The 114,397-nt window shown below is 74.4% G+C and carries 114 protein-coding genes, 4 tRNA genes and 2 pseudogenes (1 of these 120 cut by a window edge); 83 read left to right on the top strand and 37 right to left on the bottom strand.

The annotated features are described in order from the left end of the window. Positions 1-453 carry the end of a DEAD/DEAH box helicase gene (locus UXQ13_RS11105; RefSeq protein ID WP_225232353.1) on the top strand. It extends 4,323 nt beyond the left edge of the window, so 453 of the gene's 4,776 nt are visible here — the last part of the coding sequence; the start codon falls outside the window, past its left edge; its stop codon occupies positions 451-453. Positions 454-749: 296 nt separating this feature from the next. Here UXQ13_RS11105 and UXQ13_RS11100 read toward each other — a convergent pair. Continuing rightward, positions 750-823 (bottom strand) — tRNA-Gly (locus UXQ13_RS11100). 57 nt (positions 824-880) lie between these two features. Here UXQ13_RS11100 and UXQ13_RS11095 point away from each other — a divergent pair. The 5 genes from UXQ13_RS11095 (at position 881) to clpX (ending at position 5,780) form a co-directional block, all read left to right on the top strand. Continuing rightward, positions 881-954, top strand: a tRNA-Pro gene (locus UXQ13_RS11095). 98 nt (positions 955-1,052) lie between these two features. Next, a complete protein-coding gene (gene tig, locus UXQ13_RS11090) occupies positions 1,053-2,624 on the top strand; it encodes a trigger factor (RefSeq protein WP_336392296.1) in 1,572 nt (523 codons plus the stop codon). A 268-nt stretch (positions 2,625-2,892) separates the two neighbouring features. After that, positions 2,893-3,525 carry an ATP-dependent Clp protease proteolytic subunit gene (locus tag UXQ13_RS11085; protein ID WP_455428449.1) on the top strand — a complete coding sequence of 211 codons (633 nt, stop codon included), beginning with the start codon at positions 2,893-2,895 and terminating at the stop codon, positions 3,523-3,525. Positions 3,526-3,542: 17 nt separating this feature from the next. Then, positions 3,543-4,169: an ATP-dependent Clp protease proteolytic subunit gene (locus tag UXQ13_RS11080; RefSeq protein ID WP_225232351.1), complete on the top strand. Its 627-nt coding sequence runs from the start codon at positions 3,543-3,545 to the stop codon at positions 4,167-4,169. A 336-nt stretch (positions 4,170-4,505) separates the two neighbouring features. Further along, positions 4,506-5,780, top strand: a complete 1,275-nt coding sequence (gene clpX / locus UXQ13_RS11075) for an ATP-dependent Clp protease ATP-binding subunit ClpX (protein WP_225232350.1) — start codon at positions 4,506-4,508, stop codon at positions 5,778-5,780. A gap of 157 nt (positions 5,781-5,937) precedes the next feature. Here clpX and valS read toward each other — a convergent pair whose 3' ends face one another. Beyond that, positions 5,938-8,508 (bottom strand): valine--tRNA ligase, encoded by a 2,571-nt coding sequence (valS, locus tag UXQ13_RS11070; protein WP_225232349.1) that lies wholly within the window; start codon positions 8,506-8,508, stop codon positions 5,938-5,940. A 42-nt stretch (positions 8,509-8,550) separates the two neighbouring features. On the opposite strand from valS, the gene UXQ13_RS11065 reads away from it, so the two are divergent. Further along, the gene (locus UXQ13_RS11065) at positions 8,551-9,933 is read left to right on the top strand and encodes a bifunctional folylpolyglutamate synthase/dihydrofolate synthase (RefSeq protein ID WP_225232348.1); all 1,383 of its coding nucleotides are present in this window, start codon (positions 8,551-8,553) and stop codon (positions 9,931-9,933) included. Continuing rightward, complete coding sequence (locus UXQ13_RS11060) at positions 9,930-10,316, top strand: DUF4233 domain-containing protein (protein WP_225232347.1); 387 nt, start codon at positions 9,930-9,932, stop codon at positions 10,314-10,316. Before UXQ13_RS11065 ends, UXQ13_RS11060 begins: the two co-directional genes overlap by 4 nt. A 2-nt stretch (positions 10,317-10,318) precedes the next feature. On the opposite strand, the gene UXQ13_RS11055 is transcribed toward UXQ13_RS11060, so the two are convergent. Then, positions 10,319-11,686 carry a helix-turn-helix transcriptional regulator gene (locus tag UXQ13_RS11055; protein ID WP_336392295.1) on the bottom strand — a complete coding sequence of 456 codons (1,368 nt, stop codon included), beginning with the start codon at positions 11,684-11,686 and terminating at the stop codon, positions 10,319-10,321. A gap of 147 nt (positions 11,687-11,833) precedes the next feature. Between UXQ13_RS11055 and UXQ13_RS11050 the strand changes: the two genes are divergently transcribed. Beyond that, the gene (locus UXQ13_RS11050) at positions 11,834-12,406 is read left to right on the top strand and encodes a hypothetical protein (RefSeq protein ID WP_225232346.1); all 573 of its coding nucleotides are present in this window, start codon (positions 11,834-11,836) and stop codon (positions 12,404-12,406) included. Positions 12,407-12,408: 2 nt separating this feature from the next. On the opposite strand, the gene UXQ13_RS11045 is transcribed toward UXQ13_RS11050, so the two are convergent. Both UXQ13_RS11045 and UXQ13_RS11040 read right to left on the bottom strand, forming a co-directional pair. Next, positions 12,409-12,915 (bottom strand): Clp protease N-terminal domain-containing protein, encoded by a 507-nt coding sequence (locus tag UXQ13_RS11045; protein WP_225232345.1) that lies wholly within the window; start codon positions 12,913-12,915, stop codon positions 12,409-12,411. Position 12,916: 1 nt separating this feature from the next. Then, entirely contained in the window at positions 12,917-13,141 is a 225-nt protein-coding gene (locus UXQ13_RS11040; protein WP_225232344.1) for a helix-turn-helix domain-containing protein, read from the bottom strand. Between the two features lie 116 nt (positions 13,142-13,257). Here UXQ13_RS11040 and UXQ13_RS11035 point away from each other — a divergent pair, with 116 nt between their 5' ends. The 10 genes from UXQ13_RS11035 (at position 13,258) to def (ending at position 25,120) form a co-directional block, all read left to right on the top strand. Next, positions 13,258-14,331 carry a DUF3048 domain-containing protein gene (locus tag UXQ13_RS11035; RefSeq protein ID WP_336392294.1) on the top strand — a complete coding sequence of 358 codons (1,074 nt, stop codon included), beginning with the start codon at positions 13,258-13,260 and terminating at the stop codon, positions 14,329-14,331. 11 nt (positions 14,332-14,342) lie between these two features. Then, positions 14,343-14,750, top strand: a complete 408-nt coding sequence (gene ndk, locus UXQ13_RS11030; RefSeq protein ID WP_336392293.1) for a nucleoside-diphosphate kinase — start codon at positions 14,343-14,345, stop codon at positions 14,748-14,750. A gap of 61 nt (positions 14,751-14,811) precedes the next feature. Beyond that, positions 14,812-16,815, top strand: a complete 2,004-nt coding sequence (locus tag UXQ13_RS11025; RefSeq protein WP_225232343.1) for a TIGR03960 family B12-binding radical SAM protein — start codon at positions 14,812-14,814, stop codon at positions 16,813-16,815. After that, entirely contained in the window at positions 16,815-17,582 is a 768-nt protein-coding gene (locus UXQ13_RS11020) for a TIGR03936 family radical SAM-associated protein (RefSeq protein WP_225232342.1), read from the top strand. Before UXQ13_RS11025 ends, UXQ13_RS11020 begins: the two co-directional genes overlap by 1 nt. 288 nt (positions 17,583-17,870) lie before the next feature. Next, a complete protein-coding gene (locus UXQ13_RS11015; RefSeq protein WP_336392292.1) occupies positions 17,871-21,068 on the top strand; it encodes an Rne/Rng family ribonuclease in 3,198 nt (1,065 codons plus the stop codon). A gap of 261 nt (positions 21,069-21,329) precedes the next feature. Then, positions 21,330-21,650: a 50S ribosomal protein L21 gene (gene rplU, locus UXQ13_RS11010; RefSeq protein WP_091244639.1), complete on the top strand. Its 321-nt coding sequence runs from the start codon at positions 21,330-21,332 to the stop codon at positions 21,648-21,650. Positions 21,651-21,657: 7 nt separating this feature from the next. Then, entirely contained in the window at positions 21,658-21,933 is a 276-nt protein-coding gene (gene rpmA, locus UXQ13_RS11005; RefSeq protein ID WP_091244642.1) for a 50S ribosomal protein L27, read from the top strand. A 101-nt stretch (positions 21,934-22,034) separates the two neighbouring features. Further along, entirely contained in the window at positions 22,035-23,513 is a 1,479-nt protein-coding gene (obgE, locus tag UXQ13_RS11000) for a GTPase ObgE (RefSeq protein ID WP_225232340.1), read from the top strand. After that, positions 23,510-24,628, top strand: coding sequence for a glutamate 5-kinase (gene proB / locus UXQ13_RS10995; RefSeq protein WP_336392291.1), 1,119 nt, complete (start codon positions 23,510-23,512; stop codon positions 24,626-24,628). The genes obgE and proB overlap by 4 nt, the downstream gene beginning before the upstream one ends. A 12-nt stretch (positions 24,629-24,640) precedes the next feature. Then, positions 24,641-25,120, top strand: a complete 480-nt coding sequence (gene def, locus UXQ13_RS10990; RefSeq protein WP_225232338.1) for a peptide deformylase — start codon at positions 24,641-24,643, stop codon at positions 25,118-25,120. On the opposite strand, the gene UXQ13_RS10985 is transcribed toward def, so the two are convergent. After that, entirely contained in the window at positions 25,121-25,534 is a 414-nt protein-coding gene (locus UXQ13_RS10985; RefSeq protein ID WP_336392290.1) for a rhodanese-like domain-containing protein, read from the bottom strand. 93 nt (positions 25,535-25,627) lie between these two features. Between UXQ13_RS10985 and UXQ13_RS10980 the strand changes: the two genes are divergently transcribed. From UXQ13_RS10980 to UXQ13_RS10945, 8 genes are all read left to right on the top strand, one after another. Beyond that, positions 25,628-26,086 carry an Lrp/AsnC family transcriptional regulator gene (locus UXQ13_RS10980; RefSeq protein WP_336392289.1) on the top strand — a complete coding sequence of 153 codons (459 nt, stop codon included), beginning with the start codon at positions 25,628-25,630 and terminating at the stop codon, positions 26,084-26,086. Between the two features lie 50 nt (positions 26,087-26,136). Beyond that, positions 26,137-27,384: a glutamate-5-semialdehyde dehydrogenase gene (locus tag UXQ13_RS10975; protein ID WP_225232337.1), complete on the top strand. Its 1,248-nt coding sequence runs from the start codon at positions 26,137-26,139 to the stop codon at positions 27,382-27,384. A gap of 7 nt (positions 27,385-27,391) precedes the next feature. Beyond that, positions 27,392-28,276 (top strand): AAA family ATPase, encoded by an 885-nt coding sequence (locus tag UXQ13_RS10970; protein WP_225232336.1) that lies wholly within the window; start codon positions 27,392-27,394, stop codon positions 28,274-28,276. Further along, positions 28,276-29,688, top strand: coding sequence for a vWA domain-containing protein (locus tag UXQ13_RS10965; protein ID WP_336392288.1), 1,413 nt, complete (start codon positions 28,276-28,278; stop codon positions 29,686-29,688). The genes UXQ13_RS10970 and UXQ13_RS10965 overlap by 1 nt, the downstream gene beginning before the upstream one ends. Before the next feature lie 284 nt (positions 29,689-29,972). Continuing rightward, positions 29,973-30,704 (top strand): nicotinate-nucleotide adenylyltransferase, encoded by a 732-nt coding sequence (gene nadD, locus UXQ13_RS10960; protein WP_336392287.1) that lies wholly within the window; start codon positions 29,973-29,975, stop codon positions 30,702-30,704. Continuing rightward, on the top strand, positions 30,701-31,216 hold the full coding sequence (gene rsfS, locus UXQ13_RS10955) for a ribosome silencing factor (RefSeq protein WP_336392286.1): 516 nt from the start codon (positions 30,701-30,703) through the stop codon (positions 31,214-31,216). Before nadD ends, rsfS begins: the two co-directional genes overlap by 4 nt. Next, positions 31,213-32,013, top strand: a complete 801-nt coding sequence (locus UXQ13_RS10950) for a histidine phosphatase family protein (RefSeq protein ID WP_336392285.1) — start codon at positions 31,213-31,215, stop codon at positions 32,011-32,013. Before rsfS ends, UXQ13_RS10950 begins: the two co-directional genes overlap by 4 nt. A 101-nt stretch (positions 32,014-32,114) precedes the next feature. Then, positions 32,115-32,984, top strand: coding sequence for a DegV family protein (locus UXQ13_RS10945; protein WP_225232331.1), 870 nt, complete (start codon positions 32,115-32,117; stop codon positions 32,982-32,984). Positions 32,985-33,015: 31 nt separating this feature from the next. Here the strand turns inward: UXQ13_RS10945 and UXQ13_RS10940 are convergent, their stop codons facing one another. Further along, a complete protein-coding gene (locus UXQ13_RS10940; protein WP_336392284.1) occupies positions 33,016-34,608 on the bottom strand; it encodes a hypothetical protein in 1,593 nt (530 codons plus the stop codon). A 93-nt stretch (positions 34,609-34,701) separates the two neighbouring features. Here UXQ13_RS10940 and UXQ13_RS10935 point away from each other — a divergent pair, with 93 nt between their 5' ends. The 4 genes and pseudogenes from UXQ13_RS10935 (at position 34,702) to holA (ending at position 39,875) form a co-directional block, all read left to right on the top strand. Then, complete coding sequence (locus UXQ13_RS10935) at positions 34,702-35,652, top strand: ComEA family DNA-binding protein (protein ID WP_336392283.1); 951 nt, start codon at positions 34,702-34,704, stop codon at positions 35,650-35,652. Positions 35,653-35,674: 22 nt separating this feature from the next. After that, the gene (bluB, locus tag UXQ13_RS10930) at positions 35,675-36,316 is read left to right on the top strand and encodes a 5,6-dimethylbenzimidazole synthase (RefSeq protein WP_336392282.1); all 642 of its coding nucleotides are present in this window, start codon (positions 35,675-35,677) and stop codon (positions 36,314-36,316) included. An 810-nt stretch (positions 36,317-37,126) separates the two neighbouring features. Further along, positions 37,127-38,134, top strand: a pseudogene (locus UXQ13_RS10925) (ComEC/Rec2 family competence protein); the annotation flags it as partial. A 724-nt stretch (positions 38,135-38,858) separates the two neighbouring features. Continuing rightward, a complete protein-coding gene (gene holA, locus UXQ13_RS10920; RefSeq protein ID WP_336392281.1) occupies positions 38,859-39,875 on the top strand; it encodes a DNA polymerase III subunit delta in 1,017 nt (338 codons plus the stop codon). A 100-nt stretch (positions 39,876-39,975) separates the two neighbouring features. Here the strand turns inward: holA and rpsT are convergent, their stop codons facing one another. Together rpsT and UXQ13_RS10910 are read right to left on the bottom strand one after the other, a co-directional pair. Then, positions 39,976-40,236, bottom strand: a complete 261-nt coding sequence (rpsT, locus tag UXQ13_RS10915; protein WP_225232328.1) for a 30S ribosomal protein S20 — start codon at positions 40,234-40,236, stop codon at positions 39,976-39,978. 184 nt (positions 40,237-40,420) lie between these two features. Continuing rightward, positions 40,421-41,350 carry a phosphotransferase gene (locus tag UXQ13_RS10910; RefSeq protein ID WP_336392280.1) on the bottom strand — a complete coding sequence of 310 codons (930 nt, stop codon included), beginning with the start codon at positions 41,348-41,350 and terminating at the stop codon, positions 40,421-40,423. A gap of 76 nt (positions 41,351-41,426) precedes the next feature. Between UXQ13_RS10910 and lepA the strand changes: the two genes are divergently transcribed. The 4 genes from lepA to UXQ13_RS10890 all read left to right on the top strand — a co-directional run bounded on the left by lepA (position 41,427) and on the right by UXQ13_RS10890 (position 46,356). Beyond that, a complete protein-coding gene (gene lepA, locus UXQ13_RS10905) occupies positions 41,427-43,259 on the top strand; it encodes a translation elongation factor 4 (protein ID WP_336392279.1) in 1,833 nt (610 codons plus the stop codon). A gap of 2 nt (positions 43,260-43,261) precedes the next feature. Then, positions 43,262-43,909: an MOSC domain-containing protein gene (locus UXQ13_RS10900; protein ID WP_225232325.1), complete on the top strand. Its 648-nt coding sequence runs from the start codon at positions 43,262-43,264 to the stop codon at positions 43,907-43,909. Between the two features lie 61 nt (positions 43,910-43,970). After that, positions 43,971-44,660, top strand: coding sequence for an LppX_LprAFG lipoprotein (locus UXQ13_RS10895; RefSeq protein ID WP_225232324.1), 690 nt, complete (start codon positions 43,971-43,973; stop codon positions 44,658-44,660). Continuing rightward, a complete protein-coding gene (locus UXQ13_RS10890; RefSeq protein ID WP_336392278.1) occupies positions 44,629-46,356 on the top strand; it encodes an MFS transporter in 1,728 nt (575 codons plus the stop codon). Before UXQ13_RS10895 ends, UXQ13_RS10890 begins: the two co-directional genes overlap by 32 nt. A 99-nt stretch (positions 46,357-46,455) precedes the next feature. Here the strand turns inward: UXQ13_RS10890 and UXQ13_RS10885 are convergent, their stop codons facing one another. Both UXQ13_RS10885 and selD read right to left on the bottom strand, forming a co-directional pair. Then, positions 46,456-47,424, bottom strand: a complete 969-nt coding sequence (locus tag UXQ13_RS10885; protein WP_225232322.1) for a zinc-binding dehydrogenase — start codon at positions 47,422-47,424, stop codon at positions 46,456-46,458. Positions 47,425-47,457: 33 nt separating this feature from the next. Then, on the bottom strand, positions 47,458-48,468 hold the full coding sequence (selD, locus tag UXQ13_RS10880) for a selenide, water dikinase SelD (RefSeq protein WP_225232321.1): 1,011 nt from the start codon (positions 48,466-48,468) through the stop codon (positions 47,458-47,460). Positions 48,469-48,550: 82 nt separating this feature from the next. Between selD and UXQ13_RS10875 the strand changes: the two genes are divergently transcribed. The 7 genes from UXQ13_RS10875 (at position 48,551) to UXQ13_RS10845 (ending at position 53,869) form a co-directional block, all read left to right on the top strand. Next, on the top strand, positions 48,551-48,964 hold the full coding sequence (locus UXQ13_RS10875) for a hypothetical protein (protein ID WP_225232320.1): 414 nt from the start codon (positions 48,551-48,553) through the stop codon (positions 48,962-48,964). Next, the gene (locus UXQ13_RS10870; RefSeq protein ID WP_225232319.1) at positions 48,952-49,647 is read left to right on the top strand and encodes a hypothetical protein; all 696 of its coding nucleotides are present in this window, start codon (positions 48,952-48,954) and stop codon (positions 49,645-49,647) included. Before UXQ13_RS10875 ends, UXQ13_RS10870 begins: the two co-directional genes overlap by 13 nt. Before the next feature lie 21 nt (positions 49,648-49,668). After that, positions 49,669-49,764, top strand: a tRNA-OTHER gene (locus UXQ13_RS10865). A 44-nt stretch (positions 49,765-49,808) separates the two neighbouring features. Next, complete coding sequence (locus UXQ13_RS10860) at positions 49,809-50,342, top strand: dihydrofolate reductase family protein (protein ID WP_225232318.1); 534 nt, start codon at positions 49,809-49,811, stop codon at positions 50,340-50,342. A gap of 31 nt (positions 50,343-50,373) precedes the next feature. Then, on the top strand, positions 50,374-51,654 hold the full coding sequence (gene selA, locus UXQ13_RS10855; protein ID WP_225232317.1) for an L-seryl-tRNA(Sec) selenium transferase: 1,281 nt from the start codon (positions 50,374-50,376) through the stop codon (positions 51,652-51,654). Then, positions 51,645-53,378: a selenocysteine-specific translation elongation factor gene (selB, locus tag UXQ13_RS10850; RefSeq protein ID WP_225232316.1), complete on the top strand. Its 1,734-nt coding sequence runs from the start codon at positions 51,645-51,647 to the stop codon at positions 53,376-53,378. The genes selA and selB overlap by 10 nt, the downstream gene beginning before the upstream one ends. Then, positions 53,375-53,869 carry a GNAT family N-acetyltransferase gene (locus UXQ13_RS10845; protein WP_225232315.1) on the top strand — a complete coding sequence of 165 codons (495 nt, stop codon included), beginning with the start codon at positions 53,375-53,377 and terminating at the stop codon, positions 53,867-53,869. Before selB ends, UXQ13_RS10845 begins: the two co-directional genes overlap by 4 nt. A gap of 1 nt (position 53,870) precedes the next feature. Here UXQ13_RS10845 and UXQ13_RS10840 read toward each other — a convergent pair whose 3' ends face one another. After that, positions 53,871-54,023 (bottom strand): hypothetical protein, encoded by a 153-nt coding sequence (locus UXQ13_RS10840; protein WP_225232314.1) that lies wholly within the window; start codon positions 54,021-54,023, stop codon positions 53,871-53,873. A gap of 21 nt (positions 54,024-54,044) precedes the next feature. Further along, positions 54,045-54,818: an enoyl-CoA hydratase-related protein gene (locus UXQ13_RS10835; protein WP_225232313.1), complete on the bottom strand. Its 774-nt coding sequence runs from the start codon at positions 54,816-54,818 to the stop codon at positions 54,045-54,047. A gap of 40 nt (positions 54,819-54,858) precedes the next feature. Here UXQ13_RS10835 and hemW point away from each other — a divergent pair, with 40 nt between their 5' ends. Beyond that, positions 54,859-56,091 (top strand): radical SAM family heme chaperone HemW, encoded by a 1,233-nt coding sequence (gene hemW, locus UXQ13_RS10830; protein WP_225232312.1) that lies wholly within the window; start codon positions 54,859-54,861, stop codon positions 56,089-56,091. A gap of 62 nt (positions 56,092-56,153) precedes the next feature. After that, entirely contained in the window at positions 56,154-57,047 is an 894-nt protein-coding gene (locus UXQ13_RS10825) for an oxygenase MpaB family protein (RefSeq protein WP_225232311.1), read from the top strand. Positions 57,048-57,140: 93 nt separating this feature from the next. Here UXQ13_RS10825 and recQ read toward each other — a convergent pair whose 3' ends face one another. Further along, positions 57,141-58,976 (bottom strand): DNA helicase RecQ, encoded by a 1,836-nt coding sequence (gene recQ, locus UXQ13_RS10820; protein ID WP_336392277.1) that lies wholly within the window; start codon positions 58,974-58,976, stop codon positions 57,141-57,143. A 96-nt stretch (positions 58,977-59,072) separates the two neighbouring features. Between recQ and UXQ13_RS10815 the strand changes: the two genes are divergently transcribed. Genes UXQ13_RS10815 through UXQ13_RS10800 form a run of 4 tightly spaced genes read left to right on the top strand, consistent with a single transcriptional unit; the run spans position 59,073 to position 62,432 of the window. After that, complete coding sequence (locus UXQ13_RS10815) at positions 59,073-59,960, top strand: ATP-binding cassette domain-containing protein (RefSeq protein WP_225232309.1); 888 nt, start codon at positions 59,073-59,075, stop codon at positions 59,958-59,960. Further along, complete coding sequence (locus tag UXQ13_RS10810) at positions 59,957-60,700, top strand: ABC transporter permease (protein WP_225232308.1); 744 nt, start codon at positions 59,957-59,959, stop codon at positions 60,698-60,700. Before UXQ13_RS10815 ends, UXQ13_RS10810 begins: the two co-directional genes overlap by 4 nt. A 17-nt stretch (positions 60,701-60,717) precedes the next feature. Further along, positions 60,718-61,830, top strand: a complete 1,113-nt coding sequence (locus UXQ13_RS10805) for a sensor histidine kinase (RefSeq protein WP_225232307.1) — start codon at positions 60,718-60,720, stop codon at positions 61,828-61,830. Further along, positions 61,827-62,432, top strand: coding sequence for a response regulator transcription factor (locus tag UXQ13_RS10800; RefSeq protein ID WP_225232306.1), 606 nt, complete (start codon positions 61,827-61,829; stop codon positions 62,430-62,432). The genes UXQ13_RS10805 and UXQ13_RS10800 overlap by 4 nt, the downstream gene beginning before the upstream one ends. A gap of 122 nt (positions 62,433-62,554) precedes the next feature. On the opposite strand, the gene UXQ13_RS10795 is transcribed toward UXQ13_RS10800, so the two are convergent. Beyond that, positions 62,555-62,899 (bottom strand): type II toxin-antitoxin system VapB family antitoxin, encoded by a 345-nt coding sequence (locus UXQ13_RS10795; RefSeq protein ID WP_455428506.1) that lies wholly within the window; start codon positions 62,897-62,899, stop codon positions 62,555-62,557. Positions 62,900-63,050: 151 nt separating this feature from the next. Here UXQ13_RS10795 and hrcA point away from each other — a divergent pair, with 151 nt between their 5' ends. From hrcA to UXQ13_RS10750, 9 genes are all read left to right on the top strand, one after another. Then, positions 63,051-64,097, top strand: a complete 1,047-nt coding sequence (gene hrcA, locus UXQ13_RS10790; RefSeq protein WP_225232305.1) for a heat-inducible transcriptional repressor HrcA — start codon at positions 63,051-63,053, stop codon at positions 64,095-64,097. A gap of 16 nt (positions 64,098-64,113) precedes the next feature. Then, positions 64,114-65,253, top strand: coding sequence for a molecular chaperone DnaJ (gene dnaJ, locus UXQ13_RS10785; RefSeq protein ID WP_336392276.1), 1,140 nt, complete (start codon positions 64,114-64,116; stop codon positions 65,251-65,253). Next, positions 65,250-66,005, top strand: coding sequence for a 16S rRNA (uracil(1498)-N(3))-methyltransferase (locus UXQ13_RS10780; RefSeq protein ID WP_336392275.1), 756 nt, complete (start codon positions 65,250-65,252; stop codon positions 66,003-66,005). The genes dnaJ and UXQ13_RS10780 overlap by 4 nt, the downstream gene beginning before the upstream one ends. A gap of 38 nt (positions 66,006-66,043) precedes the next feature. After that, positions 66,044-66,403 carry an HIT domain-containing protein gene (locus UXQ13_RS10775; protein ID WP_336392274.1) on the top strand — a complete coding sequence of 120 codons (360 nt, stop codon included), beginning with the start codon at positions 66,044-66,046 and terminating at the stop codon, positions 66,401-66,403. Further along, a complete protein-coding gene (locus UXQ13_RS10770; protein ID WP_336392273.1) occupies positions 66,400-67,212 on the top strand; it encodes an enoyl-CoA hydratase/isomerase family protein in 813 nt (270 codons plus the stop codon). Before UXQ13_RS10775 ends, UXQ13_RS10770 begins: the two co-directional genes overlap by 4 nt. 87 nt (positions 67,213-67,299) lie before the next feature. Then, on the top strand, positions 67,300-68,355 hold the full coding sequence (locus UXQ13_RS10765) for a PhoH family protein (RefSeq protein ID WP_225232300.1): 1,056 nt from the start codon (positions 67,300-67,302) through the stop codon (positions 68,353-68,355). Between the two features lie 3 nt (positions 68,356-68,358). After that, on the top strand, positions 68,359-68,850 hold the full coding sequence (gene ybeY, locus UXQ13_RS10760) for an rRNA maturation RNase YbeY (protein WP_336392272.1): 492 nt from the start codon (positions 68,359-68,361) through the stop codon (positions 68,848-68,850). After that, positions 68,847-70,289, top strand: coding sequence for a hemolysin family protein (locus tag UXQ13_RS10755; protein ID WP_336392271.1), 1,443 nt, complete (start codon positions 68,847-68,849; stop codon positions 70,287-70,289). The genes ybeY and UXQ13_RS10755 overlap by 4 nt, the downstream gene beginning before the upstream one ends. Beyond that, positions 70,286-70,618 (top strand): cytidine deaminase, encoded by a 333-nt coding sequence (locus tag UXQ13_RS10750; RefSeq protein ID WP_225232297.1) that lies wholly within the window; start codon positions 70,286-70,288, stop codon positions 70,616-70,618. The genes UXQ13_RS10755 and UXQ13_RS10750 overlap by 4 nt, the downstream gene beginning before the upstream one ends. A gap of 87 nt (positions 70,619-70,705) precedes the next feature. Here UXQ13_RS10750 and UXQ13_RS10745 read toward each other — a convergent pair whose 3' ends face one another. Together UXQ13_RS10745 and UXQ13_RS10740 are read right to left on the bottom strand one after the other, a co-directional pair. After that, the gene (locus UXQ13_RS10745) at positions 70,706-71,176 is read right to left on the bottom strand and encodes a GNAT family N-acetyltransferase (RefSeq protein WP_336392270.1); all 471 of its coding nucleotides are present in this window, start codon (positions 71,174-71,176) and stop codon (positions 70,706-70,708) included. A gap of 4 nt (positions 71,177-71,180) precedes the next feature. After that, entirely contained in the window at positions 71,181-71,777 is a 597-nt protein-coding gene (locus UXQ13_RS10740) for a hypothetical protein (RefSeq protein ID WP_336392269.1), read from the bottom strand. Between the two features lie 60 nt (positions 71,778-71,837). Here UXQ13_RS10740 and era point away from each other — a divergent pair, with 60 nt between their 5' ends. Genes era through UXQ13_RS10725 form a run of 3 tightly spaced genes read left to right on the top strand, consistent with a single transcriptional unit; the run spans position 71,838 to position 74,263 of the window. Further along, complete coding sequence (era, locus tag UXQ13_RS10735; protein ID WP_336392268.1) at positions 71,838-72,752, top strand: GTPase Era; 915 nt, start codon at positions 71,838-71,840, stop codon at positions 72,750-72,752. Then, positions 72,753-73,502 (top strand): DNA repair protein RecO, encoded by a 750-nt coding sequence (gene recO, locus UXQ13_RS10730; RefSeq protein ID WP_336392267.1) that lies wholly within the window; start codon positions 72,753-72,755, stop codon positions 73,500-73,502. Continuing rightward, positions 73,499-74,263: an isoprenyl transferase gene (locus tag UXQ13_RS10725; protein WP_336392266.1), complete on the top strand. Its 765-nt coding sequence runs from the start codon at positions 73,499-73,501 to the stop codon at positions 74,261-74,263. The genes recO and UXQ13_RS10725 overlap by 4 nt, the downstream gene beginning before the upstream one ends. A gap of 10 nt (positions 74,264-74,273) precedes the next feature. On the opposite strand, the gene UXQ13_RS10720 is transcribed toward UXQ13_RS10725, so the two are convergent. Next, the gene (locus UXQ13_RS10720) at positions 74,274-75,863 is read right to left on the bottom strand and encodes a serine/threonine-protein kinase (RefSeq protein ID WP_336392265.1); all 1,590 of its coding nucleotides are present in this window, start codon (positions 75,861-75,863) and stop codon (positions 74,274-74,276) included. A gap of 183 nt (positions 75,864-76,046) precedes the next feature. Here UXQ13_RS10720 and UXQ13_RS10715 point away from each other — a divergent pair, with 183 nt between their 5' ends. From UXQ13_RS10715 to UXQ13_RS10705, 3 genes are read left to right on the top strand one after another with little or no spacing between them, the layout of a single operon-like run. Next, positions 76,047-77,579: an FAD/NAD(P)-binding protein gene (locus UXQ13_RS10715; protein ID WP_336392264.1), complete on the top strand. Its 1,533-nt coding sequence runs from the start codon at positions 76,047-76,049 to the stop codon at positions 77,577-77,579. 36 nt (positions 77,580-77,615) lie between these two features. Next, positions 77,616-78,050 carry a hypothetical protein gene (locus UXQ13_RS10710; protein ID WP_336392263.1) on the top strand — a complete coding sequence of 145 codons (435 nt, stop codon included), beginning with the start codon at positions 77,616-77,618 and terminating at the stop codon, positions 78,048-78,050. Beyond that, positions 78,050-79,501 (top strand): FHA domain-containing protein, encoded by a 1,452-nt coding sequence (locus UXQ13_RS10705; RefSeq protein ID WP_225232287.1) that lies wholly within the window; start codon positions 78,050-78,052, stop codon positions 79,499-79,501. The genes UXQ13_RS10710 and UXQ13_RS10705 overlap by 1 nt, the downstream gene beginning before the upstream one ends. Before the next feature lie 4 nt (positions 79,502-79,505). On the opposite strand, the gene UXQ13_RS10700 is transcribed toward UXQ13_RS10705, so the two are convergent. Next, on the bottom strand, positions 79,506-81,548 hold the full coding sequence (locus UXQ13_RS10700; protein ID WP_336392262.1) for a cation:proton antiporter: 2,043 nt from the start codon (positions 81,546-81,548) through the stop codon (positions 79,506-79,508). A gap of 149 nt (positions 81,549-81,697) precedes the next feature. Here UXQ13_RS10700 and UXQ13_RS10695 point away from each other — a divergent pair, with 149 nt between their 5' ends. Further along, the gene (locus tag UXQ13_RS10695; protein ID WP_225232285.1) at positions 81,698-82,516 is read left to right on the top strand and encodes a serine/threonine-protein kinase; all 819 of its coding nucleotides are present in this window, start codon (positions 81,698-81,700) and stop codon (positions 82,514-82,516) included. Between the two features lie 12 nt (positions 82,517-82,528). On the opposite strand, the gene UXQ13_RS10690 is transcribed toward UXQ13_RS10695, so the two are convergent. From UXQ13_RS10690 to UXQ13_RS10680, 3 genes are all read right to left on the bottom strand, one after another. After that, entirely contained in the window at positions 82,529-84,412 is a 1,884-nt protein-coding gene (locus UXQ13_RS10690) for a serine/threonine-protein kinase (RefSeq protein WP_263639346.1), read from the bottom strand. A gap of 111 nt (positions 84,413-84,523) precedes the next feature. Next, positions 84,524-84,919, bottom strand: coding sequence for a Fur family transcriptional regulator (locus tag UXQ13_RS10685; RefSeq protein ID WP_336392261.1), 396 nt, complete (start codon positions 84,917-84,919; stop codon positions 84,524-84,526). Beyond that, a complete protein-coding gene (locus UXQ13_RS10680; RefSeq protein ID WP_336392260.1) occupies positions 84,919-85,260 on the bottom strand; it encodes an ArsR/SmtB family transcription factor in 342 nt (113 codons plus the stop codon). Before UXQ13_RS10680 ends, UXQ13_RS10685 begins: the two co-directional genes overlap by 1 nt. Before the next feature lie 61 nt (positions 85,261-85,321). Here UXQ13_RS10680 and UXQ13_RS10675 point away from each other — a divergent pair, with 61 nt between their 5' ends. The 10 genes and pseudogenes from UXQ13_RS10675 (at position 85,322) to UXQ13_RS10630 (ending at position 93,877) form a co-directional block, all read left to right on the top strand. Beyond that, positions 85,322-85,582 (top strand): antibiotic biosynthesis monooxygenase, encoded by a 261-nt coding sequence (locus UXQ13_RS10675; protein WP_225232282.1) that lies wholly within the window; start codon positions 85,322-85,324, stop codon positions 85,580-85,582. Between the two features lie 65 nt (positions 85,583-85,647). Continuing rightward, positions 85,648-87,060: a glycine--tRNA ligase gene (locus UXQ13_RS10670; protein WP_336392259.1), complete on the top strand. Its 1,413-nt coding sequence runs from the start codon at positions 85,648-85,650 to the stop codon at positions 87,058-87,060. Between the two features lie 167 nt (positions 87,061-87,227). After that, positions 87,228-87,473, top strand: a pseudogene (locus UXQ13_RS10665) (ATP-binding cassette domain-containing protein); the annotation flags it as partial. A 379-nt stretch (positions 87,474-87,852) separates the two neighbouring features. Further along, positions 87,853-89,016: a tRNA dihydrouridine synthase DusB gene (dusB, locus tag UXQ13_RS10660; protein WP_225232279.1), complete on the top strand. Its 1,164-nt coding sequence runs from the start codon at positions 87,853-87,855 to the stop codon at positions 89,014-89,016. Further along, on the top strand, positions 89,013-89,465 hold the full coding sequence (locus UXQ13_RS10655) for a hypothetical protein (protein ID WP_225232278.1): 453 nt from the start codon (positions 89,013-89,015) through the stop codon (positions 89,463-89,465). The genes dusB and UXQ13_RS10655 overlap by 4 nt, the downstream gene beginning before the upstream one ends. An 80-nt stretch (positions 89,466-89,545) precedes the next feature. Next, a complete protein-coding gene (locus tag UXQ13_RS10650) occupies positions 89,546-90,163 on the top strand; it encodes a hypothetical protein (protein WP_225232277.1) in 618 nt (205 codons plus the stop codon). Between the two features lie 59 nt (positions 90,164-90,222). Beyond that, positions 90,223-90,843 (top strand): YdcF family protein, encoded by a 621-nt coding sequence (locus UXQ13_RS10645; protein WP_225232276.1) that lies wholly within the window; start codon positions 90,223-90,225, stop codon positions 90,841-90,843. Next, positions 90,840-91,340, top strand: a complete 501-nt coding sequence (locus UXQ13_RS10640; protein ID WP_225232275.1) for a hypothetical protein — start codon at positions 90,840-90,842, stop codon at positions 91,338-91,340. The genes UXQ13_RS10645 and UXQ13_RS10640 overlap by 4 nt, the downstream gene beginning before the upstream one ends. 87 nt (positions 91,341-91,427) lie before the next feature. Next, positions 91,428-93,326 (top strand): DNA primase, encoded by a 1,899-nt coding sequence (dnaG, locus tag UXQ13_RS10635; RefSeq protein ID WP_225232274.1) that lies wholly within the window; start codon positions 91,428-91,430, stop codon positions 93,324-93,326. Next, positions 93,323-93,877, top strand: coding sequence for a hypothetical protein (locus UXQ13_RS10630; protein WP_225232273.1), 555 nt, complete (start codon positions 93,323-93,325; stop codon positions 93,875-93,877). The genes dnaG and UXQ13_RS10630 overlap by 4 nt, the downstream gene beginning before the upstream one ends. Position 93,878: 1 nt before the next feature. On the opposite strand, the gene UXQ13_RS10625 is transcribed toward UXQ13_RS10630, so the two are convergent. Continuing rightward, positions 93,879-94,079 (bottom strand): hypothetical protein, encoded by a 201-nt coding sequence (locus tag UXQ13_RS10625; RefSeq protein ID WP_225232272.1) that lies wholly within the window; start codon positions 94,077-94,079, stop codon positions 93,879-93,881. A gap of 113 nt (positions 94,080-94,192) precedes the next feature. Here UXQ13_RS10625 and UXQ13_RS10620 point away from each other — a divergent pair. Both UXQ13_RS10620 and UXQ13_RS10615 read left to right on the top strand, forming a co-directional pair. Further along, positions 94,193-94,268 (top strand) — tRNA-Asn (locus UXQ13_RS10620). Positions 94,269-94,344: 76 nt separating this feature from the next. Beyond that, the gene (locus tag UXQ13_RS10615; RefSeq protein WP_336392258.1) at positions 94,345-95,574 is read left to right on the top strand and encodes a site-specific integrase; all 1,230 of its coding nucleotides are present in this window, start codon (positions 94,345-94,347) and stop codon (positions 95,572-95,574) included. A 22-nt stretch (positions 95,575-95,596) separates the two neighbouring features. Here the strand turns inward: UXQ13_RS10615 and UXQ13_RS10610 are convergent, their stop codons facing one another. Both UXQ13_RS10610 and UXQ13_RS10605 read right to left on the bottom strand, forming a co-directional pair. Then, positions 95,597-95,788, bottom strand: a complete 192-nt coding sequence (locus UXQ13_RS10610; RefSeq protein ID WP_336392257.1) for a helix-turn-helix transcriptional regulator — start codon at positions 95,786-95,788, stop codon at positions 95,597-95,599. A gap of 758 nt (positions 95,789-96,546) precedes the next feature. Then, entirely contained in the window at positions 96,547-97,590 is a 1,044-nt protein-coding gene (locus UXQ13_RS10605; protein WP_336392256.1) for an IS110 family RNA-guided transposase, read from the bottom strand. Positions 97,591-98,015: 425 nt separating this feature from the next. On the opposite strand from UXQ13_RS10605, the gene UXQ13_RS10600 reads away from it, so the two are divergent. Beyond that, entirely contained in the window at positions 98,016-99,542 is a 1,527-nt protein-coding gene (locus UXQ13_RS10600; protein ID WP_336392298.1) for a ParB/RepB/Spo0J family partition protein, read from the top strand. A 290-nt stretch (positions 99,543-99,832) separates the two neighbouring features. Then, positions 99,833-100,330: a hypothetical protein gene (locus tag UXQ13_RS10595; protein WP_225232268.1), complete on the top strand. Its 498-nt coding sequence runs from the start codon at positions 99,833-99,835 to the stop codon at positions 100,328-100,330. 610 nt (positions 100,331-100,940) lie between these two features. On the opposite strand, the gene UXQ13_RS10590 is transcribed toward UXQ13_RS10595, so the two are convergent. The 7 genes from UXQ13_RS10590 to UXQ13_RS10560 all read right to left on the bottom strand — a co-directional run bounded on the left by UXQ13_RS10590 (position 100,941) and on the right by UXQ13_RS10560 (position 106,661). Beyond that, positions 100,941-101,240, bottom strand: a complete 300-nt coding sequence (locus tag UXQ13_RS10590; RefSeq protein ID WP_225232267.1) for a thioredoxin family protein — start codon at positions 101,238-101,240, stop codon at positions 100,941-100,943. A gap of 124 nt (positions 101,241-101,364) precedes the next feature. Next, on the bottom strand, positions 101,365-102,036 hold the full coding sequence (locus tag UXQ13_RS10585) for a DUF4396 domain-containing protein (protein ID WP_336392255.1): 672 nt from the start codon (positions 102,034-102,036) through the stop codon (positions 101,365-101,367). A gap of 309 nt (positions 102,037-102,345) precedes the next feature. Next, positions 102,346-102,786 carry a hypothetical protein gene (locus tag UXQ13_RS10580; RefSeq protein WP_336392254.1) on the bottom strand — a complete coding sequence of 147 codons (441 nt, stop codon included), beginning with the start codon at positions 102,784-102,786 and terminating at the stop codon, positions 102,346-102,348. A gap of 156 nt (positions 102,787-102,942) precedes the next feature. After that, positions 102,943-103,479 carry a signal peptidase II gene (locus UXQ13_RS10575; protein ID WP_336392253.1) on the bottom strand — a complete coding sequence of 179 codons (537 nt, stop codon included), beginning with the start codon at positions 103,477-103,479 and terminating at the stop codon, positions 102,943-102,945. Further along, entirely contained in the window at positions 103,476-104,060 is a 585-nt protein-coding gene (locus UXQ13_RS10570; protein ID WP_336392252.1) for a cadmium resistance transporter, read from the bottom strand. Before UXQ13_RS10570 ends, UXQ13_RS10575 begins: the two co-directional genes overlap by 4 nt. Next, a complete protein-coding gene (locus tag UXQ13_RS10565; RefSeq protein WP_336392251.1) occupies positions 104,057-106,072 on the bottom strand; it encodes a heavy metal translocating P-type ATPase in 2,016 nt (671 codons plus the stop codon). Before UXQ13_RS10565 ends, UXQ13_RS10570 begins: the two co-directional genes overlap by 4 nt. A gap of 169 nt (positions 106,073-106,241) precedes the next feature. Beyond that, on the bottom strand, positions 106,242-106,661 hold the full coding sequence (locus tag UXQ13_RS10560; protein ID WP_225232261.1) for an ArsR/SmtB family transcription factor: 420 nt from the start codon (positions 106,659-106,661) through the stop codon (positions 106,242-106,244). 82 nt (positions 106,662-106,743) lie between these two features. Here UXQ13_RS10560 and UXQ13_RS10555 point away from each other — a divergent pair, with 82 nt between their 5' ends. The 4 genes from UXQ13_RS10555 to UXQ13_RS10540 are packed head-to-tail and all read left to right on the top strand — an operon-like array spanning position 106,744 to position 109,650. Continuing rightward, a complete protein-coding gene (locus tag UXQ13_RS10555; RefSeq protein ID WP_336392250.1) occupies positions 106,744-107,466 on the top strand; it encodes a DsbA family protein in 723 nt (240 codons plus the stop codon). Positions 107,467-107,470: 4 nt separating this feature from the next. Then, positions 107,471-108,139, top strand: a complete 669-nt coding sequence (locus UXQ13_RS10550; protein WP_336392249.1) for a vitamin K epoxide reductase family protein — start codon at positions 107,471-107,473, stop codon at positions 108,137-108,139. Beyond that, positions 108,132-108,770 (top strand): TlpA family protein disulfide reductase, encoded by a 639-nt coding sequence (locus tag UXQ13_RS10545; protein ID WP_336392248.1) that lies wholly within the window; start codon positions 108,132-108,134, stop codon positions 108,768-108,770. Before UXQ13_RS10550 ends, UXQ13_RS10545 begins: the two co-directional genes overlap by 8 nt. Next, positions 108,763-109,650, top strand: a complete 888-nt coding sequence (locus UXQ13_RS10540) for a cytochrome c biogenesis CcdA family protein (RefSeq protein ID WP_336392247.1) — start codon at positions 108,763-108,765, stop codon at positions 109,648-109,650. The genes UXQ13_RS10545 and UXQ13_RS10540 overlap by 8 nt, the downstream gene beginning before the upstream one ends. Before the next feature lie 355 nt (positions 109,651-110,005). Here UXQ13_RS10540 and ccsB read toward each other — a convergent pair whose 3' ends face one another. Together ccsB and UXQ13_RS10530 are read right to left on the bottom strand one after the other, a co-directional pair. Continuing rightward, entirely contained in the window at positions 110,006-111,046 is a 1,041-nt protein-coding gene (gene ccsB / locus UXQ13_RS10535) for a c-type cytochrome biogenesis protein CcsB (protein ID WP_336392246.1), read from the bottom strand. Then, positions 111,043-111,396, bottom strand: a complete 354-nt coding sequence (locus UXQ13_RS10530; RefSeq protein ID WP_336392245.1) for a hypothetical protein — start codon at positions 111,394-111,396, stop codon at positions 111,043-111,045. Before UXQ13_RS10530 ends, ccsB begins: the two co-directional genes overlap by 4 nt. 274 nt (positions 111,397-111,670) lie before the next feature. Here UXQ13_RS10530 and UXQ13_RS10525 point away from each other — a divergent pair, with 274 nt between their 5' ends. Next, complete coding sequence (locus UXQ13_RS10525) at positions 111,671-112,267, top strand: M23 family metallopeptidase (protein ID WP_225232255.1); 597 nt, start codon at positions 111,671-111,673, stop codon at positions 112,265-112,267. Between the two features lie 20 nt (positions 112,268-112,287). Here the strand turns inward: UXQ13_RS10525 and UXQ13_RS10520 are convergent, their stop codons facing one another. The 3 genes from UXQ13_RS10520 to UXQ13_RS10510 form a co-directional block, all read right to left on the bottom strand. After that, positions 112,288-112,602 (bottom strand): plastocyanin/azurin family copper-binding protein, encoded by a 315-nt coding sequence (locus UXQ13_RS10520; RefSeq protein ID WP_336392244.1) that lies wholly within the window; start codon positions 112,600-112,602, stop codon positions 112,288-112,290. 208 nt (positions 112,603-112,810) lie between these two features. Beyond that, positions 112,811-113,770: a M56 family metallopeptidase gene (locus UXQ13_RS10515; RefSeq protein ID WP_225232253.1), complete on the bottom strand. Its 960-nt coding sequence runs from the start codon at positions 113,768-113,770 to the stop codon at positions 112,811-112,813. Then, positions 113,767-114,135: a BlaI/MecI/CopY family transcriptional regulator gene (locus UXQ13_RS10510; RefSeq protein WP_225232252.1), complete on the bottom strand. Its 369-nt coding sequence runs from the start codon at positions 114,133-114,135 to the stop codon at positions 113,767-113,769. Before UXQ13_RS10510 ends, UXQ13_RS10515 begins: the two co-directional genes overlap by 4 nt. Positions 114,136-114,397: the final 262 nt, after the last annotated feature.

Here is a 114,397-nt window from a genome sequence, read left to right as displayed (position 1 = left end):
GCCGAGGTGCACCTGGGCTACGAGACCGTGAAGCCGTACCCGCTGGAAGGGCTTGACGTGAGTGGCCCGGGCGGCGAGGCCAACTACGGGTTCTTCGCCGTCGGCAACAAGAAGATGAGCTTCGGCAAGCCCACTGCGGAGCAGAAGACCGAAGGTCTGCGGAGCGACAAGTCGGTCATCCACTACAACGACCGGATCACCCTGCGGGGCATCCCGGAAGAGGCGTACCGGTACACGCTGGGCAGCCGCTCGGCGATCGAGTGGATCATCGACCGCTACTGGGTGAAGACGGACAAGGCGTCGGGCATCGTCAACGACCCCAACGACTGGTCCCGCGAAGTCGGCGATCCGCGCTACATCGTCGACCTGCTGGCGCGCATCGTCACAGTGTCCTTGGAGACGATCAAGGTGGTCGACTCCCTGCCCCCGCTTGATACCCGCCACGACGGGTGAACGACACGGGACGGCCAGGCCGCGATCACGGTGCGCCGGCCGCCCCGATCGGGGCACAGGCCAGCCACGAGATGACACCTGGCCGTCCGTACCCGGCGTCGCTCGTGGGCTGGCGGCCCGTGCCCTGCAGCTGCACGACGCAGAGGTCATCCACGGCCGGGGCGCGCCTTATCCGCGCCTTAAGCACCGGTCAAACCCGGTGGTCAGTGGTCAACAGGGGCGGCACCGGTAAGGCACGGAAGGAGCAGCGCTGCCCGGCTGAGCTGCACAAACGGGCATCGGAGCTGGTCAGGACGTGGAGCGGGTGACCGGGATCGAACCGGCATGGCCAGCTTGGAAGGCTGGGGCTCTACCATTGAGCTACACCCGCGAGATGTCGCCCGCCCAGGGTAGCGGTAGCGCTCAGGCCTAGACTCGGCCCTCGCCACGGGGTGTGGCGCAGCTTGGTAGCGCACCTGCTTTGGGAGCAGGGGGCCGCAGGTTCAAATCCTGTCACCCCGACACGACGTCCGCGCAGTCTCTGGGAGACTGACGGGCATCCCGGCCTGACCAGTGGTCTCGCCGTACCCATCGCTGTCTGCACCGAGGAGCGCTGCACTGTGAAGAGCACCATCGAGAACCTGGGCCCGACCCGGGTCCGGCTCGCCATCGAGGTGCCGTGGGGCGACCTGGACCACGCCTTCGGCGAGGTCTACAAGGAGCTCGGCCGGCAGGTCCGCGTCCCCGGTTTCCGACCCGGCAAGGTCCCCAACCGCATCCTCGACCAGCGCATCGGCCGGGCCGCCGTCCTGGAGCAGGTCGTCCAGCACGCCGTCCCCGAGGTCTACTCCGAGGCGATCCGCGAGAACCAGGTCCGGGTGCTGACCCAGCCCGACGTCGAGGTCACCCGCCTGGACGACGGCGACACCCTCGCCTTCACCGCCACGGTGGACGTCGCTCCGACCCTCGAGCTCCCCGAGCTCGACTCGCTGGCGGTGACCGTCGACGACGTCGAGGTCACCGACGAGGAGGTCGAGACCCAGGTCTCCACCATGCGCGAGCGCTTCGCGATGCTCACCGGCGTCGAGCGGGCCGCGCAGGACGGCGACTACGTCTCCATCGACCTGGAGGCCAAGCTCGACGGCGAGGTCCTCGAGGACGGCACCACCAGCGGCATGTCCTACGAGGTCGGCACCGGCACCCTGATGGACGGCCTGGACGAGGCCGTGCGCGGCCTGTCGGTCGACGAGTCGGCCACCTTCACCTCTGCGCTGCTGTCCGGCGACGCCGCCGGCTCCGACGCCGAGGTCACCGTCACCGTCCGCTCGGTCAAGGCCAAGGAGCTCCCCGAGCTCGACGACGACTTCGCCTCCACCGCCAGCGAGTTCGACACCCTCGCCGAGCTCCAGGACGACGTCCGTACCCGCCTGGGTCGCGTCAAGGTGATGCAGCAGGGCAGCCAGGCCCGCGACAAGCTGGTCGAGCACCTGCTCGAGGTCATCGAGGTCCCCGTGCCCGAGACGCTGGTCGAGCGCGAGCTCGAGTGGCGCACCCGGGCCATGGAGGGCGAGCTGCAGCAGGCCGGCATGGACTGGGACGCCTACTTCACCGCCGCCGGCATCGAGGGTCGCGAGGCCTACGACGCCGACATGAAGGCCAACGTGGAGAACGCCGTCCGCACGCAGTTCGTGCTCGACGCGATCGCCGACGCCCGCGAGGTCACCGTCGACAACGACGACCTGTCCGCGCAGATCATGGCCCAGGCCCAGCGCAACCGGGTGAGCCCGGAGCAGTACGCGCAGCAGCTGCAGCAGGGCAACAACATCTCCGACTTCGTCGCCGACGTCCGCCGCACCAAGGCCCTGGCCCAGCTGCTGGAGTCCACGACCATCACCGACGCCTCCGGCAACGAGGTCGACCTCGAGGGCCTGCGGCCCAAGACGGTGAAGGCCGACGACGCCGAGGCCGAGGACGGCGACGCGGCACCGAAGAAGAAGGCCGCCGCCAAGATGGCCCCGGCGAAGAAGGCGGCGGCGAAGACGGCCGACGCCGACGCGCCGGCCGACGACGCGGAGCCCGCCCCGAAGAAGAAGGCCGCCGCCAAGAAGGCCCCGGCCAAGAAGGCCGCTGCCGCGAAGGCCGCCGACGCCGCCGAGGGCAGCGCCGACGACGAGGCAGCCGTCGAGTCCTGATCGACCCCGCACCGCCGACGCCCGCCCACCGCACCCGCGGTGCGGCGGGCGTCGTCGTCCCGGGGGGTCCGCGGTGGCGCGCTGTGCGCCCTCGGCGAACACCGGCCGTCGCGGGAGTGAGGTGTCGGACGTGCGCGTTAGGGTCGACGTGACACCGAGAAGGGCCCGCCCCGACCAGGGCACGGCCCGCCCCCGGCGGCCCACCTGAACCACCGCACCACAGCCCAGAGACCGCCTGCTCGACAGTCCTACGGAGGTCACCGCACTCGTGAGCACCCCATACCCGACCGCGCCGGTGATGCGCGGCGCCGGGAACATGATGAACCTCGGCGACTCGGTCTACGAGCGCCTCCTGCGCGAGCGCATCATCTTCCTCGGCAGCCAGGTCGACGACCAGATCGCCAACCAGCTCGCCGCCCAGATGCTGCTGCTGTCCGCCGAGGACCCCAAGCGCGACATCCACCTCTACATCAACTCGCCCGGCGGCTCGGTCACCGCGGGCATGGCGATCTACGACACGATGCAGTTCATCGACTGCGACGTCGCCACCTACGGGATGGGCCTGGCCGCCTCGATGGGCCAGTTTCTGCTGACCGCCGGCACCGCGGGCAAGCGCTACGCCCTGCCGCACGCGCGGATCATGATGCACCAGCCCTCCGCCGGCGTCGGCGGCACGGCCTCGGACATCGCGATCCAGGCCGACCTGTTCCGCCGGACCAAGAAGGAGCTCAACGAGCTCCAGGCCCAGCACACCGGCCAGACCGTGGAGCAGATCGCGATCGACTCCGACCGCGACCGCTGGTTCACCGCGGCCGAGGCGCTGGAGTACGGCTTCGTCGACCACGTGGTCACCAAGGCCTCCGCGACCACCGAGACCGACAACCCGGTCACCGAGAACTGACGGTCGGAGGACCTGACATGAGCTTCCAGATGCCGGACAGCCGGTACATCTTGCCCTCCTTCACCGAGCGCACCAGCTACGGGATGAAGGAGTCCAACCCCTACAACAAGCTCTTCGAGGAGCGCATCATCTTCCTCGGGGTGCAGGTCGACGACGCCAGCGCCAACGACGTCATGGCCCAGCTGCTCACGCTGGAGTCCACCGACCCCGACCGCGACATCACGATGTACATCAACTCGCCCGGTGGCTCGTTCACCGCGCTGATGGCCATCTACGACACGATGATGTTCGTCCGGCCCGACATCCAGACCGTCTGCATGGGCCAGGCGGCGTCGGCCGCCGCCGTCCTGCTGGCGGCCGGCACGAAGGGCAAGCGGCTCTCGCTGCCCTACTCCCGGGTGCTCATCCACCAGCCCTCGGGCGAGGCGGGCGGCCAGGTCACCGACCTGGAGATCCACGCGGCCGAGATCGAGCGCGTGCGCACCCAGATGGAGCAGATCCTGGCCCGGCACACCGGCCGGTCCCAGGAGCAGGTCCGCAAGGACATCGACCGCGACAAGATCCTCACGGCCCAGGAGGCCAAGGAGTACGGGATCGTCGACGAGGTCGTGCAGAGCCGCAAGCTCAACGCGCTCATGGCCTGACAGCTCCACCGCACGACCCCGTCCCGGCAGCGCCGGAGCGGGCGCAGGACCCCCGGCGCGTGGGCTCCGGGACCCCGTCTGGGGCCCCGGAGCCGCACGGTCGCAGGGAGCCCGAGGGGTCACCCGGGGCTCGTGTGAGTCGGGGGAGGACGACAGCCGCCACCCGGGTGCGTCACTGCCCGGGAACGTCGGTGGTGGCCGGTACGGTCGGCGAACGCCTGATCCCCGGTACCCGCCGGCTCGTGCACGAGGCCCGCCGCCGGCGGGGTGATCAGGACAGATGATCGAGGGACCTGCTCTTCCCAGCAGGCCCGCTGTGACACGGAGGTCAGCCAGGTGGCACGTATCGGTGAGAGCGGCGACCTGCTCAAGTGCTCGTTCTGCGGGAAGAGCCAGAAGCAGGTCAAGAAGCTCATCGCTGGCCCCGGGGTCTACATCTGCGACGAGTGCATCGAGCTCTGCAACGAGATCATCGAGGAAGAGCTCAGCGAGTCCTCGGACCTCAAGTTCGACGAGCTGCCGAAGCCGAAGGAGATCCACGACTTCCTCGAGCAGTACGTGATCGGCCAGGACAAGGCCAAGCGCACGCTCGCCGTCGCGGTCTACAACCACTACAAGCGGATCCAGGCCGGCGGCGAGCGCGGCTCGCGCGACGACAACGTCGAGCTGGCCAAGTCCAACATCCTGCTGATGGGCCCCACCGGGTGCGGCAAGACCCACCTCGCGCAGACCCTCGCCCGGATGCTGAACGTGCCGTTCGCGATCGCCGACGCCACCGCGCTCACCGAGGCCGGCTACGTCGGCGAGGACGTCGAGAACATCCTGCTGAAGCTGATCCAGGCCGCCGACTACGACGTCAAGCGCGCCGAGACCGGGATCATCTACATCGACGAGGTCGACAAGATCGCCCGCAAGAGCGAAAACCCGTCGATCACCCGGGACGTGTCCGGCGAGGGCGTGCAGCAGGCGCTGCTGAAGATCATCGAGGGCACCACCGCCTCGGTGCCGCCGCAGGGCGGGCGCAAGCACCCGCACCAGGAGTTCATCCAGATCGACACCACCAACGTGCTCTTCATCGTCGGTGGCGCGTTCGCCGGGCTCGAAGAGGTCATCGAGGCCCGCATCGGCAAGCAGGGCATGGGCTTCGGGGCCCCGGTCCGCGGCAAGGCCGAGATCGAGGAGGCCAACGCGATCGCCCAGGTGCTGCCCGAGGACCTGCTCAAGTTCGGGATGATCCCGGAGTTCATCGGTCGTCTGCCGGTCATCACCACGGTGCAGAAGCTCGACCGCACCGCGCTGATCAACATCCTCACCGAGCCGAAGAACGCCCTGGTGCGCCAGTACCGCCGGCTCTTCGAGCTCGACGGCGTGGAGCTGGAGTTCACCGACGACGCCCTCGAGGCGATCGCCGACCAGGCGCTGCTGCGCGGCACCGGCGCCCGTGGGCTTCGGGCGATCCTGGAGGAGGTGCTCCAGTCGGTCATGTACGACATCCCCAGCCGGGAGGACGTCGCCACCGTGGTGATCACCCAGGACGTCGTGCTCGAGCACGTCGCCCCGACGATCGTCCCGCGCAAGCCCACCCGCGAGCGCCGCGAGAAGTCCGCCTGACCCGCAGCTAACACCCGAGAGGCCCGGAACCCAGGTGGGTTCCGGGCCTCTTGCGCTGCGGTCCTGCGGGGCCGGGTCAGACCCACGCCGTCCAGGCATCCTGTGCCCCTGCGGGCCGGGAGGATCCCTGGACGGCGTGGGTCTGGGGTCCGTGCGCCTACTCGGTCGGGGCGAGGACGACGTCGACGGTGAGCGGGCCCTGGCCGGGCTCGACGGTCAGCGTCGTGATGATCCCGGCGGCGACCAGGTCGCGGCGCACGGCCTCGACCAGGGCGACCTCGGTGGCCGGGGCGTGCACCACCGCGGACTCGACGGGCGCCCGCATCGACACCTTGGCCTCGCTCTTGGCCTTGCGGATCGCGGCCAGCGCCTCGGCCGCGACACCCACCAGGGCCGGGTCGCCGCCGGTCGGCAGCTCCTCGACGGTCGGCCAGGCGGCGCGGTGCACCGACCCGGTCTGCCACCAGGACCAGACCTCCTCGGTGGCGAAGGGCAGCACCGGCGCCAGCAGGCGGTTGAGCACCGACAGCGCGGTCGCCAGGCCGGCCTTGGCCGACGTCGCACCCTCGACCGGGCCGCCGTCCTCGCCGTAGGCGCGGGTCTTCACCAGCTCGACGTGGTCGTCGCAGAACTGCCAGAAGAAGGTCTCGGTGACCTCCAGCGCCCGGGTGTAGTTGTAGGCCTCCATCGCCGCGGTGGCCTCGGTGACCACCCCGCGCAGCCGGGCCAGCAGGGCGGCGTCGACCGGCTCGGAGACCTCGGCGCCCACCAGGTCGGCGGTGGCGCCCAGGCTGCCGAGCACGAACTTGCCCACGTTGAGCAGCTTGATGGCCAGCCGGCGGCCGACCTTCATCTGCACCTCGTCGAAGGGGGAGTCCGCGCCCGGGCGGGCGCCGGCGGCCCGCCAGCGCACGGCGTCGGTGCCGTACTTCTCCAGCACGTCGATCGGCGTCGTGGCGTTGCCCTTGGACTTGCTCATCTTCTTGCGGTCGGGGTCGACCACGAAGCCGGAGATGGCGGCGTGCGTCCACGGCACCTGGCCCTGCTCGTAGTGCGCGCGCACCACGGTGGAGAACAGCCAGGTCCGGATGATGTCGTGCGCCTGCGGGCGCAGGTCCATCGGGAAGACGTGCGCGAACAGCTCCGGGTCGGTGTCCCAGCCCGAGGCCACCTGCGGCGACAGCGACGACGTCGCCCAGGTGTCCATCACGTCGGGGTCGGCCATGAAGCCGCCCGGGACGCCGCGCTGGTCCTCGGTGTACCCGGCGGGCAGGTCGGAGGACGGGTCGACCGGCAGGGACTCCTCGGGGGCCAGCAGGGGCTGCTCGTAGACCGGCTCGCCGGCCTCGTCGAGGGGATACCAGACCGGGAACGGGACGCCGAAGAAGCGCTGCCGGCTGACCAGCCAGTCGCCGTTGAGCCCCTCGACCCAGTTCTCGTAGCGGTGCCGCATGTGCTCGGGGATCCACTGGATCTCCTTGCCGCGGGCCACCAGCGCGGTGCGCAGGTCGGCGTCCCGTCCGCCGTTGCGGATGTACCACTGGCGGGTGGTGACGATCTCCAGCGGGCGCTCGCCCTTCTCGAAGAACTTCACCTGGTGCGTGATGGGCCGCGGGTCGCCCTCGAGGTCGCCGGACTCCCGCAGCAGCTCCACGATCCGCTGCTGAGCGCTGAACACGGTCTTGCCGGCCAGCTCGGCGTACACCTCGGCGGGGACGCCGTCGGGGGCGTCGGGCAGCAGCCGGCCGTCCCAGCCGATGACCGCCCGGGTCGGCAGCTGCAGCTCCCGCCACCAGATGACGTCGGTCAGGTCGCCGAAGGTGCAGATCATGGCGATGCCCGAGCCCTTGTCCTTCTCGGCCAGGCGGTGGGCGACCACCGGCACCTCCACGCCGAACAGCGGCGTGCGCACGGTCTGCCCGAACAGCGGCTGGTAGCGCTCGTCGTCGGGGTGGGCGACCAGCGCCACGCAGGCCGGCAGCAGCTCGGGGCGGGTCGTCTCGATGTGCACCGGTCCGGCCGGGCCGGCGAAGGCCACCCGGTGGTAGGCGCCGGGCCGCTCGCGGTCCTCCAGCTCGGCCTGGGCGACGGCGGTGCGGAAGGTGACGTCCCAGAGGGTCGGCGCCTCCTGCGCGTAGGCCTCGCCGCGGGCCAGGTTGTGCAGGAAGGCGCGCTGCGCGGTGGCCCGGGAGGTCTCGGAGATCGTGCGGTAGACGTTGGACCAGTCGACCGACAGGCCGACCTGGCGCCAGAGCTTCTCGAACTCCGCCTCGTCGACGGCGGTCAGCCGCTCGCACAGCTCGACGAAGTTGCGCCGGCTGATCGGCAGCTGGTCCTTGCCCGGCTTCTCCGGCGGGGTGAACGAGGCGTCGTAGGGCAGCGAGGGGTCGCAGCGCACGCCGTAGTAGTTCTGCACCCGGCGCTCGGTCGGCAGGCCGTTGTCGTCCCAGCCCATCGGGTAGAACACGTGCTTGCCGGTCATCCGGTGGTAGCGGGCCACGATGTCGGTGTGCGTGTAGCTGAACACGTGCCCGACGTGCAGCGAGCCGCTGGCGGTGGGCGGCGGAGTGTCGATGGCGTAGGTCTGCGAGCGCGGCGCGGCCAGCGCGGCGGCCCGGTCGAAGCCGTAGACGTCGTCCTGCGCCCAGGCGGCTACCCACTTGGCCTCCAGGCCGTCGAGGGTGGGCTTGTCGGGCACGGTGCCCGGGGCGGTGACGTCTGTGGACATGCGCCCATCCTAGGAAGCGCCGCGACTGGCATCCTGGGCGGAGTGAGCACCCCCTCGGACGTCGCCCGGGTCGAGGCCGCCCTGCTGGCCCGTTGGCCCGAGAGCCGGCTCGAGCCCAGCCTGACCCGCATCTCCGCGCTGGTCGACCTGCTGGGCTCCCCGCACCGCGCCTTCCCCGTCGTCCAGGTGACGGGCACCAACGGCAAGACCTCGACCGCGCGGATGATCGACGAGCTGCTGCGCGGCTTCGGGCTGCGGGTCGGCCGGTTCACCAGCCCGCACCTGGAGTCGATGAGCGAGCGGATCGTCGTCGACGGCCGGCCGATCCGCCCCGACCGGTTCGTCGAGGTCTACGACGACATCGCGCCCTACGTGCAGATGGTCGACGGCTCCTCCGACGTCCCGATGTCCTTCTTCGAGGTCATGGTGGCGATGGCCTACGCAGCCTTCGCCGAGACCCCGGTCGACGTCGCCGTCGTCGAGGTCGGCATGGGCGGCACCTGGGACGCGACGAACGTGGCCGACGCCCGGGTCGCGGTGGTCACCCCGGTCTCGATGGACCACGCCGAGTACCTCGGGCCCGACGTCGCGACCATCGCGACCGAGAAGGCCGGGATCATCAAGGCCGCACCGCCGACCGAGGACGGCGTCCCGGGTCCCGACGTGGTCGCCGTCCTCGCCCACCAGCCCGCCGGTGCGCTGGAGGCCCTCGTCCGCCGCGCGGTCGAGGTCGACGCCACCGTGGCCCGGGAGGGCACCGAGTTCGGCCTGCTGGAGCGCACGGTCGCCGTCGGGGGCCAGCAGATCCGCATCCAGGGCCTGGGCGGGGAGTACCCCGAGGTCTACCTGCCGCTGTTCGGCGCGCACCAGGCGCAGAACGCCGCCGTGGCGCTGGCCGCGGTCGAGGCGTTCCTGGGGGCCGGGTCGGCCAGCGGGCCGGTGGACCCGGAGGTGGTCCGCGCCGCGTTCGCCGCCGTCCGCTCGCCGGGCCGGCTGGAGCGGGTGCGCACCTCGCCGTCGGTGCTGGTCGACGCCGCGCACAACCCCGCCGGGATGGCCGCCACCGTCGCGGCGGTGCGGGAGTCCTTCGACTTCACCAGGCTGGTGGGCGTCGTGGGGTGCGTCGCCGGCAAGGACGTCACCGGGATGCTCGCCGAGCTCGAGCCGCTGTGCGCCGAGCTGGTCGTGACCCAGAACAGCTCGGCGCGGGCGATGCCGGCCGACGAGCTGGGCGCGCTGGCCGTGGACGTCTTCGGCGCCGACCGGGTCAGCGTGCACCCGCGGCTGGTCGACGCGCTGGAGTCGGCGATCGAGCTGGCCGAGGCCGGCACCGACCACGCCCTGGGCGGGTCCGGGGTGCTGGTGACCGGCAGCGTGATCACCGCCGGGGAGGCCCGCACCCTGATGGGCGGCAAGCGGAAGTGAGCCAGCCCAGGGCGGCCGACCCGGCGCGGGCGGCCAAGGCGCTGTCCGGGGCGGCCGCGGCGACGCTGCTGCTGGAGGGCATCGCGGTGCTCTTCGTGCCGCGCGGCATCGTGCAGTCCGACGGGCTCGGGTGGGTCCGGCTGACCGTGCTGCTGGTGCTCGCCGTCCTGCTGATCCTGTCCAGCGGCATCCAGCGCCGGCCGCGCGGTCTGCTGATCGGCACCGTGCTGCAGGTCCCGCTGCTGCTGACCGGCTTCTACTCCAACGCCATGTGGTTCGTCGGCGGCGTCTTCCTGCTGGTCTGGCTGTACCTGCTGCAGATCCGCAAGGAGCTGGTGGGCACGCCGTTCGGGCCGGTGCCCGACCCGCCGCCCGTGGACTGAGCTCAGCGCTCCAGGTAGGCCAGCACCGCCAGCACCCGGCGGTTGTCCCGGGCGTCGGGCTGCAGGCCCAGCTTGCCGAACACGGTGCTGACCACGGGCTCGACGGTCTTCACGCTCAGGTGCAGCTCCGCGGCGATGGCCGTGTTGGACAACCCGCGCGCCATCAGCGCCAGGACGTCGCGCTCCCGCGGCGTCAGCTCCGGCACCGGGCGGGTGGCCGGTCGGTGCCGAACCGCAGCGGCCAGGCCGAGGTGCTCGACGACCAGGGTGGCCTGCGCCGCCAGGTCGTCCAGCAGCCGCTGCTGGGCCAGCGACAGCGGGCCGTCGCCCGGCTCGACGGCGAGCACCCCGACCCGGACACCACCGCTGACCAGGTCGCGGGTCTCGCCGACGGCGTGCACCGCGGCCGGGGTGGTGGGAGCGAGGTCGGCGTCCGGGTCGGGCCAGACGCCGACCGCGAGCAGGGTGTCGGCCCCGGACCACAGCACGACCCGGGCGGCGTCCAGCGCGGTCCCCGTGGCCCGGGTCAGCTCACCGGCCAGGTCGCCGCCGGGCCTGCGGGCCCGGGAGAGCCAGCTGAGCGCGGCACGGGCCCCGGCGTGCTGGCCGTGCACGACGGCCAGCCCGGCGGCGACCGGCACCAGCGCGGCGGCCAGCACGCCGGCCCGCGGTGAGCCCCAGCCGACCAGCCCCACCAGGAGCGCGACGCCCGCCGGCAGCACCGCGAGCAGCAGCCAGCCGAGCTGGCGGCGGGTGCCCGGGGACGCCGTGCGCCAGCGGGCGGCGACCGCGACCACCCACAGCACCTGGGAGACGACGTAGCTCGGGTGGGCCATGGCCGACCAGACCGCCTGGACCACCGGTGGCGCCGCGTCCGCGACGGGGTGCGCCGTGACGACGTCCACCGAGGAGTACTCCACCGGCCACAGCGCGGACAGCACGGCGCACACCGCGGCGACGGCCACGACGAGGCCGGCCACCGGTCGCCACCGCGGGGAGGGCAGCCGGCCGTCGGGGAAGCACAGCACCGCCAGGGTGGTCAGGGCCAGCACGACCGCGACCGGCCAGACGCCCAGCCAGCCCCACCAGGCGCTGCCCGGACCGCCCGGGGCGTGCCCGACCTGCCGGCCCAGGAACAGCACCGCCTCGGCGACCCCGGTGGCCAGGAACAGCCGGCCCTGGCGGTGGGCGGGCCGCTGGTGCAGCACGTACCCGCCGACCGCCGTGCAGGCCAGGGCCAGCACCCCGTTGTGCAGGTTGTCCAGCCACAGCCCGCGAGCGAGCCCGACGGTCACCAGGACGACGACGACGGCCAGCGCCGCCGCGGGCACGACACCGCGCGCCGGGGTCCAGCGCGGCCGGGTGCGCACCGGGTGAGCGTGGCACGGGAGGGCCCGCTGCGGTCCAGGGTTTCCCCTGGACCTGCGGCGCAGGGTCGCCCCCGTGGTGCCCCGGTCCGGCGCCGGGCGACGGTCGCCGGGTCCGGCCCCGCCCGGGGCCCGCACCGAGGAGTGCCCGTGACCACCACCGCACCGTCCGCCCACGCCGTCGTCCCGGCCTCGCCGACCGACCGGCTGCTCACCGCGTCCCTGCTCGCCGGACCGCTGCTGTCGCTGGCCGCCGACGCCACCTACGCCGTCCGCGGCTGGTCCGACCCGGCCGGCGGGGTGCTGCACGTGCTCGGCGCGATCGCCTACGGGTGGGTCGCGCTGCGCGTGGCGGGCTGGCTGCCGGCCCGCTCCCGGCTGGCCGCCGCGCTGGTGCTCGCCGGCCTGGTCGGCATGGCCGGGAACGTGGCCTACGGCTTCGAGGCGATCCACGGGTCGCTGGGCGACACCCCGCTGGTGGACCAGCCGGGCGCGGCCGGGCTGATCAAGCCGCTGGGCCTGGTCTTCCCGCTGTGCCTGGCGCTGGTCGCCGCGGCGCTGCTGCGCCTGGACCGGCGCTGGCAGGGCGGGCTGGTCCTGCTGGCCGCGGTCGCCTGGCCGGTGGCCCACATCGCCGACCTCGCCGTCCCCGCGGTCGCGATCAACGTCGTGCTGGTCGTCGCCGCCGGCAGCCTGGTGTGGACGCCGCCGGCGCGGGGCTGAGCTCAGGCCGCCCCGCGGGTGGTCAGCCGGCGGCGGAGGTCCAGCGGCTCGACGTCCTGGTCGCGCAGCACGGCGGCCACCACGGCGTCCCGGACGGCGAGCACGCCCAGCAGCACCGACGCGTCGTCCAGCCGGCGGCTGCCCACCGCCACCTCGGCGCGCAACGCCTCGTGCAGCACGCGCTTGGCCGCTCCGGAGAACCGCAGGCGGCCGGTGCGGGACCGGGTGTCCAGCGCGCCGGACCCGAAGCTCTGCTCGGCGCGCTCGCGGACCAGGTCCAGGTCGACCCCGAGCCCGGCGAGCAGGGTGGCCTCGGCCGCGGCGGCCGACGCGGCGGCGCGGTCGGCGTCCAGCCCGGCGGCGCGCAGGGCGCCGGCACCCGGGCCGGTGCCGGCGGCGGCGGACAGCAGCAGGTGGACGGGCTCGATCCGGTCGGCACCGGCCGCGCGGGCGACGTCCTGGGCCCGGACGACGACCGCGCGGGCCTCGTCGGTGAAGCATTCGAACACCTCAGGTCTCCTTCCGGGAGCGGGCGTGCTTCTTGTGGACGGCCTGCCGGCTGACGCCCAGCGCCTCGGCGACCTCCTGCCAGGACCACCCGCGGTCCCGCGCGGCCCGGACCTGGAGGACCTCGAGGCGGTCGGCGAGCTCGCGCAGCGCACGCACCCCGCGCAGCCCGGTGGCCGGGTCGTCGGCGGCGGCCGCGGTGGCGACGGCGTCGGTGGGGGAGGCCATGTGCGTCAACGTAGGTTGACGGGGTGGAGGTGTCAACCCAGGTTGACGGCGGTGGGGCCTCGGCCAGGCACTGCCGATGGGGGAGGGGGACGACCGGGCCCGTGGGAGCGTGTGGCGTGCGAGGAACGGTGCGGGGACGACGACGGGGCGCGGTGCTGGCGCTGACCGCACTGCTGCTGGCCGGCTGCGGCAGCGGCGGCCCGGAGCCGGTGGCCGCGCCCGCACCCACGTCGACGGCGGCGCCGACGACCGCGGTGCCCACCCCGCCGCCCGCCCCCCAGCCGGTCGCACCGTTGACCGGGCTGCCGGTCGCCGCCGTGGAGGCGCGGCCGGCGCTGGCGGTGAAGATCGAGAACCCGCCGATCGCGCGTCCGCAGGCCGGTCTCACCGAGGCCGACATCGTGTGGGAGCAGGTCGTGGAGGGCGGGACCAGCCGGTTCGTCGCCGTCTACCAGTCCCGGCTGCCGGCCTCCATCGGCCCGGTGCGCTCCACCCGCCCCATGGACCCGGCGATCGCCGCCCCGCTGCACGGGCTCTTCGCCACCTCCGGCGGGCAGGGCCAGTACCTGTCGGCCGTGGTCGACTCCGGGCTGCAGCTGTTCAGCTTCGACGCCGGGGACGACGGCTTCGCCCGCCAGGGACCCCGGCAGGCGCCGCACAACGTCTACCTCGACCCGGCACCGCTGCTGGCCGCCGCCGACGCCGACCACCGGGCAGCACCGGCCGCGCAGTTCGGGTACGCCCCCACCGCGGGCACCCAGACCACCGTGGCGCAGGGCACCGCGGCCAGCGGGCTGGACCTGCGGCTGTCACCGGAGGCCACGCCGTCCTGGACCTGGGACCCGGTGGGCCGCACCTGGGCGCGGTCGGAGTCCGGCACCCCGGCGACGGCGGCCGACGGCGCACGGGTGACGGCGACCAACGTCGTCGTCCTGCGGGTCGAGGTCGTGGCCACCGACGCGGTCGACCCGGCCGGCAACGCCGTGCCCGAGACGCTGCTGGCCGGCCGCGGGGGAGAGGCCCTGGTGGCGACCGCCGGGCGCACCGTGCCGGCCACCTGGACCAAGGGCGCCGACGGCGACCCCGTGGTGCTGACCGCCCCCGACGGCACCCCCGTGCTGCTCGCCCCGGGGACCACCTGGGTGGAGCTGGTGCCCACCGGGGGCGGGACGGTCGCGGTCGTTCCGTAGGCTGCGGCCTCGTGACTGAGCGCACCCTGATCCTGGTCAAGCCCGACGGCGTCGCCCGCGGCATCGTCGGCGAGGTCGTCGGCCGGCTGGAGGCCAAGGGCCTGCGGCTGGTGGCCGCCGAGCTGCGCACCCTGCCCCGCGAGACCGCCGAGCAGCACTACGCCGAGCACAGCGAGAAGCCGTTCTTCGGCTCGCTGGTCGACTTCATCACCGGGGGCCCGCTGCTGGCCCTGGTCGCCGAGGGCCCGCGGGCCATCGAGGCCTTCCGCGCCCTGGCCGGCGCCACCGACCCGGTGAAGGCCGCCCCCGGCACCATCCGCGGCGACTTCGCCCTCGAGGTGCAGAACAACATCGTGCACGGCTCCGACTCGCCCGAGTCCGCCGCCCGCGAGATCGGCCTGTTCTTCCCCGCCCTGTGAGCCGACGGGGCCCCGGGACACCCTGGGGCCCCCGTCGCAGGCGGTTACCCTCGACCACGCTATGACTGTCGAGAGCTTGTACCCCCGTCTCGAGCCGCTGCTGGCCCAGGTCCAGAAGCCGATCCAGTACGTCGGTGGAGAGCTCAACGCCCAGACCAAGCCGTGGGACGCCGTCGCCGTCCACTGGGCGCTCATGTACCCCGACGCCTACGAGGTCGGCCTGCCCAACCAGGGTCTGATGATCCTGTACGAGGTGCTCAACGAGCGCACCGACGCCCTGGCCGAGCGCACCTACGCGGTGTGGCCCGACCTCGCCGGGCTGATGCGGGCCAACGGCGTCGGCCAGTTCACGCTGGAGAACCACCGCCCGGTCCACGACTTCGACTTCCTCGGCGTCAGCTTCGCCACCGAGCTGGGCTACACCAACCTGCTCGACGCCCTCGACCTCGCCGGCATCCCGCTGCACGCGGTGGACCGCGACGAGCGGCACCCGGTCGTGGTGGCCGGCGGGCACGCGGCGTTCAACCCCGAGCCGGTCAGCGACTTCGTGGACTGCGCCGTCCTCGGCGACGGCGAGCAGGTCGTCGGCGACATGACCGACGTGCACAGCGCCTGGACGGCGGCCGGCCGCCCCGGTGGGCGCACCGAGCTGCTGGCCCGGCTGTCCCGCGTCGAGGGCGTCTACGTGCCGCAGTTCTACGCGGTGACCTACCAGGCCGACGGCACCATCGCGGCCTTCGTGCCCACCCGGGACGACGTCCCCACCACGATCTCCAAGCGCACCGTGATGGACCTCGACGAGTGGCCCTACCCGAAGCAGCCGCTGGTCCCGCTGGCCGAGAGCGTGCACGAGCGGATGAGCGTGGAGATCTTCCGCGGCTGCACCCGGGGCTGCCGGTTCTGCCAGGCCGGGATGATCACCCGCCCGGTGCGCGAGCGGACCATCACCGGCATCGGCTCGATGGTCGACGCCGGCCTCAAGGCCACCGGCTACGAGGAGGTGGGCCTGCTCTCGCTGAGCTCGGCCGACCACTCGGAGATCGGGCAGCTGGCCAAGGAGCTGGCCGACCGGTACGAGGGCACCAACACCGGGCTCTCGCTGCCCTCGACCCGGGTCGACGCGTTCAACGTGACCCTGGCCAACGAGCTGTCCCGCAACGGCCGGCGCTCGGGGCTGACCTTCGCCCCCGAGGGCGGCAGCGAGCGGATCCGCCGGGTCATCAACAAGACCGTGTCCAAGGAGGACCTGGTCCGCACGGTCACCACGGCCTACGCCAACGGCTGGCGCCAGGTGAAGCTGTACTTCATGTGCGGTCTGCCCACCGAGACCGACGAGGACGTGCTGGAGATCGCCGAGCTGGCGGTCGAGGTCATCCGGGCCGGCCGGGAGGCCGCGGGCAACAAGGACATCCGCTGCACGGTGTCCATCGGCGGCTTCGTGCCCAAGCCGCACACCCCGTTCCAGTGGGCGTCGCAGGCCTCGGCCGAGACCATCGACCACCGCCTGCGGGTGCTGCGCGACGCGATCAACGCCGACCGCCGGATCGGTCGCTCCATCGGGTTGCGCTACCACGACGGCAAGCCCGGCGTGATCGAGGGACTGCTGTCCCGCGGCGACCGCCGGGTCGGCCGGGTCATCGAGCGGGTGTGGCGCGACGGCGGGCACTTCGACGGCTGGAGCGAGCACTTCTCCTACGACCGCTGGGCCACCGCCGCGGCCGAGGAGCTCGCTCCCTTCGGCGTCGACCTGGCCTGGTACACCACCCGCGAGCGCGGTGAGCACGAGGTGCTGCCCTGGGACCACCTGGAGTCCGGCCTGGACAAGGAGTGGCTCTGGGACGACTGGCAGGAGGCGCTCAACGAGGACGAGGTCGCCGACTGCCGCTGGACCCCCTGCTACGACTGCGGCGTCTGCCCGACCATGGGCACCGAGATCCAGATCGGCCCCACCGGCCGCTCGCTGATCCCGCTGGCCGTCGTCGGTGCCGGGCCGCGGCCCGACGTCCGCGCGCAGGTCGACGTGGACGTCGACGCCGCGGTGGCCGACCCGGTCCACACGCACTGATGGCCCGCCAGCCCGACGGCCCCCCGCCGCCGCCCACCGTGCAGAAGCTGCGGCTGCGCTACACCAAGCGCGGTCCGCTGCGGTTCGCCTCCCACCGCGACCTCGCCCGGGCGCTGGAGCGTGCCCTGCGGCGCGCCCAGGTGCCGATGGCGTTCTCGGCCGGGTTCAGCCCGCACCCCAAGATCAGCTACATGGGTGCGGCCCCGACCGGCGCGGCGTCCGAGGCGGAGTACGTGGAGATCGGGCTGGCGGCCCGGTGCGACCCGGAGGCCGTGCGGGTGGCGCTGGACGCCTCCCTGCCGCCGGGCATCGACGTCCTGGAGTGCGTGGAGGCCGCGGAGGGCACCGGTGGCCTGGCCGAGCGCCTCGACGGCACCCGCTGGCGGATCGACCTGGCCGGCGTCGACCCCGACGAGCTGGGCCGGGCCGTCGAGGCGCTGCTGGCCGCCGAGGTCGTGACGGTCTCCAAGCGCACCAAGAACGGGCCCCGGGACATCGACGCCCGGGCCGCCGTGGTCTCGGCCGCGGCCTCCGGGGAGACCGGGCGTGCCATACTGCACGTGGTCGTACGGCAGGTGACGCCTACCGTCCGACCGGACGACGTGTTGGCCGCACTGGCTGCCGTCGCCGACCTGCACCCGCCGTTGCCCCCCCGGGCCGTGCGTGAGGCGCAGGGCCGGCTCGACGACAGCGGTGAGGTGGCCGACCCGCTCGGCCCGGACCGCGAGGCCGGCTCCCGCTGCCAGGGGGAGCCCCAGCCGGTCTGAGCCGGTGGGGCCGGACGCCCGGGCCGACGCAGGACGTCGCCCCGCACCGCGAACTGCCAGCCGCGGCGCACAACAGCCTTCGCACCACCGCTCCACCCAGCGAGCCAGCACCGAGAACCTGCACCAGCACCACCGGGACCCGATCACGTGGCCGGGTCCTGGCACCAGACTTCAGCGGGCCCCGGCACGCCACCTCGGCGGACCGACCCGCCCGACCCGTACCCCTGTGCGGCCGCCGACCGTCGACGACGGTCGGCGCCCGGGGGTGCACCAGGAGGCGAGCCCTTCGTGGCCGACACCGACGACACCACCACAGAACCCCTGACCGGGGAGGTCTCCCCGGAGACCGAGCCGCAGGACACCACACCCCCGGACACCGCCGCCGGCGACCCGGCCCCGGACGAGGTCGCGGAGCCCGAGCTCGAGGACCCCCAGCCCGAGGACCCGCAGCCCGAGGTCACCGGCGAGCTGCGCCTCCAGGCCGACGCCGAGACCCTCGAGGCGGCGGCGATCCCGCCGACCCGCCCGCAGGACGACGCCGTCGAGGCCCCCCGCTTCGGGGCCCAGTTCAGCTCGCCCGAGCCCACCACCGTCACCGCCCGGCCGCGTCGCCGGGCCACCCGGCCGGCGCTGGCCGCCGACCCCGGCTCGGTCGAGCCCGCCCCCGCGGCACCCCCGACGGCACCGGCCTTCGTCGCCGCGCCGGCCTTCGTCGCGGCGCCCGCCGAGGCCGAGCCGGCCGCCCCGGCCCCGCGCCGGCGCAGCCGCCGCACCCAGGCCGAGACGCCGGCCGAGCCGGTCGAGGTCGCCGACGCCGTCGAGGAGCCGGTGGAGGAGCAGGAGGAGACCGGCGGCCGCCCGCGCCGCAGCCGCTCCCGGCGCAAGCCGGCCGCCGAGGTCGAGCGCCCGGCCGAGGACGAGGCCGACGACGAGGCCGTCGTGCTGCCGGCCCCCGACGCCGAGGACGACACCGACGACGACGCCGAGGACGGCGAGGACCGCGACGACGCCGGTTCGAGCAGCCGTCGCCGGCGCCGCGGGCGCCGTGGCCGCGGCCGCGGTCGCACCGGCGAGGACGACGAGGACCGCGACGACACCGACACCGCGCAGGACGACGCCGCCACCGACCCCGAGGACGGCGAGACCTCCGACGAGGACGCCGACGACTCCGGCGAGGCCGCCGGCTCCGGCACCCGTCGGCGCCGCCGTCGCCGTCGGCGCGGGAGCGAGTCCACCGGCACCGACACCACCGACAGCACCGACGACGACCGCCCCGAGCGCGCCGGGCGCAACGGCCGGGACTCCAGCGACGACGCCGTCAAGGGCGTCGCCGGCTCCACCCGCCTGGAGGCCAAGCGCCAGCGCCGCCGCGACGGCCGGGACACCGGTCGCCGCCGCGCGCCGATCCTGAGCGAGTCGGAGTTCCTGGCCCGCCGCGAGGCCGTCAACCGCACGATGGTCATCCGCCAGCAGGGTGAGCGCACCCAGATCGCCGTCCTCGAGGACGACGTGCTGGTCGAGCACTACGTCACCCAGGCGCAGTCGGCGTCCTTCGCCGGCAACGTCTACCTGGGCCGGGTGCAGAACGTGCTGCCCTCCATGGAGGCCGCCTTCGTCGACGTCGGCAAGGGCCGCAACGCCGTGCTGTACGCCGGCGAGGTCAACTGGGAGACCGCCGGGCTGTCCGGCAAGTCCCGCTCCATCGAGCAGGCGCTGAAGTCCGGGGACAAGGTCCTGGTGCAGGTCACCAAGGACCCGATCGGCCACAAGGGTGCCCGGCTGACCCAGCAGATCAACCTGCCCGGCCGCTTCCTGGTCTACGTGCCCGGCGGTTCGATGACCGGGATCAGCCGCAAGCTGCCCGACAACGAGCGCCAGCGGCTCAAGGACATCCTCAAGAAGATCGTCCCCGAGGACGCCGGCGTCATCATCCGCACCGCGGCGGAGGGCGCCTCCGAGGAGGAGCTCACCCGCGACGTGGCCCGGCTGCAGGCGCAGTGGGAGGTCATCCAGACCAAGGCGAAGTCGGTCAGCAACGCACCGACGCTGCTGTACGGCGAGCCCGACCTGGCCATCCGGGTCATCCGCGACGTGTTCAACGAGGACTTCTCCAAGCTCGTCGTCCAGGGCGACGACGCGTGGGACACCGTCGAGGCCTACGTCGCGCACGTCTCCCCGGAGCTGTCCGGCCGGCTGGAGCGCTTCGTCGGCACCGGTGACGCCTTCCGCGAGCTGCGGATCGACGAGCAGCTGCTCAAGGCCCTGGACCGCAAGGTCTGGCTGCCCTCGGGCGGGTCGCTGGTCATCGACCGCACCGAGGCCATGACCGTCGTCGACGTCAACACCGGCAAGTTCACCGGCTCCGGCGGCAACCTGGAGCAGACGGTCACCCGGAACAACATCGAGGCCGCCGAGGAGATCGTCCGCCAGCTCCGGCTGCGCGACATCGGCGGCATGATCGTCATCGACTTCATCGACATGGTGCTGGAGAGCAACCGGGACCTGGTCCTGCGCCGGCTCACCGAGTGCCTGGGCCGGGACCGGACCAAGCACCAGGTCGCCGAGGTCACCTCGCTGGGCCTGGTGCAGATGACCCGCAAGCGGGTCGGCCAGGGCCTGCTCGAGGTCTTCAGCGAGAACTGCGAGCACTGCCGCGGTCGGGGCGTCATCGTGCACCTGGACCCGGTGGACGAGAAGAAGCGCTCCGGCGGCCAGGTCGGCGGCAACGGGGGACACCCCGTGCCCGGCGGCGGCAACCAGGGCAACCACGGCGGCGGCAACCCGGGCACTGGCAACCAGGGCAATGGCAACCAGGGTGGCGGCAACCAGGGTGGTCGCGGCCGGGGCGAGGACCGTGCGGTCGAGGCCGCGGCGGTCGAGGCCGACGCCCCGACCACCGGGCCCGAGGGCGACGCGGAGGCCCCGCAGGAGCCCACCGGCCGGTCCGGGCGCCGCAACCGCGGCCGCCGCAACCGCGGCCGCACCGGCGACGACCAGGTCGTCGAGGACGCCGCCGCGCTGGCCGCGAGCCACGGTGCGTCGGAGGACGGCGACGACGAGCCGGACGCCGTCGATGACGTCGTCGACGTCGTCGACGACGTCGCCGTCGTGGACGAGCCGGCCGACGGCGGCCAGGGGGAGAAGGCCGGGGTCGTCGAGCCCGACGAGGTCGCCCAGGCCGTCGCCGAGGTGAGCGGGACCGAGGCTCCGGCCGAGCCGGTCGTCGAGCTGGACCTGCCCGAGCCGGCGGCCACGGTCGTCGAGGAGACCCCGGCGGGCTCCGTCGAGGGCGACGCTGCCCCCGAGCCGGATGTCGCCCCCGAGGTCGAGACCGTCCCCGAGCCCGAGGCGGCCCCCGAGGTCGTCGCCGAGCCCGAGGCCGTCGTCCCCGAGCCCGTCGCGGTGGAGGAGGCCCCGGCTGCCCCGGTGGCCCGTCCGCGCCGTCGCCGGGCCGCCAGCCGGCCGGCCGGACCGCCCGTCGAGTGACCTGCTCCGCGGCCGGGGGCGACCAGCTCGCCCCCGGCCGCGGAGCACGCACGCAGGACCCGGCGAGAGGTCGGGCACAGGGGTTCGACCGCGGCGGGCGGGCTCGGGTACGCTAACCGGGTTGCTCCCCTCCGGAGTGGCTGCTGCCCCGCGCCTCGTGCGCCGGGGAGGGCGGGCCCCGGGTGTGCGAGCAGCCCGTCCCGCACACCGGTTCGCGCCGGGGTGCGCCCAGGACAACGAAGACCTATCGAGGAGTCAGTGGTGTACGCAGTCGTCAAGGCCGGTGGGAAGCAGCACAAGGTGGCTGTCGGTGACCGGTTCACCGTCAACCGTCTCGCAGGAGCTGCCGGCGACACCGTCGCGCTCCCCGTGGTGCTCCTGGTCGACGGCGACACCGTCACCAGCGACGCCGACGCGCTGGCGAAGGTCACCGCGACCGGCGAGATCGTCGAGCACGGCAAGGGCCCGAAGATCAAGATCCACAAGTTCAAGAACAAGACCGGCTACCACAAGCGCCAGGGGCACCGTCAGCCGCTGAGCGAGGTCGTGGTGACCGCCATCGGTTCCGAGAAGAAGGGCTGACGCCGCCATGGCTCACAAGAAGGGCGCATCGTCGTCCCGCAACGGTCGCGACTCGAACGCCCAGCGCCTCGGCGTGAAGCGCTTCGGCGGCCAGGTCGTCAAGGCCGGCGAGATCATCGTCCGCCAGCGCGGCACCCACTTCCACCCCGGCCTCGGTGTCGGCCGCGGCAAGGACGACACGCTGTTCGCCCTGACCCCGGGTGCGGTCGAGTTCGGCCGTCGCGGTGGCCGTCGGGTCGTCAACGTGCAGCTCGTCGAGCCCGCTCTCGAGCCGGCCGTCTGAACCTGATCCACCAGCACCACCTGTTCCATCCGGGCCCGGCGGGAGATCCTGCCGGGCCCGGTCCCATCCGTACGGCCGTTTGACGTAGAGAGGCGGCGATCATGGCCGCTTTCATCGACCGGGTGACCGTGCACGTGTCCGCAGGCAACGGCGGGCACGGGGTCAGCTCCGTGCACCGCGAGAAGTTCAAGCCCCTCGGTGGCCCCGACGGCGGCAACGGCGGGGACGGCGGCGACGTCGTCCTGGAGGTGGACAGCAGCGTCCACACGCTGCTGGACTTCCACCACCACCCGCACCAGAAGGCCCCCAACGGCAAGCCCGGCGGCGGCAGCAACCGCAACGGCGCCCGCGGCGAGGACGCCGTGCTCCGGGTCCCCGAGGGCACCGTGGTCACCACCGCCGACGGCGAGGTGCTCGCCGACCTGATGGGCGTGGGCACCCGCCTGGTGCTGGCCGCCGGCGGCCGCGGCGGGCTCGGCAACGCCGCGCTGGCCAACGCCCGCCGCAAGGCCCCCGGCTTCGCGCTGCTCGGCGAGCCCGGCGAGGCCGTCGACGCGGTGCTGGAGCTCAAGAGCGTCGCCGACGTCGGCCTGGTCGGGTTCCCCTCGGCCGGCAAGTCCTCGCTGGTCGCCGCCATGAGCGCGGCCAAGCCGAAGATCGCCGACTACCCGTTCACCACGCTGGTCCCCAACCTGGGCGTGATCCGCTCCGGCGACGTCACCTACACGATGGCCGACGTCCCCGGCCTGATCCCCGGTGCCTCCACCGGCCGCGGGCTGGGCCTGCAGTTCCTCCGGCACGTCGAGCGCTGCGCCGTCCTGGTGCACGTGGTCGACATGGCGACGATGGAGCCCGGGCGCGACCCGGAGAACGACATCGCCGCCCTGGAGCACGAGCTGCGGGAGTACGACGACGAGCTCGACCTGGTCGGCCGGCTGAAGATCGCCGTGCTCAACAAGATCGACGTCCCCGACGGCCGTGAGCTGGTCGACCTGGTCCGGGCGACGCTGGAGGCCCGCGGCCTCGAGGTCTTCCCGATCAGCGCGGTCACCGGCGAGGGTCTGCCCGAGTTCGGCTACGCCCTGGCCCGCGAGGTCGAGGCGCACCGGGCCTCGCTGCCCGCGCCGGACGCCGTCCGGATCACCCTGAGCCCCAAGGCCGTCGACGACGGCGGCTTCACCGTGCAGCCCGACCCGCGGACCGACGGCTGGATGGTCGTCGGCGTGCGCCCCGAGCGCTGGGTGCGGCAGACCGACTTCAGCAACGACGAGGCGGTCGGCTACCTGGCCGACCGGCTCAACCGCCTGGGTGTGGAGATCGAGCTGGCCAAGGCCGGCGCGAAGCCGGGCGACGCGATCACCGTCGGCGACGTCACCTTCGACTGGGAGCCCACGCTGCCGGCCGGCACGCTCACCGTCGAGGAGACCGCGGGCCTGGGCGGGCGCGGCACCGACGTCCGGCTGGAGAACAACTCCCGGCCCCGCGCCGACGAGCGGCTGGCCGCCAAGCGCCGCCGGCGCACGCCCTACGAGCTGCTCGAGCCGGAGGACGACGACCCCAGCTGGGACGACACCCCGTGACCCGGGCGGCCGTCGCCGCGGCCCACCGGGTGGTGGTGAAGGTCGGCTCCTCCAGCCTGACCACCCTCGAGCACGGTCTCGACGAGGGGCGGCTGCAGGCCCTGGTCGACGTGCTCGCCGGGCTCCGGGCCGCCGGCCGGGAGGTCGTGCTGGTGTCCTCCGGGGCGATCGGCGCCGGCCTGGCGCCGCTGGGCATCGGCGGCCGCCCCCGCGACCTGGCGACCGCGCAGGCCGCCGCCAGCGTCGGCCAGCTGCGGCTGATGCGGGCCTACGCCGACGCCTTCGCCCGCCACGGCATCACCGTCGGCCAGGTGCTGCTGACCGCCGACGACCTGACCCGGCGCGGCCACTACCGCAACGCCCGCCAGACGGTCGACCGGTTGCTGGCCCTCGGCGTGCTGCCGGTGGTCAACGAGAACGACACTGTGGCCACCGAGGAGATCCGGTTCGGCGACAACGACCGGCTCGCCGCCCTGGTGGCGCACCTGTCGGTGGCCGACGCGCTGGTGCTGCTCTCCGACATCGACGCGGTCTACGACGGCGACCCCCGGGTGGGCCCGGCGGCCCGGATCGACACCGTGGCCGACCCCGGTGACCTCGCCGCGGTCGTGCTGGGCTCGGCCGCCCGCAACGGCGTCGGCACCGGCGGCATGGCCACCAAGGTGGAGGCCGCCTTCATCGCCGCGCAGGCCGGCGTCCCCGTCGTCGTCACCTCGACGACGCAGGCGGCCGCGGCGCTGGCCGGCGAGCCGGTCGGCACGCTGTTCACCGCGCGCGGCCGTCGTCCCTCCGCGCGGCAGTTCTGGCTGCGGTACGCCTCCCGCCCGCGCGGCCAGGTTCTGCTGGACGCCGGCGCGGTCGCCGCCGTCCGCGACCGCGGCGCCTCGCTGCTGGCCGCGGGCATCACCGGGGTGGCCGGGGACTTCCTGGCCGACGACCCGGTCGAGCTGGTCGACCCCGACGGCACCGTGGTCGCCCGCGGCCTGGTCTCCTACGACGCCCGCGAGATGCCGGGGCTGCTGGGTCGGTCCACCGGCGACCTCGAGCCCGAGCACCGCCGTCCCGTCGTGCACCGCGACGAGATGGTGCTCGTCCGGGCGCCCGTCGGCGCCTGAGAAGATCTGCCCGTGGCTGTCCGTCCCATCCGTGAACTCGGCGACCCGGTGCTGCGCACCCCCTGCGACCCGGTGCGTGCCTTCGACGCCGCGCTGGCCGGGCTGGTCCGCGACCTCGAGGAGACCGTCGACCACCCCGGCCGTGCGGGCCTGGCGGCCAACCAGATCGGCGTCTCGCTGCGGGTCTTCTCCTACAACATCGACGGCGTGATCGGCCACCTGGTGAACCCGGTGGTCGTGGAGCGCTCCGACGAGGTGCAGGACGGCGACGAGGGCTGCCTGTCGGTGCCGGGCCTGTACGCCCCGACCGTGCGGGCGCTGTGGTGCGCCGCCGAGGGCTTCGACGTCGAGGGCAACCCGCTGCGGCTGGAGGGCGAGGGCCTGATGGCCCGCTGCCTGCAGCACGAGGTCGACCACCTCGACGGCATGGTCTTCCTGCAGCGCCTCACCGGCGACGCCAAGAAGGCCGCCTTCCGCGCGCTCCGCGGCTGATCACCCCGGGGCCGGGGCGGTGAGCGGGTCGGGGGACTGCCGCCTGCGGCCCTCCGGTCCCACCACGGCGAATCCCTCCCGGACCCAGTACTCGTAGCCGCCGATCAGCTCCCGCACGTGCCGGTAGCCGAGCTCGACGAGCGCCAGCGCTGCCTTGGTGCTGCCGTTGCAGCCCGGGCCCCAGCAGTGCACGACCAGGTCGGCGTCCCGGTCGGGCAGCACCTCTGCTGCCCGGGTGACGTCGGGCAGGTGGACCGCGCGCGGGAGGTGGCCCTGGAGCCAGGCCTCCTCCGACCGGACGTCGACGACCACCGGGCCCGGGCCGGATGCCCGGGCGGCGGCCAGGTCGGCGGGGTCGGTCTCGAAGGCGAGCTTGGCGGCGAAGAACTGGACGGCGGTCGTGGTGGTCTGCACCTGCACAGTCCACCGTGGCCGGGCCTCCCCGGACAGGGGTGATCCGGGGTGGTGCGGGCCGATCAGCACGGGATCGCCGGTACTTTGCCCCGCATGCCCTCGGATCCCCGGCCGCCGCTCGACGAGACCGATCGCCGCATCGTCGCGGCGCTGCAGCGCGACGGCCGGCTCAGCACCGCCGAGCTCGGCCGGCTGGTGTCCCTGTCCGCCAGCGCCACCGCCGACCGGGTGCGTCGGCTGACCGACACCGGCGTCCTCACCGGCTACACCGCCACCGTCGACCCCGAGGCGCTGGGCTACCCGGTGAGCGCGTTCGTCCGGCTGGCCTACCCGTCGGGGAACTACAAGCCGTTCCACGACCTGGTCGAGGTGACGCCGGAGGTCGTCGAGGCCCACCACGTCACCGGTGACGACTGCTTCGTCGTCCGGGTGGTGGCCCGCTCCATGCGCGACCTGGAGCGGATCACCGGCCGGCTGGCCACGCTGGGCGGCATCACCACCAGCGTCGTCTACTCCAGCCCGCTCCCGCGCCGCCACCTCGCCCCCGCCTGACCAGCGCAGGTCGTAACGGTCAGCGCTGACGGCTGCGTATCCTCGGGCGCGTGCCTGCCGACCTGCCGCTGATCGGAGACGCCGCCCGCCGCGCCCGCACCGCCGCCCGGGTGCTGCGCACGCTGCCGTCGTCCACCAAGGACGCCGCCCTGCTGGCCATGGCCGACGCCCTCGTCGCGCACACCGAGGACGTGCTCGCCGCCAACGCCGAGGACGTCGAGGCCGCGCGGGTGGCCGGCACCGCGGAGTCGGTGCTCGACCGGCTGCGGCTGGACGCCGACCGGGTCGCCGCGGTGGCCGAGGCGCTGCGCCAGCTGGTCGAGCTGCCCGACCCGGTGGGTGACGTCGTGCGCGGGTCGACCCTGGAGAACGGGCTGCAGCTGCGCCAGGTCCGGGTGCCGCTCGGGGTCGTCGGGATCATCTACGAGGCCCGGCCCAACGTGACCGTCGACGCCGCCGGGCTGTGCCTGAAGAGCGGCAACGCCGCGCTGCTGCGCGGGTCCGCCTCGGCCTTCGGCACCAACACCGCCCTGGTCGCCGTCCTCACCGAGGCCGCCGAGAAGGCCGGGCTGCCCGCCGGGTGCATCGCCCTGCTGCCCGCCGACCGGGCCAGCGTCGGCGAGCTGCTGGGCGCCCGCGGGCTGGTCGACGTGGTGATCCCGCGCGGGGGAGCCGCGCTGATCCAGCGGGTGGTCGCCGAGTCCACCGTGCCGGTCATCGAGACCGGGGTGGGCAACTGCCACGTGTACGTCGACGCCTCCGCCGACGCCGGGATGGCCGAGGCGATCGTGCTCAACGCCAAGACCCACCGGGTCAGCGTCTGCAACTCCGCCGAGTCGCTGCTGGTGCACCGGGACTCCCCGCACCTGGCCCGGCTGCTCACCGCGCTCGTCGACGCCGGGGTGACCCTGCACGGCGACGAGGCCGCCCGCGCCGCGCACCCGGCCGTCGTCCCGGCGACCGACGAGGACTGGGCCACCGAGTACCTGTCGATGGACATGGCCGTGCGGGTCGTGGACGACCTGCCGCAGGCGCTGGACCACATCGCCGCCTGGGGGAGCGGGCACTCCGAGGCGATCGTGGCCGACTCCGCCGCCGCGATCGCCGACTTCGTCGCCGGGGTGGACGCCGCTGCCGTGCTGGTCAACGCCTCCACCCGGTTCACCGACGGCGGCGAGTTCGGCTTCGGCGCCGAGATCGGCATCTCCACCCAGAAGCTGCACGCCCGCGGACCGCTGGGCCTGCCGGAACTGACCTCCACCACCTACGTCGTGACCGGCAACGGCCACACCCGATAGGAGCCCCGTGCCCCCGCAGCAGCCAGCCCGTTTCGCCGACGTCGCCGACGTCACCGCCCGGCTGTCCGCCGCGGGGTACCTGCCCGACGCGCAGATCGCCACGACGGTCTTCCTGGCCGACCGGCTGGGCAAGCCGCTGCTGGTCGAGGGCCCGGCCGGTGTCGGCAAGACCGAGCTGGCCAAGGCGCTGGCGACGGCGACGTCCTCGGACCTGATCCGCCTGCAGTGCTACGAGGGCCTCGACGAGGCCCGCGCGCTGTACGAGTGGAACTACAAGAAGCAGCTGCTGCGCATCCAGGCCTCGCAGAACTCCGCGGACGGCGGGGACTGGGGCGACCTGCACGACGACGTCTTCGGCGAGGAGTTCCTGCTCTCCCGGCCGCTGCTGACCGCCATCCGGCGCACCGAGCCCACCGTGCTGCTGATCGACGAGACCGACAAGGCCGACGTCGAGGTCGAGGGCCTGCTGCTGGAGGTGCTCAGCGACTTCCAGGTGACGATCCCCGAGATCGGCACGATCGTGGCGACCCGCCGTCCGATGGTGGTGCTGACCTCCAACGCGACCCGCGAGCTGTCCGAGGCGCTCAAGCGGCGCTGCCTCTACCTCGCCCTGGACTACCCGAGCGCCGAGCGCGAGCGGGAGATCGTGCTGTCCCGGGTGCCCGAGCTGGCCCCGGCCCTGGCCGAGCAGCTGGTCCGCACGGTGCGGGCGCTGCGGGCCATGGAGCTGAAGAAGTCGCCGTCGATCTCGGAGACCCTGGACTGGGCGCAGACCCTGCTGGCGCTGGGGATGGACACCCTGGGCACCGACGAGGTGCGGCAGACCCTCGGCGTGGTGCTGAAGCACGGCAGCGACCAGACCCGCGCCGCGGCCGAGCTGCGGCTGAATTGATGGACGGGATCACGCCGGGCGGCCTCCCCGCGCACCTGGACGGCTTCGTCCGGGCGGTGCGCGAGGCCGGCATCCCGGTGGGGATCTCCTCCGCCGTCGACGCGGCCCACGTGCTCACCGCCGTCGACCTGCTGGACCGGGAGCAGCTGCGGCACGGGCTGGCCGCCGTCCTGCTGCACCGGGCCGCGCAGCGCCCCACCTACGACGTGCTGTTCGACCTGTGGTGGCCGCTGACCGACCGCCCGTCGGTCCCGTCGGAGGCCGAGCCGGCGCAGGACGGCGCCCCGGACGACGGGGTGCCCGACGCCGACCGGCAGGCCGCGCTGGCCGCCGAGCTGCGCGCGGAGCTGCTCCGCAAGCTGCTGGACGGCGACGAGGAGGCCCTGCGCCGCTTCGCCCGGCAGGCCGTGGAGCAGCTCGGCCAGGGCCAGCCCTCGCCGTCGGGCCAGTCCTTCTTCTCCTACCGGGTGCTGCGCGCGCTGTCCCCGGACACCCTGGTCTCCCAGCTGCTGGACGGGCTGCTGGGCGGGGCCGACCGCGGCGGGCTGGCCGAGCAGGTCGCCCGGCAGACCGTCCGCGAGCGGCTGGCCGCGTTCCGGGCCGCCGTGGAGGCCGAGGTGCGCCGCCGGTCGGCCGCCGAGCGCGGCCGCGAGCGGGTCGCCCGGACGGCGGTCAAGCCGCTGGCCGACCAGGTGGACTTCCTCCGCGCGCAGTCCGCCGACCTGGCCGAGCTGCGCCGCTCGGTCGCCCCGCTGGCCCGGCGGCTGGCCGCCCGGCTGTCGGCCAAGCGCCGGCTCGGGCGGGCCGGGCGGCTGGACTTCCGCAAGACGGTGCGGGCGTCGCTGGCCACCGGCGGGGTCCCGGTGGTCACCCACCACAAGCCGCGGGCGGTGCACAAGCCCGAGCTGGTCGTGCTGTGCGACATCAGCGGCTCGGTCGCCGGGTTCAGCCACTTCACGCTGATGCTCACCCAGGCGCTGCGCGAGCACTTCTCCGGTGTGCGGGCCTTCGCCTTCGTCGACTCCACCGACGAGGTCACCCGGTTCTTCACCCCCGGCGCCGACGTCGCCGACGCCGTGCAGCGGATCGGCCGGGAGGCCGACGTCGTCTCCTTCGACGGGCACAGCGACTACGGCAACGCCTTCGGGGTGTTCGCCGAGAGGTGGGCGTCCGCGGTCGGGCCGAAGACCTCGCTGCTGGTGCTCGGCGACGGGCGGACCAACTACCGGCAGCCCGGCCTCCCGGTGCTGGCCGACCTGGTGCGGCGGTCCCGCTCGGCGTACTGGCTCAACCCCGAGCCGGCCCGGCTGTGGGGGAGCGGCGACTCGGCGGCGGACAAGTACAAGCAGGTCATCCCGATGATCGAGGTCCGCAACGCGGCCCAGCTGGCGGAGTTCGTCACCACCCTCTGAGGCGGTGTGACGGGACCCACGTCGGCCCGTCCAGAATTGTTCGTCGTTCGGCCGTAACCGAGTCGTCCCGGTGCCGTTGGTCCATGCGGAGGCAGCGAGACCGCCTCCGCGCGCCGGCCGGGGAGACCCGGCCGGGTGGCCGGCGACACGGGGGCGCCGGTCCAGCAGGCCGGACGGTCCTGCCACCGAGAGGTGGGGGACGGCCGGCCCGCTCGTGCGCCCGCAGCGCCCCGGCCTGCACGATCGCGGCGGTGGCACCGCCGGGGGCGGGCTACGCTCGGCAGGTGGCGGGCAAGCGACTGGGCGTGATGGGCGGCACCTTCGACCCGGTGCACCACGGTCACCTGGTCGCCGCCAGCGAGGTCGCCAGCCTGTTCGGGCTGGACGAGGTGGTCTTCGTGCCCACCGGCGAGCCGTGGCAGAAGGCCGACCGCGAGGTCAGCCCGGCCGAGGACCGGTACCTGATGACGGTGATCGCGACCGCGTCGAACCCGCGCTTCTCGGTCAGCCGGGTCGACGTCGACCGCGGCACCACGACCTACACGATCGACACCCTCACCGACCTGCGCCGGCTGCGCCCGGACGCCGAGCTGTTCTTCATCACCGGGGCCGACGCGCTGGCCCAGATCGTCGGCTGGCGGGACACCGCCCGGCTGTTCGACCTGGCCCACTTCGTCGGCGTCACCCGGCCGGGCTACCAGTTCGCCGAGCTGCCGGCCGGGCTGCCCCCGGACTCGGTCAGCCTGGTGGAGATCCCGGCGCTGGCGATCAGCTCGACCGACTGCCGCGACCGGGTCCGCCGCGGGATGCCGGTCTGGTACCTCGTCCCCGACGGCGTCGTGCAGTACATCGAGAAGAGCGGTCTCTACCGCGACGGCCTGCCCGTCGTCCCGACCGGGCAGCTGCTGCCCGGGACCGGGGTGCGCCACCTCGGCGCACCGACGGTCACCCATGCCTCCCCGTCGGGACCGGTCCGCGGTCCCGACACCCCCGAGCTCCAGGAGATACCCCGATGACCGCCTCGACAGAGGCCCGCGAGACCGCGCTGTGGGCCGCCCAGGCCGCGGCCGACAAGCTCGCCACCGACGTGTCCATCGTCGACGTCAGCGACCGGCTGGCCATCACCGACGCCTTCGTGCTGGCGTCGGCGCCCAACGAGCGGCAGGTGCAGTCCATCGTCGACGAGGTCGAGGACCGGCTGCGCGAGCACGGCATCAAGGCCGTCCGGCGCGAGGGCGTGGCCGAGTCCCGCTGGGTGCTGCTGGACTTCGTCGACGTCGTGGTGCACGTCCAGCACGCCGAGGAGCGGGCCTACTACTCCCTCGAGCGGCTCTGGAAGGACTGCCCCACCATCCCGTTCACCGACAGCGCGCTGCCCCCGGCGGCGCGCGTCGCCAGCACCCCGGTGACGCCGTCGGCGCAGGACGCCGACGCGGTGCCCGGCGGGTTCTCCGGCGAGGGCGAGGCCGCCCCGCAGGCGCTGGACCCGGCCACGTCGGACGCCCCGCAGGCCGACACCACCCGGTGAGCGCTGCGGCCGAGGCGCCCACCCTGCCCACCGTCGAGCGCGTGCTCGTCTGGCGGCACGGGCGGACCGAGTGGAACGCCAGCGGTCGCTTCCAGGGGCAGCTGGACCCGCCGCTGGACGACACCGGCCGGGCCCAGGCCCGGCGCGCGGCCGACGCCCTGGCCCGGGAGCTCCCGGCCGGGACGCTGGTGGTCTCCAGCGACCTGGTGCGCGCCCGCGACACCGCGCAGACCCTGGCCGACGCGCTCGGCACGCCGCTGCGCGTCGAGCCCCGGCTGCGGGAGCACGGCCTGGGCAGCTGGGAGGGCCTGACCCGGGAGGACGTCGCCCGGGACCTGCCCGAGCAGTACGCCGACTGGGTCGAGGGCCGGCCCGTCCGCGGGCGCGGCGGCGAGGACCCGGCCGCGGTGGCCCGCCGGGCGCTGTCCGCGCTGTCGGACCTGCCGCCGGCCCCGGTCGCGGTGCTGGTCACGCACGGCGGCACCGGAGGCCGGCTGGTCGAGGCTCTGCTGGGGCTCGGTCCGGAGCACCGCCGCATCTTCGGCCCGCTGGGCAACTGCCACTGGACCGAGCTTGCGCACCAGGGCAGCCGCTGGCGGGTGCTGCGGCACAACGCCTCGGCCACCGGCGGCGCCCCCGGGCTGCCGCGCCGCTCCGGCGCGGAGACCGGTCCGGACGTGGCCGAGGCGGCCGGCGTGGCCGAGCCGGCGGTCGCGGCCGGTGCTGCCCCGCTGCCCGCCGGGGCCACCCCGGACGACGCCGCGCCGGCCCCGACGGACGCCGACGCCGCCCTCTGAGCTGCTCCTGCGCTGCCTGGGCGGGTGCCGGTCGGGGCTGACCAGCCGGTTCCCGTCGGGGCCCGGCGAGGTCCGTCGGGGTTCCGGTTAGCCTCGCGCCCATGTCCGTCGCCGTGGTCACCGATTCCACGGCCTACCTGCCGGCCGAGCTGGTCACCGACCTCGGGATCGAGGTCGTCCCCCTCTACGTCGTGCTGACCGGTCGCTCCGGCCGGGAGGGCCTCGACGTCGGCCCGGCCGAGGTCGCCAGGACGCTGGCCGTGCGGGGCCAGCAGGTCACCACCTCGCGGCCGACACCGGGGGACTTCGTCGGGGCCTACCGCCGGTGCCTGGACGCCGGCGCCGACCGGGTGGTCTCGGTGCACCTGTCCCGCGAGCTGTCCGGGACCTGGGACGCCGCCCGCTCGGCGGCCAACCAGGTCGGCGAGCACGTGGTGTCCGTGGTCGACAGCGGCACGGCGGCGATGGGCACCGGGTTCGCGGTGCTCGCCGCTGCCCGGGCCGCGGCGGCCGGCGCCGGGGCCGACGAGGTCGCAGCCGTCGCCCAGGGCACCGCGGACGGCAGCAGCACCCTGTTCGTGCTCGACACCCTGGAGCACCTGCGGCGCGGTGGCCGGATCGGGTCGGCGGCCGCGGTGCTCGGCACCGCCCTGGCGGTGCGCCCGGTGCTGCACGTCCTGGACGGCCGGATCGTGGTGCTGGAGAAGGTGCGCACCACCACCCGGGCGGTGGCCCGGATGGTGCAGCGGGTCGTGGACCTGGCCGGGGACCGGCCGGTCTCCTTGGCCGTGCACCACCTGGCCGCGGCCGCCCGGGCCGACGCGCTGGCCGACCAGCTGCGCGAGCGGGTGCCGACCCTGCGCGAGCTGTACGTGAGCGAGCTGGGTGCGGCGATCGGGGCGCACGTCGGCCCCGGTGCACTGGGGGTCGTCGTCGACCCGAGCGGCACCCGGGCGGCCGGCCCGACCTGATCCGACGTCGGCAGGGCCGGTCCGGTCCCGGTCAGCAGTGCCCGGCCGGCCGCCACCCGCTGGTCAGCGTGACCGGGCCCGCCGCGGTCATCCGCAGCCGCACCGTGCCGGGCAGGTCACCGGGCTCCACGCAGCCGTCGCCCTCGAGCACCAGGCGCTCGTCCCAGAACACCGACAGCAGCACGTCGCCGGGCCGCTGCACGGACACGGTCAACCCACGCCGGTCGCTGTCGACCAGCTCCGCCGGCCCGGCCAGCACGACGCCCGGCCCGTCGACGGCGTACAGCGACCAGGAGGCGTCGGACCAGACCAGGTCCACCCCCGGGACCCCAGCCCGGACCAGTGCGGCCTCCGCCCGGCCGGCCCAGTCGGGCCGCTGCGCGGACAACGCGACGTAGGAGACGCCCCGCGCGCGCAGCCAGGCCAGGTAGGAGGCGGCGTCCAGCGAGCCGTCGTAGAACAGGCGGTTGCGGGCGACGTCGAGCTGGCGGGTCCAGCCCCGGGCCAGCGGCACCTGCGTGCCCATCGTCGCGTCCGAGTGGTCGGCCAGCGGCACCACCTCCACCCGGCCCACCGGGCCCCGGCGAGCCAGCTCCGCCAGCACCGGGGCGCTCGCCCGGTCCTGGACCGCGGTGTCCCGCGGGCCCAGGTCCTGCGGCACCAGCGGCGGGAGCAGCCAGGTCACCAGCGCGACCGCCAACCCCACCAGGAGCGCCGGTCGGTGCGGCACCGCGACCAGCACCGGGGCGGCGAACAGCAGCACCAGGCGGGTCGCGTTCGAGCCCACCGGGTCCGGCAGCAGCCAGGTCCCCACCAGCAGCGCCGCCGTCAGACCCGCTCCGGCCCGCACCACCGGCAGCCGCGGCCCGGCCACGGCCGCCACCACCCCGCTGGCCACCGTCGCGGCCAGCGCCTGGTGCGCGCTCGCCGTCATCGGCCCGCTCGCGGCGTCCAGGGCCACCATCGCGGCCAGCGGCGTCGCCGTCCCGGCCAGCAGCGCCGCGACCTCCCACCCGGACCGTGATCTCCTGGCGCCGGCCAGCCACCACGCCCCGGCAGCCACGGCGAGCAGCACGGCGGACACCGGGCTCAGGGCCCCCGCCAGCGCCGCCAGCAGGCCCGCCCCGGTCCGCCGCACCGGCGGTCGGATCCTCGGGTCGCCGGCCACCAACAGGGCCAGCAGCGCCGCCGCCGTCCCCGTCGCGAACGTCGTCCGGCCCGACAGCTGGTCGGCCAGGAACACCAGCACCGCCGTGACCGCCACCGTCCGGGTCCGGGTCGCCCCCGCCCGGACCAGGAGGGCGGTGGTCGCCGCCGCCCCGGTCGCCGTGCTCAGCACCCCCGCCACCGCCGGGCCCACCAGGGCCAGCAGCCACGGGGCCAGCAGGCTGTAGGAGAAGGCGGGCGAGCCGGCGTACCAACCCAGGTCCACCGGCTGCCCACCGGCGGAGGCGGCCCAGGAGAGCCACCAGCGCTGCGCGACCAGGTCGCCGCCCACCACCGGGAGCAGCTCCACGGCGACGCCGCCGACCAGCCCCAGGCCGGCCGCCAGCACGACGGCCGCCGGCACGCGGCGGCGACGGGCTGCTGGTGGACACGGCGGCAGGCTGACCTGCTGCGGCATGGTCGTGCATGCTGCCATCCACAACCGGGTGCCCTGTCCACAGATGTGGCCGGACCCCGCCGCGACGTCCCGGGCGGCCCTACCGTCCTGGCCGTGCTGTTCTCCTCCCGCCGGGCCGACGACGCCGACGTGATCCGTGCCCGGCTGCGCGCGCTGCTCGACGAGGGCGGCGCCCGGCGGGGGTGGGTGCCCGACGACGCCGACCCGGGACCGGGCTCCGGGCCTGCGCCGTCCTGGGGCCTCGACGACGACCCCCGGGACGACCCCGCCGACGACCTGGACGAGGACACGGACGGCGACCCGGACAGCTGGTCCGTGGATCCCGCCGACGCGGTGACCACCCCGCTGCCGGCCACCGACGACGGGGATGCAGGCGCCCCGGCCGGGCGGCACCGCGCGTCCGGGCCGGCCACCCGGGTCGATCCCGGCCCGCACGGCGCCCGGACGCTGTGGGTGGTCGCCCTGCTGGCCGCGATCGCCGTCGCGGGCTGGAGCTGGCTCGGCCGTCCGGACGTGGCGCCGGTCGACGTCGCCGCGGTGAACGCCCCGGCGGTCCCGGTCGCGAGCACCGGACCCCCGACCTCCGGGTCACCGACCTCCGCGCCGGCCGCAGTGGTCGTGGTGTCGGTCGTGGGCCAGGTCGTCAGCCCGGGTCTGGTCACGCTGCCGGCCGGCTCCCGGGTCGCCGATGCCCTGGCCGCCGCCGGCGGGCTGCTGCCCGAGGCCGACCCGGCATCGGTCAACGCCGCGGCGCTGCTCACCGACGGCCAGCAGGTCGCCGTCGGGGTGCCTGGTGCGGCCGGCGGGACGGGCACGGGGGCAGGGACGGCGGCAGGGGGAGGTGCCGGGTCCGGGCCGGTCGACCTCAACTCAGCCACCGCGGCCGACCTCGACGCGCTGCCGGGGATCGGCCCGGTGCTCGCCCAGCGCATCCTGGACCACCGGGAGGAGCAGGGACCCTTCGGCAGCGTCGAGGAGCTCGACGACGTCAGCGGGATCGGGCCGGCGCTGTACGCCGAGATCTCCCCGCTGGTCACCGTCTGAGGCCCTCGTGTGGGATGGCGGGATGGACACCGGTCTCTACGACGCCATCCACCGCCGGCGCGACGTCCGGCGCGAGTTCACCGGCGAACCGGTCGACCCCGCGGCCCTGCGCCGGGTGCTGGACGCTGCGCACGCGGCCCCGAGCGTGGGCATGACCCAGCCCTGGGACTTCCTCCTGGTCCGCGACGCCGACCTCCGCCGGCGGTTCCAGGCGCACGTCGCCACCGAGCGCCAGGTGTTCGACGCCGGTCTGGACGCCGACCGCGCCGCGGTGTTCTCCCGGATCTCGGTCGAGGGCGTGCTCGGCTCCAGCCTCGGCGTCGTGGTCACCTACGACGCCGGGCGCGGTGCGCCGGCGGTGCTGGGCCGGCACGCCATCGCCGACACGGGCCTGTACTCCACCTGCCTGGCGATCCAGAACCTGTGGTTGGCCGCCACCGCCGAGGGCTGGGGCGTGGGGTGGGTGTCCTTCTACCGGGAGCCGTTCCTGCGGGACCTGCTGGGCATCCCCGAGGACGTCCGCCCGGTGGCGTGGTTGTGCGTGGGCCCGGTGGCGCAGCTGCAGGAGGTGCCCGACCTGGAGCGGCACGGCTGGCGGTCCCGCCGGCCGCTCGCCGACGCAGTCCACGCCGACCGCTGGGGTGCCCCCGCCGCGGACGTCTAGCAGGCCGAGGGCGGGACTGCCGGTCGCCGTCCACACCCGGGACGCCGGTCCACAGCCGTCCCCGAGGCGGGTCCGGGGGCGGCCCGGCTCCCTAGCGTCGCGGGCGTGCGGGTGCAGCGGCGGCGGGTGGCGGACCGGTGGTCGTGGACCGACCTCCGGCTGGTCCCGCCCGCCCTCGGCGTCTGGGCGACCACGCTCGTCGCCCCGCTGCTCCCCGCCCTCGCCGCGGCCGTGGTGGCGGCGGGGTCCGTCGTCCTCGCGGTCGCGCTCGGCCGGCACCGCGGAGCCGGTGCGGTGCGCCGGGCGGTGGTCGCCCTGCTCGCCGGGGTGGCCGTGGCCGCGGCGGCTGGGGCCGTGCGGACGGGGGAGCGGGAGACGTCGCCGCTGGTGGACCTGGCCGACCGCGGCGCGGTGGTGACGGTGAGGCTCGCCGTCGGGGACGACCCGCGGGCGCTGACCGGTGGAGCGGGCCCGGCCCGGGTGCTCGTGGCCGGCACGGTCACCGCGGTCACCGGGGCGCCGTCGTTGCGCCCGGCCCGCGTGCTGCTGTTCGGCACCGCCGAGGACTGGACCGGGGTCCTGCCCGGCACGGAGGTGCTCGTGCGGGTGGAGGTGGGCTCGGCCGAGGACGGCGACGACGTCGTGGCCGTCCTCTCCGCGCGGGCACCACCGGAGCCGGCAGCCGCGGCCGGGACAGCGCAGCAGGTGGCCGGCGAGCTGCGTGGCGGGTTGGCCGCCGCGGCCGCCCGGGTGCTGCCCGCGGACGAGGCAGGCCTGCTGCCCGGCCTGGTGGTCGGGGACACCACGGGGATGCAGCCCGGGGTGACCAGCGACTTCCGCCGGGCCGGCCTCGGCCACCTCACCGCGGTGTCCGGGGCGAACGTGGCGATCGTGCTGGCGCTGCTGCTGTGGCCGCTGCGGCGGCGGGCGGTCGACCGGCGCTGGCAGGCTGCGGTCGGGGTGCTCGGGCTGGTCGGGTTCGTGCTGCTGGCCCGGCCGAGCCCCAGCGTGCTGCGGGCCGCCGCGATGGGGGCGGTCACCCTGCTGGCCCTGGCCTCGGGGCGGTCCCGGGTCGCGGTGCCCGCGCTGGCGGCGGCGGTGTGCGTGCTGGTGCTCGTCGACCCCGGCCTGGCCCGCGACGGCGGGTTCGCCCTGTCGGTCGCGGCCACCGCCGGCATCGTGCTGCTGGCACCGGGGTGGTCCCGGGCCTGGCGGCGCCGGGGGACCCCGGCGCTGCTGGCCGACGCCCTCGCGGTCAGCGCGGCCGCCGGACTGGTCACCGCACCCCTGGTGGCCGGGATGTCCGGTCTGGTCAGCGCGGTGTCGTTGCCGGCCAACCTGCTGGCCGCCCCCGCCGTCGCCCCGGCCACCGTGCTCGGGCTGCTCGCCGTGCTGGCCGGTCCGGTCAGCCCCGCCGTCGCCGACCTGCTCGTGTGGCTGGCCGGGTGGCCCACCCGGTGGCTGGTCCTGGTCGCCGACCGGGCAGCCGCCGTGCCCGACGGGGCGACCGGGTGGCCGGCCGGTCCCCTCGGGGCCCTGCTGCTGCTCGGCCTGCTGGTCGCCGGCGGCGCCGTGCTGGTCCGCTGGCCGCGCACCCGGCCGCTCGCGCTGGCCGTGGTCGTCGGGGTCGTCGTCCTGGGCTGGCCGGCCCGCCAGCTGACCACCGGGTGGCCGGTGCCCGGCAGCGTGCTGGTGGCCTGCGACGTCGGCCAGGGCGACGCGCTGGTGCTCCCGACGGCGCCGGGGGAGGCCGTGCTGGTGGACGCCGGGCCGGACCCGGAGCTGGTCGACGACTGCTTGACCCGGCTGGGCGTCGACCGGTTGCCGTTGGTGCTGCTGTCCCACCTGGACGCCGACCACGTCGCCGGGCTGGCCGGCGCCCTGGCCGGGCGGGAGGTGGGGGAGGTGGCCACCGGGCTGCTGGCACCCACCGAGGACCGGATCGGCCCGGTCGCCCGGGAGGTCGCCGCCGCCGGGGCAGTGCTCACCCAGCTGGCCGCCGGCGCGGTGCGGACCGTGGGGACGGCGCAGATCGAGGTGCTCGCGCCGACGGGCGCCGACGCCCGCCCCGGCGCGGACGCCAACGCGCTGTCGATGGTGGCCCGGGTGGTGCAGCGCGGCATCTCGGTGCTGCTGACCGGCGACCTCGGCGCGGACACCGAGGCCCGGCTGCTGGCGCGCGGGCTGGACCTGCGGGCCGACGTGCTCAAGGTGCCCCACCACGGCAGCGGGGACGCCGACCCGGACTTCCTGGCCGCCACCGGCGCCCGCGTCGCGGTCATCTCGGTGGGCGCCGACAACGACTACGGCCACCCGACCGGCCGGTTGCTCGACTGGCTGGCGGACGCCGGGATGGAGGTGCACCGGACCGACCTGGAGGGCGACCTGGCCGTGGTGGGGCAGGCCGGTGACTGGGGGACGGCCGCCCGCGGGGTGGACACCGTGCAGCGGGCCGTGGCCGGTCCCGCGATGGCGGTCGGCTCCCTGCCCGGGCCCCCGCGCAGCCGACGGCGGCGTCGGACCTGCGTGACACGATGGGCCGGTGCCGCCGACCGCCGCTCCACCGCCTCCGCTGTCCCGGTTGCGCCTGGTCGTCGGCGAGGAGGAGCTGCTGCGGGCCCGCGCGGTGTCCGAGGTGCGGGCCGCGGTCCGCCGGATGGACCCCGACTCCGAGGAGCACGAGCTGGCGGCCCTCGGCCTGCCGGTCGGTCAGCTGGCCGATGTGCTCGCCCCCTCGCTGTTCGGCGGTCACCGGCTCGTCGTCGTCACCGGCGTGCACGAGGCGGCCGGCGCGCTGGTCGACTCCCTGCTCAGCTACGCCAAGGACCCCGATCCCGAGCTGACCCTGGTGCTGGTGCACAGCGGCGGCAAGCGCAACGAGGCACTGCTCAAGGCGTTCCGACAGGCCGGGGCGGCGGAGGACGAGTGCCCCAAGCTGGTCTCGGCCGGGGACCGGATGACCTTCGTGCGCAACGAGGTCCGGCGGGTCGGCGGCAAGATCACCCCCGATGCCGCCACCGCGCTGCTCGAGGCGGTCGGCAACGACCTGCGCTCCCTGTCGGCGGCGGCCAGCCAGCTGGTCTCGGACTTCGGCGGCTCGATCGACGCCGACGCGGTCGCGCGGTTCCACCGCGGGCAGGCCGAGGTCACCGGCTTCACCGTCGCCGAGCGGGTGCTCGTCGGGGACAACGCGGGGTCCATCGAGATGCTGCGGTGGGCACTGGACCGGGGGGTGCCGCACGTCCTGCTGGCCGACGCCATCGCCGACGGGGTGCGCACCGCCGCGCGGGTGGCCTCGCTGGGCACGACCAACATCGGCGACCTGGCCCGCCAGCTGAAGATGCCGCCGTGGAAGGTGAAGAAGGCCCAGGCGCAGTCCCGGGGCTGGACCATCCCGGCGCTGCAGCAGGCCATCGGGGTGGCCGCCGAGCTGAACGCCGACGTCAAGGGTGTCGCGGCCAGCGCGGACTACGCGCTGGAGCGGGCTGTGCGCCGGATCGTCGAGCTGCGGACCGCGGCCGGCGGTGGCCGGGGCGGCCGGTCGACGTCCCGCTACTGACCTGCGCCCTGCAGGTCCGTGCGGCCGGCCCGACCCCCGGGACGCGACGAGCCCCCGTCCCCGGTGCGGGGAGGGGGGCTCGTCGAGCGGGCGCGGTGCCTCAGAGCGAGGCGGCCTGCTTGGCCAGCGAGGACTTGCGGTTCGCGGCCTGGTTCTTGTGGATGACGCCCTTGCTGGCGGCCTTGTCCAGCAGCTTGCTGGCGGCGCGCAGGGTGGTGTCGGCGGCGTCCTTGTCCCCGGCCGCGGCGGCGGCGTGGAAACGCCGGACCGAGGTCTTCAGGGCGGACTTGACAGCGACGTTGCGCTGACGCGCCTTCTCGTTGGTCTTGATCCGCTTGATCTGGGACTTGATGTTCGCCACGCGTGAGCCTCGGGTCTTCTCGGGGAAAGTCTGCTGTCACGTCCACGGCGCACAGGCGCAGCGTGGACCGGTTCGCCAGGTTACCAGCCCGTCCGACCGCTGCCCAGCGTGGCCGAGGCCACCCCGGCGCGGGCCACCCGGCGGGGTCACCAGTGTCCGCCCGCCGCCCGCTGCCGCACCCAGGTCAGCGCCGCGTCGTGGAACCGGCGCTGGAAGCTGCGCAGGGTCGGCATGTGCGGCGGGGCCGGCCGGCGCATGGACACCCCCCACATGCCGGTGAGCCCGGCCAGCACGTCGGTGACGTCCCGGGGGCCGGCCGCCCGGACCGCGGCGAGGTCCCCGACGAGGGCCTGCGGGCGCCCTCCCGGCCCCGCTGCAGGGGCCCGGGGCGAGCTTGCGAGTCCTGGGGGGCAGCGGGGTCCTTCTGCCAGGCCCAGTCGAGCAGCACGGTGCCGCCGTCCGGGGTGACCAGCAGGTTGTCCGCGCGCAGGTCGGTGTGCACGAGGGAGTCCCCGACGCAGCCGCCCCGGTCGAGCAGGCGGTCCGGCACGCCGACCAGCCGGTCCAGGTGCTCCCGCTCCCACCCGGTGAGGTCGGCCGGCGGTTCATCGACCAGCAGGGCCCAGCGGGCCAGGTCGTCGCCGACCACGGCGGCGAAGGGCGGCAGGCCCGGGACCGGGCAGGGCGTGGCGGCAGCGGTGCAGGCCGCCACGTCGTCCAGCACCGCCCGGGCCGCCTCGACGGTCCACGGGGTGGCCGGCGCGGCCCCGGCGACCTCCTCGAGCAGCAGCGCCGTCCAGGCCGACCCGTCCGGGGCGACGTGGTCCACCTGGGCCACCAGCGCCGGGACCGGCAGCGACGCGGGCAGCAGGGCCGCCGTCCGGCCCTCCCGGCGGACCAGCTCGAGGGTGCCGGGGTCGATCGACGTCCCCACGGCCTTGACGAACACCCGGCGCCCGGAGGCGCAGGTGAGCACGGCGGCCGGGCCGGCCGAGAAGCCACCGGTGCGGGGCGACACCGACACGACCGGCGAACCGAGGGCGTCGTCCACGGCGGCCCGCAGACCGGCCGGGAGGTCGGCGTAGGGCAGACGGGGCGAACCGGGGGAGGACACCGGCAGAGCATCGCCGGACACGTCTCGGCAGGCGATCGCATTCTCCGTCGTCCCCGCGTGGGACGATGGGGGCACTGTGACTGCACCCGCCCGCACCGACCCGGCCCGCATCCGGAACTTCTGCATCATCGCCCACATCGACCACGGCAAGTCGACGTTGGCCGATCGGATGCTCGAGGTGACCGGCATCGTCGAGGGGCGCAACATGCGCGCCCAGTACCTCGACCGGATGGACATCGAGCGCGAGCGCGGGATCACCATCAAGAGCCAGAACGTCCGGCTGCCCTGGACGCCGCGCAGCGGTGAGCACGTGGGCACCGAGTACGTGCTGGACATGATCGACACCCCGGGCCACGTGGACTTCACCTACGAGGTGTCCCGCTCGCTGGCCGCCTGCGAGGGTGCGGTGCTGCTGGTCGACGCCGCGCAGGGCATCGAGGCGCAGACGCTGGCCAACCTGTACCTGGCCATCGAGAACGACCTGACGATCATCCCGGTGCTGAACAAGATCGACCTGCCGGCGGCGCAGCCGGAGAAGTTCGCCGCGGAGATCGCGCACATCATCGGCTGCGAGCCCGACGACGTGCTGCGGGTCAGCGGCAAGACCGGCGAGGGCGTGCCCGAGCTGCTGGACATGATCGTGGAGAAGATCCCGGCCCCGACCGGTGACGCCGACGGCCCGGCCCGGGCGCTGATCTTCGACTCGGTCTACGACATCTACCGCGGGGTCATCACCTACGTCCGCGTCGTCGACGGCCGGATCTCCGGCCGCGAGCGGATCAAGATGATGAGCAACAACGTCACCCACGAGCTGCTGGAGATCGGGGTCATCAGCCCCGAGCCCAAGCCGGTGGAGAGCCTCGGCGTCGGCGAGGTCGGCTACTTCATCACCGGGGTGAAGGACGTCCGGCAGTCCCGGGTCGGGGACACCGTCACCCTGCAGCACCACCCGGCCGCGGAGTCCCTCGGCGGCTACCGCGACCCCAACCCGATGGTCTACTCCGGCCTGTACCCGATCGACGGCAGCGAGTACCAGCTGCTGCGCGAGTCGCTGGACAAGCTGCTGCTCAACGACGCGGCGTTGGTCTACGAGCCCGAGACGTCGGCGGCGCTGGGCTTCGGCTTCCGGGTCGGCTTCCTGGGCCTGCTGCACCTGGAGATCGTCCGGGAGCGGCTCGAGCGCGAGAGCGGCCTGAGCCTGATCTCGACCGCGCCGAACGTGGTCTACCGCGTGGTGATGGAGGACGGCAGCGAGCACGTCGTCACCAACCCCAGCGACTGGCCGCACGGCAAGATGGACAAGATCTTCGAGCCGATCGTCAACGCCACGGTCATCGCCCCCAGCGACTACACCGGCACGATCATGGAGCTCTGCCAGGGCCGGCGCGGGTCGCTGTCGGGGATGGACTACCTCTCGGAGTCCCGGGTCGAGCTGCGCTACACGCTGCCGCTGGGCGAGATCATCTTCGACTTCTTCGACGCGCTGAAGTCCCGCACCCGCGGCTACGCGAGCCTGGACTACGCCGAGGCCGGCGAGCAGGAGGCCGACCTGGTGAAGGTGGACATCCTGCTGCAGGGCGAGGCCGTCGACGCGTTCTCCTCGATCGTGCACCGGGACAAGGCCTACGGCTACGGCGTGATGATGGCCGGCAAGCTGCGCGAGCTCATCCCGCGCCAGCAGTTCGAGGTGCCGATCCAGGCCGCCGTCGGCGCCCGGGTGATCGCCCGCGAGACCGTCCGCGCGATCCGCAAGGACGTGCTGGCCAAGTGCTACGGCGGTGACATCTCGCGCAAGCGCAAGCTGCTGGAGAAGCAGAAGGAGGGCAAGAAGCGGATGAAGATGGTCGGCCGCGTCGAGGTCCCCCAGGAGGCCTTCGTGGCCGCGCTCTCCAACGCCGAGCCCACCTAGAAGTGACCGGCCGGGTCGAGGCGGTCTGCGTCTCCGGCGACGACCTGCTGCCGCTGCCGGGCAAGCGGCCCGCGACGTCGGGGATCCGCAAGCGCCCGGTGCCGGGCCGGGTCGCCGTCCTCGCCGAGACGCTGGACGGCGACCGGCAGGTCAACCGCAAGCACCACGGCGGCGAGGGCCAGGCCGTCTACGCCTACGCGCAGGACGACGCCGACTGGTGGGCCGCCGAGCTCGACCGCGAGCTGCCGCCCGGGTCGTTCGGGGAGAACCTGCGGACGACGGGGCTCGACCTCACCGGCGCCGTGCTCGGCGAGCGGTGGGCGGTCGGCACCGCGCTGCTCGAGGTCACCGGCCCGCGCATCCCGTGCGCCAACTTCGCCCGATACTGGGACGTCCCCGACCTGGTCAAGCGGTTCACCGCGCACGGCGCGAGCGGGGCCTACCTGCGCGTGCTGCAGGCCGGCGAGCTCGGTGCCGGGGACGCCGTCGAGGTCGTGCACCGGCCCGACCACGGGGTCACGGCGGGCCTGTTCTTCCGCGCGCTGACCACCCAGCGGTCCAAGCTGGTCGAGATCGAGCCGGCGCTGGACGTCGTCCCGCACAAGGACCGCGAGAAGCTCGCCCGGCGCATCGCCGCGCTCGTCGGCTGAACCGTCGGGCCCCCGCGCTACTGTCCGCGCGGGCCTCACGGGGAGTCCCCGGGGAGGCGACATGAGACTGCGGACGACGGCGGCGCTGCTGCTGACCGCCCTGGTGCTGGCCGGCTGCGGCGGCGGGAGCTCCGACGAGTCCGCCGGCGACCTGCTCGCCCGGGCCAAGACCACCCTCGACGACGCCGCCAGCGTGCACTTCGTGCTGACCAGCGACGGCGCCCCGGCCGGGGGCAACGCCCTGCTCGGCGGCGAGGGCGACATCGCCCGGCCGGCGTCCTTCAGCGGCACGCTGCAGGTGCAGGCCTTCGGCAGCTCCATCGACGCGGAGGTCATCTCGGTCGACGGCACGGTGTACGCCCAGCTGCCGCTGACCACCGGCTACAGCGTGGTCGACCCGGCCACCCTCGGCGTCGGCGACCCCGGCGCGCTGATCGACCCGGACACCGGCATCAGCCAGCTGCTCACCGCCGCGCAGTCGCCCGAGCTCGGCGACGAGTCCCGGGTGGACGGCGAGGTCGTCCGGGAGGTCACCGGCACGCTGCCCGGGGACCTGGTCGCCGACCTGCTCACCAGCGAGGACCCGGCCCAGGACGTCACCGCGGTCTTCTCCGTCGCCACCGACTCCGGCGAGCTGCGCCAGGTGGAGCTGACCGGGCCGTTCTTCAGCGCCGACGACACCGGCAGCTACACGATCGTCCTGTCCGACTTCGGGGCCGATGTCTCCATCACCGCACCGCCCACCAGCTGAGGTCACCGCGCCGGGGCGGCTGACCGTCGTCCTGGCGACGCTGGCCGTCCTGGTCTCGGCGGCCGACACCTATGTCGTCGTCCTGGCGCTGCCCGACATCCTCGCCGGGGTCGGTGTGGGCCTGGACCAGCTGCAGGAGGCCACGCCGATCATCGGCGGGTTCCTGCTCGGCTACACCGCCACGCTGCCCCTGCTGGGCCGGTTGGCCGACCTCCGCGGGCGGCTGCCGGTCCTGGTCGGCTGCCTGCTGCTGTTCGCGCTGGGCTCGCTGCTGACCGCGACCGCGGTGGACCTGGGCCCGGCGGTGCTCGGTCGCGGGCTGCAGGGCATCGGCGCCGGCGGCCTCGTCCCGGCCACCCTGGCGCTGGTCGCCGACCGGTGGCCGCCCGAGCGGCGCGCCGTCCCGCTCGGGGTGGTGGGTGCGGTGCAGGAGGCCGGCGCGGTGCTCGGACCGCTGGCCGGTGCCGCGGTCCTGGCGGTCTCGGACTGGCGGGCCATCTTCTGGCTGAACCTGGCGCTGGGGGTGGGGCTGGCGGTCGCGCTGCGGGTCAGCGGCCCGCGGCGGGCCGGCCGGGACCTCGTCGGCGTGGGCTGCGCCGTGGTCGCGGCCGCGGCGCTGGGGCTGCAGCTGGCCGAGCCCGACGTCCTGGCCACCGACGTCACCTTCGGGCTGGCCTGGGTCCCGGTGGCCGGGCCGGCCTGGACGACGCCGCTGGTGCTGGTGGCGGTGCTGGCGACCGTCGGCGTGCTGATGCGGTCGGCGACCGCGGCGCACCCGCTGCTCCCGCTGCGCGGCCTGCCCGCGCTGGCCCGGGAGGTGGACCTGCTCGGCGCGGTGCTGGTGGTGGTCGCGCTGGGCAGCCTGGTGTGGGCCTTCGCCGCCGCCGACCCGGCCACCCAGGTGGTCGCGCACGGGCCGGTGCTGCTGCCGCTGGCCGCCGTCGCGGCCGCGGTCTTCGTCGTGCACGAGCGCCGGACCGCCGAGCCCCTGCTGCCGCTGCCCGAGCTGCGACCGGTCGGCGCGTGGGGTGCGCTGCTGGTCAACGTGCTGGTCGGGGTGGCGCTGGTCGCCGCCCTGGTCGACGTGCCGCTGTTCGCCCGGGCGACCACGGAGACCGACCAGCTGGGTGCTGCCCTGGTCCTGGTGGAGCTGCTGGTCGCGGTCCCGGTGGGCGCGGTCGCCGGTGGGTGGCTGTGCCGGCGGGTGGCGCCGCGGTGGGTCGCCGGGGTCGGCATGGCGCTGGCCGCGCTGGCCTTCGTCGCGATGACCCGCTGGGACGCCACCGCGCTGGACAGCTGGACGTCGACCGTCGCGCTGGTGGCGGCCGGTCTGGGGTTCGGTCTCGCGGTGGCGCCGGTGAACGTGGTGCTGCTGGCCGTGACGCCGTCCCGGGTGCACGGCAGCGCGAGCTCGCTGGTCGTGGTCGCCCGCACGATCGGCATGCTGGTCGGGCTCTCGCTGCTGACCGCGATCGCGCTGCGCCGGTTCACCGAGGTGGTGCGGGGCATCCCGAGCCCGTTGGTCAGCTGCCCGACCGCACCGGGCGACTGCGCCGTCTACGACCGGGCGGTCGACGCCGCGGTGCTCACCCAGCTGCACACCGTGTTCGCCGGTGCTGCGGGGGCCGCGGGGCTGGCCGCCGTGGCCGCCGTCCTCCTGCTCCGCGACCGGGTCCCCGCTTCCTCCGGACGTTGATCAGGGGGGTGCCGGGAAGTCCGTCCTCCTGCACCAGATCTGCGGCAGGAGGACGAACTCCCGCGCACCCCCCTGATCAACGCTGGGGGAGGGGACGGGTCAGACGGTGAAGACGATCTTTCCGTTGGTGCGGCCCTCGAGCATGCGCTCGAAGCCGTCGCGGGCGTCGGCCAGCGGCAGCTCCACGTCGATCTGCGGACGCAGTCCGGTGGTGGCGCACAGCTGCACCAGCTGCTGCAGCTCGGTGCGGGTGCCCATGGTCGAGCCCTCGACCCGCAGCTGGGTGAAGAACACCCGGTTGAGCTCGGCGGACGGGTCGAAGCCGGTGGTCGCGCCCGAGGTCACGATGACCCCGCCGGGCTTGAGCGACTTGACGCTGTGCGACCAGGTCGCCTTGCCGACGGTCTCCATGACGGCGTCCACCCGCTCGGGCAGTCGCGCGCCGGTCTCGAACGCCTGGTCGGCGCCCAGGGCGAGCGCGGCGGCCCGCTTCTCCTCGGACCGGCCGGTCACCCACATCCGGTAACCCGCGGCCCGGCCCAGGGCGGTGAGCGCGGTGGCGACGCCGCCGGAGGCGCCCTGCACCAGCACGGTCTGCCCCGGCTGGAGCCCGGCCTTGGTGAACAGCATCCGGTAGGCGGTCAGCCACGCGGTGGGCAGGCAGGCGGCCTCGGCGAAGGACAGCTCGGCCGGCTTGGGCAGCACGTTGGCCGCCGGCACCAGCACCTGCTCGGCCAGCGTGCCCTGGTGCAGCTCGGACAGCAGCGAGCGCTTGGGGTCCAGCGTCTCGTCGCCCGACCAGCCCGGCGTCCCGGTGATGACCGCGTGCACCAGGACCTCGTTGCCGTCGGGGTCGGTGCCGGCGGCGTCGCAGCCCAGGGTCATCGGCATCCGCTCGGCCGGCAGCCCGACGCCGCGCAGGCTGAACAGGTCGTGGTGGTTGAGCGAGGCCGCCTTGACGTCGACGACCACCCACCCGTCCCGGGCCTCCGGGGCGGGCCGTTCCCCGACCTCCAGCACGGACAGCGGGTCGTCGGTGGACGGGGAGGAGACGAAGGCAGCCAGCATGCCGGGGACGTTAACGCCGGCTCACCGCGAGCACTACCGGACGACGACGGCGAACTCCCCGGCGGCCACGAACTCGCCGACCACCGGGGCGCCGGGCACCTCGCCGGCCAGCAGCAGCCCGCCCGAGGTCTGCGCGTCGGCCAGCAGCAGCGCGTCGTCCTCGCTGGCCGCGGACAGGTCGGTGTGCGGCCGCACCCAGTCCAGGTTGCGCCGGGTGCCGCCGGAGACGTAGCCGTCGGCGACCGCCTGCCGCGCGCCCGCCAGGTACGGGACGTCGGCCGCGCTGACCACCGCGGTGACGCCGCTGGCCCGGGCCATCTTGTAGAGGTGGCCCAGCAGCCCGAAGCCGGTGACGTCGGTGCCGGCCCGGATGCCCGCGGCGACCGCGGCCACCGACGCCTCCGCGTTCAGCCGGGTCATCGAGTCGATGGCCTCGGGCGAGGGCTCGCCGGTGGCCTTCATCCGGTTGTTCAGCGTGCCCACGCCCAGCGGCTTGGTCAGCGAGATCGCGTCCCCGGCCACGGCGGCGTCGTTGCGGATCAGCCGATCCAGGTCGACCAGCCCGGTCACCGCCATGCCGTAGGTGGGCTCGGGGGAGTCGATGGAGTGCCCGCCGCCGACGTGGCAGCCGGCCGCGTGCGCGACCTCCAGCCCGCCGCGCAGCACCTCGGCCGCGAGCTCGGCGGGCAGCACGTCCCGCGGCCAGCCCAGCAGGTTCACCGCGACCACCGGGGTGCCGCCCATGGCGTAGACGTCGGACAGCGCGTTGGCCGCGGCGATCCGCCCGAAGTCGTAGGCGTCGTCCACGACCGGGGTGAAGAAGTCCGTCGTCAGCACCAGGCCCTGGCCACCGGGCAGGCGGACGACCGCGGCGTCGTCGCCGTCGTCCAGACCGACGACCAGCTCGGTGGCCGGGTCGCGCGGGCCGGTGTGCGTGAGCCCGGCGACGACGGCCTCCAGCTCACCCGGCGGGATCTTGCAGGCGCACCCGCCGCCGTGGGCGTAGGTGGTCAGGCGGACGGCGTCGGACCGGGCAGCAGTCACCGGTCCAGTCAACCGGAACCGGCCGGGTCCGGCAGGATCGGGAGGGCAGCGGACGGCGAGCGGGACGGGCGGCGAGGACGGCATGGCGAGCACCACCGGGCAGGCACCGACGACCACGGAGGTGCCCGGACCGGGCCGCCGGCGGCTGGTGCTGCTGGGCGGGTTGGCCGTCGTCCTGCTGGTCGGCGGGCTCTGGTGGGCCAAGTACGGCCCGTACAGCGGCAAGGTGCCCGCGGTGCTGGGCAGCCACGACCTCGGCGACTCCATCGTCACCGGCGGCGGCGAGGCGGCACCGGCGGTGTCCCTGGCGGCCGGCTGGGACTTCACGGTCGCCTACACGGCGGCGATCTGGAAGGCCCTGGTCGTCGGCCTGGTGCTGGCCGCCGCCGTCCAGGTGCTGCTGCCGGCGACCTGGCTGCGCCGGGTGCTGGGATCGTCGGACGCCGGCACGGCCCGCGGCGGCCTGCGCGGGGACTGGCCTCGGTGCCCACGCTGATGTGCTCGTGCTGCGCGGCCCCGCTGGCCGTCGGCCTGCGCCGGGCGAAGGCCAGCACCAGCGCCGTGCTCGCGTTCTGGCTGGGCAACCCGGCGCTGAACCCGGTGGTGCTGGTCTTCTGCCTGGCCGTGCTGCCCTGGCCGTGGGCGGTGCTGCGGTTCGGCGCCGGCCTGCTGGTCGTGGTGGCCGCGGTCGGCCTCGCCGGGTGGCTGGGCCGCCGCCGTGCGGTCGCGGAGACCGTGCCGGCCGACGTGCCCGAGCCCGAGCCGGACACCCGGCCGGTCCTGGTGCGGTTCGGCGCCGTGCTCGCTGGCCTCGCCGTGCGGTTGCTGCCGGAGTACCTGGCCGTGGTGTTCGTGCTCGGCACCTTCCGCGGGGTGCTCTTCCCGGCCGACGGCGGCAGCGGGTGGGCCGCCGTCGCGGTGCTGCTGCTCCTGCTGGTCGCCGGGCTGGCCCTGCCGGTGCCCACCGGCGGCGAGGTCGCCGTGGTCGCCGCCGCGCTGGCCGCGGGGCTGGGCGCACCGGCCGCGGCCGTGCTGCTGGTGACCCTGCCGGTGCTCAGCCTGCCCTCGCTGCTGATGGTCCGGCACGTCTTCCCCGCGCGGCTGCTGGCCGGCACGACCGGGGTGGTCGCCGTGGTGGCGCTGGCCGGTGCCGGGGCCGCCGCCGTGCTGACCGGGTGAGCCGCCCGTAGGCTCTGCGACGGAGGCGTCAGGGTGTCTGGTGACCCCCGCGGCCTCTAAAGCCGACGTGGCCCGGCAACCGGGTCAGGCGGGTTCGATTCCCGTCCGCCTCCGCCATCCCCCGCCGATGAGTTCCTGCTCGGCGCCGGGTCTCCCCGGGCGTGGACGAACCCCGGGGCAAGGTCGTGGTCAACAGGTCGATGTCGCTGGACGGCTTCGTCGCCGGACCCGGCGACGACATGAGCTGGGTCCACGGGTACTTCCGCGACGACCCGTTCCCCGAGGTGGCCGCCGCGACCGGGGCGATGCTGGTCGGCCGGCGCACGCACGACGTCGCCCGCGCGATGTCCCCCGAGGACACCGCCTACGACGGCGGGCCCGTGTTCGTGCTGACCCACCGCGTGCCCGACGACCCGCAGGCCGGGGTCACCTACCTCACCGACGACCTGCCCGACGCCCTGCAGACCGTGCGCGCCGCCGCCGGCGGGAAGGACGTCGAGGTGCTCGGCGCCGACCTCGCGGCCCAGTGCCTGCGGCAGGGACTGGTCGACGAGGTGCTGGTCTACCTGCTCCCGGTGCTGCTCGGGGACGGCGTGCGCTTCTCGCCCCCGGGTGCCGCCCGCGTCGAGCTGGAGCCCTTCCACGTCTCGCAGGAGGGCCCGGTCACCCTGCTCCGGTTCCGCGTGCGCAGGTAGGTCGCCACCGGCCCTCCTACGCTCGGGGGCGATGACGACCGACCCCCGACGCCTCGTGCCGCGCACCGACGTCCTCCTGGCCGACCCGCGGGTCGCCGCCGGCGCGCAGCGGCTGGGCCGCGACCTGGTGAAGACCGTGGTGCAGGACGTCCAGCGGTCGGTGCGGTCCGGTGACGTGCCGCCCGAGGACGCCGCCGACGCCGTGGTGGCCGCGCTGCCGGTGAGCGCCTCCTCGCTGCGCCGGGTGCTGAACGCGACCGGGGTGCTGGTGCACACCAACCTCGGCCGGGCGCCCTGGTCGCCGGCCGCGGTCGACGCCGTGGTCGCGGCCAGCGGCACCACCGACGTCGAGCTGGACCTGGCCACCGGTCGGCGCGGCCCCCGCGGGGAGGGCGCGATCGAGGCGCTGCTGGCCGCCGTCCCGGCCGCCGAGGCGGCGATCGTGGTGAACAACTGCGCGGCGGCGCTCGCGCTGGTCGCCACCTGCCTGGGCGGCGAGCTGGTGGTCGCCCGCGGTGAGCTCGTCGAGATCGGGGACGGCTTCCGGATCCCGGACCTGCTGGTGTCCACCGGCGCCCGCCTGCGCGAGGTGGGGACGACGAACCGGGTCGCCCTGGCCGACTACACCGACGCGATCGGCCCGGACACCGGGGCCGTGCTGAAGATCCACCCGTCGAACTTCGTGGTGCGCGGGTTCACCCGGTCCGTCGAGGTCGCCGAGCTGGCCGCCGCGGTCGACGTCCCGGTGGTGGCCGACATCGGCTCCGGCCTGCTCGCCCCGCACCCTGCGCTGCCGGACGAGCCCGACCTGCAGTCCACCCTCGCCGCCGGGGCCGACCTGGTGCTGTGCAGCGGGGACAAGCTGCTCGGCGGCCCGCAGGCCGGCCTCGTGCTGGGATCCGCCGCTCTCGTCCAGCGGCTGCGCCGGCACCCGCTCTACCGCGCGCTCCGGGTCGACAAGACGACCCTGGCCGCGCTGGAGGCCACCCTGCGGGGTCCGCAGCCGCCGGTGCAGCGCATGCTCGCCGCGTCGGTCGAGGAGCTGCGGTCCCGCGCGGGCGCCGTCGTCGCCGCGCTCGGCGGCGATGCGCACGTGGTGGACTCCGGGGCCCGGGTCGGCGGCGGGGGAGCGCCGGAGTTCGAGCTGCCCAGCGCCGCGGTGTCCCTGCCGGCACGGCTGGCCGAGCCGCTGCGGCACGGCACGCCCCCGGTGGTCGGGTACGTCGCCGACGGCCGCACGCTGCTGGACCTGCGCAGCCTGGACCCGGCCGACGACGACGCGCTGGTCCAGGCGGTCCGCGCGTGCAGGTGATCGCCACCGCGGGGCACGTCGACCACGGCAAGTCCTCGCTGGTGACCGCCCTGACCGGGATGCAGCCCGACCGGCTGGAGGAGGAGCGCCGCCGCGGGCTCACGATCGACCTGGGGTTCGCCTGGACGACGCTGCCCGGCGGCCGGGTGGTGGCCGTGGTCGACGTCCCCGGGCACGAGAAGTTCGTCGGCACCATGCTCGCCGGCGTCGGCTCGGTGCCCGCCGCGCTGGTCGTGGTCGCAGCCGACGACGGCTGGTCCGCGCAGACCGCCGAGCACGTCGCGGTGCTGGACGCCCTCGGCGTCCGGGACGCGCTGCTGGTGGTCACCAAGTCCGACCTGGCCGACCCCGGGCCGGTGCTCGCCGACGTCACCGAGCGGCTGGCCGAGACCTCGATGGGCGTCGTCCCGGGCGTGGCCGCCAGCTCCCGGACCGGGGACGGCGTGCCCGCGGTCGCCGCAGCGCTCGAGGAGCTGCTGGCCGGGCTGCCCGCCCCGGACACCGCGGCGCCGGTCCGGCTGTGGGTGGACCGGGCCTTCACCATCCGCGGTGCCGGCACCGTGGTCACCGGGACGCTGGCCGCGGGCATCGTGCGCACCGGCGACCGGTTCACCCTGGCCGGCCGGGAGGTCGTCGTCCGCGGCCTGCACTCCCTGGGCGAGCCGGTGGAGCAGGCGGCCGCGACGGCCCGGGTGGCGCTCAACCTGCGCGGCACGGCGGTGGAGGACCTGTCCCGGGGGGACGCGCTGCTCACCCCGGGCGCCTTCCGCAGCACCGCCGAGCTCGACGTCGTCCTGGTGCACCCGGTCGAGGGCAGGCTGCCGGCCGAGCTGGTCGTGCACGTCGGCTCGGCCACGGTGGCCGCCCGGGTCCGGCCGTTGGACGACGCCGCGCTGCGCCTGCGGCTGGCGCACCCGTTGCCGGTGCGGGTCGGCGACCGGCTCATCCTGCGCGACCCGGGGGCCCGGCGGGTGCACGGCGCCGACGTCCGCGACGTCGATCCCCCGCAGCTGCGTCGCCGGGGTGCGGCCCGGGCGCGCGCCGCCGACCTGGACGCCGGGTGGGACGCCGCCGCCGACCTCGCCCGGCGCCGCTTGGTGCTGCTCGAGGAGTTCGCGGCCATGGGGTGGCCGGTCCCGACCGGCGCGACGACGGTCGGCCGCTGGCTGCTGGCACCGGGTCTCGCCGACGAGCTGTCGGCGCGCGTGCCCGCCGTCGTCGCCCGGTACCGGCAGCTGCGGCCGCTGGAGTCGGGCCCGCCGGTCGCCGTGCTGCGCAGCGCGCTGGAGCTGCCCGACGCCGAGCTGGTCGCCGGGCTGGTGCGCGCCCCGCTGACGCTGCGCGACGGCCGGGTGGTGGCCGCCGACAGCGGTCTGCCCGAGCCGGTGCAGCGGGCGGTCACCGGGGTGCTGGCCGCGCTGGCCGCGGACCCGTTCGCCGCGCCGGACACCGAGGCGCTGGCCGCCGCCGGCCTGGGTCCGCGCGAGCTCGCCGCCGCCGTCCGGGACGGTCAGCTGGTCAAGATCGCCGAGGGCGTGGTGCTGGCCCCCGGCGTCGAGGACCGGGCCCGGCGGGCGCTGGCCGGGCTGCCGCAGCCGTTCACGCTGAGCCAGGCGCGGCAGGCCTGGCGCACCTCGCGGCGGGTCGCCGTCCCGCTGGCCGAGTGGCTGGACGCCCGCGGGGTCACCGTCGCGCTGCCCGACCGGACCCGGCGGATGCGGTGAGGGCCGTCGTCCGGACGGCGGTGGACGGCGAGGCGGCCGCGCTGGACGACGCCCTCGGCGCACCGCCCGGGGTCTACGCCGGGCTGCTGGGGATGCAGGCCGAGGGAGCGTGCGTGCTGCTGGTCGCCGAGGTCGGTGGCCGGCCGGTGGGCGCCGGGGTGCTGCGCTGGGCACCCCGGGACGCGGCCGTCCGGGAGCGGTTCGGCGCGCTGCCCGAGATCAGCAACCTGCAGGTGCACCCCGACGAGCAGGGCCGGGGCCACGGCACCGCGCTGGTGGCCGCCGCCTGCGCCCGGGCCGCGGCCGCCGGGCAGGCGAGCGTCGGCATCGGCGTGGACGAGGACAACCCGGACGCCGCCCGGCTGTACCTGCGGCTCGGGTTCGCCGACACCGGGCTGCGCTACGTGGACTCCTACACCTGGGTGGACCACGACGGCGTCCAGCACGACGAGCAGGAGGCCGTGCGGTACCTGGTGCGCACGCCGGGCTGAGTCAGCCGCCCGGGCCGACGACCGTGGTGCGCCAGGCCTCGGCCGCCTCGCCCTCGCGGGCGGGCGGGCCGGAGGCGTCGGCGGTCTCCACCGCGTCCTCCGGCCGCACCGGGTCGGGCAGCTCGCGGAACCGGGCGTGCGGGTCCTCGGTCATGCCGCGATCGTCCCGCGGGGATCAGTCCTGCGGAACCCACGAGGCCGGGCGCTTCTCGCGGAACGCGGCGATGCCCTCCTGGCCCTCCGCGGAGGCGAAGAACCAGGCCGACAGCCCGAGCAGCTCGCCGAACTGGTCGGCCAGCGAACCGGTCGGCGTGGAGCGCAGCAGCCGCTTGGTCTCGGCCAGCGCAGCCGGGGCACCGGCGGCCAGCGCCCGCACCTGGGCGGCCACGGCGGCGTCCACCTCGTCGTCGGCCACGGCGAGGTCGACCAGCCCGGTCTGCGCGGCGGTCGCCGCGTCGAAGACCTCGCCGGTGAGCATCAGCCGGTGCACCGCGTGCGGCAGCATCCGCGGTCGGCAGACCGCCGAGATGATCGCCGGCACGACCCCGATCCGGACCTCGGCGAAGCCGAAGGTGGCCGAGGCGCCCGCGACCACGACGTCGCAGGCCGCCAGCAGCCCGACCCCGCCGGCCCGGGCAGGTCCGCGGACGGCGGCCAGCACCGGCTTGGGGGAGTGCCAGATCGTCTCCAGCAGCTCGGGGAACTCGTTGACGCCCTGGTCCTCGGCGGCGCCCCCGGCGGCCTCGGAGAGATCCATGCCGGAGCAGAACACCCGGCCGGTGTGGTCCAGCACGACCACCCGGACGGCGTCGTCGGCCAGCGCGTCGGCCAGCGCCTGCTTCAGCTGGGACCGCATCGCCCGGGAGAGCGCGTTGCGGTTGGCGGGGGAGTCCAGGGTCAGGGTGGCGACGCCGCGGGACGCCTCGACGTGCAGCACTGTGTCGGTCACGCGACCCATCCTGCCGGGCCGGGGGACACTGGGTGCAGCGATGACCACCACCCTGCCGATCCTCGGCCAGACACCCGCCCTCCCGGCCGACCCGTCGATGCTCGACGACGCAGCACGGGCCACGGTGCCGGGCACCCCGTTCGGGCTCTACGTGCACGTGCCGTTCTGCGCGACCCGCTGCGGCTACTGCGACTTCAACACCTACACCTCCGACGAGCTGGGCCCCGGGGCGAACCGCAGCGAGTACGCCGGGACCGCGATCGCCGAGCTGGAGCTGGCCGCCCGGGTGCTGGGGCCGGAGCTGCCGACCATCAGCACGGTCTTCGTCGGCGGCGGGACGCCGACCCTGCTGCCGGCGGACGACCTGGTCGCCGTCCTCGACCGGGCCCGGCAGCTCTTCCCGGTCGCCGACGACGTCGAGGTGACCACCGAGGCCAACCCGGAGTCGGTGACGCCGGCGTCGCTGGCCACGCTGCGCGCCGGCGGGTTCACCCGGATCAGCCTGGGCATGCAGTCCGCCGCCCCGCACGTGCTCGCCGTCCTGGACCGCCGGCACACGCCTGGCCGGGCCGCCGAGGCCGCCCGGGAGGCGCGGGCGGCCGGCTTCGACCACGTCAACCTGGACCTGATCTACGGCGCGCCGGGGGAGTCCGACGCGGACTGGGACCTGTCGCTGCAGGCCGTGCTGGACGCCCCCGTCGACCACGTCAGCGCCTACGCGCTGATCGTCGAGCAGGGCACGAAGCTCGCCCGCCGGGTGGCCCGCGGCGAGCTGCCGATGCCCGACGACGACGTCCTCGCTGACCGCTACGAGCAGGCCGACCGGGTGCTGCGCGGGGCCGGCCTGGAGTGGTACGAGGTGTCCAACTGGGCCGCCGACCGGGCTGCCCGGTGCCGGCACAACGAGCTGTACTGGGCCAACGCGCACTGGTGGGGGATCGGCCCCGGCGCGCACAGCCACGTCGGCGGGCTGCGCTGGTGGAACGTCAAGCACCCGGCCGCCTACGCCACCCGGCTGGCCGCCGGCGAGCACCCGGCCGCCGACAGCGAGCGGCTCACCCCGGCCGACGTCGCGCTGGAGACGGTGATGCTCGGCCTGCGGCTGCGGGACGGGCTGCCCCTGACCGCGCTGTCCGACGCCGGCCGGGCCCGTGCCGCCGGCGCCGTCGTCCGCGGTCTGCTGGAGCCCGGTCCGCACGACGAGGGACGCGCGGTCCTGGCCGACCGCGGGCGCCTGCTCGCCGACGGCCTGGTCCGCGAGCTCACCGACTGAGGAGCCGCACCAGGGGGACGGCACCTGGACGCGGTGTGGTCCGCAGGACCACGATGCACATCGTGCGCCACCGCTACGACGTGCTCACCCGGATCACCGCCATGGACCCGGTCCGCGACCACCTGGAGATCCACCGGCTGACCGCGACGGTCGAGTTCCCGTGGGACATGAACCAGGCGCTGAGCTTCGCCCTGTTCCGCACCTACGCCGTCCCGAGCATCGGCGGGCTGCTGGCCCGGACCGGGGAGTTCACCGAGCGGGTGCAGAAGCGCTACGACGACACCGCGCTGATCCTGGACGCCGTCCTGGAGCACGGTCCGGACTCGACGCCGGGCAAGGCCGCCATCCGCCGGATGAACGCCATGCACCGCGCCTACGACATCAGCGACGACGACATGCGGTACGTGCTGTGCACCTTCGTCGTCACCCCGATCCGCTGGATGGCCGCCTACGCCTGGCGGCCGATGAGCGGGGTCGAGCAGATCGCGTCTGCCGAGTACTACAAGGCGCTGGGCCGGCGGATGGGCATCCGCGACATCCCGGACACCTGGCAGGAGTTCGCCCGGGTGCACGACGCCTACGAGGCCGAGCACTTCGCCCACAGCGAGGGCGGCCGGGCCGTCGCCGACGCCACCCTCGCGCTGCTGGGCACCTTCCCGCCGCACGACCGGCTGCCGGCGCCGGTCGTCCGGCAGACGTCGTTCGCCCTGATGGACGACGCCCTGCTGGCCGCCTTCCGCTACCCACAGCCGAACCCGGTGCTGGCCGCTGCCACCCGGGCCGGCCTGCGGGCGCGGGGGATCGCGCTGCGGTTCGCCCGCCCGCGCCGCGACCCGTTCCACGCCCGCCAGCTGCCGACCATCCGCAGCTACCCCGACGGCTACGACCTCGGCGCGCTGGGCACCTTCCCGACCGGCTGCCCGGTGCCGCACGCCGGGCGGGTGACCGGCGGCTGAGGCGGCTCGTCGCACGCAGGGGGTCACCGGACAGTCATCGGGTTACCGCACGACGCGACCCGATGACTGCGGGGTGACCCGCTGCGGGACGGGTCAGCCGCGCAGGGCCTCGAGGATCCCCTCGCCGTAGCGCTCCAGCTTGGCCGCGCCCACGCCGCTGATCGTGCCCAGCGCGGCGACGTCGGCCGGGGACTCGGTGGCGATCTGGCGCAGCGTCGCGTCGTGGAACACCACGTAGGCCGGCACGCCCTGCTCCTTGGCCGTCGCCGCCCGCCACGCCCGCAGCCGCTCGAACGCCGGTGCCGCCTCCGGCGCCAGGTCGACGGCGGCCTTGGTGCTGCGGCTGGACCGGGACCGGGCCGAGCGCTCGGCCTCCCGGCGCATGGGCACCGACTGCTCGCGGCGCAGCACCGGACCGCTGGCCTCGTTGAGCGCCAGCGTCCCGTACTCGCCCTGCACCGCCAGCAGGCCCTGCGCCAGCAGCTGCCGGACGACGCCGCGCCACTGCTGCTCGCTGAGGTCGGTGCCGATGCCGAAGGTGCTGAGCTGGTCGTGGCCGTGCTGGGTGACCTTCTCGGTGCGCTTGCCGAGCAGGATGTCGATGGACTGGCCGGCCCCGAAGGACTGGCCGCGCTCGCGCTGCAGCCGGAGCACGGTGGACAGCAGCATCTGCGCCGGGATGGTGCCGTCCCAGGTCTCCGGCGGGGTCAGGCAGGTGTCGCAGTTGCCGCAGGCCTCGCTCTCCTGGCCGAAGTGCGCCAGCAGCCGCACCCGCCGGCAGTCGACGGTCTCGCAGAGGGCGAGCATCGCGTCGAGCTGGCCGGTGAGCACCCGGCGGTGCGCGGCGTCGCCGTCGGAGCCGTCGATCATCTTGCGCTGCTGCACCACGTCAGCCAGGCCGTAGGCCAGCCAGGCGGTGGAGGGGAGTCCGTCGCGGCCGGCCCGGCCGGTCTCCTGGTAGTAGCCCTCGACGGACTTGGGCAGGTCGAGGTGGGCGACGAACCGGACGTCGGGCTTGTCGATGCCCATGCCGAACGCGATCGTCGCCACCATCACCAGGCCGTCCTCGCGGAGGAACCGGGACTGGTTGGCTGCGCGGGTCCGCTGGTCCATCCCCGCGTGGTACGGCAGCGCCGGGATGCCGTTCTTCACCAGGAACGCCGCGGTGGTGTCCACCGAGGCGCGGGACAGGCAGTAGACGATGCCGGCGTCGCCGGGGTGCTCGGTGCGCAGCAGGTCCAGCAGCTGCTTGCGCGGCTCGTCCTTGGGCGCGATCCGGTACTGGATGTTGGGCCGGTCGAAGCCGGCGACGACGTGCAGGGCGTCGTCCAGCTGCAGCCGGGTGCTGATCTCGGCGTGCGTGCGCGGGGTGGCAGTCGCGGTCAGCGCGATCCGGGGGACGTCGGGCCACTTCTCGTGCAGCATCGACAGCGCGAGGTAGTCGGGCCGGAAGTCGTGGCCCCACTGGGCGACGCAGTGCGCCTCGTCGATGGCGAACAGCGCGATGGTGCCGCGCTCCAGCAGCCGGGCGGTGGGGGAGTTGCCGCCGCCCAGGGACTCCGGCGCGACGTAGACCAGGTCCAGCTCGCCGGCGAGGTAGGCCTGCTCGACCAGCCGGCGCTCGTCGCGGTCCTGGCTGGAGTTCAGGAAGCCAGCCCGGACGCCGAGGGCGGTCAGCGCGTCGACCTGGTCCTGCATGAGCGCGATCAGCGGGGAGACGACGACGCCCACGCCTTCGCGCAGCAGAGCCGGCACCTGGTAGCACAGCGACTTGCCGCCGCCGGTGGGCATGAGCACCAGGGCGTCGCCACCGGCGACGACGTGGTCGACCACCTGCTTCTGCGGGCCGCGGAAGGCGTCGTAGCCGAAGACCCGGCCGAGCACCTCGAGCGCGGGGTCGGTCAGCTCGTCGGTCGGTGCCAGGGTCACGCCCCGAGGGTAGGGCGACCGGTCTGACATCCGTCAGCTGCTCCTGCCGACGTCTCGCACTCCCGCCGGGACCCCCTCGCCGACCAGGGTGGACGCATGCCCGAGACCCCCGCCCTCGACGTCCGCGGACTGACCGTCCGCTACGGCGGCACGACCGCCGTCCACGACCTGACGCTCACCATCGCCCGCGGCGAGACGGTGGCGCTGCTGGGTCCCAACGGCGCCGGCAAGTCCTCCACCGTCAACGCCGCGCTGGGCCTCTTCCGGCCCACCGCCGGGACCGTGGAGCTGCTGGGCCGCGAGCCGCTGGCCGCCGTCCGGTCCGGCGGGGTCGGCGCGATGCTGCAGCACGGCGGGCTGCCCAGCGAGTCCCGGGTGGGCGAGGTGCTGCGGCTGGTCGCCGGCCGCTACGCCGACCCGTGGCCGATGGCCGACCTGGTCACCACCACGGGGATCGAGGGGCTGCTGGACCGGCGCACCGAGCAGCTGTCCGGCGGTCAGCGCCAGCGGGTGCTGCTGGCGCTGGCGCTGGCCGGCGCGCCGCCGCTGCTGGTCCTGGACGAGCCGACGAGCGCGATGGACGTCGAGGGCCGGCACGCCTTCTGGGCGACGATGCGCAGCCTCGCCGACCGGGGCCACACCGTCGTCTTCGCCACGCACCACCTGGCCGAGGCCGACGCGGTCGCCGACCGGGTCGTGGTCGTCGACGGCGGCCGGGTGGTCGCCGACGGCACCGCGGCCCAGGTGAAGTCCGGCATCGCCGGGCGCACCGTCCGCTTCACCTGCACCGACCGCACCGGGCTGGCCGACCTGCCCGGGGTCACCGCCGTCGGCGGCAGCGGGGAGCTCGTGGAGCTCGCCACCACCGACGCCGAGGCCACCCTGCGCGCCCTGCTCGCCGGCCGCGACCGGCTGCCCGACCTGGAAGTCCGCGGCGCGAGCTTGGAGCAGGCCTTCCTCACCCTCACCGGAGGCACCCGATGACCGCCCTGTTCGTCTTCCAGCTCCGCCGGGTGCTGCGCTCCTGGCAGTACCTGTTCTTCACCGTCCTGCTGCCCGCGCTGTTCACCGTCTTCTTCACCAAGATCTTCGGCGGGCAGGCGGCCAGCCCGGGGGAGTACCAGGAGTACGCGCAGGACTACATGGTCTCGATGATGTGCTACGGCGGGCTGGGGGCGGCGCTGGGCGCCACCATCCGGCTGTCGTTCGACCGGGCGTCGGGCTGGTTGCGCCAGCTGCGGGTGCTCCCGCTCCCCGGGCGCACGGTGGTCGCCGTGGACGTCGCGGTCGGGATGGTGCTCGTGCTGCCCAGCCTGGTCGTCGTCGCGTTGGTCGGCCGCTTCGTCAACGACGTCCAGCTGGGCATCGGCACCTGGGCGACGCTGCTCGGCGTCCTGTGGCTGGGGTCGGCGGCGTTCGTGGCGCTGGGCATGCTGCTGGGCCTGGCGCTGGAGGAGAAGGCCGCCGGCGCCGCCATCGGCATCCTCTCGGTGGTGCTCGCGGCCCTGGGCGGGCTGTGGATCCCGGTCTGGATCTTCCCCGACGGGCTGCAGGTGGTGGCCCGGGCGATGCCGTCCTACTGGTACGGCGAGCTCGGCCGCGACGTGGTCACCGGCGGGAGCCCGGCGATGGCCGCGGTCGTGCTGGTCGGCTTCGCCGCGCTGTTCGCGGTGGCCGCGGTCGGGGTGGGCGCGCGGCGCCCGCTGCACGCGGTCGCCGGCTGAGCGGGACACTGACCCCCGTGGAGCCCGTCCCCGTCACGCGACCGCCCCTGTGGCGACGGCTGGCCTGGTCCGCGCCGTGGCTGGTGTTCCAGGTCTTCCCGGTGCTGGACCTGGTGCTCACGCCCCGCCCGCTCGCGGCCCGGCTGGTCATCGCGGCCGCGCTCGTCGTGTTCACGGTGGCCTACCTCGGCGTGCTGGGCCGGTTCGCCGAGGCCCGCGGCGTGCGGCCGGACTTCGTGGTGGTCGTCGTCCTGGCCCTGGTGCTCTCGGCGGCGCTGGGCACCAGCTACGCCGGGTTGTGGATCTACGTGTCGGCCGCGGCGGCCGCCACCCTGTCCGAGAAGCTGGTCTGGCCGGTTGCCGGTGCGGCCACGCTGGCCTGCCTGGTCGTCGTCCTCTCCTGGCAGGACTGGACGTCGCTGTTCCTGCCCGTGCTGTGCCCGCTGACCGCGGCGACGCTGTGGGGCACCCGGCACCTGATCACCGTCAACGCCGAGCTGCGGGAGGCCCGCGAGGAGCTGGCCCGCAACGCCGTCGCCGAGGAGCGGCTGCGCTTCGCCCGGGACCTGCACGACCTGCTGGGCCACTCGCTGTCGCTCATCGCGCTCAAGAGCGAGCTGGCCCGCCGGCTCGCCCCGGTCGACGTGGAGCGGGCGGGGGCGGAGATGGCCGACGTCGAGGCCGCTGCCCGCCGCGCCCTGGCCGAGGTCCGGGAGGCGGTCAGCGGGTACCGGCAGGTCAGCTGCGGCCAGGCGGTGGCCGAGGCCCGGGCCGCGCTGTCCGGCGCCGGCATCGCCTTCCGCGGCCCCGACCGGCTGCCCGTCCTCCCCGGTCCGGTGGACGCCGCGCTGGGCTGGGTGGTCCGCGAGGCGACCACGAACGTGCTGCGGCACAGCCACGCCCGCACGGTGACGGTCACGCTCACCGAGGACGGCGTCTGCGCCGCGCTCACCGTCGTGGACGACGGCCGCGGACCGGCCGAGGACACCGCGCCCGGCTCCGGGCTGACCGGGCTGCGCGAGCGGGTGACCGCCGTCGACGGGTCCCTCACCGGGGGTGCGGCCCCCGGCGGCGGCTACCGGCTGCACGCCGAGGTCCCGCTGGTGCCGGCCGCGGCGGTGGTCGCGTGATCCGGGTGCTGCTCGCCGAGGACCAGCAGCTGGTCCGGGGCGCGCTGCGGGCGCTGCTCGAGCTGGAGGAGGACATCACCGTCGTGGCCGAGGTGGGCCGCGGCGACGAGGTGCTGGCCGCCGCCCGGGAGCACGTGCCGGACGTCGCGCTGATGGACATCGAGATGCCGGGCCAGGACGGGATCGAGGCCGCCCGCGACCTGGCGGCCGAGCTGCCGACCGTGAAGGCCGTCATCCTCACCACGTTCGGCCGGCCGGGGTTCCTGCGCCGGGCGATGGAGGTCGGCGCGGCCGGGTTCCTGGTCAAGGACTCACCGGTCGCCGAGCTGGCCGCCGCGATCCGGTCGGTGATGGCGGGGGAGCGGGTCATCGACCGGGACCTCGCCGCCGCTGCCCTCGCCCTGGGCGCGACCCCGCTCTCGGCCCGGGAGGCCGACGTGCTGCGGGCCGCTGCCGACGGCGCCACCGTGGCCGACATCGCCGGGCGGCTGTTCCTCTCCGAGGGCACGGTGCGCAACTACCTGTCCAACGCCATCGGCAAGACCGGCGCCCGCACCCGCGTCGAGGCCGCCCGGGTCGCCGCCGACAAGGGCTGGCTCTAGCTGTACTCACCCGCGGCGTGGATCAGCTCCGACGAGCACCGTGCATCCTCAGCCGCCGACGTCGGTGGCTGAGGACGCACACGCGTCGTCCCACCTGATCCACGCCGGAGGTGAGCCCCGGCTCAGGTGGTGGGCATCAGAGAGTCGAGGTCCAGGACGCGGACGTGGATGACGTTGCGCTGCTGCAGGGCCGCGCGCAGCGCCCGGTGCAGGCCGTCCTCCAGGAAGAGCTCGTTCTTCCACTGCACGGCGTGCGGGAATAGGTCGCCGTAGAAGGTCGAGTCGTCGGCCAGCAGCGCGTCGAGCTCGAGCTGCCGCTTGGTGGTGACCAGGGTGTCCAGCCGGATCTGGCGGGGCGGGATCATCGCCCAGTCCCGGGTGGAGAAGCCGTGGTCGGGGTAGGGACGCCCGTCGCGCACCGCCTTGAAGATCAGTGCCCGACTCCCCTCAGACCGGCCCCGTGACACGGGACACCCACCGAGTGCCCCACCCTAGTGGGGGCCGGACCGGGGGGCCCGGCGCCTCCCCGACGTGCGGGACGACGTCCCGGTCCGGTCGTATGCTGGGCTGGCACTCGGGAACCCCGAGTGCCAGCGGATCCGCGACGGGAGGTGGCACGTGGCGCACGAGGACCGCCGCCTGCAGGTCCTGCGGGCGATCGTGCAGGACTACGTCTCGACCAACGACCCGGTGGGCTCCAAGGCGCTGGCCGCCCGCTACGACCTCGGCGTCTCCCCGGCCACCATCCGCAACGACATGGCGGTGCTGGAGGAGGAGGGGTACATCACCCAGCCGCACACCAGCGCCGGGCGGGTCCCCACCGACAAGGGCTACCGGTTCTTCGTGGACCGGCTCTCGCAGGTCAAGCCGCTGTCGGCGGCCGAGCGCCGGGCGATCGAGCGGTTCCTGGACGGCGCCCTGGACCTGGACGACGTGCTCACCCGCACCGTCCGGCTGCTGGCCCAGCTGACCCGCAACGTGGCGGTGATCCAGTACCCGACGCTGTCCCGCTCCGCCGTCCGGCACCTGGAGGTCGTGCAGCTGGCCACCAACCGGCTGCTGCTGGTGCTGATCACCGACACCGGGCGCGTCGAGCAGCGGGTGGTGGAGATCCCCGCGGTCACCGACGCCCCGGCCGGCACCGACCCGGTCGCCGAGCTGCGCACGCTGCTCAACGCGGCGTTCGTCGGCGCCAAGCTCGCCGAGGCGGGCGTCAAGGTGGCCGACCTGCTGGACACCGCCCCGGCCCACCTGCGCGGCCTGGTCGCCGCGGTCAGCGCCACGCTGATCGAGACCCTCGCCGAGCCCGGCGAGGACCGCCTGCTGGTCGGCGGCACGGCCAACCTCACCCGCGGTGGGGCACTGGACTTCCCGGGCACCCTGCGCCCGTTGCTGGAGGCGCTGGAGGAACAGGTCGTCGTCCTCCGGCTCATGGGCGAGGTGGCCCCCAGCACGGTGCTGGTGAGCATCGGCGAGGAGAACGCGCACGAGGGGTTCACCGGCGCGTCGGTGGTCTCCGTGGGCTACGGGTCGGCCGGCGGGACCGCCGACCTCGCGCTCGGGGGACTCGGCGTCGTCGGACCCACCCGGATGGACTACCCCGGGACCATGGCCGCGGTACGAGCCGTGGCCCGCTACGTCGGCCAGTTGCTGGCCGAGAGCTGAGGACTGAGAACACCAGATGGCTACGGACTACTACGGCGTGCTCGGGCTCTCCCAGGGGGCGACCGACAAGGACATCAAGAGCGCGTACCGCCGCAAAGCCCGCGACCTGCACCCCGACGTCAACCCCGACCCCGGGGCCAAGGAGGAGTTCCAGCAGGTCAGCCGGGCCTACGAGGCGCTGACCGACCCGGACAAGCGGCGCATCGTCGACCTGGGCGGTGACCCGTTCGAGACCGGCGGCGGCGGGGGCGGCAACCCCTTCGGCGGGGGCGCCGGCTTCGGCGGCCTGGGCGACATCATGGACGCCTTCTTCGGCGGCGGTGGCGCCACCCGTGGCCCGCGCAGCCGCACCCGGGCCGGCGGCGACGCCCTCATCCGGGTCGACCTGGACCTGGACGAGACGGTCTTCGGGACGACGACCGAGATCACCGTGGACACCGCCGTCCTGTGCACCACCTGCACCGGGGCCGGCACCGCGCCGGGCACCCACCCGACCGGCTGCACGACGTGCGGCGGCCGCGGCGAGGTGCAGAGCGTGCAGCGCTCGTTCCTGGGCCAGGTCGTGGCCTCCCGCCCCTGCCCGACCTGCGGCGGCACCGGCCAGGTCATCCCCGAGCCGTGCCCGCAGTGCGCCGGCGACGGCCGGGTGCGGGCCCGCCGGACCATCCCGGTGAAGATCCCGGCCGGCGTCGAGGACGGCATGCGGATCCGGCTGTCCGGGCACGGCGAGGTCGGCCCCGGCGGCGGCCCGGCCGGCGACCTCTACGTCGAGGTGCGCGAGCGCCCGCACGACGTGTTCACCCGCGACGGCGAGGACCTGCACTGCCGGGTCACCGTGCCGATGGCCGCGGCCGCGCTGGGCACCACGCTCACGCTGCGCACCCTGGACGGCGACGAGCCCCTGGACATCAAGCCCGGCACCCAGTCCGGCTCGGTGCTCACCCTGCGGGCGCACGGTGCTCCCCGGCTGCGGGCGACCGGGCGGGGCAACCTGATGGTGCACGTCGACGTGCAGACGCCCACCCGGCTGGACGCCGAGCAGGAGGAGCTGCTGCGCACGCTCGCCGCCCTGCGCGGCGAGGACCACCCGGAGGCCAGCCGGGCCCAGCACAACGGGCTCTTCGGGCGGGTCCGCGACGCGTTCAACGGCCGATGAGCCAGCCCGACACCCTGGCCCCGGACGGCGCCCCGCTGTTCCTGGTCGACGAGCTGCCGGAGGGGCCCACGGTGCTGGTCACCGGGCACGAGGCGCGGCACGCCGTCGACGTGCTGCGGCTGACCGCCGGGGAGCGGGTCCGGGTGGCCGACGGCGAGGGCACGGTCGTCGAGGGCGTCGTGGCCGCGGCCGGTCCCGAGGGCCTGCAGGTCGAGGTGCTGGCCCGGCACCTGGTGCCGCCGCCGGCCCCGGAGCTGGTGCTCGTGCAGGCGCTGCCCAAGGGCGACCGCGGCCCGCTGGCCGTGGAGCTGGCCACCGAGCTGGGCGTGGACCGGATCGTGCCGTGGACGGCGGCGCGCTGCGTCACCCGCTGGCGCGAGGACCGGGTGGACAAGGGCCTGGCCAAGTGGCGCTCGGCCGCCCGAGCGGCCAGCAAGCAGGCCCGCCGCCCCCGGGTCCCCGAGATCACCGACCCGATGAGCACCCGCCAGGTCTGCGGCCTGCTCGGCGACACCGACCTGGCCCTGGTGCTGCACGAGCAGGCCCGCCGGCCGTTCTCGGCCGTGGAGGTGCCGACCGAGGGCATCGTGGTGGTCGTCGTCGGTCCCGAGGGCGGCATCACCGACGGCGAGGCCGTGGCCTTCCGCGCGGCCGGCGCGGTCGTCGTCCGGCTGGGCGACGAGGTGCTGCGCACCTCCACCGCCGGTCCCGCGGCCCTGGCCGCGATCGCCGCCCGCACCCGCTGGCGGTAGCCCGGCGGGCCGGGGGGCGGCGTGGTTGGGTGCCGGGTGTGACCGACTGCCTGTTCTGCCGCATGGTCGCCGGGGAGATCCCGGCCGACGTCGTGCACGAGACCGAGCGCACCCTGGCCTTCCGGGACATCGACCCGCAGGCGCCCACCCACGTGCTGGTGATCCCCAAGGACCACCACGCCACCGCCGGCCTGCTGGTCGGCGCCGACCCGGGTCTGCTGGCCGAGGTGGTCGCCGCCGCGCACGCGGTCGCCGTCGCCGAGGGCCTGGCCACCGACGAGGCGCCGGAGCCGGGCTACCGGTTGGTGTTCAACTCCGGGCCGCAGGCCGGCCAGACGGTGCACCACGTGCACGGCCACGTGCTCGGCGGCCGCGACCTGACCTGGCCGCCCGGGTGACCGCCCCGGTGCGCATCGAGCGGGACGGCGACGTCGCCGTCCTGGTGCTGGACAACCCGCCGCTGAACCTCTTCGACGCCGCGACGTTCGACGCGCTGGAGTCCGCGGTCGCCGAGCTCGGCCGGCTGACCGACCCGGCCCTGACGGACCGGGCCCGGGCGGTGCTGGTGCGGGCCGAGGGCAAGGTCGTCTCCGGCGGCGTCGACGTGCAGCTGTTCGCCGACGCCGCGGCCCGCGACGACGCCACCGAGGTCGGCGCCCAGCTCTGGACACGGCTGCTGCGGGTGGAGCAGGCCCTGGAGGACCTGCCGGTGCCCACGGTCTTCGCCGCGCACGCGCTCACCCTCACCGCGGCGTTCGAGCTGGCGCTGGCCTGCGACCTGCTGCTGGCCTCGGAGAAGGCCTCCTTCGGGCTGGTCGAGATCGTCGTCGGGCTGACGCCGTCCATGGGCGGTCCGCAGCGGCTGGCCGAGCGGGCCGGGTCCGCGCGGGCCAAGGAGCTGGTGTTCACCGGCCAGCGGTACGACGCCGCCACCCTGCAGACCTGGGGCGTGGTCAACCGCGTGCTGCCCGTCGAGGGCTTCGCCGAGGCCGCGCTGGCCCTCGCCCGGCAGCTGGCCACCGGCCCGACCGTCGCGCACGCGGCCACCAAGACCATCGTGGCCACCGCGGTCCGCGACGGGGTCCGGGCCGCCGACGACGTCGTCCCCGCGGTGTCCGGAGCGCTGTTCGACACCGACGACCTGCGCGGCGCCGTGACCTCGTTCCTGGCCGACGGGCCCGGCAAGGCCACCCACCGGGGGCGCTGACCGGGGAATGCGGGCGCCGGGGAGCGGGCCCCGGCGTAAGCTCGGCCGGGTCCCACTCCCGTCGCAGGAAGGCAGGGTCGAGCGTTCTTGCCCGACACCTCTCCGAGCTCCACCCCGACCGAGGGCACCGCCCCGGTCCGGACGTCGATCACCGTGCCCCAGTCCGTCTCCATGGTCGCCCTGCTGGGCTCCGGCGACGAGCTGCTGCGGCTGGTCGAGACCGAGCTCGCCGCCGACGTCCACGTACGCGGGAACGAGATCTCGCTGACCGGGCTGCCGGGTGACACCGCCTTCGCCGTCCGCGTCTTCGACGAGCTCATCGCGCTGGTCCGCCGCGGCCAGACCCTGCGCCCGGACGAGGTGCAGCGGGTGGTCGGCATGCTGCGCTCCGGCGGCAGCGAGCGCCCCGCCGAGGTGCTCAGCCTGGACATCATCAGCCGCCGCGGGCGCACGATCCGGCCCAAGACGCTGAACCAGAAGCACTACGTCGACGCGATCGACGCCAACACGATCGTGTTCGGCATCGGCCCGGCCGGCACCGGCAAGACCTACCTGGCGATGGCCAAGGCCGTGCAGGCGCTGCAGACCAAGCAGGTCGACCGGATCATCCTGACCCGCCCGGCCGTCGAGGCGGGGGAGCGGCTGGGGTTCCTGCCCGGCACGCTCAGCGAGAAGATCGACCCCTACCTGCGGCCGCTGTACGACGCGCTGCACGACATGGTCGACCCCGAGTCGATCCCGCGGCTCATGCAGAGCGGCACCATCGAGGTGGCCCCGCTGGCCTACATGCGCGGCCGCTCGCTGAACAGCTCCTTCGTGATCCTCGACGAGGCGCAGAACACCACCGCCGAGCAGATGAAGATGTTCCTGACCCGGCTCGGGTTCGGCTCGAAGATGGTCGTCACCGGCGACGTCACCCAGGTCGACCTCCCCGGCGGGGCGCCCTCGGGCCTGCGGGTGGTGCGCAACATCCTCGGCGACGTCGACGACATCCACTTCTCCGAGCTGACCAGCTCCGACGTCGTCCGGCACCGCCTGGTCGGCGACATCGTCGAGGCCTACGAGCGCTACGACGTCGCCACCGCCCCCCGCACCACCGACCCCGTGCGCGGCTCCGGCCCGCGGCGGCAGAAGGGCAGCTGACCCGTGGCCGTCGAGGTCGCCAACGAGTCCGAGATCGCCGTCGACGAGACCTCGCTGACCGGCATCTGCCGGTACGTGCTCGGCGAGATGGGCGTGAGCCCGCTGGCCGAGCTGTCAGTGCTGTGCGTGGACGTCGAGTACATGGCCAGCCTGCACGAGCGGTGGATGGGCGAGAAGGGCCCGACCGACGTGCTGGCCTTCCCGATGGACGAGCTGGACACCAAGCGGCCCGACGACCCCGACCCGGGTCCCGAGCTGCTCGGCGACGTCGTGCTGTGCCCGGCGGTCGCCATCCGCCAGGCCCGCGCCGCCGGCCACACCATGGACGACGAGCTGCTGCTGCTGGTCACCCACGGCGTGCTCCACCTGCTGGGCTACGACCACATGGAGCCCGACGAGGAGAAGGAGATGTTCGGGCTGCAGTCCGACCTCCTGCAGAAGTTCGCCGCCGTCCCGCGGGACCAGGTGACCGGCGAGGAGACCGCGCCGCGATGAGCTCCACCGCGATCACGCTCCTGGTGATCGCCGTCCTGCTGGTCCCGCTCGCCGGGGTGTTCGCCGCCGTCGACGCCGCGCTGCAGGGCATCTCCCGCGCGCGGGTCGAGGCCCTGCGCCGCGACGACGTCCGCCGGGCCGGCGCGCTGCTGGAGGTCGTCGAGGACCGGGCGCGGCACGTCTCGCTGCTGCTCCTGCTGCGGATCGCCTGCGAGATGACCGCCGCGGTGCTGATCGGCGTCATCCTCTACGCCCAGTTCGACGGCGTCGGGGCCGGCGTGGTCACGGCGGCGGCGGTCACCACGGTGATCAGCTACGTGCTGGTCGGCGTCGGCCCGCGCACCCTGGGCCGGCAGCACGCCTACGCGATCGCGCTGGCCGCGGCCGGTCCGACCCGGCTGCTCGGCCGGCTGCTGGGCCCGGTGTCGACGCTGCTGATCCTGCTGGGCAACGCCATCACCCCCGGCCGGGGGTTCCGCGAAGGACCGTTCTCCACCGAGGTCGAGCTGCGCGAGCTGGTCGACATGGCCGAGGAGCGCGGCGTCGTGGAGTCCGACGAGCGCGACATGATCCAGTCGGTGTTCTCCCTGGGCGACACGATCGCCCGCGAGGTCATGGTGCCCCGGCCCGACGTGGTGTTCGTCGAGTCGACCAAGAGCCTGCGGCAGGCGCTGGCGCTGGCCCTGCGCAGCGGGTTCAGCCGGATCCCGGTCATCGGGGAGAACGTCGACGACATCGTCGGCGTCGTCTACCTCAAGGACCTGGTCCGGCGCACCCAGGGCGACCAGGACGTCAGCCGGATCCGGGTCGAGGACCTCATGCGGCCCGCGGCCTTCGTGCCCGAGTCCAAGCCGGTCGACGCCCTGCTGCGGGACATGCAGGCCCGCCGCATCCACATGGCCGTCGTGGTCGACGAGTACGGCGGCTTCGCCGGCCTGCTGACCATCGAGGACATCCTCGAGGAGATCGTCGGCGAGATCGACGACGAGCACGACGCCGTGCAGCGCCCCCCGGTGGAGGAGCTGCCCGACGGGTCCTACCGGATCACCGCGCGGTTGCCGGTGGAGGACCTGGCCGACCTGTTCCGGGTCGAGCTGCCGCAGGACGACGACGTGGAGACCGTGGGCGGGCTGCTGGCGCGGGCGATCGGCCGGGTGCCGATCGAGGGCTCGGAGACCGTGGTCGGCGAGCTGCACCTGCTGGCCGAGCGGACCGGCGGACGGCGCAACCAGATCGACACCATGCTGGTCCGCCGGGTGGAGGAGCCCGCCGACGCCGAGGAGGCCGAGGCCGACGAGCCCGCCCCGGCGACCGAGCCCGAGGACGAGGAGCGCGCGGAGCGGCGGGCTCGGCGCAAGCGGGAGAAGAAGGAGGCCGCGGCGGCCGCCGCGGAGCCCGAGGACGTCGACGCCGACGCGGCTGGGAGGCTGTCGTCGTGACCGACCTGCAGCCCGAGGACCAGAAGCTCGTCACCCTCGCCCGCTCGGCCCGCGGCCGCACCGGGGCGCCGGAGGGGGCCGCCGTCCGCGACACCGACGGGCGGACCTACCTGGCCGCCACCGTCGCGCTGCCCTCGCTGCAGCTCTCGGCCCTGCAGGCGGCGGTCGCCGCCGCGGTGTCCTCGGGCGTCGAGGGCCTGGAGGCGGCCGCGGTGGTCAGCGGCGCCGGTGCGGTGGAGCCCGCCGGCCTGGCCGCCGTCCACGACCTCACCGCGGGCGCGCCGGTCCACCTGGCCGGCCCCGACGGCACCCTGGTCACCACCGTCTGACCCGCCTGCCGAGGACGGTCCGCCCAGCTGGGGGATGGTCCGCGGCCGGCCCCGGACCTCCCCCCACCCCGGCGGACCTGCCCCGGGTCAGCGGGCGAGGTGCTTGGCGAGGTGCACGAGCTCGACCGTCGGCGACAGCTGCTCGCGGTGGGTCTCGACGTAGCCGTGCCGCTGGTAGAGCCGGAGGTTGGCCTCGCTGAGGTGCCCGGTGAACAGCGTGGCCGTCGCGCACCCGGAGGCTGCCTCGGCCGCGGCCAGGAGACGGCTGCCGGTGCCGTGGCCCTGCAGGTCCGGGGCGACGACCAGCCTCCCGATGTGCAGGACGCCGTCGACCTCCCGGGTGCGCACCGCGCCGACCAGGCGCGGGCCGTGCCAAACGGCCAGGCACGAGGAGCCGGCCAGCTCGGCGACCAGCTCCGGCAGCGTCTGGGTCAGCGCCGGCAGCCGGGCGTCGGCGTAGAGCTGCGCCTCGGTGACGTAGGCCGCGCGCTGCAGCGTGAGCAGCTCCCCGGCGCGCTCCCGCGGGAACGCGCCGAGCTCGACCGGGGGGAGGGTCACGCGGTCAGGCCAGCGGCCGGTCCAGGGCGTCGGCGACGGCCTCGTGGTCGCGGACCCAGATGGCGAAGGCCCGGTCGGCCACGCCGTCGGCGGCCAGGTGCCGGACGACGACGCGGGTGCGCCCGGGCCACCAGCCACCGCGCCGCTTGGCCCGCGGCCAGTCCGCCGGGGCGCGGCCGACGACGACGTCCTCGACGAGCACCAGCGGGACGACGCCGAACGACGACGTCTGGCGCAGCCCGGCGATGTCGTTGGACACCGCGAAGTCCGAGATCGTGAACCGGCTGGTGGCCAGCACCAGCACCGCGGCGCCCAGGCCGACGGCCAGCGGGACCTCGTCCTGCGCGGCGGGCCAGCCGCTGATCAGCCCCAGCGCCAGCAGCCAGACGACGACGGCGGCCACGGTGGCCAGCGCGATGCCGGGGCTGACCGCGACGTACTGCCAGTACCGCAGCGGCGCCGGGACGACGGTGACCGACCGCTTGGGGCCACGGCGGGCGAAGAACCCGTAGCTGGTGACCTGGCTGATGTGCCGCTCCCGGTCGCGGGCGGCGCGGACCGCGGGCGGCTCGTCGTTCGGGCGTCGGGTTCGGCGGGCCATGCCGACATCGTCCCAGCCGTCGTCCCCGTGGTGTCGGTGGGCGGTGGGAGGATGGTCGGCGTGAGCACCCCTGATGCCCCGTACCGCAGCGGCTTCGTCGCGCTGGTCGGGCGCCCCAACGCGGGCAAGACCACGCTCACCAACCGCCTGGTGGGCGACAAGGTCGGCATCGTCAGCAACCGGCCGCAGACCACGAGGCACGCCATCCGCGGCGTCGTGCACCGGCCCGACGGCCAGCTCGTGCTGGTCGACACCCCCGGGCTGCACAAGCCCAAGAGCCTGCTGGGCCAGCGGCTCAACGACGTCGTCCGCGACAGCCTGGCCGACGTCGACGTGATCGTGTTCTGCATCCCGGCCGACCAGCCCGTCGGCGCCGGCGACGCGTTCATCGCCCGACAGCTGAAGAACGTGAGCACCCCGGTGGTCCTGGTGGTCACCAAGACCGACGCGGCGTCGAAGAAGGCGATCACCGCGCAGCTGATCGCGGCCTCCCAGCTGGTCGAGGCCCGCGAGGTGGTGCCGGTGAGCGCGGTGGCCGACGAGCAGGTCGACCTGCTCGCCGAGCTGCTGGTCGGCATGCTGCCCGAGGGCCCGCCGATGTACCCCGAGGACCAGCTCACCGACGACGACCTCGAGCGGCAGATCGCCGAGCTGGTCCGCGAGGCCGCGCTGGAGAAGGTGCGCCAGGAGGTGCCGCACTCCCTGGCCGTCAGCGTCGAGGAGATCATCCGCAAGCCCGATCCCCGCGACCCCGAGGCCGTCTTCACCGAGCTGCACGTCCTGCTGCACTGCGAGCGGGCCAGCCAGAAGCCGATGCTGCTGGGCAAGGGCGGCGCCACCATCAAGGCGATCGGCAGCGAGGCCCGGGTCGGCCTGGAGCACCTGCTCGGTGGCCGGGTGCACCTGTCGCTGCACGTCACGGTGCTGGGGGAGTGGCAGGACGACCCCAAGAAGCTGCAGCGGCTGGGCTACTAGGTGTCGGCGCACACCCCGAAGGCCCTCTACCGCGACGAGGGCGTCGTCCTGCGGGTGCAGAAGCTCGGCGAGGCCGACCGGATCGTCACCGTGCTCACCCGGCGCACCGGCAAGGTGCGCGCGGTGGCCAAGGGCGTGCGCCGGACCAAGAGCAAGTTCGGTGCCCGGCTCGAGCCGTTCAGCCACGTCGACCTGCAGCTCTACACCGGCCGCAACCTCGACATCGTCAGCCAGGCCGAGTCCCTGCACTCCTACGGCCCGGCCATCGTGGCCGACTACCGGTGCTACACCGCCGGCACCGCGGTGCTCGAGACCGCGGACCGGCTCACCGCCGAGGAGAAGGAACCGTCGCTGCGGATGTTCCTGCTGGTCATCGGGGCGTTGCGGTCCCTGGCCGAGCAGACCCACCCGCCCGGCCTGGTGCTCGACGCCTTCCTGCTGCGGGCCATGTCGGTGGCCGGCTGGGAGCCCGCGCTCACCGACTGCGCCCGCTGCGCCGAGCCCGGACCGCACCGGCACTTCTCCGTGCCCGGCGGCGGCATGGTCTGCCCGGCCTGCCGGCCCACCGGTTCCACGCTGCCCAGCCCGGTCACCGTGGAGCTGCTGGAGGCCCTGCTCACCGGCGACTGGGCCACCGCCGAGGCCAGCCAGGGCACCAACCGACGCGAGGGGAGCGGGCTCGTGGCCGCACTGCTGCAGTGGCACCTGGAGCGCGGGCTGCGCTCGCTGTCCCTGGTGGACCGCTCGTGAGGCGCGCCGTCCGGCCGCCCACCCCGCACGCCTCCGGCGCCCGGCCCCCGGCCATCCCGGCGGACAAGGTGCCGCACCACGTCGCCGTGGTCATGGACGGCAACGGGCGGTGGGCCAAGCAGCGCGGGCTGCCCCGCACCAAGGGCCACGAGGCCGGCGAGGCCTCGCTGTTCGACTGCGTCGAGGGCGCCATCGAGCTGGGCATCGGCGCGATCAGCGCCTACGCGTTCTCCACCGAGAACTGGAAGCGCAGCCCGGAGGAGGTCCGCTTCCTCATGGGCTTCAACCGCGACGTGATCCGCCGCCGCCGCGACGAGATGCACGAGCTGGGCGTGCGGGTGCGCTGGGCCGGGCGCCGTCCGCGACTGTGGGGCTCGGTGATCAAGGAGCTCGAGGTCGCCGAGGAGCTGACGCAGGACAACGACGTCCTCACCCTGACCATGTGCGTGAACTACGGCGGGCGGGCCGAGATCGCCGACGCCGCCGCGGCGATCGGTCGCGAGGTCGCCGCCGGCCGGCTGAACCCGGACAAGATCACCGAGAAGACCGTGGCCCGGTTCCTCGACGAGCCCGACATGCCCGACGTCGACCTGTTCCTGCGCAGCTCGGGGGAGAACCGCACGTCGAACTTCCTGCTCTGGCAGTCCGCCTACGCCGAGCTGGTCTTCCAGGACGTGCTGTGGCCGGACTTCGACCGCCGCAACCTCTGGGCCGCCTGCGAGGAGTACGCCTCCCGCCAACGCCGCTTCGGCAGCGCCTGAGCGCTGCCCGTCAGCCGGCGAAGGTGGTCGTGCTGCGGTCCCCCGACCACCAGGTGACCAGGTCGGCGAGCCCCTGGGTGCCGGCGCCGGCCGCCGTGGCGGTGACCAGCACCTGGCCGGCGCTCTCGGTCCAGAACAGGACGGCGTCCCCGCGGGTGGTGGTCAGGCAGCCGACCCGGCCGGCGGTCTGCCGGTCGTCGTCGAGCCAGTAGTAGTAGCCCTGCGTCGACGGGCAGGTCTCCCGCGACGGCAGCGGCGTCAGGCCGTCGGCGTCCACCCGGGCCAGGAACGCGGCGTCGGCCGCCCCGGAGTCTGTGAACCGCGAGACCTGCACCGCGGACGGTCCGGGCTGCACCGGACTGGCGCCGCAGTCCACCGCGGCGACCTCGCCGAGGGCCGAGGTGGTCGCCGGCGAGCAGCCGTCGATCGCGCTGGGCAGCGCCGCCAGCAGCTCGGCGTCCTCGGCCGACGTGGTGGGGGCCGCGCTGGTCGTGGGGGTCGTCGTCGTGTCGGGGTCGCCGTCCTGGCTGACCACCACGCCGACCACCGCGGCGACGGCCACGGCCACCACGCCGGCGGCGGCCCAGGGCAGCCAGCGGCGGCGGGCCGGTCGACCGGGGTCGGTCACCGCGCCGACCGGGGGACCGGACCAGCTCGGCGGGGGTGCGGGGGGCATCGTCCAGCCCGGGCCGGACATGCCGACGGCCTGCGGCTGCGGCGGGGGAGGCCCCGGGGCGAACCGGGACTCCTGCTGCGGGGTGACCCCGCCGGAGGTGAGCGCCGCCCGCGCGGCCGCGGCCATCGCGCCGGCGCTGGGCCAGCGCGCCGCGGGGTCCTTGGCCAACCCGCGGGCGACGACGGCGTCCAGACCGCCGGGCAGCCCGGCCCGCAGCGCCGACACCGGCGGCGGGGCGGTGTTCAGGTGGGCGTACATCATCGTGGCCAGGTTGTCCCCGGTGAAGGGACGGCGGCCGGCCAGGCACTCGAAGAGCACGCAGGCCAGCGAGTAGACGTCGGTCCGGGCGTCGATCGGCCGCTCCATGAACCGCTCGGGGGCCATGTAGTCGAACGAGCCCACCGCCGAGCCGGTCTGGGTGAGCGAGGGGCCCTCGGAGTCCGCGGCCGACCAGGCGATGCCGAAGTCGACCAGGTAGACGAACTCGTCGCCGGGCTCACCGGTGACCAGCACGTTGGAGGGCTTCACGTCGCGGTGCACCAGGCCCTCGGCGTGCGCGGCGTCCAGCGCCCGGGCGACCTGGCCGACGACCGCCACGGCCCGGGCCGGCTCCAGCGCGCCGTGCGCGTGCAGCAGGTCCCCGAGGTCGACGCCCTTCACCAGGCGCATGTCCAGGAAGAGCTTGCCGTCGATCTCGCCGTACCGGTGGATCGGGACGACGTGCGGCTCGGACAACCGGGCGGCCGCGTGCGCCTCGCGCCGGAACCGCTCGCGGTAGCCGTCGTCCCCGGCGAGGCCCGAGGACAGCACCTTGAGGGCCACCGTACGCCGGTGCTCGGTGTCGTAGGCCCGGTAGACCTCGCCCATCCCGCCCCGCCCGATGAGCTCCTCGATGCGGTAGGGCCCGAACCGACCTGACTCCACGGGCCTCCTCCGACGCGTGCGGGACCCCAGGCGACCCCCGGCGTCGCGACGATCGTAGAGGGCGCGACGACACGGTCCGGTCTCGTTCCGGCCCAGGTTGCGCCGCAGGGCGTTGACACGGGCACCCGGGGGCAAGACAGTTCCCCGGACGACGTCCGCCCCGACGTACCCGAGGTGCCCTCCGTGAGCCATCCCCTCGCCCCGCCGCCCCCCGCCGCGGGCGACCTCAGCGACCGCCTGGTCGGGACCGACGTGTGGACCGACGGGATGCTCGCCGAGCACGGGATCCCCGTCGTCGACGTGCCGTTCGTGACCTTCGGCGGCGGCATCGGCTCGTTCGTGACCACCGACTACCTGCGGATCTGCGGCGTCCCCACCTCGGCGATCCGGGTGCTCACCCCGCTGGACACGCCCTGGCAGAGCTACGAGTACCTGACGACGGTGTCCCAGGTCCCGCGCGGGGAGCGGCTGCGCTCGGACTCGGCGTCCTGCCCGGACAACATCTGGGGGTTCCCGAGCTACGCGCTGCGCGAGGGGCTCAAGGGCGACCTCAAGCAGCTGTGGAACGTGCTGGTCGAGCCGATCTGGGCCAACTACTACACGCCGAAGGCCGGGCACGCCTTCGTCTCCATGGAGGCGGAGATGCACCGCATCCGGTACCCGGAGATGGTGGTGCGGGGCCAGGTCCGGATGGTGCGCCGGCGGGCCGGCGGCGGGTACTTCACCGTCCTCACCCCGCCGCAGGGCGCGACGTCCACCCGGCGGATCGCCTACCGCAGCCAGTGGGTGCACGTGGCCGTCGGCTACCCGGGGCTGAAGTTCCTGGACGACCTGCAGGACTACCGGACGCTCACCAACGACTACGCCAGCGTCGTCAACGCCTACGAGCCGCACGAGCAGGTGTACGAGAAGCTGCGCGCCAAGCCGGGCGTGGTGCTCATCCGCGGCGGCGGCATCGTCGCCTCCCGCGTGCTGCAGCGGCTGGTCGACGACCGGGACCGGCTGCGGCTGGACACCCAGATCGTGCACCTGTTCCGCACCTACACCGACAAGCCGCACGGCACCGGGATCCTCAAGCGCCGCAAGGGCGCCGACGGCTGGGCCTACCAGGGCTTCAACTACCCGAAGTCGGTGTGGGGCGGCCAGCTCAAGCAGCAGGTGCGCAAGAGTGAGGGCGCCGAGCGGGCCCGGCTCTACAAGGAGATGGGCGGCACCAACACCCCGGTCCGGCACAACTGGCAGGAGCAGCTGTCCCGCGGCCGCGCCCAGGGCTGGTACCGGGTGATGGTCGGCCAGATCGGCCGGATGACCAAGACCGGCGAGCTGGTCGAGGTGGCGGTGAACAGCGACCAGGGGCCGCAGCTGGGCTCCTTCGACGCGGTCATCGACTGCACCGGGCTGGAGGCCGACATCCGCGAGCACCGGGTGCTGGCCGACCTGCTGGACCACTCCGGAGCCGGCCGCAACCCGGTCGGGCGGCTGGACGTCGAGCGCAGCTTCGAGGTCCGCGGCACCCGCAGCGGCAACGGCCGCATCTACGCCTCGGGCAGCGCCACGCTCGGCGGGTACTTCCCCGGCGTCGACACCTTCCTCGGTCTGCAGATCGCCGCCCAGGAGATCGCCGACGACCTGCACGCGCAGGGCTTCGGCAGCAAGCTCGGCCCCGGCCGCTCCACCAGCCAGTGGTGGAAGTGGGCCCGGGGCAAGCAGATCTGACCCACCGAGAACCCCTCGAGACCCGGAGAGCCCCTCGTGCTGCCCACCCTCAACGGCCGGATCCAGACCCGGGTCGTCCTGCTGGTCGTCGTCGGGTCCCTGTGGACCCTGCTGGTCACCCCGGTGCTGCCCACCGGGGTCGGGATCGGCGCCTCGTACGCGGCGACGTTCTCGGTGCTGCTGGTGGTCACCGTGCTCGGCGTGCTGTGGGAGCTCGTCTACCACGGCATCCAGCAGTTCCGGTGGGAGAAGGACTGGCCGACCCTGTTCGGCCTGGTCACCATGGTCCCCGAGGGCCTGCTCGTGTGGTTCCTGTTCGCCGGCGGGGCCATCCCGTGGGTGGGTTCGCTGCCCGGCTGGGCGTTCCTGATCCACTTCGTCACGACCTGGATGTGGGTGTTCCTCATCGCCAACGGACCGATGCGGGTGCCGTTCGTGCACTGGCGCTTCAACGGCGGGCGGCTGGTCTGATGCCGTCGTCCCCGCTGCCCCCCATCCCCGGCCGGCCCCCGGCCCCGGACCGGCCGGTGCCCCCGCGGCCGGCGCCGGCGTCCTCGGGCGCGGCCACGGTGCCCGCCTTCGACCAGGTCTCGGTCGCCGTCGTCCCCGGTGCCGACCTGGTCGTCCGGATGCCGGGCCTGCTGCTGGTCGTCGTGCCCGAGACCACGCCGCCGGCGCCCCGGGCGTCGGCCGGGCTGGACGGCTGGGGCCGCAGCCCGGGCGCCCGGCACTCCGGACCGCCGACCGCGCTGGGGACCGGCGGTCCCGACCGCCTGGCCGAGCTGGTCGCGCTGTGCCGCAAGGTCTCGGCCGAGGGCAGCCGCGCGCCGGGCCGCCGTCTGCAGGAGACCCTGGGCGGCTGGCTGGACGGGCAGAGCGCCATGACGTCGCTGGCGGTCGCCGCGGCCACCGAGGACGGGCTGGCCATCACCCTGGTCGGCAGCGCGCTGGCCCAGGTGCCCGAGCTCGGGCTGCGGCTCAGCGCCGACGAGGGCGAGCCGCTCGCCGACGGCACCCCCCGCCTCGAGCGCACCGTGGACTGGCCGCCGGCCGCGCTGCGCCTGTCGGCCGGCACCGACCCCGGCGGCTCGCCGCACCCGCTCGCCGACCTGGAGAGCGGCGCGGTGCCCGGCGGCGCCGCCGTGCTGTCCCCGGTGGCCTCCCCGGGTGGCACCGGGGCGTTCGGACCGGCGTCCACCACCGCCGTCCGGCTGCCGCCCCCGGGTGCTGTCTCGGCGCCGACGGACGCGCCGACGCCACCGGTGGTCTCCAGCGCACCGCCGCCGCGGCCCACCGAGCCCTCGGAGCCCCCGGCCCCGCTGCCGGCCCCGGCGCGCTCGTTCGACCTGCTCGCCCCGGCCGACCCCCTGCCGGTCGCGCAGCCGTTGCCGGTGGTCAGCTCCGCCCAGCCGGTCACCCCGCTGGCCGCCGAGGAGACCGACGACCGGGCCAAGGTGCACGGCTTCCTCTGCTCGCGGGGCCACCTCAACGACCCGCGGGTGCACTTCTGCGCGTTGTGCGGCATCCGGATGGCCGAGCGCACCGGGGTGTTCCTCGAGGGCGTGCGGCCCCCGCTGGGCCTGCTGGTGTTCGACAACGGCGCGACGGTCAACCTGGACGCCGACTACCTCCTGGGCCGCGAGCCCGACAGCGACGAGCGCGTGCTCGCCGGGGAGCTGCGTCCGCTGCTGGTGGTCGACACGACCGGTGGGGTCAGCCGGCACCACCTCGAGGTCCGGCTGCACGAGTGGGACGTGCTGGTCATCGACGCCGGGTCGGCCAACGGCACGCTGGTCGCCGCCGCCGGTGCGCCCGGGTGGTCCTCGCTGGTGCCGGGTCAGGCCGTCCGGCTCACCCCGGGGACGGCGGTCCGCCTCGGCGGCCGGCAGTTCGCCTTCCAGTCGCCGCACGGCGGCTTCTGACCCATCAGGGGGTCTCGAGGTCGGCGACGGTCTCGGACAGGTCGCGGTCGCGGTCGTCGGTGCCGGCGAGCACGGCCAGCACGACGCCGTCCTCGACCGGCTCGGCCGCCCCGACCGGGCCCAGGTGCAGCCCGGTCGGGGCCGCGGTCGCCCCGCGGTGCACGGTCAGCCCGGCCCGCTCCAGCAGCTCGACCACCCCGTCGGCCTGCCGGCGGGCCCGCCAGCCGTCCGCGCCGACCAGCCGCAGCGGGACGTCGCGGGCCGCGGCGAGCTGAGCGGCCAGCCGGACCGCCGCGCGGGCGTCGGGGGAGCCGTCGACGTGCAGCCAGACGTCGTCGTCCTCGGTGCCCGTGCCGTGGACCTGGACGACGGAGGCCGCGAGCTCGTCGGCCTCGGTGGGCGCCGCGCCGGCCGTGCCCCACCCGGACCGCACCAGGACGACGTCGGCCGCCGTCGAGCGCGCCTGGTCCCGCACCACCTGCCACGGGTCGTCGCTGAACCGGGCGCTCACCGACGTGGTCAGCCCGCGCGCTTCGGCCGGCCGGCCCAGCCGGCGCAGCTGGTCCCCGGAGGCGGCGATCAGCCCGAGCTCCTGGCCCAGGCCGCTGGCGACCTCCAGGCCGGGGCGGGCGGGCAGCACCCGGCTGAGGACCAGGTGGGCCGGGCGCTCCAGCCCGGCGAGGTCCGCGGCCAGCTGCACCAGCTGGGCGTCGGCCTCCGGGTCGCCGACCACCACGAGCACGGTGAACGCGTCGGGCAGTCCGAGGGCGGCGCGCTCGGCGGCCTCGATGTCGCGCTGGACGGCCCGCGGCGGGTAGGTGATCCGCAGCAGCGGGGCGGTCATCACGGTGGTGACCACGGCCATGACCACCAGCAGCGTGAACATCGTGCCGTCCAGCACGCCCAGGCCGACCCCGATGTTGAGGATCACCAGCTCGGTCAAGCCGCGGGTGTTCATCAGCACGCCCAGCGAGGTGGCCTGGCGGCGCGGCACCCCCTGGGACCGCGCGGCCACCGAGGCGCCGATCCACTTGCCGGCGACGGCGACCAGCAGCACCAGGAGCAGCTCGACCAGGTTGCGCGCCGACAGCCCGCCGATGTCCACGCCCAGCCCGGTGACCACGAAGAACACCGGCAGCAGCAGCAGCACGCTGACCTGCTCGATCCGGTCCAGCACCTCCCGGTTCAGCGCCGCCGCACCGGTGCGGGGCATGGCGACCCCGAACAGGAAGGCGCCGAAGATGAAGTGGATCCCGATCTCCTCGGTGATGAACGCGCTGCCCAGCACGCCGACGAGGACCAGCGCCAGCATGTCCGGGGTCAGCCGGCCGTGGTGCTCGTAGCGCTCCACCAGCCGGCGCAGCAGCGGGCGCAGCACCAGGAAGACCACCAGCGCGAAGCCGACGGTGAGCAGCAGGATCTGGGCGACGCCGGTGAACGTGCCGCCCACGGTGACCGCGACGACGACGGCCAGCAGCGCCCAGGCGAAGACGTCGTCCACCGCGGCGCAGGCCAGCGCCAGCACGCCGGTGGGGGTGCGGTGCATGCCGCGCTCGCTGAGGATCCGGGCCAGCACCGGGAACGCCGTGATGGACATGGCCACGCCCAGGAACAGCGCGAAGGCGACGAAGCCGACGGCGTCCCCGCCGACGACGTCGTGCCGGGGGTGCAGCACGAACGCCAGGCCGATGCCGAGCCCGAAGGGCAGCAGGATCGAGGCGGCGGAGACGGTGAAGGCGACCCGCTCCCGGCCGCGGATGAACGACAGGTCGACCTCGAGGCCGACGATGAACATGAAGAGCACCAGCCCGAGCTGGGCCAGGACGTTCAGGTACGGCCGGACGTCGGTGGGGAACAGCAGCTGGTCCAGGTCGCCGGGCAGCGCCCCCAGCAGGCTCGGGCCCAGGGCGATGCCGGCGATGATCTCGCCGACCACCGCCGGCTGGCCCAGCCGGACGGCCAGCCGGCCGACCAGGCGGGCCACCACGACGATGACGGCCAGGCCCACGAAGACGTAGGCGACGATCTCGGCCGGAGTGTGCTCCACGGACGGCTCCCGGGCTGGTCGCTGGTCGGGCGGAACGGCTCGGTCCGCCACCGCGTTCGCCGGAGCCTAGCGACGGCGGGACGGACGTGGGAGCCTTTCGCCCGCCGCCCGTGGGGGACGGCGGAGGACCTCGTCGCGAGGAGTCGGCAGTGGACGTCTCGACCCGGACCAGCACGCCCAGCCACGTGGCCGACTACCCGGTGGTGCGACTGCTGGGCGAGGGCAACAACGGTCGCTACTACCTGGCCCGGCCCCCGGCGCGGCTGGGGCTGCCCGACGAGTACGTCACGGTGAAGGTGTTCACCGGCACGCACAGCGAGCAGGCCTACGAGCGCGGGGTGCGGGAGCTGCGGGCCTTCGCCCAGGTCTCCTCGCCCTACCTGGTGCGGGTGTACGACGCGGTGCTCGAGGACAGCTTCCTTTACGCGATGGAGTGGTGCCCGCTGGGCTCGCTGGCCACCCCGGCACGACCGCTGGCCCGCCCCGAGGTGCTGCGCGCGGTGGCCGACGCCGGCCTGGCGCTGCACGCGCTGCACGAGGCCGGGCTGACCCACGGCGACGTCACGCCGGCCAACGTCCTGGTCACCGAGACCGGCGGCAAGCTGTCCGACCTCGGGCTGTCCCGGGTGCTCGCGCCGGGGGTGACCATGACCGGCATGGCCGGCGCGGCGTCGGTGGAGTACGTCGACCCGGCGATCCTGCAGGGCCAGCGGCCCTCGCGGGGCAGCGAGGTGTTCGCCCTGGGCGCCACCCTGCACCGGGCGCTGACCGGCGTGGGCCTGTACGGCGAGCTCCCGGCCAACGAGCCGCTGCTGGCGATCCGGCGGGTGCTGGCGGCCGAACCGGTGCTCGGTCCGGGCATGAGCGCCGAGGAGGCGGCCGTGGTGCAGGCCTGCCTGGCGCCGCTGGGCCAGCGGCCGGGCACCACCGCCGAGGTCAGCGAGCTGGTGCGCCGGATGGTCGGCTGACGGGCCCCGGACTCACGGTGCCTCGAAGGTGCTCTTCGGGGTGAGCCACCAGTCCCACAGCTCGTCGAGGTCGTCGGCGCCGGACACGTAGGCCGCGCCCTCGGCGAGGGCGTCGTCCTGGGTCCAGAGGATGACGCCGGTGCCGTCCTCCAGCAGGAACGCAGCCACGGCGCCGGCTCGCTCGCCACCGATCGTGTAGTAGGTCCACCCGTACGTCCCCGGCAGGTCGTCGAAGGACACCTGCGTCAGGCCCTGGCCGGCGACGTCGTTGGCGAAGATGTCCTGCAGGGTCGACACGTCGGGGTAGCCGTAGAACCCGGAGGCCTCCGGGCCACCGTCGGACTGCGCCGACCCGCACTCCAGGAAGGAGTCCGCACCGTCCCCGGGGAGCTCCTCCTCGGTGCACCCGGACGCGTCGAAGTCGGGCGGGACGCGTTCGCGGAGGGAGTCGTAGGGCGTGGTCTCCTCGGCCGGCTCCGAGGTCGGCGGTGTCTGGGTCACGGTGGTCGTGGACGGCGGCGGGTCGGTGACCGTGACGTCCTCGCCGTCCGAACCGCGGGTGACGACGACGGCGACCACCACCATCACCGCGATGACGACGGTGGTGACCAGGGCGATCCAGAGCACGGCGGAGGACTTCTTCGGCGGCGGCGGGGGGACCTGCTGCCCGCCCCACGTGCCGCCGTTGGTCGGCGGCCCGAAGCCGCCGGCGGTGCCCTGCCGCGGCGGGTAGGTGGCCACCGGTGTCGCCGTCCAGGCGCCCGGCCCCGGCCCGAACCCGCCGCCGGTGCCCGGTCCCACCGGGGGCGCGAACCCGCCGCCGGTGCCCTGCCGCACCGGGGCGAACCCGCCGCCGGTGCCCGGACCGCTCGGGGCGAACCCGCCACCGGTGCCCGGACCGACCGGGCCGAAGCCGCCACCGGTCCCGGGGCCGGTCGGGCCGAACCCGCCACCGGTGCCGCCACCGCCGGAGGGGTCGGTGAAGCCGACGGTCTGCGGCACGCTGCGCAGGTCCTGGATCGTGGTGGGCGGCGCCTGCGGCACGACCACCTCGGGGCGGGGGCGGCCGCCCAGCGCGGTGCGGGCCGCGGCGGCGAGCTCGCCGGCGCTGGCGTACCGGGCGTCGGGGTCCTTGGCCAGGCCGCGGGCGACGACGGCGTCCAGCGCGGTCGGGATCCCGGGCGCCAGCGAGGACGGCGGGTCCACCTCGGTGTTGACGTGGGCGAACATCTGGGCGCCCAGCCCGTCCCGCGGGAAGGGCCGGCGACCGGTCAGGCACTCGAAGAGCACGCAGGCCAGCGCGTACACGTCGACCCGCAGGTCGATCTCGCGCTCCAGGAACCGCTCGGGCGCCATGTAGTCGAACGAGCCCAGCGCCGCGCCGGTCTGGGTCAGCGAGGGGCCCTGGGAGTCGGTGGTGGACCGGGCGATGCCGAAGTCGACGAGGTAGGCGAACTCCGCGTCGCCGCTGCCGGTGAGCAGCACGTTGGAGGGCTTGACGTCGCGATGCACCAGGCCGTCGGCGTGCGCGGCGTCCAGCGCCTGGGCGACCTGGCTGACCACCGACACTGTCCGCTCGGGGCTGAAGCGGCCGTCGCGGGCGAGCACCTGGGCCACGTCGTCGCCGCGGACCAGGCGCATGTCCAGGAACAGCCGGCCGTCGATCTCGCCGTACCGGTGGATCGGGACGACGTGCGGCTCGTTGAGCCGGGCGGCCAGGTGGGCCTCCCGGCGGAAGCGCTCGCGGTAGCCGCGGTCGGCGGCGAGGTGCTCGGAGAGGACCTTGAGGGCGACGGTGCGCTCGTGCTCGGTGTCGTAGGCCCGGTAGACCTCGCCCATGCCGCCGCGCCCGATCAGCGCCTCGATGCGGTAGCTCCCGAACTGCTCGGACTCCACCGCGCGCCCCCCTCAGCCATCCGACCCAGCACCCGGCGGGGGCCCTTGCCCACCGCGCTCGGAGTCTAGGGACCGGGGAGCGTGCGGCCAACGGCTGTGACCACGCCGTGATCAGCCGTCGGCGGCGGCCGTGCGGCAGGAGGCGCAGGTGCCGAAGATCTCCAGGGTGTGGCTGACGTCGGCGAACCCGTGCTCGGCGGCGACCCGGTCGGTCCAGCTCTCCACGACCGGCCCGGCGACCTCCACGGTCCGCCCGCAGCCCCGGCAGACCAGGTGGTGGTGGTGCTGGGTGCTGCAGCGGCGGTACAGCGCCTCGCCGGAGTTGGTCCGGATGGAGTCCAGCTCGCCGTCCTCGGCCAGGGCCTGGACGGCGCGGTACACCGTGGACAGCCCCACGGAGTCGCCGTCGGCGCGCAGCCGGGCGTGCACCTCCTGGGCGCTGTGGAACCCCTCGAGGTCGTCGAAGACCGCGGCGACGGCGGTGCGCTGGCGCGTGGTGCGGGCCATCAGGCGATCGAGACCGGGGCAGCGGCGGAGGTCTGGGTGTGCGCAGCGTGCCCGAGGGCGCCGTGGCCGACGTGGTCGTCCGCCAGGCGGTGGTGCACCTCGCGGTGCCGGCGGTCGCCGGCCACGAGGCGGGTACCGCGCAGCACCCGCAGGTGCTGGGAGGCCTGCGGCTGGGTGACGCCGAGGGCCTCGACCAGCTGGTGCACGCACGACGTGCCGTGCTCGTCCAGCAGGGCCACGATCGACAGGCGCAGCGGCGCGGCCAGCGCGGACAGCAGCTCGCTGGCCGCGGCGACGTCCTCGGGGAGCCAGCGGGTGAGCTCGAGCGGGGCGGCCGGCATGGCACCATCATCCGTGCATGTGAGAACCATTGTCAAACGTGGAGGGGTGCCCGTGTTCGCGGTGACCAGGTTCCGGACCGAGGACCCCGCGGCCCTGCTGGCCGACGGCGCGGCGCTGCTGGCCGCCCTGCGCGCCCGCCCGGGCTTCGTCGCCGGCGAGTTCGGCACCGCGGCCGACGACCCGGGTCTGTGCGCGCTGCTGACCACCTGGGACGGCGTCGGCGCCTACCGCCGGGCGCTGTCCGCGGCCGAGGTGAAGATCACCGGCGCCCCGGTCTGGGTGCACGCGGTCGACGAGCCCGGGGTGTACCTGTCGGAATGAGCTGGTGGGCGCCGTCTAGCGTTTGCCCGTAACCCGCCGACCGCCAGCCGGATGGAGCCCTCCCCGTGGCCACCGAGAACGACAGCACCCCCCGCAAGGCCGACCCCGCCCGCCTGGACAAGGTGGTCAACCTCTGCAAGCGCCGGGGGTTCGTCTTCCCCGCCGGGGAGATCTACGGCGGTACCCGCTCCGCCTGGGACTACGGGCCGCTGGGCACCGAGCTCAAGGAGAACATCAAGAAGCAGTGGTGGCGCACGGTCGTGCAGAGCCGGGACGACATCGTCGGCCTGGACTCCTCGGTCATCCTGCCGCGCCAGACCTGGGTCGCCTCCGGCCACGTCGGGGTCTTCACCGACCCGCTGACGGAGTGCCAGAACTGCCACAAGCGGTTCCGCGCCGACCACCTCGAGGAGGCCTTCGAGGCCAAGAAGGGCCGCGCGCCCGAGGGCCTGTCGGAGATCACCTGCCCCAACTGCGGGGTCACCGGCTCGTGGACCGAGCCGCGCGACTTCAACATGATGCTCAAGACCTACCTCGGCCCGGTCGAGGACGAGTCCGGGCTGCACTACCTGCGCCCGGAGACCGCGCAGGGCATCTTCGTGAACTTCGCCAACGTGATGGGTGCCGCCCGCAAGAAGCCGCCGTTCGGCATCGGCCAGATCGGCAAGAGCTTCCGCAACGAGATCACGCCGGGCAACTTCATCTTCCGCACGCGGGAGTTCGAGCAGATGGAGATGGAGTTCTTCGTCAAGCCCGGCGAGGACGAGCAGTGGCACGAGTACTGGATCGCCCAGCGCAAGGACTGGTACACCGACCTGGGGATCGACCCGGACAACCTGCGGCTGTTCGAGCACCCGGCCGAGAAGCTGTCGCACTACTCCAAGCGCACCGTCGACATCGAGTACCGGTTCGGCTTCCAGGGCTCGGAGTGGGGCGAGCTCGAGGGCATCGCCAACCGCACCGACTTCGACCTGAAGACGCACTCCGAGCACTCGGGCACCGACCTGTCCTACTTCGACCAGACGACGAACGAGCGCTGGACGCCCTACGTCATCGAGCCCGCAGCCGGCCTGACCCGCTCGCTGATGGCCTTCCTGGTCGAGGCCTACCGCGAGGACGAGGCCCCCAACGCCAAGGGCGGCGTCGACACCCGCACGCTGCTGGCCCTGGACCCGCGGCTGGCGCCGGTCAAGGCCGCCGTCCTGCCGCTGTCGCGCAACGCCGACCTCTCGCCCAAGGCGCGCGACCTGGCCGCGGCGCTGCGGAAGAACTGGAACGTCGAGTTCGACGACGCCGGCGCCATCGGCCGCCGGTACCGCCGCCAGGACGAGATCGGGACGCCGTTCTGCCTCACCGTCGACTTCGACACCCTCGAGGACGACGCGGTGACCGTGCGGGAGCGCGACACCATGACCCAGGAGCGCGTCGGACTGGACCAGGTCGTCGGCTACCTCGCCCAGCGCCTCCCCGGCTGCTGACCGAGGGGTGGGTCCGCCCAGCTGGGGGATGGTCCGCGGCCGGCCGCGGACCATCCCCCAGCGGCGGTGACCATCCCCGGCCGACCCCCACGCGGGTGCGGATGACAGGTGTCACGGTGGGGTCGTGATGGTCGGCCGATGTCCAGCGGCAGCCCGCTGACCAGGCAGTGGGCGTGACGCAGACCAGCGCGGTGCCGGGTGCACCGACCACCTCCGCGGGGGCGCCCCCGGCCGTCCGGCTCGCCGGGCTGACCAAGCGGTCCGGCAGCGTGACCGCCGTCGACGGGCTGGACCTCACCGTCCGGGCCGGCGAGGTCCTGGCCTTCCTCGGCCCGAACGGGGCCGGCGAGACCACCACCATCGACGTGCTGCTGGGCCTGTCCCGCCCCGACTCCGGTCAGGTCCAGGTCTACGGCCTACCCCCGCGGACCGCCGTCGCGCACGGCCTGGTCGCCGCGGTCATGCAGACCGGCGGCCCCGGCCCGGCAGCTCGCCGACGCGGTCCGCCGGGTGCACGGCGGGCTGCGGGTGGTCGACCCGGTGCTGGCCGCCGAGACCCTCACCGCCGGGACCACGCCGCTGTCGGCGAGGGAGACCGAGGCGCTGCGTGCTGCTCGGACGGCGGCACCGTGGCCGACCTGGCCGGCGACCTGCACCTGGCCCCCGGCGCGGTGCGCAACCACCTGTCCGCGGCGATCGTCGAGACCGGCGCGCGCACCCGGGCCGAGGCGGTCCGGCTGGCGGAGGACAACGGCTGGCTGCCCTCCTCAGCGGCCCGCCTACCCTGGAGGGGTGACCGCCGTCCTCGATGCCCGCCCCGCCGGCGCGCCCGCGCCGCTGCGGCTGGGCCCGCTGACCGTGGACCCCGCCGTCGTCCTCGCCCCGATGGCCGGCATCACCGGCCCGGCCTTCCGCACCCTGTGCCGGGAGTTCGGCGCCGGGCTCTACGTCTGCGAGATGATCACCACCCGGGCGCTGGTGGAGCGCAACGAGAAGACGCTGCGGATGGTGCGCGCGACCACCGAGGAGCACGACGCCTTCTCCGTGCAGCTCTACGGCGTCGACCCGGCCACCGTGGGCCGCGCGGTCGAGCTGCTGGTCGACGAGTGCGTCGCCGGCACCCGGCCTGCGCACATCGACCTGAACTTCGGCTGCCCGGTGCCCAAGGTGACCCGCAAGGGCGGGGGAGCGGCCCTGCCCTGGCGCCGCCGACTGTTCGGCGACGTGGTCTCCGCGGCCGTGCGCGCAGCCGGCGACGTGCCGGTGACGGTGAAGACCCGGGTCGGCATCGACCCGCAGCACCACACCTACCTCGAGGCCGGCGCCATCGCCCAGGGCGCCGGGGCCGCCGCGATCACCCTGCACGGGCGCACCGCCGACCAGCTCTACAGCGGCACCGCCGACTGGACGCACATCGCCCGGCTGGTCGAGGCCGTGGACATCCCGGTGCTGGGCAACGGCGACGTCTGGGAGGCCGACGACGCCCTCCGGATGGTGGCCGAGACCGGCTGCGCCGGCGTCGTCGTCGGCCGGGGCTGCCTCGGGCGGCCGTGGCTGTTCGGCGACCTGGCCGCCGCCTTCGCCGGGTCGACGCAGCGCGCGCTGCCGACCTTCCGCGAGGTGGCCGCCGTGATGCACCGGCACGCCACCCTGCTGGCCGCCGAGCACGGCGAGACCCACGGCTGCTCGGACTTCCGCAAGCACGTCGCCTGGTACACCAAGGGCTTCTCGGTCGGCTCGGACACCCGGCGGGCGCTGGCCATGGTCAGCTCGTTGGACGAGCTCGCCGAGCTGCTGGCCGGCGTCGAGGACCAGCCGTACCCGGTCGCCGTCCTGGGCGCTCCCCGCGGCCGGACGACGCCGCCCCGCCCGGTCGCGCTGCCCGCGGGCTGGCTCGACGACCGCGACGACCCGCGCCCCCCGGTCGGCGCCGAGCTGCTGGTCGGTGGCGGATGAGCACCGAGGGCCCCTTCCTCTACGACGACGATCCCCAGCCGCTGCACGCCGGGCCGGGCCGCCCGCGTCGCGGTCTGCTGCTCGCGCTGGGGGCCGGCACCGCGGCCGTCGCGGTCGGCGCAGTGGTCCTGTTGCCGATGGTCACCGGGAGCACCCAGGAGCAGGTGACCGAGGTGGCCGACGTGTTCGCCCGGGCACTGGCCGCCGAGGACGCCCAGACCGCCTGGGGCCTGCTGTGCGAGGACGAGCAGGCCCGCCTGCGGGCCGACCAGGTCGCGGGGGACTACCTGCGACCGGGTACACCGTCGGTCGGCGACCCCGTCGAGGGCGACCTGGACGGCCAGCGAGCCGAGGTGGTCCCGGTCGCCTGGGACGACGGCGGCTCGGTGACCACCGTGCAGCTGGTCGTGATCGCCCAAGGTGGCGCGAAGGTCTGCGGCATCGCCTGATCGGTGGGCGCACAGCACTTCCGGTGACCGGCCGAGGCTGGCAGCATGGCGCCACCCCGCCCGCCGCAGAGAGGACCGCCGTGGTCCAGCCCCCACCGCCCGGCCCTGGTCAGCAGCTCGGCTCGGGGCCCCCGGCCGCCCCGACCCAGGTCGTGTTCCCCGGCCAGATCGGGGCTCCGCAGCAGCAGTACGTGCCCACGCCGGCGCAGGCCGCATCGCAGGGCGGGACGGCGCGCGCCGTCGGCTTCCCGGGTTACCGGTCCCCGGCGCCGTCGCCGAAGAGCCAGACGTCGGCGGTGGTCGGCTCCGCGGTGGTGACGGTGACGGTGCTCTTCGCCGTCCTGGGGTTCGTGCTGGTGTCCGGCCGCGCCCCCAGCACGCCCTCGGCGGCAGCGCTGGCCTACATCGACGCGGCGGTGGACGGGGACTCGGGGCGGGTGCACGACCTGCTGTGCGAGCGGGTGCAGGCCCAGGTGCCCGAGTCCGCCGTGGAGACCGACCTCATGGGTGGCAACCAGGTGCCGGACTCCGTGCAGGCCGAGGTGGTCAGCACGACCGACACGGTGGCCCCCGACGGGCGGCCCGCGGTGGACGTCGTGCTGGCGCTGACGGTGTTCGGGCAGACCGCCCAGCAGGACGTCGTCCTGGTCGAGGAGGACGGCTACCGCGTGTGCGGGGGCTCGCTCGGCTTCGGCTGAGCCTCGCCCACCAGCTCACTGCACCTCCGCTGACAAGGTCACGTGGTACCCATGACGGCATGGTCGGAGGCTTCGTGGGACGCGCGGTCGGGGCGGCCGTGCTCGCCGTCGCCCTGGTGGTGGTGTCGACCGCGATCGCCATCTGGTGGACCGCCCGGCAGGACGCCGAGCCCCGGTCCGACGCGATCGTGGTGCTGGGCTCGGCGCAGTACAACGGCGTCCCCAGCTCCATCTTCGAGGCCCGGTTGGAGCACGCGCTGGCCCTCTGGGAGGACGGCGTCGCCCCCGTCGTGGTCACCGTCGGCGGCAAGAAGGACGGCGACGAGTTCACCGAGGCCGAGGCCGGCCGCGACTACCTGCTCGACGCCGGCGTCCCGGCCGAGGACCTGGTCGCGGTGACCGACGGGGTGGACACCCTGGAGAGCATGCGGCTGGTCGCCGCCGAGTTCGACGCACAGGGCTGGTCCACCGCGGTCCTGGTCACCGACCCGTGGCACGCCATGCGGGCCGAGCGGATGGCCGAGGACTCCGGCATCGACGCGGCCAGCTCGCCGACCCGGCAGGGCCCGGCCGTGCAGACCCGCAGCACCCAGTTCCGCTACATCCTCCGCGAGACCGCCGCCTACCTGCTCTACCGGGCGACCGGCGAGAGCGTGGCCGGCGCCCCGGGCATCGGATGACCCGCTGGACGCTGCCGGCGCCCGGCGAGGCCGGGATGGACGCCGGGGTGCGCGCGGTGGTCGCCGGCGGCGAGCCCGACAAGGTGGCCAGCGGTGGGCTCGTCGTCGCCACCCTCCAGCTCGGGTTCTGGCGCGAGCGGGCCCGAGCCGTGGTCGACGGCGCCGAGTGGGTGTTCGGCAAGGAGAGCGGGGACCTGGGCGCGCGGCTGTCGGTCGACCCGGAGGGCACCACCCGGATGCGGGCGGTGCGCACCTCGTTCTGGACCTCCCGGCACGACGTGGACCTGGAGGGCGTGCTGGTCCAGGTGCAGGGCGGCGCCCGCAACCGGGTCTGGACGTCGGACGGCGCAACCCTGGGCACCAGCGGCCGGGTCGGCTTCTGGAGCCCGGTGCCCACCCTGGAGCTGCGCGACGACGTCCCGCTGCGGCACGTGGTCTTCCTGCTCTGGCTGGAGCACACCTTCACCCGGCGGAACCAGGCCGCGGCGGCCGCGTGACGCCGTCGGCGGCCGCTGGGATGATGGGACGGCGCCGGGCAGCCGGGTCGGCGCGGGAGAGGGGATCCGTGCACGGGAGAGTTCGTCATGGCCGGTGAGCGGCGCGGCCGCATCCGGGCCGCCGACATCGCCACGGTGCGCGAGAGGGCCACGATCGACGAGGTCGTCGGCGAGCACCTGCAGCTCAAGCGCGCCGGGGGCGGGTCGCTGAAGGGGCTGTGCCCGTTCCACGACGAGAAGTCGCCGTCCTTCCACGTCACCCCCGCCCGGCAGCTGTTCTACTGCTTCGGCTGCGGCGCCGGCGGCGACGTCATCAAGTTCGTGCAGGACATCGACCACCTGTCCTTCAGCGAGGCCGTCGAGCTGCTGGCCGGCAAGGTCGGCATCCAGCTGCAGTACGAGGACGACGGCGGCCGGCCCACCGGCGCCCCGGACCGCGCCGCGGCCGGCCAGCGCGCCCGGCTGGTGGCGGCCAACACCGCCGCCGCGGAGTTCTACCGGCAGCAGCTGGCCACCCCCGACGCCGCGATCGCCCGCACCTTCCTCGCCGAGCGCGGCTTCACCCGGGAGATGGCCGCCGAGTTCGACTGCGGCTTCGCCCCGGCCGGCTGGGACGTGCTGACCCGGCACCTGCGCGGGGCGGGCTTCAGCCAGGCCGAGCTCGAGCTGGCCGGGCTGAGCAAGCAGTCCTCGCGCGGGACCTCGATCGACCGGTTCCACCGCCGGCTGCTGTGGCCGATCCGGGACATCACCGGTGACGTCATCGGCTTCGGCGCCCGCAAGCTGGCCGACGACGACCCGGGCCCGAAGTACCTGAACACCCCCGAGACCCCGCTCTACAAGAAGTCCACCGTGCTCTACGGCGTGGAGCGGGCCAAGCGGGACATCGCCCGCCAGCACCGGGCCGTCGTCGTCGAGGGCTACACCGACGTGATGGCGTGCCACATCGCCGGGGTGACCACCGCGGTCGCCTCCTGCGGGACGGCGTTCGGCGCCGAGCACATCAACGTGCTGCGCCGGCTGCTGATGGACCAGGACGAGTTCCGCGGCGAGGTCGTCTACTGCTTCGACGGCGACAAGGCCGGCCAGGCGGCGGCGATGAAGACCTTCGCCGAGGACCAGCGGTTCGTCGGGCAGACCTTCGTCGCCGTCGAGCCCGACGGCCGGGACCCCTGCGAGCTGCGCCAGGCGCACGGCGACGCCGCCGTCCGCGACCTGGTCGCCCGGCGGGTCCCGCTAATCGCCTTCGTGCTCAAGACGACGTTGGCCGGCTACGACCTGGACACCGTCGAGGGTCGGGTGCACGCGCTGGACAAGGCCGCGCCGATGGTGGCCGGCATCAAGGACCACGCGCTGCGCCCGGCGTACGCCCGCCAGCTGGCCGGCATGCTGGGCAACACCGACGAGGCCGAGGTGCTGGCCCGGGTGCGCGCGCTGACCGGTGAGGGCGCGACCAACGGCCGGCCCGCGCCGCGGGCGAAGGCACCCGCGCGCACGGCGGACGACGCCGCGGCGTTCATCGAGCGCGAGGCGGTGAAGACGGCGCTGCAGGCGCCGGAGCTCGCCGGCCCGGCCTTCGACGGCATCGCTCCGGATTCCTGGACGCACCCGGACTACGCGGCGGTCGCGGCGGCGATCGCCGCCGCCGGGGGAGCCGCCGGGGCGACCGTGGGCGGGGCCGCCTGGCTGGACCAGGTGGGTGCCGCGGCGGAGTCCGACGAGGCCCGCCGCCTGCTGCCGGCCCTGGCGGTGGAGCCGCTGAAGTCGCCGTCCGACGAGCCGGACAGCGGGTACGTGCACGCGGTGCTGACCCGCCTGCAGGAGATGGCGACGGTGCGCCGGGTGACCGCGCTCAAGGGCCGGCTGCAGCGGATGAACCCGGTCGAGGCGCCCGAGGAGTACACGAAGGTCTTCGGCCAGCTGGTCGCCCTGGAGCAGGAGGCCCGGTCGCTGCGCGAGCGGGCCATCGGCGGGCTCAGCGCGTGAACCCGTTCCGCCGGCTCGTGCAGCGCTTCGGCCGCCCGCCCGGCCCGGTCGCGCAGGCCGCCGGGTCCGAGGACGTGCTGGCCTGGGGCGCGCGTCGGGACGGCGGCTGGCTGGCCGCCACCTCGGCCGGGCTGCGGACCGTCCCCGACGGCGCCGACGCCCCCGAGGGCGAACTGCTGCCTTGGCACCTGGTCGGGCACGCCCGCTGGGCGGCGACCGAGACCGGCGGCTCGTTCGCGGTGACCCCTCTGCTCGAGGTCGAACCCGGCGTGCAGGCGCGGGGGGCGGTCACCCGGCACGTGCTGGACGACGCCGGCGAGCTGCCGGCGGTGGTGCGGCGGCGGGTGGACCAGACGGTGGTGGCCAGCAAGCGCCACCCGCTGCCGGCCGGGGGAGGGGTGCTGCTGGTGGCCCGCCGCGTGCCCGGTCAGTCCGCCCGGGAGTGGACCGTGGTGTTCGACGACGACGCCGACCGGGACGACCCGGCCGCCCGGGACGTGGCCCGCCAGCGGTTGGCCGAGGCCGTCGAGGGCGAGGACACGACCCGCTGACTCAGCGGTCGCGCAGGTCGGACTTCGCGGCGGCGACGGCGTTGTCGGCCTGGGCGCGCAGCGTGCCGGCCAGCGACTGCAGGCGCGGGTCGTCCTTGGCGTGGTCGTAGGCGCGGCGGATCTGCTCGTATCGGTCACGGCCGGCGCGGGCGCCGAGCACGTAGCCGGCACCGAAGCCGGCGAGGAAGGACAACTTGGCCACGGGGACCTCCTGGTGGGTGGCTGGGGATGATCGACGCTACCGGCCGACACACCCGGGGGTGCCCCCAGGGGACGGGCCGCTCGTGGGGTAATCTCGGCAACCGCACGACGCGGTCCCCCGTAGCTCAATTGGCAGAGCATTCGACTGTTAATCGAACGGTTTCTGGTTCGAGTCCAGACGGGGGAGCCATGACCTGCAGGTATAGGTCCAGCGCCTGACACCAGGCATCATCTACTCATCGAAAACGATGAGGAGATGGTGCCTGGTGGGCCGACCACCACTGCCGGTGGGCACGTTCGGCACGATCGGGTTCTTCCCGACGGCCGGCGGTGAGGTCCAGGCCCGCGCCCGGTTCCGCGACTTCGACGGCCGCACCCGGCTGGTGTCCAAGACCGGTCGCAGCAAGGCCGCCGCCGAGCGGGCACTGAAGACCGAGCTGACCACCCGCCGCGGTCCGCACGGCACCGGCTTGCTCACCGCCAGCAGCAGGGTCACCGCCCTGGTCGACGCGTGGCTGGCCACCGACCACGGCTGGTCCACCGGCACCGAGCGCACCTACCGGTCGATCATCCGGACCTCGGTGCTGCCGGCCCTGGGGGAGCTCTGCCTGCGCGAGGTCACCCCCGGCCGGGTGGCGCGGGCGATCACCGCGATCGCCGGCACCAGCGGCCCGGGTGCGGCCAAGACCGCCCGAGCCTGCCTGTCGGGCATGTTCGCCCTGGCCATCGTCGACGGCGCCGTCACCGCCAACCCGGTCCGGGACGCCGGCGTCCGGGTCACCCGCACTGCCAAGAAGGCCCCGCGAGCCCTGACGCCCGAGGACACCGCACGGCTGGTCGAGCTGTTCGCGACCAGCGAGCGGGCGCAGGCCCTGGACCTGCCCGACGTCGTGGACTGGATGCTGGCCACCGGTGCCCGGATCGGCGAGGCGTTGGCCGTGCGCGCCGGGAAGGTGCAGGGGAAGACCCTGCTGGACCTGGACACCGGCACCTGGGAGGTCGCCGGCACCGTCGTGCGGGTGCCCAAGCAGGGGCTGGTCGTGCAGCCGCGGACCAAGACCGCCGCCGGCTGGCGGGTGGTGGCCCTCCCGGCCTTCGCGCAGGACATGGCCCGCCGCCGGCTGTCGGGCTCCCGTCACCCCGACAGTGGACTGGTGTTCCCCTCCCCGGTTGCCGGCACGGTCCGCGACCCCAGCAACGTCTCCGGGGACCTCCGGGTGCTGCTGGACTCCTTCGACTGCGCCACCTGCGGGGGGACCGGACTGCTACCTCCGGCGACGACGGGCGCGCGACCGGTGCGGTGCGAGGAGGGCCCTTGGTCGTGGGTCACCTCCCACACCTTCCGCAAGACGGTGGCCACGAGGCTCGAGGAAGCGGGGTTCACCCCGCGGCAGGTCGCCGACCAGCTGGGCCACGCCAACCCCTCGATGACCCTGGACGTCTACTTCGGCCGGCACGTCGTCAGCGCCGAGGCCGCCACCGTGCTGGGCAGGTGAACGGCCCCGGAGCCGACGCCGGTCAGGAGACGGTCAGGGCGGCCGACCGCTTGGCCTCCCACCACCGGTCGCACTCCACCTCCTCGTAGAGCACCCGCCGGCCCACCTTCACCCCGGCCGGTCCGATCCCGGCATGACGCCAGTACCGAACCGTTACCGGGCTCGTGCGGAACCGGGCAGCGACGTCCTCGGTGGTCAGCAGTCGACTGGTCATGGCTCTCCTCCTCAGCGCGTTGGACAGCTGTCCAGGCGTTGGTCGCCTCCTGGTGACTGACGGGCGCGCCCGGGGTGACATGAGCGGACATCGACGGCCTGGCTCGGGGTGACGTGCGCCGGCACCTGGCAGATGGGTGCAGCACGGCACCGGTCAACCACGGGGTGACGTCGTCCGGCGCTCCAGAATGGGGAAGACCGGCGCCGGTGGATGCCCGACCGAGCTGTTGCCCCGACACCGGCGGCCCTCACGTCGCGGACCGCAAGGGCGATGCCGGCCACGGGGCGTGCCGTCGAACAGTCCGCTGTCGTACCCGCTCGGGCGGCCCGCGGAATTGGCCGTGCTGCCCCTTGGTGGCCCCGGGTGACACTGCTCCGGACCGAGCCGGTGCCTCCGCACCTCGAGCGCTGCCGGAAGAGCGCTGAACACCACGTCGGTGCACGGGCGACGGGATCCCGGGGCGATGGGTCCCGAGCACCATCCGCACGTCCTCCCTGCCCGCGCACCGACGGTCCGGCGGCACAAAACCGGACGATCGATGATCCGGCGATCGGGTAGGCCCCGGATGGGTCCCGGGCGCTCCCTGGCTCGTCGGCGGCGCGGGAGTTCGCGGCGGCGGCGGCGCTCGGGCGGACATGCGGGCTGACCACGTCTCCGGCGGGTGCAGCGCGGCCGGGCACACCTGTCACAACGAGTGCGGGCACCCGGGATGAGCTCCTATGTGTCAACCGCGGCGAGGTGCTGCGCTGCTGGGTGTCTTAGGCCGCTGTGGTGGCGGGCGTTGACTGCTCGGCGAGCTCGGCGTGCATGGTGGTGTAGATCAGGTCGGAGAGTCGGCGCTTGAGGCAGCGGAGGGCTTCGCGGCCGGTCTTTCCTTCGGCGCGTTTGCGCTGGTAGTAGGCCCGTCCTTCGGTATCGGCGCGGATCTGGGTGATGGCCATCGTGTAGAGCACCCGGTTCAGGGTGCGGTTGCCGGCTCGGTTAAGTCGGTGGCGGCTGGTGCGCCCGGAGGAGGCGGGGATGGGTGCGGTGCCGTTGGCGGCGGCGAAGGCGTGCCGGGATCGGTAGCGGCGGATGTCGGCGACCTCGCCGAGGATCGTGGCCGCGCCGACCGGGCCCACTCCGTAGAGGTCGGTGAGTCCGGTGTCGATGGTGTCCATCGTGGTGGTGATCAGGGCGGTGAGTTCCTTGATCTGGGCGGTCAGCTCGGTGAGGCGGCTCAGCCGCCGCAGGGTGAGCTGAGCGCGGATCCGGGTGTCACTCCGCAGCAGGTCGGTGGCGGCGGTGAGGAACGTCGGTGCGGTCAGTCGCGGCACGGTCACCTGGTAGCCGGGGAGCAGGCCGTGCAGCTCGGCGTGGGTGCGGTTGGCCAGGGCGGTGCGTTCGGCGACGAGCTGGTTGCGGTAGTCGGCCAGTGCACGGAGGTCGGCGGCTTGCCCGACGGCCAGGCGCACCGGTGGCAGGTCGGTCTCCCGGGCGGTGATCCGGGCGATGGCCAGGCAGTCCACCGGGTCGGTCTTGCCCTGCCCGGGCCGGCTGGACCGCTCCCTGGAAGTCAGCGAGGGCGGCACCTCCACGACCTGCATGCCGCCGGCCATCGCGAGCCGGATCGCGGCGCCGCGGCCGTAGTTGCCCGATCCCTCGATCCCGACCCGGTCGACTGAATGTTCGGCGAGCAGGGCTTCGAGTTCGTCGAACCCGGCCTCGGTGTTGGCCAGGTCGGTCACGACCAGCGGCCGCCCGACCGGGTCGATGACGGCCACGGCCAGGGTGTCCTTGTGGGTGTCGATGCCGGCGAGCACAGCGGCTCCTTCGCGGGGAGGTGGCTCGCGAAGACGGTGTCGGGGCGCAGCGCATGCATCTGCGGGCCGCGGGTGCCCATGCTCCTATCAGGCGTCGACCGCCCCGAACACCGAGGACGTCACCGGCGGGCAGTCATTGCGGAAGCCATGCCCAACCGCAGCAGGCAGCAAGAGGTAGAGCCTCACCGGTGACGCCCGCGAGCGCCCCGCCGGGGTGACGGGGCACCTCATTACCGCAGATGCAAGAGGTGTGTCGGTCGAGGTCTGTTCGGGATGGGCGGGTCAGCAAACGGCGGGTTCGGTTCGAGCTTGGGCGTGAGTTGGCCCTGCCGTTTTCCACAGGTGGGGCCTTGGGCGTCGGCTTCCACAGGTGATGGCTAGGACCGCCTGAGGGCACCTCGGCGAACGAGAATTGATCTTGATCGATCCGGTCCTACCAACCCGCAGGAGCCCGCCATGACCACCACGCAACGCCCCCACGTCACCCGACCACCAGCGCCTCAGAGCTCCGCGAGGTCGACCCGCGCACGCTGCTGGTCGACCTGAACGTCCGGCACACCACCACCGCCGACACCGACCTGGTCGCCAGCGTGACCGAGCACGGCGTACTCGTGCCGATCGTCGCCGTGCGCACCGCACACGGAGAGGTGCGGGTGCGGATGGGGCACCGGCGCACCCTGGCCGCGATCGAAGCCGGCCGAGCAACGGTGCCCGTCGTCGTGGTCGCCGACGAGACCAGCGACGACGCCGGCACCGTGCACCGCCTGGTCACCCAGTGGGCGGAGAACGAGCACCGCGCCGGCTTGTCCAACGCCGAGCGGGTCGATGTCATCGGCCAGCTGTCGGCGTTCGGGACCAGCCCGACCCAGATCGCCCGCCGCACCCGGGCGAGCAGGGCCGATGTCACCGCCGCCCTGGCCGTCACCGCCTCGGAGCTGGCCCGCAAGGCCACCGTCCGCTACGACTTCCTCGACCTTGCCCAGGCCGCCACGGTGGCTGAGTTCGACACCGACCCCGACGCCGTCCAAGCCCTGGTGGTCGCTGCCCGCGATGGCCGGTTCGATCACGTCTCCCAGCGGCTGCGCGACGAGCGGACCGCGGCCGCCGACCGCGCCGCGGCAGCCGACCAGCTGCGCGAAGCCGGCCTGCGGGTCATCGACCCTCCCACCACCGACACCCTGTCGCTGCCGGTGCACCGGCTGGTCAACGCCGACGGTGCGCGTCCGACCGTCGAGGACCACCGTGAGTGCCCCGGTCACGCCGCCTACGTCGCCGACCGGCACGGGTGGGTCACCCCTGACGGCGAGCCCGGCAGCGACGGCGACGAGGAGGACACCAGGGGAGTCGGGGAGCGCCAGTGGCGGGTGAGCGCGGTGCCGGTGTTCGTCTGCACCGACCCGGCAGCCCACGGCCACCGCGACTCCTGGGGCACCAGCGGCGGCGGCACCGCCGACCGCGTCCCGGTGGACCAGATGACCGACGCCCAGCGCGAGGCGGCTCGTGACGAGCGCCGTGACGTCGTGGAGTCCAACAAGGCGTGGGGGAGTGCGGAGACCGTCCGCCGCGAGTGGCTACGGGGGCTTGCCTGCCGCAAGAGCGCCCCCAAGGGCACCGCCACCTTCGTTGCGGTCGCCCTGGCCCGGGACGGCGACCTGCTGGCCGACGTCGGCGGCAACCACCTGGCCGCCGACCTCCTCGGCGTGCCCTCCGGCGCCTACGGCCGATCGGTCGAGCTGGCCGCAGTGGTGGACAAGGCCACTGATGCCCGGGCGCTGCTGATGACCCTGGTGATGGTGCTGGCCGCCTACGAGGGGCGCACCGACCGCAACGACTGGCGCAGCCGGCGCGCCTCGACCGGCCGCTACCTCACCCACCTGCAGGGCCTGGGCTATGCCCTGGCCGACGTCGAGCGCCGCGCGTGCTGTCTGGACCCCCAGCCCAGCACCGACTGACCCTGACCGATCGGCAAGCACGGCGGGGGCGCGCCCCGGCGGGTGCGGCCCCACCGCAGGTCAGCAACGGGCAGACCGGGTGCAGGCGGCCGTCAGTAGGGGCGAGCGCACCCGGCGCTGGTCATCGAACCGGCCGCGGGTGCGCCCGGCGTGGCTGGCGTCCGAGGTGGTCCGGAGTCACCTGACCCGTCAGCCTCCCGGGGCTGCCCGACCGCGGGGAGAGCAGCCCTCATCACCCCAACCGGCTGGCACTCTCGACCTGACCGGCACCAGCCACCAAGGAGCACCTCGTGCTGTTCAGCCCTCGCCCCATCGACCTGGACCGGGTCGACCTGGAATCCGCCCTGTTGCGCGCCGCTGTCGGTGACTTCTTCTCCGAGGCAGCCGTCCTACTGCTGGCCAACGCCGGCCACTGGCTGCCCAGCCTCGCTGCCGCCGACCTGATCACCATCGAGACCGATGACGACGACACCGCGCCCCCCACCGGGGAGGTCCCCGGCATTGCCTGGGCCGCCATCACCTGGAGCGAGCTCGACGACGCCCTCGCCGCCGGTCGGATCGAGGGCAGCAGCGGCCAGCTGCGCATCCTGCGCGCGGCCGCCTCCATCGCCGACGGCCACCCCATCGACCTCGGCGACACCGCCGCCGGCCTGGACCGCCGCCACCTGCAACTCCTGCTGGCCGCCATCTCCCACGCCGGCGGCAGCCACGACCACCGCGACACCGACCCCAACGGCCTCGTTTCCGACCCTCTTCCGCCGCTGGTGCCCTGGCCGGCCCGGGACTGACCGCCGTCGTTCGACCGCCCCGGGCCCAGCTGCGCCCCCTGCCGCTGTTGGCCGTCGCTGCGCCGACTGGACCGTGTCCAGCACGTAGCTGCGGGCCAAGCGCGTGGACCTCGTCGGCACTCCCTCCGCCCGAGGTCGGTCGTCGCGCGAGATCGGCGAGCTGTGAGCCGGTCGCGGACCGCTGCCCGCCGGGATGGACGAGCACCGAGTGACCCGGCGCCCCGCTGGCACCACCTTCACGGACACCCGAGGATGACCGCCCCAGCAGCACCGCTGAGCGATCGCTGGCCAGGCGACCCCGGACCGATACCCGGTAGGTCCACCCACGGATGCTGGCTCACAACTCAGTCAGAGACCCGTGTCCGGATCAGCGGGCCGAGGCGTTGGGGCCTCCAGGGGGTGGCGCCTTCAGAGGGATGCGCCCGGGGCGGGGGGCAAGTCCGGCCTCATCCCCGGCGGAGGACGGTGCGGATGCCCATCCACAGCGCACAGCGCCAGCAGACGGCAACACCAGGCGTTGCCCCCAGGTAGTGAACTCGCGCGCGAGGTCGCTCGCGGCCGCAGCAACCGCAGGTGACGAGCTCTGGCTGGGTGTCAGGAGCTGAAGACGTCACCTCAGCACTGCCAGCAGCTGCTCGACGGTAGGAGATCCGGCCAGCCCGGCGTCTGTGCGGTAGACCCGGCAGGACAGGCCGATGGGTGCGTCGGGGTCGGCGAACGGATCGACGCCGTTGATCAGCATCGTCGGCGAGCCCCGGAAGCCGACCGCCTCGGCTTCCTCGGGAGTGGAGACCAGCCGGCGGTCCACCGCCGTAGCGCCGAGGCCGGCCAGCTCGAGGGCCTCCAGCAACTGCCGGTCAGCGACCTGCCAGTTGGGGCATCCGTCGAAGTACTGCAGCGTGATGTTCACATCGACCTCCTGGACCAGTGGTGCGGGTCGACCCGCGTGGTGGGCCCAGGATGGCCGACACGTGTGCCCTCGGATCCCCAGGCGGTGCAGAAGGTTCGGTGCACCGCCTGAGGGCGAGTGGTTCCTAGACGGCCGGGGCGAGACGGGTGGAGCGGCGGAGCCGGGCTACGACCGGGGCGCCGGTGAGCAGGCCGGCGAGGATGCCGATCTGCATGAGGAACCAGAACTGGACGTCGGCGGCTGGGGGCATGAGGTCGTTGAAGTGCAGCAGGAGCATCCAGCCGCCCATGCCGATGTCGAAGGCGGCCACGGTGAGGGCTGCTCGAGCCAGCGCCGTGGCAGTGGAAGCACCGGTGGCGGTGCGCTCGTGGACGGTGAGCAGCGCTGTGGCGAGCACGGCGATGACCAGGATCATGACCCAGAGGTCGATGCCGGCGATGGTGAGTCCGGAGGCGATGACCAGCGGGACGCCGACCATGTGGGCCAGGGCGGAGGCAGTTCCGCCGGGCAGGCTGTCGACGATCACCGGTCGAATGTGGGTCGGCTGGGCGTCGGTGTGGGAAGAGCGACCGTAGCGGCGGTAGAGCACGAGGGCGGCCGGTCCGAGGAACAGGGCGGCACCGACCCAGGTGATCTCGGAGGTTGCCGTTCGGTGGCGGTGCCCGAGAGCCCAGATGTCGGCTGCGATGACCGCGAGGCTCAGCAGGGCCAGGGCGGCGAAGGTCCAGGCCACGGGCGTCAGCCACTCCGGCAAGCCGGCGCCCATCGTGGTGTTCATGTCCATGTCTGTCGTCATCCTTGGTTCGGGTGGTGCGAGGAGAGTTCAGGGAAGGTGCACCCGGGGCCCCGGCGGTGGCGCAGGCGGAAGTACCCGCGATCGAGGTCAGCGGCTGCAGGTGGGACGGCGGGTGCGAAGGCACGCTCCGACTCGAGGTGCGTCGCGACGGGAGCGCGTTGCGACGTCTTCGCGCACGCTGTGTGCGACCGGCTCCTCCGGGCCCAATTGGGGCCGGGGAGGGCGCGACCGGCATCGGCCGGTCACGACGAAAAGCAGGGCGAGCCCTACCCGCGTGCTGTGACGGGCCATCGAGTCAGGTGGTTCGGCCTACACCCTCAGCACACACAAGCGACTCAGCTCAGGAACCGGTGCGCACGCCACAGCGCGGCCGACTGCGATCTGCACGCAGCGCGTGGACCGGGCGCAGATGGTCAGGAGCCGCCGCCGGGCCATGCGCGCGGCCAGGGCAGCCAGCCCCGCGACGACCCCGCCGACCAGCACCGCCAGGCACACCATCAGGGCGTGCGCGGTGACACCGTGGCCGTCGCGCTGATCGGTTCCGGCGTCGGCGTCCATGCCCGGCATCGCGGCATCAGCGGCGACGGCCTCGACCATCGACCCGATGGTCGAACCGGTGTCGGCGGCGATGATGCTCGAGGCGGACGGCGAGGCGCCGGTCATGTCGCAGTCGGCGGTGTAGCAGCTCAAGCCCTGCATGGCGAAGACCGCGCCCAGCAGCAGGAGGGTCCACAGCAGGCGAGCTCGCACGACACCTCCACCATGTGACTGAGCTTCCGGACAGGGTAGGCACAACGGGCGCCGGCCCCGGTTGCACCTGGGGGTTGTGCCCCCGGGCAGCGAAGACGCCGACGGGCTAGTCGTCCTCCACGCTCGACGACGGCAATTCGCAGTGGTGAGGACTTCTCACCGCAGGGGGGTGCGGGGGCCCTCAGGGCCCGGGGTCGGCCGTGACTCAGTCGCGTGGGACTGGGGATCAGGATCGGCAGCCAGGAGGCTGACGCCGGCCACGGTGATGGCGCCCAGGGTGATGAACACGTCCGCGAGGTTGAAGGTGGCGAACCAGCCCGTGTACAGGTAGTCGGTGACCCGGCCGTCGCCGGCGCGGTCGATGAGGTTGCCCAGCGCGCCGGCCAGCACGGCGGTCAGCCCGACCAGCAGTACCGCAGGTGAGCCCGGTCGCCCGGCGATGCGCCAGGCGTAACCGGCGACAGCCAGGGTGATGGCGGCGGTGACCCCGACGAGCACCCAGGTGGGCAGACCGTTTCCCATGCTGAACGCCGCCCCGGTGTTGTATCCCAGCCGCAGGTCCACCGGGCCCAGGTCGATGGTCTGACCATCGGCGAGGTAGCGCTCGACCGCGGCCTTGGCGGCCAGGTCGACACCGAGCAGCGTGCCGGCCGCGGCCACCACGGCCAGCCGTCGCCTGGGAGTCGAGTTCACAGGCCGAATGCTCCGCCCTCGACGAGGATCACGATCCCCAGCACGATCAGCACCAGGGGGAACAGCACGCGCTCCGAGCGTTCCAGCACCCTCGCCACGGGCTTGCGGGTGGCGATGAACCGGGCTGCCAGGACCAGCAGTCCGACCAGCAGCAGGAAGACGATCGAGTAGGCGATGATCCCGGCGGTGCCGACGGTGAGGAAGACGGGGACGTAGACGCCGATGTTGTCCCCGCCGTTGGCGAAGGTGACCGCCGCGACGGCCAACACCCCCACGGTCCGGTCGTCGTCGTCGTCGTCGTCATCCCCGCCCCGGAACGCCGCCCACAGCCCCAGGGCCAGCGGGATGAGCCCGAAGTAGGGGATGGCCTCGGTGGGCAGGAAACTGGAGGCACCGGCGGCCACGAGCACGGACACCGCGAGGATCGCCCCGAAACCGAGGTACTGCCCGGCGGTGATCCTGGCGGTGAGGTGGCGGGTGCCTGCTCCCCGGGCGAAGAACAGCGACAGCACGATGATGTCGTCGATGTTGGTGACCAGGAACAACCCGAGGGCCTGCGCCGCCGAGATCAGCACACTCATGACCCCACGCCGACGCCCACACGCTGCTCGTCGATGACCGGAGCCGTCTGGGCGGGACGGCCTCGACGGGCCGGACGGGTCCGGCCGGCCCGGACCCCGTTGGCGATCACGAAGACCTCCGCCACCTCGTGGGTGACGATCACCGCTGCGAGGGACAGGACCCCCAGTGCGGCCAGCGGGATCAGCACGACGAGGATCGCTGCGGACAGGGCCAGGCTCTGCAGCATGATCCGGCGGGCTCGCCGGGCATGGGCCAGGGTGGCGGGCAGTTGGTGCAGGTTCTCACCCATCAGGGCGACGTCGGCGGTCTCGATCGCGACGTCAGCACCCATGGCCCCCATGGCGATCCCGACATCGGCGGTGGCCAGCGCGGGGGCGTCGTTGATGCCGTCCCCGACCATCGCCACCCCACCCCGGTGACCGGCGCGCATGGTGTCGATCAAGGTGGCCTTGTCCTCGGGGCGCAGTTCGGCGTGCACCTCGGTGATGCCGGCGGCGCGGGCCAGGTGCGCTGCGGTGCGGGCGTTGTCGCCGGTCAACATCGCCGTGCGCACCCCCATCGACGTCAGGCGGGTGATGACCTCGGCCGCCTCGGGGCGCAGCTCGTCCCGGATGCCCAGCGCGCCCAGCAGCTGCCCGTCGTGCTCGACCAGGACGACGGTGGCGCCGGCGTCCTGGTGGACGCCGACCTGCTCCTGGAGCGGCCCCGGGTCGATGAAGCCGGGCTTGCCCAACCTGGCTGGCCGCCCGTCGACCAGACCGGTGAGGCCCTGGCCGACCAGCGCCTGCACGTCGATGGCCTCCGGGGCCGCAGTGCGGCCCTGCTGGGCTGACCAGGTGGCCAGAACCGCGGCGGCGAGAGGGTGTTCGCTGCGGGCCTCCAGCGCCGCGGCGACACGGAGCACCTGGGCGTCGTCGTGGCCGTCGGTGGTCAGCACGGCGACGACGGCGGGGGAGTTGCGGGTCAGGGTGCCGGTCTTGTCCAGCGCGATGGTGCGCACCGACCCCAGGGACTCCAGGGCCGCACCGCCCTTGACCAGCACGCCCTGACGGGTGGCTGCGCCGATGGCGGCGACCACGGTGACCGGGACGGCGATCGCGAACGCGCACGGGGACGCAGCGACCAGCACGACCAGGGCGCGCTCCACCCAGACCCCGGGGTCGCCCAGCACCGAACCCAGGACAGCGATCACGGCGGCCACGATGAACACCGCGGGCACCAGCGGTGCGGCGATGCGCGCGGCCAGGCGCTGGGCTGCGCCCTTGCGGTCCTGGGCCTCCTCCACGATGTGCACCACGCGTGCCAGGGAGTTGTCGGCGACGGTGGCGGTGACGGTGACCTGCAGGACCCCACCGCCGTTGACCGAGGCGGCGAACACCTCGGTACCGGGCTGCACCTCCACCGGCACCGACTCCCCGGTCACCGCCGAGGTGTCCAAGGTCGACCGGCCCTCGGTCACGGTGCCGTCGGTGGCCAACCGTTCCCCGGGCCGGACGACCAGCACATCCCCGACCCGCAGGTCGACCGGATCCACCTCGGACTCCGCGACCCCGGTGGGCCCCGGGCGCAGGACGGTGGCGCGGGTGGGCACCAGGTCCAGCAGGGACCGCAGTCCCCGCCGGGTGCGGTCCACGGCGTAGTCCTCGAGTGCCTCGGCCAGGGAGAACAAGAATGCCAGCATCGCGGCCTCGCGCACCTCGCCCAGCGCGATCGCCCCGACCATCGCCACCGTCATCAAGGTGCCCACGCCCAGCCGGCGGCGGCGCAGGGCACGCAGCGTGCCGGGTACGAAGGTGGCCCCGCCGGCGGCGACGGCGCCCAACGCCAACACCCACGACAGCACGGTGGACCCGCCGGTCCAGTCGGTGATCATCGACGCCGCCCACAGCACGCCGGCGGCAGCGGCCAGCTGCACCGACCGGGCGCGCCACAGCGGCTGGGCGGGCTCCTCGGGTGAGCTGGCCGGGGAGGAGCACGTCGGGTCCCCGCAGCCGTCCCCGACGCCGACCACGGCCCGACCGGTGTCAGGTGTGGGGGAGCAGCACCCGCAGTCGGCACCGCAGCCGGCGTCCACCGGCAGCGCCGTCGCCGGGGTCGCGGCGGAACCACAGACCGTGTCGGCCGTGCCTGGTCGCGCGGACCCGCCGGTCGGCTGCTCGCCGGGGCCACCGCAGCACGGATCAGACACCGGACACCTGCCCGCGCGCCGTGGACGATGCGAACCCGGCGGCCGACGAGCTCGCCGGCGACCCGTCGCCGCCGCCCAGCCCGGCCAGGGCGAGCAACTGGCGCCCGGTGTCGGTCAGCCGGTACATCGTCAACTTGCCGTCCTTGCGGGAGGCGGCCAGCCCTGCGGTGCGCAGCACCCGCACGTGGTGGGACACCAGGTTCTGGCTAGCCCCGGCGATCCAGGCCAGATCGCACACGCACAACTCCCCGCCGACCTGCAGCGCTGCGGCGATCCGCAGGCGCTGGGGGTCGGACAGGGCCTTGAAGCGCAGCGCCGGGCCCTCGGTCTGCTCCGCACCAGGGAGCCCGGCCCGCACGGCTTCGGCGTGGGGGAGGTCGATGCACAGCAGATCGCAGTGGTCCGCGGTCATCGGCAGATCCTCTCGACGGGTCCGAGGAGGACGGACCGGATGCACGGCACGCTACAACAGAACAACGTCTGTTGGAACGTGGGTGTTGATCGGCGATTTCCTAACCTGCATAGTAGAGCCCGGGCCGTGGCACACGGCCGTTCCCGATGGAGGAGTCACCCTGCGGTCCAACACGAAGATCTCGGTCCTGCTGGTAGCCGTCTTCGCAGCCGTCGTCACCGGTGCACTGCTCATCTTCGGCAACGGACCAGACACATCGTCCGCCGACGCCGACAGTCGCGTCGTCCGCGCGGACAGCCACCGGCTGGACACCGCCACCAGCGGCGACGTCACCCTGGTGGAGTTCCTGGACTTCGAGTGCGAGTCCTGCCTGGCGGCCTACCCGGTGGTGGAGCAGCTGCGTGCGGACTACGCCGGTCAGGTCACCTTCGTCGCCCGGTACTTCCCGGTCGAGGGGCACTTCAACGCCCAGAACGCAGCCGTCGCCGTGGAAGCCGCAGCGCAGCAGGGCCAGTTCGAGGCCATGTACCAGCGGATGTACGAGACCCAGCCGCAGTGGGGTGAGCAGCAGACCTCGCGAGCCCCGTTGTTCCGCGAGTTCGCCAGCGAACTGGGTCTGGACATGGACGCCTACGACGACGCCGTCGCCGACCCCGCCACGCTCGACCGCGTCCTGGCTGACCGGGACGACGGTCTGGCGCTGGGCGTTCAGGGCACACCCACGTTCTTCCTCGACGGGGAGCAGCTGACCGTCGCCTCGGCCCAGGAGCTGATCGACGCCGCCGCCGCCGCCGTCGACGAGTGATCCGGTGACGACCTCGACCGACACCCCGGACGCCCGCCCAGCGCCGGCCCGCGACCAGCCCGACAGGCCCCCACTGCACACCTCCGGGGGAGACCGGCGGCTGGGGGCCGGCCTCGTCGTCGGTGGTGCGCTGGGCCTGCTGGCGGCGTTCGTGCTGGCCGTGGAGAAGTTCCGCCTGCTCACCGAGGCCAGCTACGTGCCCACCTGCAGCATCAACCCGGTGCTGTCCTGCGGGTCGGTGATGGGCAGTCCACAAGCCGACGCGTTCGGATTCCCCAATCCACTGCTGGGGCTCGTCGGCTTCACGACCGTCCTCGTGGCCGGCGCCGCCTTGGCCGGCGGCGCACGCCTGCCGAGCTGGTTCTGGGCCGGCCTGCAGGTCGGGGTGAGCGCCGGCGTGGTGTTCGTGCACTGGCTGGTCCAAGCCAGCCTGTACCGCATCGGGGCGCTGTGCCCCTACTGCATGGTCGTGTGGGTCGTGGTCATCGCACTGTTCACCGCGGTCACCGCGCGCAACCTCACCGCCACCGCCCATCGCCTACCCCCAGCCGCCCGACCGGTGATCGCCGTCCTGCACCGGCGTCAGACCGTCGTGGTCACCGTGTGGCTGCTCGGCATCGCCACGCTCATCGCGGTGCGGTTCTGGACCTTCTGGAGGACCACCCTTGGCTGAGTCCCGAGCCACCCGTCGGACGGTCTTGAAGACCGGGCTGGCAGCGGTCGCTGCGCTGGCGGTTGCCGGCTGCTCCACCGACGGGGGGATCCCCAGCTCCGGGGGAGGGGGCGGCGACTTCGACTTCACCGCGGCCACCCCCGCCGGGGAGCTGATCCCCGCCGAGTCCCGGCAGACCGCGCCGGCCTTCGCCGGCGAACTCCTCGACGGCAGCGATTTCGCGTCGAGCTCGCTGGCCGGGCAGATCGTCGTGGTCAACTTCTGGGGCTCCTGGTGCGCTCCCTGCCGGGTGGAGTCCCCCGAGTTCCAGGCCGTCTCGACCGATGTCGCCGACGCCGGGGTGTCCTTCCTGGGTGTCGCCGTCCGCGACCAACGCCAGCTCGCCCAGGCCTTCACCGACGACTTCGCGATCACCTACCCGTCGCTGTTCGACCCCTCCGGGGAGATCGCGCTGACCTTCCGCGGATTCCCCGCCAACGTCGTCCCCACCACGATCCTCATCGATCGGGACAACCGCGTGGCCGGCGTCTACGTGAGCGCGGTCGCCGAGGAAGACCTCCGCGCGATCCTGCAGGAGCTGCTGGCCGAGGACCCCTCGGGCACGCCCACGACGAGTCCGCCCGATGACTGACCTCGGCGACCTCTTCGCCGGACTGATCACCGACGGGTCCCTGGTCATCGCCATCGCCGTGGCCGCACTGGTCGGCCTGATCAGCTTCGCCTCCCCGTGCGTGCTGCCACTGGTCCCGGGCTACCTGGGCTACGTCGCCGGCCTCAGCGGCACCCAGACCGCCGCGGCCGCCTCCCAGGCCGATGCACCCTCGGTGACCACCTCGGTGCCGGTCGCGGCGGCGGGGCCGGCCGGGCGGGCACGGGCTCCCGGCGCACCCCCGGTCCACCGACCACCGCCGCAGGTGGCCACCGGTCGAGGCCGTGTGCTCGCCGGTGCAGTGCTGTTCGTGGCCGGCTTCACGGTCGTGTTCATGTCCTTCGGGGCCGCCTTCGGCGGGCTGGGGCGCCTGCTGCTCGAGTGGGCGCCGGTCATCACCCGGGTGATGGGCGCGGTCACCGTCGTCATGGGACTGGCGTTCCTGGGTGGGCTGAGCTGGCTGCAACGTGAACGCCGCGTGCACCGCCGGCCGCCGGCCGGGTTGGCCGGCGCGCCACTGCTGGGCATGGTCTTCGGCCTGGGGTGGACCCCCTGCCTGGGCCCCACCCTGTCCGCGGTCAACGCGCTGGCCTACAGCGAAGCCTCCGCCACCCGCGGTGCGATCCTCGCACTGGCCTACTGCCTCGGGTTGGGTGTGCCGTTCCTGTTCATCGCCACCGGGGCCCGCCGGGCGCTGACGCTGTCCCGGTTCGCCCGCGCGCACGCCCGCACCGTCAGCCGGGTCGGAGGCATGGTGCTCATCGCCCTGGGCCTCCTGATGGTCACCGGCACCTGGGACGCGCTCATGATCTGGGCCCGCGCGTGGTTGGCCACGACGGGACTGGGCACCTCGGTCGTCTGATGGACCTCCGGCCCCTCGCTGCCGGGACCCCGTGGGACCAACCGCACAGACGACGCCCCCGGCGGGCTCGGGGGGCCGGGAGCACCCGGGACCTGGCTGCCCTGCCGGTGGTCCGCCGGGCATGTCCGTCGGGCCGCCGTGCCCGCGGTCCAGGGTGCACCCCGTCGGCGACGGTCAGGTCTGCACCGGCACCGAGCGCTGGTGGCCCAGCACGAGACCCACCAGCCACCCGGTCGTCGCCCCGACCCCACCTGCGCACCGACCCCATCACGACACCGCCCGCGACGGCCCACTACAGCCCACTACGGCCCACTACGGCCGTAGCTCCCGCCGCCGGCGGCGGCCGGGGATCCCCTCAGACACCGCCGTAGGAGTGCAAGCCGGTGGAGACGAGGTTCACGAACAGCAGGTTGAACACCAGGGAGCCGAACCCGACCAGGTTGATCCACGCCGCAGGAGCTCCACGCCACCCCGCAGTGCTGCGGGCGTGCAGGTAGGCCGCGTAGGCCACCCAGGAGATGAACGCCCACGTCTCCTTCGGGTCCCATCCCCAGAACCGACCCCAGGCGCTCTCCGCCCAGATCGCGCCGGCGACCACCGCGAACGTCCAGATGGGGAAGGCGAACACCGCGGCGCGGTGCGCCACGCGATCCAACGCCACCGCCGACGGCAGCCGATCCCACAGCCTCGGGGTCGACCGCGGGCGGCTCTCCTGTCGACGCTGCACCAGGAACAGCGCACTGGCCGTCGCACTGACCAGGAAGACGCCGAAGGACAAGATCGCTGCCGAGACGTGGACGATCAGCCAGTCCGACCGCAGGGCGGCGATCAGCGGGCCGGCCTCGGCATACAGGAAGAACCCGATGAGCACGAGGCTGACCACCACCGGCCCGATGACGAACAGACCGATGTGCCGCATCACCGGCACCCGCAGCGCCGTCACGAGGTAGGCCAGCACACCGATCAGCACCGCCGCGGTCCCGAACTCGTACATGTTGCCCCACGGCGCCCGGCCGGTGCCGAACCCGCGGAGCGCCAGCACCCCGAACTGCAGGACCGCTCCCAGGCCGCTCAGCGCCAGACCCAGGGTGCTCCAGGCCCATCGCCGGCGGGTCGAGGCCGGCTCGTCCTGCGGGTCACCGACCCCGGCCACGCCAGCGGGGCCGCTGCCAGGTGCCGGTGGGGTGGCGGTGAGCGCCGTCGCGGTCAGCGAGCGCGCGGCGACCGCCGCCGCCGTGGGGGCGCCTGCGTGCCCGCCGGTCACCGCCACGGCGACCGCGGCACTCCGCCGACCGAAGGCCAGCTCGGCTGCGAAGGCCAGCGCGGCCAACGCATAGGCCGCGACGGCGGTGGTGAACAGCTGATCGGACAGCTCGGCCAGGGCTTCGGTGGTCACAGGGTGGTCATCTCCTCGGGAGGGTGGGATCCGGTGGTCATCGCATAACCAGGGGTGGTGGGGACACCGACAGGTGCTCCCCTGCGTCGGCGCACCGCCGACCAGATCGCCGCGCCGATCCCCAGGGCGCTCGGCACGTACTCCGGCGCCGGACCGAGGCGGGCAGCGGTGGCGGTGCCGCCATCCAGCGCGACCTCGCCGTCGGACGCCCGGGGAGCGAACAGCTCCGACCGGGCCTCGACCGACCCGTGGGCGGCGCCGACCGCGGACAGCCCCGTCCGTGGCGCACCGACGACAGCGGCGCCGGTCCACCCACCACCGAGGACCACAGGTCCGTGGACCGTCGACATACCCCGGCACCTCCGTCCTGTGGCGTGTCGAGCTCCAGCTGCCCGTCCCAGGGCCTCGCCGGCCCTAGTCTCCTAACCTACATCGTAGATGGACGTGGGGAGCGGCGGGATGACGATCGGTGACGCCAGTGCGCCCGCACGGCCCAGCGCCGAGGGTGGGAGCTCCCGTGGGGCTGGTCGGGCAACGGGGACCGGTCGCCGCCGCGGGACCGGTCTGCGGCCCCCGGCCGGCCACCGGGCAGCAGGACTGCTCGTCGCCGTCGTCGCCGGGGCGGTGGTCGCCAACCTGACCCTGGGCGCCGGCGCGGGGGGGCGCCCAGCGCAGGTCCAGGACGTCAGTGCTGCCGCCGGCGCCCTCGCCCACGTCGACGAGGAAGCGCCTGCCGACGCCAGGGTGCAGATCAGCGAATCCGAAGCAGCCGCTCGGCTGCAAGCCGTCGCGGCGTCCCGGGCAGCCCGAGCCGAGGCGGCCAACCAGGCCGTCCTGCCGGTGCAGGGGCGACTGACCAGCGGCTACGGACCGCGGTGGGGAACCAGGCACTACGGACTGGACTTCGCTGCCCCCATGCTCACCCAGGAGGTCGCCGCCGCGGACGGTGTCGTGCTGCGCGCGGGTCCGGCCAGCGGATTCGGTCTGGCGGTCTACATCCAGCACGACAACGGAGATGTGACCGTCTACGGGCACATGGACTCCATCCAGGTGCAGGCCGGCGACGTCGTCGAGGCCGGAGATCCCATCGCCCTGGTGGGCAACCGCGGCCAGTCCACCGGCCCGCACCTGCACTTCGAGGTGCACGAAGGGGGTATGAACGGACCCCGACTCGACCCCGCCTCGTGGCTGGCCGAGCGCGGAGTCGACCTACCTGCCTGACGGGCCGGCTGTCCGGGGGCTCATCCAGCGACCGTCATCACGCCGACCTGGCCCAGGGCCGCGTGGAAGGAGCACTCGTACCCGTACTCGCCCGGGTCGGTGACCGTGAACTCCATGGTCGCCTCGTCACCGGGCGCCACGATCGGGATCTGCTCGGTGATGGTCCGAGGACCTTGCCCGGGGCTGAACACGAAGTTGTGCGTGAGCTGGGCGGCCTGGCTGACCAGGGTCAGACGCACCGGTCCGGGGGACACCGTGAAGGCATCGGGCAGGAACACGTAGTCGTCCCCGACGGTCACCACCACGTCCTGCGTGCCGTCGGGGGCGGTGCTCACGGCCGCGGACCGGGTCGTCCGGCCACCGGCCTGGGAGCCCGCCGAGCGGTCCGCGCCACCAGAGCACGCCCCCAGTGCCGGGGTCAACGCACCCAGCGCCACCGCAGCCAACCAGGACCGTCGGGTCAGCACCGTGCGGCTCACCACCAACCCCTCTCCACCGGTCTCCCTGCTACTAGCCACAGTAGGACAGGGTGCAGTTGATGGTTCAGCTGACCCCGCTGCACAGGTGTGTGATGGCTGCGGCTGCCGCCGGAGCCACGGCCACGGCCACCGGTGTGCTCAGCACCAGGACCAGCGCGCTGATCACCAGACCCAGACGGCTGCTCCGCAACGGCCGGCCCGGGCTGAGCATCCGGCCCACCCGGGTGACCGTCACCCCCGGCGTCGAACAATCGGCCATGGCCAGGGCAGGGGCCGGTGCCCGCATCTCCGCGAGCCGCACGATGGCCGAGGCGACGACGACCCGGGGGACCGTCCGTGCAGCGCTGTCGTCGGCGGCCAGCTCCACCAACCGCGCAGTCTGGGTCGCCGCGGTCGCGAACAGGCCCACCCAGGGGAAGGCGCGGGACAGTGACCCGGCCACCGACACCGCCAGGTGGTGGTGTGCACGGAGGTGGGCGCGCTCGTGGGCCAGCACGCCGTCGAGCTCCTCCGGGCTCAACGCCGCGATGGCACCGGCGGTCACCAGGACACGGGACGAGCGACCGGGGATGCAGAACGCCGCAGCCGTCGGGGAGTCCACGACGTGCATGTCCAACGTCGGGTGCGCAGTGCTCACCTTGGCCACCGAGCGGCGTACCCGGTCCCGCTCGCGGTGGGTGCCGCAGGCGTCCTGGGCGAACCGGGTGGCTGTCCACACCACGACCGTGCCGACCAGCACGACGCCGAGCATCGATTCCAGGGCGTCGCCGTGGAACCCGTAGGCCTGCTGCAGGCTCAGGGCGCATGCCTGCACCAGAGCCGCCAGGCCGGCCACCCAGGCCGTCGCCGGGATCAGCAGGGTCAGCCCGATCAACACGGGCACGGCCACCGCCGACAGGCACAGCGCCTGCCACATGGCGATGCCCAGGCGCGGTGAGTTGTCCATCCAGGCGGTGCCCCGGAGGCGCGGGCCGAGGGCCAGCAGGGTCACGCCCAGCGCGACCAGGATCCAGGTCGCGGTCACGGGGCCGACCGTTGCGCAGCCTGCACGGCCTGCTGGAGCTGGCTGACCTCGTCGGGGCCCAGATCGGCCACGAAGTGCATCAGCACCGCCTGCGGATCGCCGGCGTGCTGCAGGACGTCCTGGAGCAGGGCCGCCGAGTGCTGGGCCCGCGAGCGCACCGGGGCGTAGCTCCAGGCGCGCCCGTCCATCTCACGGACGACCTCGCCCTTGCGGTGCAGGTTGTCCAACACGGTCATCACGGTCGTGTAGGCGAGCGGCTTGGGTGTCTGCAGTCGGCGCAGCACATCACGCACGGTGGCCGGCTGGGCGCCGTCCCAGAGCACCTGCATGACCGCGGCTTCCAGGTCGCCGAAGGGTCTGACCACCGTCGTCCTCCTCGGCTCGATGTCGTCCGCGGCAGCGGGCTGCGGGGTCTGGTGGGTCCAGTGGTCCCCACAGTGTGCCGGGACGGTGCCGACGGTGGGTCGCCCCGGCACCCGCTCGTCGTGCCATCATCTACTACGTGCCGTAGCAGTCAGAGGGGCGGTCCCCGGACCGCCGGCCCGTACGTCCGAGGAAGAGGTCCGGTGACCATCGCCCCCGCTCCGATCGTGAGCCGTCCCAGTCCGGTGCACGTGGCCGAGAAGG

The organism is Klenkia terrae (genome assembly GCF_037083865.1).
Taxonomy (GTDB): domain Bacteria; phylum Actinomycetota; class Actinomycetes; order Mycobacteriales; family Geodermatophilaceae; genus Klenkia; species Klenkia terrae.
This window is presented reverse-complemented; position numbering and strand designations above follow the sequence as displayed.

Coding starts and splice junctions, on each gene's coding strand:
- selA (WP_225232317.1), top strand. CDS start 50,374: ATGACGACCGACCCCCGACGCCTCGTGCCGCGCACCGACGTCCTCCTG.
- UXQ13_RS10705 (WP_225232287.1), top strand. CDS start 78,050: ATGCCGTCGTCCCCGCTGCCCCCCATCCCCGGCCGGCCCCCGGCCCCG.
- UXQ13_RS10655 (WP_225232278.1), top strand. CDS start 89,013: ATGAGCACCGAGGGCCCCTTCCTCTACGACGACGATCCCCAGCCGCTG.
- rsfS (WP_336392286.1), top strand. CDS start 30,701: ATGACCGCCTCGACAGAGGCCCGCGAGACCGCGCTGTGGGCCGCCCAG.
- dnaJ (WP_336392276.1), top strand. CDS start 64,114: ATGGCTACGGACTACTACGGCGTGCTCGGGCTCTCCCAGGGGGCGACC.
- UXQ13_RS10585 (WP_336392255.1), bottom strand. CDS start 102,036: ATGACGACAGACATGGACATGAACACCACGATGGGCGCCGGCTTGCCG.
- UXQ13_RS11025 (WP_225232343.1), top strand. CDS start 14,812: ATGACTGTCGAGAGCTTGTACCCCCGTCTCGAGCCGCTGCTGGCCCAG.
- UXQ13_RS10540 (WP_336392247.1), top strand. CDS start 108,763: ATGACTGACCTCGGCGACCTCTTCGCCGGACTGATCACCGACGGGTCC.
- UXQ13_RS11040 (WP_225232344.1), bottom strand. CDS start 13,141: ATGGCCTCCCCCACCGACGCCGTCGCCACCGCGGCCGCCGCCGACGAC.
- UXQ13_RS10685 (WP_336392261.1), bottom strand. CDS start 84,919: ATGGCCCGCACCACGCGCCAGCGCACCGCCGTCGCCGCGGTCTTCGAC.
- UXQ13_RS10945 (WP_225232331.1), top strand. CDS start 32,115: ATGTCCGTCGCCGTGGTCACCGATTCCACGGCCTACCTGCCGGCCGAG.
- UXQ13_RS10680 (WP_336392260.1), bottom strand. CDS start 85,260: ATGCCGGCCGCCCCGCTCGAGCTCACCCGCTGGCTCCCCGAGGACGTC.
- UXQ13_RS10875 (WP_225232320.1), top strand. CDS start 48,551: ATGGCGAGCACCACCGGGCAGGCACCGACGACCACGGAGGTGCCCGGA.
- UXQ13_RS11080 (WP_225232351.1), top strand. CDS start 3,543: ATGAGCTTCCAGATGCCGGACAGCCGGTACATCTTGCCCTCCTTCACC.
- valS (WP_225232349.1), bottom strand. CDS start 8,508: ATGTCCACAGACGTCACCGCCCCGGGCACCGTGCCCGACAAGCCCACC.
- UXQ13_RS10530 (WP_336392245.1), bottom strand. CDS start 111,396: ATGTCGACGGTCCACGGACCTGTGGTCCTCGGTGGTGGGTGGACCGGC.
- UXQ13_RS10965 (WP_336392288.1), top strand. CDS start 28,276: ATGGACGGGATCACGCCGGGCGGCCTCCCCGCGCACCTGGACGGCTTC.
- UXQ13_RS10755 (WP_336392271.1), top strand. CDS start 68,847: ATGAGCTCCACCGCGATCACGCTCCTGGTGATCGCCGTCCTGCTGGTC.
- obgE (WP_225232340.1), top strand. CDS start 22,035: ATGGCCGCTTTCATCGACCGGGTGACCGTGCACGTGTCCGCAGGCAAC.
- UXQ13_RS10840 (WP_225232314.1), bottom strand. CDS start 54,023: ATGACCGAGGACCCGCACGCCCGGTTCCGCGAGCTGCCCGACCCGGTG.
- UXQ13_RS10740 (WP_336392269.1), bottom strand. CDS start 71,777: ATGGCCCGCCGAACCCGACGCCCGAACGACGAGCCGCCCGCGGTCCGC.
- hemW (WP_225232312.1), top strand. CDS start 54,859: ATGACCACCACCCTGCCGATCCTCGGCCAGACACCCGCCCTCCCGGCC.
- UXQ13_RS10610 (WP_336392257.1), bottom strand. CDS start 95,788: ATGACCAGTCGACTGCTGACCACCGAGGACGTCGCTGCCCGGTTCCGC.
- bluB (WP_336392282.1), top strand. CDS start 35,675: ATGGACACCGGTCTCTACGACGCCATCCACCGCCGGCGCGACGTCCGG.
- rpmA (WP_091244642.1), top strand. CDS start 21,658: ATGGCTCACAAGAAGGGCGCATCGTCGTCCCGCAACGGTCGCGACTCG.
- UXQ13_RS10560 (WP_225232261.1), bottom strand. CDS start 106,661: ATGACCGCGGACCACTGCGATCTGCTGTGCATCGACCTCCCCCACGCC.
- UXQ13_RS10810 (WP_225232308.1), top strand. CDS start 59,957: ATGACCGCCCTGTTCGTCTTCCAGCTCCGCCGGGTGCTGCGCTCCTGG.
- UXQ13_RS10885 (WP_225232322.1), bottom strand. CDS start 47,424: ATGCTGGCTGCCTTCGTCTCCTCCCCGTCCACCGACGACCCGCTGTCC.
- UXQ13_RS10645 (WP_225232276.1), top strand. CDS start 90,223: ATGGTCGGAGGCTTCGTGGGACGCGCGGTCGGGGCGGCCGTGCTCGCC.
- UXQ13_RS10895 (WP_225232324.1), top strand. CDS start 43,971: ATGAGACTGCGGACGACGGCGGCGCTGCTGCTGACCGCCCTGGTGCTG.
- UXQ13_RS10815 (WP_225232309.1), top strand. CDS start 59,073: ATGCCCGAGACCCCCGCCCTCGACGTCCGCGGACTGACCGTCCGCTAC.
- UXQ13_RS10940 (WP_336392284.1), bottom strand. CDS start 34,608: ATGCCGCAGCAGGTCAGCCTGCCGCCGTGTCCACCAGCAGCCCGTCGC.
- UXQ13_RS11020 (WP_225232342.1), top strand. CDS start 16,815: ATGGCCCGCCAGCCCGACGGCCCCCCGCCGCCGCCCACCGTGCAGAAG.
- UXQ13_RS10890 (WP_336392278.1), top strand. CDS start 44,629: ATGTCTCCATCACCGCACCGCCCACCAGCTGAGGTCACCGCGCCGGGG.
- dnaG (WP_225232274.1), top strand. CDS start 91,428: ATGGCCGGTGAGCGGCGCGGCCGCATCCGGGCCGCCGACATCGCCACG.
- UXQ13_RS10640 (WP_225232275.1), top strand. CDS start 90,840: ATGACCCGCTGGACGCTGCCGGCGCCCGGCGAGGCCGGGATGGACGCC.
- UXQ13_RS10780 (WP_336392275.1), top strand. CDS start 65,250: ATGAGCCAGCCCGACACCCTGGCCCCGGACGGCGCCCCGCTGTTCCTG.
- UXQ13_RS10980 (WP_336392289.1), top strand. CDS start 25,628: ATGCCCTCGGATCCCCGGCCGCCGCTCGACGAGACCGATCGCCGCATC.
- UXQ13_RS10570 (WP_336392252.1), bottom strand. CDS start 104,060: ATGAGTGTGCTGATCTCGGCGGCGCAGGCCCTCGGGTTGTTCCTGGTC.